This is a genomic window from Streptomyces viridochromogenes, assembly GCF_001270495.1.
GTDB classification, from domain to species: domain Bacteria; phylum Actinomycetota; class Actinomycetes; order Streptomycetales; family Streptomycetaceae; genus Streptomyces; species Streptomyces viridochromogenes_A.
On sequence record NZ_LGUR01000241.1, the window covers coordinates 113,119 to 220,483 of the forward strand.

At 70.8% G+C, this 107,365-nt stretch carries 92 protein-coding genes, 1 pseudogene and 2 riboswitches (1 of these 95 cut by a window edge); of the genes and pseudogenes, 32 read left to right on the forward strand and 61 right to left on the reverse strand.

Annotation, left to right across the window (positions count from 1 at the left end; all coding sequences use genetic code 11):
• The 9 genes from ADK36_RS38035 to ADK36_RS38075 form a co-directional block, all read left to right on the forward strand.
• Nucleotides 1–974, forward strand: the 3' end of a protein-coding gene (locus ADK36_RS38035) for a sensor histidine kinase (RefSeq protein WP_053200840.1). 2,749 nt of this gene lie to the left of the window's left edge; only the last 974 of its 3,723 coding nucleotides appear in the window; its start codon lies off the left edge, out of view; it ends in the stop codon at nt 972–974.
• A gap of 9 nt (nt 975–983) precedes the next feature.
• Nucleotides 984–1,397 carry a roadblock/LC7 domain-containing protein gene (locus ADK36_RS38040; protein WP_048580707.1) on the forward strand — a complete coding sequence of 138 codons (414 nt, stop codon included), beginning with the start codon at nt 984–986 and terminating at the stop codon, nt 1,395–1,397.
• A 114-nt stretch (nt 1,398–1,511) separates the two neighbouring features.
• Nucleotides 1,512–1,910 (forward strand): DUF742 domain-containing protein, encoded by a 399-nt coding sequence (locus ADK36_RS38045; protein WP_003997626.1) that lies wholly within the window; start codon nt 1,512–1,514, stop codon nt 1,908–1,910.
• The gene (locus ADK36_RS38050) at nt 1,891–2,466 is read left to right on the forward strand and encodes a GTP-binding protein (RefSeq protein ID WP_030051303.1); all 576 of its coding nucleotides are present in this window, start codon (nt 1,891–1,893) and stop codon (nt 2,464–2,466) included. The genes ADK36_RS38045 and ADK36_RS38050 overlap by 20 nt, the downstream gene beginning before the upstream one ends.
• Nucleotides 2,467–2,854: 388 nt before the next feature.
• Complete coding sequence (locus ADK36_RS38055) at nt 2,855–6,097, forward strand: sensor histidine kinase (RefSeq protein WP_048580615.1); 3,243 nt, start codon at nt 2,855–2,857, stop codon at nt 6,095–6,097.
• A gap of 10 nt (nt 6,098–6,107) precedes the next feature.
• A complete protein-coding gene (locus ADK36_RS38060; RefSeq protein WP_004983065.1) occupies nt 6,108–6,521 on the forward strand; it encodes a roadblock/LC7 domain-containing protein in 414 nt (137 codons plus the stop codon).
• Nucleotides 6,522–6,616: 95 nt separating this feature from the next.
• A complete protein-coding gene (locus ADK36_RS38065) occupies nt 6,617–7,195 on the forward strand; it encodes a DUF742 domain-containing protein (protein ID WP_048580614.1) in 579 nt (192 codons plus the stop codon).
• Nucleotides 7,176–7,757 (forward strand): GTP-binding protein, encoded by a 582-nt coding sequence (locus ADK36_RS38070; RefSeq protein WP_026248371.1) that lies wholly within the window; start codon nt 7,176–7,178, stop codon nt 7,755–7,757. The genes ADK36_RS38065 and ADK36_RS38070 overlap by 20 nt, the downstream gene beginning before the upstream one ends.
• A 90-nt stretch (nt 7,758–7,847) precedes the next feature.
• Nucleotides 7,848–10,868, forward strand: coding sequence for an NACHT domain-containing protein (locus tag ADK36_RS38075; protein WP_053200842.1), 3,021 nt, complete (start codon nt 7,848–7,850; stop codon nt 10,866–10,868).
• A gap of 60 nt (nt 10,869–10,928) precedes the next feature.
• On the opposite strand, the gene ADK36_RS38080 is transcribed toward ADK36_RS38075, so the two are convergent.
• The 3 genes from ADK36_RS38080 to ADK36_RS38090 all read right to left on the reverse strand — a co-directional run bounded on the left by ADK36_RS38080 (nt 10,929) and on the right by ADK36_RS38090 (nt 15,258).
• Nucleotides 10,929–11,123, reverse strand: a complete 195-nt coding sequence (locus tag ADK36_RS38080) for an acyl-CoA carboxylase subunit epsilon (RefSeq protein ID WP_030051307.1) — start codon at nt 11,121–11,123, stop codon at nt 10,929–10,931.
• 57 nt (nt 11,124–11,180) lie between these two features.
• Entirely contained in the window at nt 11,181–12,764 is a 1,584-nt protein-coding gene (locus ADK36_RS38085; protein ID WP_048580612.1) for an acyl-CoA carboxylase subunit beta, read from the reverse strand.
• A 154-nt stretch (nt 12,765–12,918) separates the two neighbouring features.
• The gene (locus tag ADK36_RS38090; protein ID WP_053200845.1) at nt 12,919–15,258 is read right to left on the reverse strand and encodes a polysaccharide lyase 8 family protein; all 2,340 of its coding nucleotides are present in this window, start codon (nt 15,256–15,258) and stop codon (nt 12,919–12,921) included.
• A gap of 142 nt (nt 15,259–15,400) precedes the next feature.
• Here ADK36_RS38090 and ADK36_RS38095 point away from each other — a divergent pair, with 142 nt between their 5' ends.
• Nucleotides 15,401–15,946 carry a YceI family protein gene (locus tag ADK36_RS38095; RefSeq protein WP_048580610.1) on the forward strand — a complete coding sequence of 182 codons (546 nt, stop codon included), beginning with the start codon at nt 15,401–15,403 and terminating at the stop codon, nt 15,944–15,946.
• Between the two features lie 32 nt (nt 15,947–15,978).
• Here the strand turns inward: ADK36_RS38095 and ADK36_RS38100 are convergent, their stop codons facing one another.
• Both ADK36_RS38100 and ADK36_RS38105 read right to left on the reverse strand, forming a co-directional pair.
• Nucleotides 15,979–16,548, reverse strand: coding sequence for a YdeI/OmpD-associated family protein (locus ADK36_RS38100; protein WP_048580609.1), 570 nt, complete (start codon nt 16,546–16,548; stop codon nt 15,979–15,981).
• A gap of 37 nt (nt 16,549–16,585) precedes the next feature.
• Entirely contained in the window at nt 16,586–17,233 is a 648-nt protein-coding gene (locus ADK36_RS38105; RefSeq protein WP_053200847.1) for a TetR/AcrR family transcriptional regulator, read from the reverse strand.
• Nucleotides 17,234–17,309: 76 nt separating this feature from the next.
• Between ADK36_RS38105 and ADK36_RS38110 the strand changes: the two genes are divergently transcribed.
• Nucleotides 17,310–18,335 carry a DMT family transporter gene (locus ADK36_RS38110; RefSeq protein WP_078916143.1) on the forward strand — a complete coding sequence of 342 codons (1,026 nt, stop codon included), beginning with the start codon at nt 17,310–17,312 and terminating at the stop codon, nt 18,333–18,335.
• A gap of 384 nt (nt 18,336–18,719) precedes the next feature.
• Nucleotides 18,720–19,502, forward strand: coding sequence for a S1 family peptidase (locus ADK36_RS38115; protein WP_048580607.1), 783 nt, complete (start codon nt 18,720–18,722; stop codon nt 19,500–19,502).
• A 118-nt stretch (nt 19,503–19,620) separates the two neighbouring features.
• Here the strand turns inward: ADK36_RS38115 and ADK36_RS38120 are convergent, their stop codons facing one another.
• On the reverse strand, nt 19,621–20,964 hold the full coding sequence (locus ADK36_RS38120; protein WP_053200888.1) for a hypothetical protein: 1,344 nt from the start codon (nt 20,962–20,964) through the stop codon (nt 19,621–19,623).
• 484 nt (nt 20,965–21,448) lie between these two features.
• Complete coding sequence (locus ADK36_RS38125; protein WP_048580606.1) at nt 21,449–24,694, reverse strand: metallophosphoesterase; 3,246 nt, start codon at nt 24,692–24,694, stop codon at nt 21,449–21,451.
• Between the two features lie 191 nt (nt 24,695–24,885).
• On the opposite strand from ADK36_RS38125, the gene ADK36_RS38130 reads away from it, so the two are divergent.
• Nucleotides 24,886–25,569, forward strand: a complete 684-nt coding sequence (locus ADK36_RS38130) for an SLATT domain-containing protein (RefSeq protein ID WP_048580605.1) — start codon at nt 24,886–24,888, stop codon at nt 25,567–25,569.
• A 54-nt stretch (nt 25,570–25,623) separates the two neighbouring features.
• Here ADK36_RS38130 and cimA read toward each other — a convergent pair whose 3' ends face one another.
• The 7 genes from cimA to ureA all read right to left on the reverse strand — a co-directional run bounded on the left by cimA (nt 25,624) and on the right by ureA (nt 33,490).
• Nucleotides 25,624–27,228, reverse strand: a complete 1,605-nt coding sequence (cimA, locus tag ADK36_RS38135; RefSeq protein ID WP_053200849.1) for a citramalate synthase — start codon at nt 27,226–27,228, stop codon at nt 25,624–25,626.
• Nucleotides 27,229–27,535: 307 nt separating this feature from the next.
• Entirely contained in the window at nt 27,536–28,801 is a 1,266-nt protein-coding gene (locus ADK36_RS38140; protein WP_053200852.1) for a TolB family protein, read from the reverse strand.
• A gap of 98 nt (nt 28,802–28,899) precedes the next feature.
• A complete protein-coding gene (locus tag ADK36_RS38145) occupies nt 28,900–29,511 on the reverse strand; it encodes a TetR/AcrR family transcriptional regulator (RefSeq protein WP_048580602.1) in 612 nt (203 codons plus the stop codon).
• Nucleotides 29,508–30,005: a hypothetical protein gene (locus ADK36_RS38150; RefSeq protein WP_048580601.1), complete on the reverse strand. Its 498-nt coding sequence runs from the start codon at nt 30,003–30,005 to the stop codon at nt 29,508–29,510. The genes ADK36_RS38145 and ADK36_RS38150 overlap by 4 nt, the downstream gene beginning before the upstream one ends.
• A gap of 9 nt (nt 30,006–30,014) precedes the next feature.
• Nucleotides 30,015–31,064, reverse strand: coding sequence for an agmatine deiminase family protein (locus ADK36_RS38155; RefSeq protein WP_053200854.1), 1,050 nt, complete (start codon nt 31,062–31,064; stop codon nt 30,015–30,017).
• A 9-nt stretch (nt 31,065–31,073) separates the two neighbouring features.
• The gene (locus ADK36_RS38160) at nt 31,074–32,783 is read right to left on the reverse strand and encodes an urease subunit alpha (protein ID WP_048580599.1); all 1,710 of its coding nucleotides are present in this window, start codon (nt 32,781–32,783) and stop codon (nt 31,074–31,076) included.
• Entirely contained in the window at nt 32,780–33,490 is a 711-nt protein-coding gene (ureA, locus tag ADK36_RS38165) for an urease subunit gamma (protein WP_048580598.1), read from the reverse strand. The genes ADK36_RS38160 and ureA overlap by 4 nt, the downstream gene beginning before the upstream one ends.
• A gap of 157 nt (nt 33,491–33,647) precedes the next feature.
• On the opposite strand from ureA, the gene ADK36_RS38170 reads away from it, so the two are divergent.
• Nucleotides 33,648–35,090: a cytosine permease gene (locus ADK36_RS38170; RefSeq protein ID WP_107083654.1), complete on the forward strand. Its 1,443-nt coding sequence runs from the start codon at nt 33,648–33,650 to the stop codon at nt 35,088–35,090.
• A gap of 71 nt (nt 35,091–35,161) precedes the next feature.
• Here ADK36_RS38170 and ADK36_RS38175 read toward each other — a convergent pair whose 3' ends face one another.
• A complete protein-coding gene (locus ADK36_RS38175) occupies nt 35,162–36,250 on the reverse strand; it encodes a branched-chain amino acid aminotransferase (protein ID WP_048580597.1) in 1,089 nt (362 codons plus the stop codon).
• 307 nt (nt 36,251–36,557) lie between these two features.
• Entirely contained in the window at nt 36,558–37,601 is a 1,044-nt protein-coding gene (locus ADK36_RS38180) for a 3-isopropylmalate dehydrogenase (protein ID WP_048580596.1), read from the reverse strand.
• A 165-nt stretch (nt 37,602–37,766) separates the two neighbouring features.
• Between ADK36_RS38180 and ADK36_RS38185 the strand changes: the two genes are divergently transcribed.
• Entirely contained in the window at nt 37,767–39,341 is a 1,575-nt protein-coding gene (locus ADK36_RS38185; RefSeq protein WP_048580595.1) for a purple acid phosphatase family protein, read from the forward strand.
• A 49-nt stretch (nt 39,342–39,390) separates the two neighbouring features.
• Here the strand turns inward: ADK36_RS38185 and ADK36_RS48425 are convergent, their stop codons facing one another.
• Both ADK36_RS48425 and ADK36_RS38190 read right to left on the reverse strand, forming a co-directional pair.
• Complete coding sequence (locus ADK36_RS48425) at nt 39,391–39,531, reverse strand: hypothetical protein (RefSeq protein WP_107083653.1); 141 nt, start codon at nt 39,529–39,531, stop codon at nt 39,391–39,393.
• Nucleotides 39,532–39,789: 258 nt separating this feature from the next.
• Complete coding sequence (locus tag ADK36_RS38190; protein ID WP_048580594.1) at nt 39,790–40,347, reverse strand: GNAT family N-acetyltransferase; 558 nt, start codon at nt 40,345–40,347, stop codon at nt 39,790–39,792.
• A 104-nt stretch (nt 40,348–40,451) separates the two neighbouring features.
• On the opposite strand from ADK36_RS38190, the gene ADK36_RS38195 reads away from it, so the two are divergent.
• Nucleotides 40,452–40,658 carry a DUF5988 family protein gene (locus tag ADK36_RS38195; RefSeq protein WP_030051194.1) on the forward strand — a complete coding sequence of 69 codons (207 nt, stop codon included), beginning with the start codon at nt 40,452–40,454 and terminating at the stop codon, nt 40,656–40,658.
• Between the two features lies 1 nt (nt 40,659).
• On the opposite strand, the gene ADK36_RS51090 is transcribed toward ADK36_RS38195, so the two are convergent.
• The 4 genes and pseudogenes from ADK36_RS51090 to ADK36_RS38210 form a co-directional block, all read right to left on the reverse strand.
• Entirely contained in the window at nt 40,660–40,782 is a 123-nt protein-coding gene (locus tag ADK36_RS51090; RefSeq protein WP_267887440.1) for an alpha/beta fold hydrolase, read from the reverse strand.
• 196 nt (nt 40,783–40,978) lie between these two features.
• Nucleotides 40,979–41,518, reverse strand: a pseudogene (locus ADK36_RS51335) (alpha/beta fold hydrolase); the annotation flags it as partial.
• 70 nt (nt 41,519–41,588) lie between these two features.
• Nucleotides 41,589–43,220, reverse strand: a complete 1,632-nt coding sequence (gene pruA, locus ADK36_RS38205) for an L-glutamate gamma-semialdehyde dehydrogenase (RefSeq protein WP_053200856.1) — start codon at nt 43,218–43,220, stop codon at nt 41,589–41,591.
• Between the two features lie 51 nt (nt 43,221–43,271).
• On the reverse strand, nt 43,272–44,198 hold the full coding sequence (locus ADK36_RS38210) for a proline dehydrogenase family protein (protein WP_048580591.1): 927 nt from the start codon (nt 44,196–44,198) through the stop codon (nt 43,272–43,274).
• A 128-nt stretch (nt 44,199–44,326) separates the two neighbouring features.
• Between ADK36_RS38210 and ADK36_RS38215 the strand changes: the two genes are divergently transcribed.
• The 5 genes from ADK36_RS38215 to ADK36_RS38235 all read left to right on the forward strand — a co-directional run bounded on the left by ADK36_RS38215 (nt 44,327) and on the right by ADK36_RS38235 (nt 50,592).
• Entirely contained in the window at nt 44,327–45,514 is a 1,188-nt protein-coding gene (locus ADK36_RS38215; protein WP_048580590.1) for a PucR family transcriptional regulator, read from the forward strand.
• A gap of 133 nt (nt 45,515–45,647) precedes the next feature.
• Nucleotides 45,648–47,144, forward strand: coding sequence for an ABC transporter substrate-binding protein (locus tag ADK36_RS38220; RefSeq protein WP_048580589.1), 1,497 nt, complete (start codon nt 45,648–45,650; stop codon nt 47,142–47,144).
• Between the two features lie 17 nt (nt 47,145–47,161).
• A complete protein-coding gene (locus tag ADK36_RS38225) occupies nt 47,162–48,958 on the forward strand; it encodes an ABC transporter permease subunit (RefSeq protein ID WP_048580588.1) in 1,797 nt (598 codons plus the stop codon).
• Entirely contained in the window at nt 48,948–49,919 is a 972-nt protein-coding gene (locus tag ADK36_RS38230) for an ABC transporter ATP-binding protein (protein WP_234330034.1), read from the forward strand. The genes ADK36_RS38225 and ADK36_RS38230 overlap by 11 nt, the downstream gene beginning before the upstream one ends.
• Nucleotides 49,912–50,592 (forward strand): ATP-binding cassette domain-containing protein, encoded by a 681-nt coding sequence (locus ADK36_RS38235; RefSeq protein ID WP_048580586.1) that lies wholly within the window; start codon nt 49,912–49,914, stop codon nt 50,590–50,592. Before ADK36_RS38230 ends, ADK36_RS38235 begins: the two co-directional genes overlap by 8 nt.
• Here ADK36_RS38235 and ADK36_RS38240 read toward each other — a convergent pair.
• Nucleotides 50,579–51,163 (reverse strand): TetR/AcrR family transcriptional regulator, encoded by a 585-nt coding sequence (locus ADK36_RS38240; protein WP_048580585.1) that lies wholly within the window; start codon nt 51,161–51,163, stop codon nt 50,579–50,581. The genes ADK36_RS38235 and ADK36_RS38240 overlap by 14 nt on opposite strands.
• Nucleotides 51,164–51,246: 83 nt before the next feature.
• On the opposite strand from ADK36_RS38240, the gene ADK36_RS38245 reads away from it, so the two are divergent.
• Complete coding sequence (locus ADK36_RS38245; RefSeq protein WP_048580584.1) at nt 51,247–52,806, forward strand: MFS transporter; 1,560 nt, start codon at nt 51,247–51,249, stop codon at nt 52,804–52,806.
• A 61-nt stretch (nt 52,807–52,867) separates the two neighbouring features.
• Here ADK36_RS38245 and serA read toward each other — a convergent pair whose 3' ends face one another.
• From serA to ADK36_RS38275, 6 genes are all read right to left on the reverse strand, one after another.
• Nucleotides 52,868–54,457 carry a phosphoglycerate dehydrogenase gene (gene serA / locus ADK36_RS38250; protein WP_048580583.1) on the reverse strand — a complete coding sequence of 530 codons (1,590 nt, stop codon included), beginning with the start codon at nt 54,455–54,457 and terminating at the stop codon, nt 52,868–52,870.
• A 264-nt stretch (nt 54,458–54,721) separates the two neighbouring features.
• Nucleotides 54,722–55,720, reverse strand: coding sequence for a ketol-acid reductoisomerase (gene ilvC / locus ADK36_RS38255; RefSeq protein WP_048580582.1), 999 nt, complete (start codon nt 55,718–55,720; stop codon nt 54,722–54,724).
• A 129-nt stretch (nt 55,721–55,849) separates the two neighbouring features.
• Entirely contained in the window at nt 55,850–56,374 is a 525-nt protein-coding gene (ilvN, locus tag ADK36_RS38260) for an acetolactate synthase small subunit (RefSeq protein WP_030051183.1), read from the reverse strand.
• A gap of 21 nt (nt 56,375–56,395) precedes the next feature.
• Nucleotides 56,396–58,252, reverse strand: coding sequence for an acetolactate synthase large subunit (locus ADK36_RS38265; protein ID WP_048580581.1), 1,857 nt, complete (start codon nt 58,250–58,252; stop codon nt 56,396–56,398).
• A gap of 344 nt (nt 58,253–58,596) precedes the next feature.
• The gene (locus tag ADK36_RS38270) at nt 58,597–61,626 is read right to left on the reverse strand and encodes a putative bifunctional diguanylate cyclase/phosphodiesterase (RefSeq protein WP_053200861.1); all 3,030 of its coding nucleotides are present in this window, start codon (nt 61,624–61,626) and stop codon (nt 58,597–58,599) included.
• Between the two features lie 443 nt (nt 61,627–62,069).
• Nucleotides 62,070–63,020 (reverse strand): 2-hydroxyacid dehydrogenase, encoded by a 951-nt coding sequence (locus ADK36_RS38275; protein ID WP_053200862.1) that lies wholly within the window; start codon nt 63,018–63,020, stop codon nt 62,070–62,072.
• A gap of 161 nt (nt 63,021–63,181) precedes the next feature.
• Here ADK36_RS38275 and ADK36_RS38280 point away from each other — a divergent pair, with 161 nt between their 5' ends.
• A complete protein-coding gene (locus ADK36_RS38280; protein ID WP_053200864.1) occupies nt 63,182–64,180 on the forward strand; it encodes an aldo/keto reductase in 999 nt (332 codons plus the stop codon).
• A gap of 231 nt (nt 64,181–64,411) precedes the next feature.
• Nucleotides 64,412–65,545 carry a PQQ-dependent sugar dehydrogenase gene (locus tag ADK36_RS38285; RefSeq protein ID WP_234330038.1) on the forward strand — a complete coding sequence of 378 codons (1,134 nt, stop codon included), beginning with the start codon at nt 64,412–64,414 and terminating at the stop codon, nt 65,543–65,545.
• Between the two features lie 46 nt (nt 65,546–65,591).
• On the opposite strand, the gene ADK36_RS38290 is transcribed toward ADK36_RS38285, so the two are convergent.
• From ADK36_RS38290 to ADK36_RS38320, 7 genes are all read right to left on the reverse strand, one after another.
• A complete protein-coding gene (locus ADK36_RS38290) occupies nt 65,592–65,816 on the reverse strand; it encodes a DUF6191 domain-containing protein (RefSeq protein ID WP_048580576.1) in 225 nt (74 codons plus the stop codon).
• 45 nt (nt 65,817–65,861) lie between these two features.
• Nucleotides 65,862–68,915, reverse strand: a complete 3,054-nt coding sequence (locus ADK36_RS38295; protein WP_053200867.1) for a helix-turn-helix transcriptional regulator — start codon at nt 68,913–68,915, stop codon at nt 65,862–65,864.
• A 182-nt stretch (nt 68,916–69,097) separates the two neighbouring features.
• Entirely contained in the window at nt 69,098–69,277 is a 180-nt protein-coding gene (locus tag ADK36_RS38300; protein WP_053200869.1) for a hypothetical protein, read from the reverse strand.
• A gap of 206 nt (nt 69,278–69,483) precedes the next feature.
• A complete protein-coding gene (locus tag ADK36_RS38305; RefSeq protein ID WP_048580573.1) occupies nt 69,484–70,062 on the reverse strand; it encodes a hypothetical protein in 579 nt (192 codons plus the stop codon).
• A 54-nt stretch (nt 70,063–70,116) separates the two neighbouring features.
• Nucleotides 70,117–70,692, reverse strand: coding sequence for a GNAT family N-acetyltransferase (locus tag ADK36_RS38310; RefSeq protein WP_048580572.1), 576 nt, complete (start codon nt 70,690–70,692; stop codon nt 70,117–70,119).
• Entirely contained in the window at nt 70,670–72,916 is a 2,247-nt protein-coding gene (locus ADK36_RS38315) for an MMPL family transporter (protein ID WP_053200870.1), read from the reverse strand. The genes ADK36_RS38310 and ADK36_RS38315 overlap by 23 nt, the downstream gene beginning before the upstream one ends.
• Before the next feature lie 239 nt (nt 72,917–73,155).
• Nucleotides 73,156–73,533 carry a hypothetical protein gene (locus tag ADK36_RS38320; RefSeq protein WP_199830342.1) on the reverse strand — a complete coding sequence of 126 codons (378 nt, stop codon included), beginning with the start codon at nt 73,531–73,533 and terminating at the stop codon, nt 73,156–73,158.
• A 188-nt stretch (nt 73,534–73,721) separates the two neighbouring features.
• Here ADK36_RS38320 and ADK36_RS38325 point away from each other — a divergent pair, with 188 nt between their 5' ends.
• Nucleotides 73,722–74,525: an SAM-dependent methyltransferase gene (locus ADK36_RS38325; protein WP_048580570.1), complete on the forward strand. Its 804-nt coding sequence runs from the start codon at nt 73,722–73,724 to the stop codon at nt 74,523–74,525.
• 63 nt (nt 74,526–74,588) lie between these two features.
• Here the strand turns inward: ADK36_RS38325 and gatB are convergent, their stop codons facing one another.
• From gatB to ADK36_RS38370, 9 genes are all read right to left on the reverse strand, one after another.
• On the reverse strand, nt 74,589–76,103 hold the full coding sequence (gene gatB / locus ADK36_RS38330) for an Asp-tRNA(Asn)/Glu-tRNA(Gln) amidotransferase subunit GatB (RefSeq protein WP_053200872.1): 1,515 nt from the start codon (nt 76,101–76,103) through the stop codon (nt 74,589–74,591).
• Nucleotides 76,104–76,118: 15 nt separating this feature from the next.
• Nucleotides 76,119–76,361: a hypothetical protein gene (locus ADK36_RS38335; protein ID WP_078916136.1), complete on the reverse strand. Its 243-nt coding sequence runs from the start codon at nt 76,359–76,361 to the stop codon at nt 76,119–76,121.
• Entirely contained in the window at nt 76,358–77,854 is a 1,497-nt protein-coding gene (gatA, locus tag ADK36_RS38340) for an Asp-tRNA(Asn)/Glu-tRNA(Gln) amidotransferase subunit GatA (RefSeq protein ID WP_048580567.1), read from the reverse strand. The genes ADK36_RS38335 and gatA overlap by 4 nt, the downstream gene beginning before the upstream one ends.
• A 5-nt stretch (nt 77,855–77,859) precedes the next feature.
• Nucleotides 77,860–78,156: an Asp-tRNA(Asn)/Glu-tRNA(Gln) amidotransferase subunit GatC gene (gene gatC / locus ADK36_RS38345; RefSeq protein WP_007384860.1), complete on the reverse strand. Its 297-nt coding sequence runs from the start codon at nt 78,154–78,156 to the stop codon at nt 77,860–77,862.
• 233 nt (nt 78,157–78,389) lie between these two features.
• Nucleotides 78,390–80,636, reverse strand: coding sequence for a putative bifunctional diguanylate cyclase/phosphodiesterase (locus ADK36_RS38350; RefSeq protein WP_048580566.1), 2,247 nt, complete (start codon nt 80,634–80,636; stop codon nt 78,390–78,392).
• Between the two features lie 271 nt (nt 80,637–80,907).
• Nucleotides 80,908–83,100, reverse strand: a complete 2,193-nt coding sequence (gene ligA, locus ADK36_RS38355) for an NAD-dependent DNA ligase LigA (protein WP_053200874.1) — start codon at nt 83,098–83,100, stop codon at nt 80,908–80,910.
• Between the two features lie 15 nt (nt 83,101–83,115).
• Nucleotides 83,116–84,117, reverse strand: a complete 1,002-nt coding sequence (locus ADK36_RS38360; protein WP_078916135.1) for a methionine synthase — start codon at nt 84,115–84,117, stop codon at nt 83,116–83,118.
• A gap of 228 nt (nt 84,118–84,345) precedes the next feature.
• Nucleotides 84,346–85,044: an SDR family oxidoreductase gene (locus ADK36_RS38365; protein ID WP_053200876.1), complete on the reverse strand. Its 699-nt coding sequence runs from the start codon at nt 85,042–85,044 to the stop codon at nt 84,346–84,348.
• 18 nt (nt 85,045–85,062) lie between these two features.
• Nucleotides 85,063–85,602, reverse strand: a complete 540-nt coding sequence (locus ADK36_RS38370) for a TIGR00730 family Rossman fold protein (protein ID WP_030051161.1) — start codon at nt 85,600–85,602, stop codon at nt 85,063–85,065.
• Between the two features lie 50 nt (nt 85,603–85,652).
• Here ADK36_RS38370 and ADK36_RS38375 point away from each other — a divergent pair, with 50 nt between their 5' ends.
• Nucleotides 85,653–85,976 carry a DUF427 domain-containing protein gene (locus ADK36_RS38375; protein ID WP_053200878.1) on the forward strand — a complete coding sequence of 108 codons (324 nt, stop codon included), beginning with the start codon at nt 85,653–85,655 and terminating at the stop codon, nt 85,974–85,976.
• A gap of 37 nt (nt 85,977–86,013) precedes the next feature.
• Complete coding sequence (locus ADK36_RS38380) at nt 86,014–86,796, forward strand: alpha/beta fold hydrolase (protein ID WP_048580562.1); 783 nt, start codon at nt 86,014–86,016, stop codon at nt 86,794–86,796.
• Nucleotides 86,797–86,815: 19 nt separating this feature from the next.
• On the opposite strand, the gene mnmA is transcribed toward ADK36_RS38380, so the two are convergent.
• Nucleotides 86,816–87,946, reverse strand: coding sequence for a tRNA 2-thiouridine(34) synthase MnmA (gene mnmA, locus ADK36_RS38385; protein WP_048580561.1), 1,131 nt, complete (start codon nt 87,944–87,946; stop codon nt 86,816–86,818).
• Between the two features lie 59 nt (nt 87,947–88,005).
• On the opposite strand from mnmA, the gene ADK36_RS38390 reads away from it, so the two are divergent.
• Nucleotides 88,006–88,671: an N-acetylmuramoyl-L-alanine amidase gene (locus ADK36_RS38390; RefSeq protein ID WP_048580560.1), complete on the forward strand. Its 666-nt coding sequence runs from the start codon at nt 88,006–88,008 to the stop codon at nt 88,669–88,671.
• 43 nt (nt 88,672–88,714) lie between these two features.
• On the opposite strand, the gene ADK36_RS38395 is transcribed toward ADK36_RS38390, so the two are convergent.
• The 3 genes from ADK36_RS38395 to ADK36_RS49735 all read right to left on the reverse strand — a co-directional run bounded on the left by ADK36_RS38395 (nt 88,715) and on the right by ADK36_RS49735 (nt 90,513).
• Entirely contained in the window at nt 88,715–89,890 is a 1,176-nt protein-coding gene (locus tag ADK36_RS38395) for a cysteine desulfurase family protein (RefSeq protein WP_048580559.1), read from the reverse strand.
• 148 nt (nt 89,891–90,038) lie between these two features.
• On the reverse strand, nt 90,039–90,317 hold the full coding sequence (locus tag ADK36_RS38400; RefSeq protein ID WP_048580558.1) for a hypothetical protein: 279 nt from the start codon (nt 90,315–90,317) through the stop codon (nt 90,039–90,041).
• A 43-nt stretch (nt 90,318–90,360) separates the two neighbouring features.
• Complete coding sequence (locus ADK36_RS49735; protein ID WP_048580557.1) at nt 90,361–90,513, reverse strand: hypothetical protein; 153 nt, start codon at nt 90,511–90,513, stop codon at nt 90,361–90,363.
• A gap of 145 nt (nt 90,514–90,658) precedes the next feature.
• On the opposite strand from ADK36_RS49735, the gene ADK36_RS38405 reads away from it, so the two are divergent.
• The gene (locus ADK36_RS38405) at nt 90,659–91,285 is read left to right on the forward strand and encodes a TetR family transcriptional regulator (RefSeq protein ID WP_053200880.1); all 627 of its coding nucleotides are present in this window, start codon (nt 90,659–90,661) and stop codon (nt 91,283–91,285) included.
• 98 nt (nt 91,286–91,383) lie between these two features.
• Here the strand turns inward: ADK36_RS38405 and ADK36_RS49245 are convergent, their stop codons facing one another.
• From ADK36_RS49245 to ADK36_RS38415, 3 genes are all read right to left on the reverse strand, one after another.
• Nucleotides 91,384–91,803 (reverse strand): hypothetical protein, encoded by a 420-nt coding sequence (locus tag ADK36_RS49245; RefSeq protein ID WP_078942776.1) that lies wholly within the window; start codon nt 91,801–91,803, stop codon nt 91,384–91,386.
• A 152-nt stretch (nt 91,804–91,955) separates the two neighbouring features.
• Nucleotides 91,956–92,954, reverse strand: a complete 999-nt coding sequence (locus tag ADK36_RS38410; protein ID WP_053200882.1) for a helix-turn-helix transcriptional regulator — start codon at nt 92,952–92,954, stop codon at nt 91,956–91,958.
• 52 nt (nt 92,955–93,006) lie between these two features.
• The gene (locus ADK36_RS38415; protein WP_048580554.1) at nt 93,007–93,873 is read right to left on the reverse strand and encodes a thioesterase family protein; all 867 of its coding nucleotides are present in this window, start codon (nt 93,871–93,873) and stop codon (nt 93,007–93,009) included.
• Between the two features lie 132 nt (nt 93,874–94,005).
• Here ADK36_RS38415 and ADK36_RS38420 point away from each other — a divergent pair, with 132 nt between their 5' ends.
• On the forward strand, nt 94,006–95,250 hold the full coding sequence (locus tag ADK36_RS38420; RefSeq protein WP_048580553.1) for an alpha/beta hydrolase: 1,245 nt from the start codon (nt 94,006–94,008) through the stop codon (nt 95,248–95,250).
• Here the strand turns inward: ADK36_RS38420 and ADK36_RS47215 are convergent.
• The 9 genes from ADK36_RS47215 to ADK36_RS38465 form a co-directional block, all read right to left on the reverse strand.
• Nucleotides 95,159–95,815, reverse strand: a complete 657-nt coding sequence (locus ADK36_RS47215; RefSeq protein ID WP_048580552.1) for a trimeric intracellular cation channel family protein — start codon at nt 95,813–95,815, stop codon at nt 95,159–95,161. The two genes, ADK36_RS38420 and ADK36_RS47215, sit on opposite strands and share 92 nt — an antisense overlap.
• A 64-nt stretch (nt 95,816–95,879) precedes the next feature.
• Nucleotides 95,880–97,124, reverse strand: coding sequence for an ABC transporter ATP-binding protein (locus ADK36_RS38430; protein ID WP_048580551.1), 1,245 nt, complete (start codon nt 97,122–97,124; stop codon nt 95,880–95,882).
• Nucleotides 97,121–98,215, reverse strand: coding sequence for an ABC transporter ATP-binding protein (locus ADK36_RS38435; RefSeq protein WP_048580550.1), 1,095 nt, complete (start codon nt 98,213–98,215; stop codon nt 97,121–97,123). Before ADK36_RS38435 ends, ADK36_RS38430 begins: the two co-directional genes overlap by 4 nt.
• Entirely contained in the window at nt 98,212–99,219 is a 1,008-nt protein-coding gene (locus ADK36_RS38440; RefSeq protein ID WP_048580549.1) for an ABC transporter permease, read from the reverse strand. The genes ADK36_RS38435 and ADK36_RS38440 overlap by 4 nt, the downstream gene beginning before the upstream one ends.
• A 69-nt stretch (nt 99,220–99,288) precedes the next feature.
• Complete coding sequence (locus ADK36_RS38445; RefSeq protein ID WP_048580548.1) at nt 99,289–101,025, reverse strand: ABC transporter substrate-binding protein; 1,737 nt, start codon at nt 101,023–101,025, stop codon at nt 99,289–99,291.
• Between the two features lie 91 nt (nt 101,026–101,116).
• Entirely contained in the window at nt 101,117–102,115 is a 999-nt protein-coding gene (locus tag ADK36_RS38450) for an ABC transporter permease (RefSeq protein WP_048580547.1), read from the reverse strand.
• 364 nt (nt 102,116–102,479) lie between these two features.
• Nucleotides 102,480–103,280 (reverse strand): enhanced serine sensitivity protein SseB C-terminal domain-containing protein, encoded by an 801-nt coding sequence (locus tag ADK36_RS38455; protein ID WP_048580546.1) that lies wholly within the window; start codon nt 103,278–103,280, stop codon nt 102,480–102,482.
• A gap of 183 nt (nt 103,281–103,463) precedes the next feature.
• Nucleotides 103,464–104,255 carry an enhanced serine sensitivity protein SseB gene (locus ADK36_RS38460; RefSeq protein ID WP_053200886.1) on the reverse strand — a complete coding sequence of 264 codons (792 nt, stop codon included), beginning with the start codon at nt 104,253–104,255 and terminating at the stop codon, nt 103,464–103,466.
• A gap of 153 nt (nt 104,256–104,408) precedes the next feature.
• Nucleotides 104,409–105,083, reverse strand: a complete 675-nt coding sequence (locus tag ADK36_RS38465; RefSeq protein WP_048580544.1) for an AAA family ATPase — start codon at nt 105,081–105,083, stop codon at nt 104,409–104,411.
• A gap of 169 nt (nt 105,084–105,252) precedes the next feature.
• A riboswitch (glycine riboswitch) is annotated at nt 105,253–105,351 on the forward strand.
• Nucleotides 105,352–105,479, forward strand: a riboswitch (glycine riboswitch). It abuts the riboswitch before it with no gap.
• A gap of 39 nt (nt 105,480–105,518) precedes the next feature.
• On the opposite strand from ADK36_RS38465, the gene gcvT reads away from it, so the two are divergent.
• Together gcvT and gcvH are read left to right on the forward strand one after the other, a co-directional pair.
• Nucleotides 105,519–106,655, forward strand: a complete 1,137-nt coding sequence (gcvT, locus tag ADK36_RS38470; RefSeq protein WP_048580543.1) for a glycine cleavage system aminomethyltransferase GcvT — start codon at nt 105,519–105,521, stop codon at nt 106,653–106,655.
• A gap of 178 nt (nt 106,656–106,833) precedes the next feature.
• Complete coding sequence (gene gcvH / locus ADK36_RS38475; protein ID WP_048580542.1) at nt 106,834–107,211, forward strand: glycine cleavage system protein GcvH; 378 nt, start codon at nt 106,834–106,836, stop codon at nt 107,209–107,211.
• Nucleotides 107,212–107,365 lie beyond the last annotated feature (154 nt).

The window sequence follows — 107,365 nt, forward strand, 5'->3', positions numbered from 1 at the left end:
CGCGTGCCTCGCTCGACACCCCGCGCGGGCACGACGAGGACCCCGCACAGCAGACCTCCCGGATGCCGCGGATCGACGACCGTCAGGGCCCCGGCTCGCCGGCTGCCACGTCGGAGTTCGCCCGCCCGGACTACGACGCCCAGGCCCCGGGTGCGTACAACCCGCAGAGCACGGGCCAGTTCCCCGACCCCGGCGCGAACGAACCGCAGGGCACGGGTCAGTTCGTCCGCTCGGACGTCTTCGGCGCCCCGAACGGGCAGAACACCCCGTCGCAGCCGGGCCGGCCGACCGCTCCGCCGGCGTACGACGGCGGCTCCACGGGCCAGCACGCCCTGCCCGGCCGCCAGAGCCCCGAATCCACCGGTCAGTTCGAGCGGCCCCAGGTCAACGGCACGTACGGCGGCGGTTCCGGCTACGGTGCCCCGCAGCCCCCGGTCCCGGCCCCGGCGCGTCCGCAGCAGCGGCCCGCCCGGCAGGAGCCCGAGGCCCTGCCGCCGGCGACGGGTCCCGGTGACGGGCGTACTCCGCTGTACGACACGCTGGAGACCAACTGGTTCCACGGCGGCCCGCAGGGACGCCAGCCCGGCGCCAACGGCTCGGCTCCGGCTTCCGCTCCGCAGGAGCCGCAGGCTCCGGCGGCTCCATCGCAGCCGTCCTCCGCTCCCCAGCGGACCTCATCGACCGCCTGGCGCAGCTCGCCGAACGACGACCTCGTCCGGCAGGCGGAACGCGTCCGGCAACCGGCCGCCGGCGGTGTCACCACCTCCGGTCTGCCGCGCCGGGTGCCCAGGGCGAACCTCGTCCCGGGTACGGCTCAGCAGCAACAGCACCAATCCGGTCCGGCTGTCTCGCGTGCGCCTGACGACGTACGCGGCCGGCTGACCAATCTCCGTCGGGGTATCGCGCAAGGTCGTCAGGTCGGTAACGGCCAGACCGGCAGCTTCCCGAACCCCACTCACCAGCAGGAGCGTTAGTTGAGCCAGATGAGCCAGGCGGCACAGAACCTCAACTGGTTGATCACCAACTTCGTGGACAACACCCCAGGGGTGTCCCACACCGTCGTCGTGTCCGCCGACGGCCTGCTGCTGGCGATGTCGGAGGGCTTCCCGCGCGACCGGGCCGACCAGCTGGCGGCCGTAGCGTCGGGCCTGACCTCCCTCACCGCGGGGGCCTCCCGCATCTTCGACGGCGGCAACGTGGCACAGACCGTCGTCGAGATGGAGCGGGGATTCCTCTTCCTCATGTCCGTCTCGGACGGCTCGTCGCTCGCCGTCCTGGCACACCCCGAATGCGACATCGGCCTTGTCGGCTACGAGATGGCGCTGCTGGTCGACCGGGCGGGTGCGGTGCTCACGCCGGACCTGCGCGCCGAGCTCCAAGGCAGTCTGCTGCACTGATCACCCTCGGATCCACCCGTCTCACCAAATCACCGTCCGGCGGCCACAATCCCCGCACTGGCCCTCACCCAGACGGCTTGACTGACCGACTTGCTGTCCCCGCCCGGAGGATTCATGACCCCGCCCACCGCCTCTCATGATCCGTACGCGGAGCCGTACGAGGATGAGGGCGACCAGCCGCTGGTACGTCCGTACGCGATGACCGGCGGCCGGACCCGGCCGCGCTACCAGCTCGCCATCGAGGCCCTGATCAGCACCACGGCCGACCCGGCAGCGCTCATGGGGCTCCTCCCGGAGCACCAGCGCATCTGCCACCTGTGCCGTGAGGTGAAGTCGGTCGCCGAGGTGTCGGCGCTGCTGTCCATGCCGCTGGGTGTGGCCAGGATCCTCGTCGCGGACCTCGCGGAGGCCGGCCTGGTCGCCATCCACCAGCCGGGCGGCGACGAGAACAACGGCGGCGCTCCGGACGTGACGCTGCTCGAAAGGGTGCTCAGTGGACTTCGCAAGCTCTGAACCAGGCCGGGCGACCACCTCCGCGAAGATCGTGGTGGCGGGTGGCTTCGGCGTGGGCAAGACCACGTTCGTCGGCGCGGTCTCGGAGATCAACCCGCTGCGCACCGAGGCCGTGATGACGTCCGCGAGCGCGGGTATCGACGACCTCACGCACACCGGGGACAAGACCACCACCACGGTGGCCATGGACTTCGGTCGTATCACCCTGGACCAGGACCTGATCCTGTACCTGTTCGGCACCCCCGGTCAGGACCGCTTCTGGTTCATGTGGGACGACCTCGTGCGCGGCGCCATCGGCGCCGTGGTCCTGGTGGACACCCGCCGTCTCGCCGACTGCTTCCCCGCGGTCGACTACTTCGAGAACAGCGGCCTGCCCTTCGTCATCGCCCTCAACGGCTTCGACGGACATCAGCCCTACACACCCGACGAGGTGCGCGAGGCGCTCCAGATCGGCCCGGACGCGCCGATCATCACCACCGACGCCCGCCACCGGGCCGATGCCAAGAGTGCGCTGATCACGCTGGTGGAGCACGCGCTCATGGCCCGGCTGCGGTAGATCAAGTCAGTAGCGTCATACGGCAGTTGTCGTAGATGCCCCGGAGCCGACTGTGGCCTTTGACACGGTCGGCTCCCTTGTTCATAACGTTTCGGCAGAGGAATCGGGTGGTACGGCCACTCGTCGCGGTCAAGCGGTGTCGCTGCGCGCACGAACGCCCCGTCTTTTGACGGGGCTCGCTCTTTATGACCGTTTTATCTAGGGCTTACATCACTCGGAATCCTCCCCTTCCACTGTTTGGAAGAGCGCAGGCCGACGTGCTGGAATGCGAGAACTGCCCAATAGTCAAAGACGTACTCAGCAGTACTGCGTACTCCATGGCGAACTGGGCTCTGAGACACAGCGGCACATACGTAGGTGCCGACCCCGCCGGAAGGTTGTTGGTCGAGTGAGGCGAAGCAAGAGCAGTCCCGAGCCGTCGGCCCGGGGCAACTTCACCCCGCCGCCGCGCGGAGCGGCGCCCGCCCCTGTGCCCGGATCGGAACCAACGGCGGCGCCCGCCCCGAGCGGCGGCCGTCTCTCGCCGCGCAACTGGCGCGTGCCGACCCGGCTGAACGCGATCCTGCTCATACCCGTGCTGGTCGGCCTTGTCATGGGCGGCTTCCAGGTGAAGAGCTCGATCGACACCTGGCAGGAGGCCGAGGACGCGGAGAACACCGCGCGCCTGGTCGCCGCCGCCCTGACCTACGGCGACGCCCTGCTGGAGGAGCGCGACTCGACCGCCGCTCCCCTGCTCCAGGGCAAGGGCGAGGACGACCCGACGGTCGTGGCCGCCCGCAAGAAGACCGACGAGGCCGCCGACGCCTTCGACGTGGCCGCCCAGAACATGCCGGACCGGCCCAACCTGGTGCGCCGTCTGGAGCGCTTCCGTGAGGTCGAGCCCGATCTGACGGACCTCCGCGCGGCCGCCTACACCAACAAGCTCGCGGGCGTGGAGACCGAGGAGGGCTACGTCGCGGTCGAGCACCGGCTGCTGGAGTTCTCCAACGAGCTGGGCCTGGGCACCGGCAACATCACCAGCTACGGCCGTACGGTCTACGCCATCTCGCTGACCAAGGGCGCGCTCTCCCTCCAGCGCTCCATCGGCATGCACATGCTGGTCAAGCCGGGCCCCAAGGCCTCGGACCTCGCCAAGCAGCGCGTGGCCCTCTCCTCGTACGCCTACCTGGAGGGCATCGCCATCCAGGAGTACCAGAGCGGTGGCACCGAGGCGGACATCCAGAAGCTCCAGGACGCCACGGCGCAGATCAAGGCCGACGGCGCCGCCATGGCCGCCGCGGCCAAGCAGAAGAACCCCGACTACGTGGCGCCGCCGGCCAACCCGACCACGACGGTCGGCCTGCTGGCCCAGCTCAGCTCCACGGACACCAGCGAGCGTGCGGCGCTCGCCCAGAAGGGCATCACCGCCGAGAACTGGTGGGCGGCCAACACCCTCAGGTACAACGCCTACCGCGACATCGAGAACGACCTCGCCGACACCGCGGTGAACGAGGCCTCCGTCATCTCCGACGACGCCAAGCGCGACGCCCTGATCACCGGTGCCGCCGTCGTGGTCGCGCTGCTCGCCGCGTTCATCCTGGCCGGCATGGTGGCCCGCCAGATGTCCCGCTCGATGCGCCAGCTGCGCAACGCCGCCTTCGGCATCGCCGAGCAGCGTCTGCCGATGCTGGTCGACCAGCTCTCGCGCACCGACCCGGGCCGCGTGGACACCCGCGTCCAGCCCATCCCGATCAACACCCGCGACGAGATCGGCGAGGTCGCCCGCGCCTTCGACCAGGTCCACCGCGAGGCCGTCCGGCTCGCCGCCGAGCAGGCCCTGCTGCGGGGCAACATCAACGCGATCTTCACCAACCTGTCGCGCCGCAACCAGTCGCTGATCGAGGGCCAGCTGACCCTGATCACCGACCTGGAGAACAACGAGGCCGACCCGGACCAGCTGGAGAACCTCTTCAAGCTGGACCACCTGGCGACCCGTATGCGCCGCAACGGCGAGAACCTCCTCGTCCTCGCCGGCGAGGAGCCCGGCCGCCGCTGGGACCAGCCGGTTCCGCTGGTCGACGTCCTGCGCGCCGCCTCCTCCGAGGTGGAGCAGTACGAGCGCATCGAGCTGTCGGGCGTCCCGGAGGCCGAGATCCACGGCCGCGCCGTGACCGACCTCGTGCACCTGCTCGCCGAGCTGCTGGAGAACGCGACGACGTTCTCCTCCCCGCAGACCAAGGTTCGTGTCACCGCCACCCGTCTCCCCGACGGTCGGGTCATGATCGAGATCCACGACAAGGGCATCGGCCTCACCGCCGAGGACTTCGCCGACATCAACCACAAGCTGGCCAACCCGCCGACCGTGGACGCCGCGATATCCCAGCGCATGGGCCTGTTCGTGGTCGGCCGGCTGTCCGACCGGCACGGCATCCGCGTCCAGCTGCGCCCCTCCGGCGAGCAGGCCGGCACCACCTCGCTGGTCATGCTGCCGGACGCGATCACGCACGGCGGTGGCGGCGAGCAGCAGCCGGCCCAGGACGAGTTCACCGTCTCGCAGATCATCCCGGAGCAGCACTTCCAGGGTGAGAACTTCAACCAGCCGCAGATGCGCACGGCCGCCGAGCTGGGCTTCGACGACAGCCGCTACGAGGTCCCGGACGACCTCCGCGACCTGGACCCCGTCGGCCGCTCCCTGATGCGCGAGGAGCGCCGGGCGGCCCTGGAGGCCCAGAACCACGGCCAGCCGCCCGCCCTGGAGAACCCCGAGACCCCGGCGTACGACGAGTTCACCGGTCAGCCGGCCTACGACGACCGGGGCGGATTCCCCGGGCAGACCGGCGGGTACGACCCGCAGCCGGCGCAGCCGACGTACGAGGAACAGCGGCAGACGCAGTACGAGGAGCAGCAGCGCCCGTCGTACGACGACAGCTACTACGCGCCGAACGGCGGCCTGCCGCAGAACGACACCTTCTCGTCCAACGGCGGCTACCCCGAGCCCTCGTATCCGGAGCCGGTCCGCGAGGAGCCCGCCGCCGCGAGCGCCTCCGCCCCGGAGACCTTCCCGGCCTTCGAGCAGCGGCGTCACCAGGACGACTGGCCGCAGCAGAACGGCTACCCGAACGGGTACCAGGACCAGTACTCTCCGGAAGCGGAATCTGCGCAGGCCGATGACGCGAACGAGCGGGACCGCGTAGGCTTCGACCGTCCGGGACCGGCCTCCGCCGCCGCCCACGCACTGACCGACGCCGGGCTCCCCCGCCGCGGATCCGGCGCGAGCGGCAGCAACGGCGGACGGTCCGTGCGGCAGGAGTCACCGGCCCCCACGCCGGAGAGCAACGGCGACAGCAGCTGGCGTTCGGCGAACGACGACCGCTGGCAGCAGGCCTCGCAGCTCCGGAAGCCCAAGGCGGGCGGGGTCACCTCCTCCGGCCTGCCGAGGCGGGTCCCCAAGGCCAACCTGGTCGAGGGAGCCGCCGAGACCACCCCCCAGGGAGGTCCACAGATCTCCCGCGCTCCCGAGGACGTCCGGGGCAGGCTGAGCAACCTGCGCCGCGGTGTCCAGCGGGGACGCAGCGCGGGAAGTGAAACGAACGGCCAGGCCACTAGGAATCAACACAGTGGTCCTGACAGCACCTACAACCAGGAGCGTTAGTGTGAGCCCGATGAGCCAGGCGGCACAGAACCTGAACTGGTTGATCACCAACTTCGTGGACAACACCCCCGGGGTGTCACACACGGTGGTGGTCTCCGCCGACGGACTCCTTCTGGCGATGTCCGAAGGGTTTCCGCGCGACCGCGCCGACCAGCTCGCGGCCGTCGCCTCCGGTCTGACCTCGCTGACCGCGGGAGCCTCGCGGATCTTCGAGGGCGGCAGCGTGAACCAGACGGTTGTGGAGATGGAGCGGGGATTCCTGTTCATCATGTCCATCTCCGACGGATCGTCACTCGCGGTTCTCGCCCACCCCGAGGCAGACATCGGCCTCATTGGGTACGAGATGGCGCTCCTGGTCGACCGTGCCGGTACGGTCCTGACTCCGGATCTGCGTGCGGAGCTCCAAGGCAGCCTGCTCAACTAACAGACAGTCGGTGCGTTTTGGCGTCCCGTAGCCGTAAGGTTTCGGGACGCGGCTCCACATGATGGGTGCCAGGCACAGTCGGAGGAGGAGAGAAAGTGGCAACACCCCCAGGCGGTTCATCGTCGGGTAATTGGTCGTACGGCCCCGGCCAGGGCCAGAACGACGGTTCCCAGAACCCGAACCGTTACAACTTCCCCTCCACGCCGAGCCAGCGGCAGCCGTACGCTCCCCAGGGTCCCGGACCCTCGCCGTACGACCAGCCGCCGGCGCCGCGCATCCAGCCGGTGCAGCCGCAGCGACGCGCCCCTGAGCCCGCGCCCGCCGGGTCGTCGAACAACCCCCTGGTGCGCCCGTACGCCATGACCGGCGGCCGGACGCGCCCGCGCTACCAGCTCGCCATCGAGGCGCTGGTGCACACCACCGCGCAGCCGCACCAGATGCAGGGCCAGTTGCCCGAGCATCAGCGGATCTGCAACCTCTGCCGTGAGATCAAGTCGGTCGCCGAGGTCTCGGCCCTGCTGACGATCCCTCTCGGCGTGGCCAGGATCCTCGTCGCCGACTTGGCGGAGGCGGGCCTGGTCGCCATCCATCAGCCGGGCGGCGACGAGAACGCCGGCGGCCAGCCAGACGTGACACTGCTCGAAAGGGTGCTCAGTGGACTTCGCAAGCTCTAGCGGCGGTCCTTCCCGCTCCACCACCTCGGCGAAGATCGTGGTGGCGGGTGGCTTCGGCGTGGGCAAGACCACGTTCGTCGGGGCCGTCTCGGAGATCAACCCGCTGCGTACCGAGGCCGTCATGACGTCAGCTTCGGCGGGCATCGACGACCTCACTCACACCGGAGACAAGACGACCACGACGGTCGCCATGGACTTCGGTCGTATCACCCTGGACCAGGACCTGATCCTGTACCTCTTCGGTACGCCCGGCCAGGACCGCTTCTGGTTCATGTGGGACGACCTCGTGCGTGGCGCCATCGGCGCGATCGTCCTGGTGGACACCCGCCGTCTCGCCGACTGCTTCCCCGCGGTCGACTACTTCGAGAACAGCGGCCTGCCCTTCGTCATCGCCCTGAACGGCTTCGACGGCAACCAGCCGTACAACCCGGACGAGGTCCGTGAGGCCCTCCAGATCGGTCCGGACACCCCGATCATCACGACGGACGCGCGGCATCGGGCTGACGCGAAGTCGGCGCTGATCACGCTGGTCGAGCACGCGTTGATGGCGCGGCTGCGGTAGTCCCGCGACTTCGGCACGTTTCGGTTGCGGCCCTCGTTCCTCCTGTGGGAGGGATGGGGGCCGTAAGTCGTTTCGGGAGGGGAGCCGAGGGTGATCGCGGAGACGGCCGCATTACGGCTGGGCACGACTGTGGCGAACACGGCGGCGCAGATCTGGCTCGGGGGCAAGCGGCGTGATCAGGAACGCCACCTGTCCCTTGAGGAGTTGGCCCGGGTGCGGGTGCCCGGCGTGAAGTTCTCACGGAGTGTGAAGCGGCAGTTCGAGCAGATCGCCGACGCGGTGTTCGACCGTCTGGAGCCGTTCCTGGAGCACGAGTTCAGGGGACTGGAGGAGTCCGGGCGGCAGGCCGTGATCGACGCCGTGTGCGACACGTTCGCGGCGGCGGACCTCTCCGACGAGGCGCTGCTCGCGGCGGACGCCCAGCCGGCCGAACTGATCCGGCGGATCACCCGGTCCGGGCGGGCCCCGGTGGGGCTGGGCGAGGCGGAAGGCCGCTTGTACGAGCGGCTGTTCACCGAGTGCGTGGAGTACTACGTCCGGATCGTGCGCGGGCTGCCGGTGTTCGAGGAGCGGGCGGCGGCGGAGCTGCTGGTGCGGACCTCCACCCTGGGCGGCGAGGTGGCCCGCGTCCTCGAACGGCTCCCGGACCGCTCCCTGTTCGCCCCGGACGGCACGGACCAGGACACCGCGTTCCGGCGCCGCTATCTGGAGCTGGTCAGCGAGAGCCTGGACGAGGTGGAGCTGTTCCGGCGCACCTCCGACCGCGCGGCCGCCCAGGTACGGCTGTCGGTGGCGTACGTCAGTCTGCGCGCCACCGGGGACGACGGCGCGTGGCGGCGTACGGCGCGCTCACTGCCCCGTCTGCGGGCCGACATGAGCGACTGGGAGACCGCGGACGTCGAGGGCTCCGGGATGCGCGTGGAGGCCGCCTTGCGTGGTTCCTCCCGGGTCCTGCTGCGCGGCGAGGCGGGCTCGGGCAAGACCACGTTGCTGCGCTGGCTGGCGGTCACGGCGGCACGGGGCGCCTTCACGGGCGAGCTGACGGACTGGAACGGCCTCACGCCGGTGTTCGTGAAGCTGCGCGAGTACAGCGGCCGTACGCTGCCCGCGCCGGAGGCCATGCTCGACGGTGTGGCCTCGCCGCTGACCGGGATCATGCCCAGGGGCTGGGTGGAACGCCGGCTCGACAGCGGCCGGGCGCTGCTGCTGATCGACGGCGTGGACGAACTGCTCGACCGGGAGCGGCGGGCGGTACGGGACTGGCTGCGCCGGCTGCTGTCGACGTACGGGGACGTGCGGGTGGTGGTGACCTCGCGTCCTGCGGCCGCGGGGGCGGACTGGCTGCGGCGGGAGGACTTCGCGGCGCTGCATCTGGACCGTATGACACCGCCGGACCTCGCGGCGTTCGTCCGGCAGTGGCATCAGGCGGTGCGGGAGCTGGGCGACGAGTTGCCGTGCACGGTGGACGAACTCCCGCAGTACGAGCAGTCGTTGCTGACGAGCCTGAAGGACCGGGCGCATCTTCAGTCGCTGGCGGGGACGCCGTTGCTGGCGGCGATGCTGTGCGCCATGCATCTGAACCGGGGGCGGCAACTGCCCCGGGACCGGATGGAGTTGTACCGCAGTGCGCTGCACACGCTGGTCCACGACCGGGACGCCCACCGCAATGTGCCGAGCGCGGTGGACAGCGCGTTGAGCCTGGGCGACAAGCTGATCCTGCTGCGGGACCTGGCGTGGCGGCTGTCGGACAACAACCGCAGCGAGATCTCGCTGGAGCAGGCCGCGGTTCATGTGGGCGCGCGACTCAGGGCGATGCGGCATCTGGAGCCGATGGACGGCGAGGCGGTACTGCGGCAGTTGCGGGACCGGTCGGGGCTGCTCCGCTCCCCCGCGCAGGAGCGGCTGGACTTCGTGCACCGGACCTTCCAGGAGTACCTCGCCGCGGAGGAGGCCGCCGAGGAGGACCGGATGGGGAATCTGGTCGGGCGGGCGCATCTGGACCTGTGGCGGGAGACCGTCATCATGGCGGCGGGGCACGCGAACGCCCGTCAGCGGGAGGAACTGATCGGCGGGATCCTGGACCGGGCGGAGGAGGAACCTCGGCACGCGCGGGCGTTGCGGTTGGTGGCGGCGTCCTGCCAGGAGACGTTGCCGTCGGTGTCGGAGGCGTTGGCGGAGCGGCTGGAGGACGCTCTCTCAGCGCTGCTTCCGCCCCGCAGGAAGACAGACCCGCCCTCGCTGGCAGCGGTGGGGCCGAGCCTGCTGCGGAACCTGCCGCGGGCCGGTGGGGAGCTGACCGAGCGGGCGGCGGCGCAGACCGTGCGCACGGCCGCGCTGATCGGCGGGGAGGAGGCGTTGGAGGTACTGGAGGGGTTCACGGGCGACGGCCGCCATGAGGTGATCCTTGAACTCATCGAGGCCTGGGCGTATTTCGAGGCGGACGCCTATGCGGACCGGATCCTTTCGCGGGTGCCGCTCGGCGGCCACCTCGTGAAACTCACGCACTCCGCCCAACGACGGGCCGCGTCCCGGTTGAGATCGCTCACCGACCTGTCCATCCGGTACCCCTTCACGGAGTTCGCGGCAGTGGGCGACCTGCCGCCCCTGACGGATCTCTCCGCGTTCCGGCTGCGCGGTGAGGTCGACCTCCGGGCGCTCCGGAACCACCCCGGCCTGAAGTACCTCGGCCTCAGAGGCGACAACATGTCGCTGAGGCACCTCGCCGTACTGGCGGAGCTGCCGAATCTGCTGTACCTGTTCCTGGACGTCAGCGACACCCCGGACCTGGACAGCCTACGGATGGGGCCGCGGCTCACCCACCTGTCGTTGTGGGACGTGAGCGCGGCCACCGACCTGACTCACTTCGGGGACTGCTCCGGTCCGTGGCGGCTCACGCTGACCACCAAGGAGGTATGTCTGCCCAAGGGCCTGCACGTGGTGGCCGCACTGCCCGAGTTGAGCCTGACCCTCCACACCATCGATGTCGACGCGTGGCTGAAGTCGCCCGGGTTCACCCCGCCCAAGGTGAAGCGACTCAGCCTCTACGACTGTGTCCTCCCCGCCGACCGCGACGCCCTGGACTTCCCCGGCGTCGACGTCAGCATCCACTGAACGCACACCACGGCCCCGCCCTCCCACCCGGGAGAACGGGGCCGTGGCCACACTCAGAACTCAGCGCCAGCTGTGCGGGGCCCGGAAGCCCGGCTCGCGCTCCAGGCGGCGCCAGCCCGCCTTCGCCCTGCCTCGGTGGGCCGGGGCGGGGTCGGACGGCTGGGCGGCGGCGCGGGCCAGGAGGATCGCCGTGATGGCGGCGACTTCCTCGGGCTCGGCGTGGCCCTTCTCGACGCGGATGTCAGGGGTGCTCATAGGTCACAGTCTCCGTGAGAGAGGTTTCCGCGGGGGTACCGCGAATGATCCGCTGGGTTACTGCGGGGGGTTGCCGTGCTTGCGGGACGGCAGGTCGGCGTGCTTGGTCTGGAGCATCGCCAGGGACCTGGCGAGCACCTCGCGGGTCTCCGCGGGGTCGATCACGTCGTCCACCAGGCCGCGCTCGGCCGCGTAGTACGGGTGCATGAGCTCGGACTTGTACTCCTTGACCATGCGGGCCCGCATGGCCTCGGGGTCCTCGGCCTCGGCGATCTGCCGGCGGAAGATGACGTTGGCCGCACCCTCCGCGCCCATCACGGCGATCTCGTTCGTCGGCCAGGCGTAGGTGAGGTCGGCGCCGATGGACTGGCTGTCCATGACGATGTAGGCACCTCCGTACGCCTTGCGCAGGATCAGCGAGATCCTCGGCACGGTCGCGTTGCAGTAGGCGTAGAGGAGCTTGGCACCGTGCCGGATGATTCCGCCGTGTTCCTGGTCGACGCCGGGGAGGAACCCGGGAACGTCCAGGAAAGTGACGATCGGGATGTTAAAAGCGTCACACATCTGGACAAAGCGCGCAGCTTTTTCCGATGCCTCGATGTCCAGGACACCGGCGAGGGACTGGGGCTGGTTGGCCACGATGCCCACCACCTGGCCGTCCACCCGGGCGAGCGCGCAGATGATGTTCCGCGCCCAGCGCTCGTGGACCTCCAGGTACTCGCCGTCGTCGACGATCTCCTCGATGACCTTGGCCATGTCGTACGGCCGGTTGCCGTCCGCCGGGACCAGGTCCAGCAGGACGTCCGAGCGGCGGTCTGCGGGGTCCGTGGCCTCCACGCGCGGCGGGTTCTCACGGTTGTTCTGGGGCAGCAGCGAGAGGAGGTAGCGGACCTCCGCGATGCACGTCTCCTCGTCGTCGTAGGCGAAGTGGCAGACGCCGCTCGTCTCGGCGTGCACGTCCGCGCCGCCGAGGCCGTTCTGGGTGATCTCCTCGCCCGTCACCGCCTTGACCACGTCCGGGCCGGTGATGAACATCTGGGAGGTCTCGCGGACCATGAAGACGAAGTCCGTCAGGGCGGGCGAGTAGGCCGCGCCACCCGCGCACGGGCCCAGCATCACCGAGATCTGCGGGATCACCCCGCTCGCCTTGGTGTTGCGCTGGAAGATGCCGCCGTAGCCGGCGAGCGCCGAGACGCCCTCCTGGATACGGGCGCCCGCGCCGTCGTTCAGGGAGACCAGCGGGGCACCGGCCGCGATGGCCATGTCCATGATCTTGTGGATCTTCGTGGCGTGGGCCTCGCCCAGCGCGCCGCCGAAGATGCGGAAGTCATGGGCGTAGACGAAGACCGTGCGGCCCTCCACCGTGCCCCAGCCGGTGATGACACCGTCGGTGTACGGCTTCTTGGTCTCCAGGCCGAAGCCCTGGGCCCGGTGTCGGCGCAGCTGCTCGACCTCCCGGAAGGAGCCCGGGTCCAGGAGCAGCTCGATCCGCTCCCGGGCGGTCAGCTTGCCCTTGGCGTGCTGCGCCGTGGTCGCCTTCTCGCTCGGGCCGGCCAGCGCCTGCGCACGGATCTCGTGCAGCTCGGCCGTCCGCCCGCGGGCGTCGATCGGCTCACCCGGTGCCTCATCCAAAACGGTCATGTAGCGACCTTACGAAGGACACCGAGGAAAGCGAGCCGTTGACTCCGTACAGTCCTCGGACCCATTTCCTGGTACCCCTGAACAGAACCATCACGGCGTGCAGCCATTCCGACTGCTCAGAGGGCATCCGCGTTGTGGGGGTCGCACAAAGCCGTCAGCCGAGAGCCACCTCACATCGGTGGGTGGCACATACCATCCCCGGAGTGACACGGAGGCGCAGTCGGCGTCCCGTCGAGAGGATCTCGACCGTGTCGTCCGCGTGCCGGACCCGGCGTACGGGGTGGTCCCAGGTGATCTCCAGCGGTTCACCCGTGCGCGGCGGCTCGCTCACGCAGAGCGTAGCGGTACGGCCCCGGCGGCGGAGCAGCACACTCGCGCCGGCCGAGACGGTGAGCGGCCCGACCGTGCCCGGCTGCCAGAAGTTGGCGGCCGTCAGGCCCAGGGAGGGGACGTGCACCGCCTGGCGCGCGCTGTCGTTGGCAAGGACCGACAGCCGGCGGCGGCCCTGTGCGGCCCGGACCGCGACCTCGCGCCGGCCCGCGCCGGGCATGAGCACGTACAGGTAGGTCGCGTCCGTCGGGTCCGTGCCGTGGTCCAGCCAGAGGGTCTGCCAGCGGCGGGTGCGGCGCTCCGTCGTACTGGTGGTGTTGATGTCGGCCCAGGCGCCGGTGCGGTCCTCGCGCAGGGTGCGCAGATCGCCGTACGGCACCACCCAGCCGCCGTGGCCCTCCAGGTGCGCCCAGCCCGGTCCGCGTACGAAGGCCGGGGTGCCGCCCTCCCCCAGGTTGCGGTTGTCGACGACGGTCTCGACGGGGACGCCGTCGGAGCAGCTGATCCCGGCCCCGAGGCAGATCACGGAGTCGTCGACGCAGAACCACGACTTGCGGGCTTCGAGCGTCGACCCCAGTCCCTTCAGGTGCTGCCCGATCGCCGCGTACTCGCCGTCGGTCGTGCCGCCGACCCAGCGCACGTCGGGCTTGGGCTCGCCCCATTCGCCGCCCGCCCGGTCCGGGAGGCGCTTCGTGGAGACGGTCGTGCCGGGGAGGCGGTACCAGTCGACGGTCGGCCAGTACCAGTCCGTGTACTGATCGGCCCGGCCGCCGAGGCCCTCCGCCCACCAGGAGAGCATCCCTGCACCGGTGTGCCAGCCGCGCGGGTTCTCGCCGTTGCCGCACTCGTAGTGGGCGATCCGGTCGCTGGCCATGGCGAGGTTCGCGACGAAGCCGGGGCGGCGGTGCACGGCCCGGTCCATGGCCGCGAAGAGGTGGTGGCCGGCCGGTTCGGGGGCGGCGGGGACCGGTGCCCCGGCGACGGTGTGCAGCCGGGCGAGGTCGGCGACGCCGAACTGACGGGACGTCAAGATCGGGGTGACCGTGTCCCGTTCGATCCACCCCTTGACGCGGCCGTACCAGCGCTCGCGTTCCGCCGCGCTCGCGCCGCCCGCGAGGAGGGCGATCGCGGCGATGATTCCCTGCCCGTGGTAGTGGTCGCTGCGCATCACCTGCCGGTCGTCGCTCTTGAGGTAACCCCGGCTGATGGCACGGCCGTTGACGCTGTCCATCACCAACCCGTCGTGGATGAGGGGCGCGTAGGCCCGCTCGACGCTGTCGAGGACGATCTGTTTGCGGGGGTCGGTGACCTCCCACTCGGATCCGGCGAGCAGGGCGAAGAGGCGGCCGAGGCCGTCGAGGAGGACCTGTCCGTAGGTGCCGGAGTAGGCGACCCAGGTGTGCTGCACGAACGAGCCGTCGGCGTAGAGGCCGTCGCCCTTCGTGACGTACGGGAAGACCGGGGAGAGGGCGTCACGGGCGAGCGCGATCTTCGCCGGGGTCCGGCCGAGGATGCCGCGCAGGGCGACGCTGCGGCAGAGGTCGACGCGGTTGGCGCCGGTGGAGGTGCCGGAGTAGTCCGTCAGCATCGCGTCCGGGATGAAGTGGTCGACGGCCGCGCAGGCGGCGGCGATCCGCGCCTCGGTGAGGTGGTCGTAGAGGGCGGCCGTGATGTCCGTCAGCAGGCGCGGGCTGCCGATCTGCCATTCCCACCAGTTGCCGTAGCGGGTGGTGGAGGGGTTGTAGACCGTGGCGGAGAGGTGGTCGAGGCCGCGCAGGACGTCGGCGAGGAGTGCCGGGTCGGCCGTGGAACCGGTGCCGGACTGGACGTAGGCCTGGGTCATCGTCCACAGGCGGCCGTAGCTCTGGGTGATGCCGGCGGGCGGGTCGTAGGGGTGGCCGGGCCAGAGGGAGGTGGGGGTGGGGGCCATGGTGGCCCGGAAACCGCGGGCGAGGGTGCCGGTCTCCGCGAGGCGGGAGGCGTACGGCTCCGCCGCCGGGTCGTAGCCGGTGCCGAGGGCGATGTCGAGCCAGCGCAGGCGGAGGGTGTCGTAGGCGTCGGCGGAGGCGGCGCGGGCGGCGGGAGCGGGCGCGGCCAGGAGCGCCGCCGCGAGCAGGACGGCTCGGCGGGTGGGTCTCGTGAGCCCTGTGCGCTGAGAGGTCATGTCCTGGGCATCTACCACCTCACCGTAATCACGCCAACACTTTACGGATGCCGTTGAATCCCGAACGGAATAGGTCTACGGTCGGTGGCGTTGATGTAGTTAAAGATTCAACATCACTCACATCGCTTCGAAGGAGCACGTCATGGCGAACCCCGAGCTCACCGGCGACTACACGATCGACGCGGCCCACTCCACGATCGGCTTCACCGTCCGCCACGCCATGGTCACCAACGTCAAGGGCAAGTTCCTCGACTTCAGCGGCTCGCTGCACCTGGACGGGGGGAACCCGTCCGCGTCCTCGGCGTCGATCGACGTCAAGATGGACAGCATCGACACCGGTTCCGCGGACCGTGACGCCCACCTGAAGAGCGCGGACTTCTTCAAGATCGACGAGTTCCCGACGATGACCTTCCGCTCGACCTCGGCGGAGGCCGTCGGCGGCGACGACTACCGCATCACCGGCGACCTGACGATCCTCGGCACCACCAAACCGCTCACCATCGACCTTGAGTTCAACGGCGCCGCGAAGGACCCCTTCGGCAACGAGCGCGTTGGGTTCGAGGGCAAGGCGACGCTCCTGCGCTCCGACTGGGGCCTGACCTGGAACGCGGCGCTGGAGACGGGCGGCGTGCTGGTCTCCGACAAGATCAAGCTGAACTTCGACATCTCGGCGATCAGGAACGCGTGACGCTTCCACTTGGGCGCCGGTGAGCCATGTGCTCACCGGCGCCTCGTCAGTTCCCGGAGGATCGCGGCGACCTGGGCCTCCCGGCCGCGTGGGGTCCGGGCGCGCAGGAGGCCCAGCATGACCTGGTAGCGGTCGGTCCTGCCCAGCTTCTCGAAGACCGCCCTGGCGCGCGGGTTCTCCTCCAGCGCGGCGGTCAGCTCGTCCGGGACCCGTGCGTTGCTCTGCGACTCGTACGCCGCCTCCCAGCGCCCGTCCGCCTTGGCGGCGTCCACTTCGGCGAGGCCGGAAGGGCGCATACGGCCCTCGGCGACCAGTTCCGCCACCCGCCGCACATTGACCATCGACCAGAGGCTCCCGGGCCGGCGCGGGGTGATCCGCTGCGTGTAGTACGACGCGTCGAGTCCCTTGCGCTGCCCCGTGATCCAGCCGTGGCACAGGGCCATGTCGTTGACCTCGGCGGCGCTGACGGAAGGGATGCCGGAGCCCTTCTTGGCGACCTTGACCCACAGGCCGGGGTGCGGGGCGGGGTGCTCGGCCAGCCAGGCGTCGAGGGCGGCGGCGGACTCGAAGGCGAGGGGCTGCGCGGCGTCGGGTGGGGTCATACGGGCACGCTAGGCGGGGAAGGGGTCAGATTCCGTCCTAATGGGCCGCCCTGTACGGCTCGTATGGCTCGTATGGCTCGAGGAGAGCTTCGGCCTGTTCGCGGGCGTGCGCGATGGGGTCCGGGAAGACGTTCAAGCCGTGGGCGACGAGGGCTCCCTCGTGCAGGAGCATGAGGGTGCGGCCCAAGCGGGCCGCGTCGAGCGCGCCGTCCGGCGCATTCGAGGCGATGTCCTCGGCGAGGCCCGTGAACAGGGCCAGCATCCACTCCTTCTGGCCCGTGATGACCGGGTGGGCGGGGTGGGAGGGGTCGCCGATCTCGGCGTGTGCGTTGACCATGCTGCATCCCTTGGACGCCTGCTCCGCCGACCATGCGCGGGAGGCGTCGAACACGGCCAGGACGCGTGCCCTCGCCGTCGCGTGCGCCGCGTCGAGATGGTCGTCGACGTACTGCGCGAGGAACGCCCGCCAGCGCTCGTCCCGGCCCGCCAGGTACTCCACGACGATCCGCTCCTTGGAGCCGAAGCGGTCGTAGAGCGTCTTCTTGGTCACCCCCGCCTCCGCGGCGATGAGATCCACCCCGACGGCGTGGATGCCGCGCTCGTAGAACAGCCGCTCGGCGGCTTCCAGGACGCGCCGCGCGGCTGGCGTCATCGTGATGCGCTGCGACTGCTCCGTGGTGGCCATACCCCGAGAATATACCGATCTGTATAGTGGAGGCCTGGAGCCAGGTATACCGATCTGTCTAGTGGGTGTGATCCCCGTGAACGCTCTGCTCTCGATCGCCTTCGTCCTCTGCTGGAGCTCCGGGTTCATCGGCGCCAAGCTCGGTGCGGGGAGCGCGGCCGCGGTCACGGTCCTGATGTGGCGGTTCCTGCCGCTCGCCGTGATCCTGGCCGTCGTCGCCGGCACGGTGGGGCGCGCGTCGTGGCGGGGCCTCACCGCGCGGGACGCCGCACGGCAGGCCGCGATCGGCGTGCTGTCGCAGAGCGGCTATCTGCTCACCGTCTACTACGCCATCCAGCTCGGGGTCTCCAGCGGCACCACGGCCCTGATCGACGGGGTTCAGCCGCTCGTCGCCGGAGCGCTGGCCGGGCCGCTGCTGCGGCAGTACGTCTCCCGTCGGCAGTGGCTCGGCCTGTGTCTGGGGGTGACCGGCGTCGCCGTCGTCACCGCGGCCGACGCCGCGGCCGCGACCGGGGTCGCCCCGTGGGCCTATCTCGTCCCGTTCCTCGGCATGCTCTCGCTGGTGGCGGCCACCTTCCTGGAGAGCCGCTCCCCCGCACCGGTCGCGCCCGGGGTGGCGATGACCATCCACTGCGCCACCAGTGCCGTGTTGTTCACCGTGTTCGCCGTGAGCACGGGAGCGGCCGAGCCGCCCGCCGAGTCCGGCTTCTGGGTCGCGATCGCCTGGCTCGTCGTCCTGTCCACCTTCGGCGGGTACGGGCTGTACTGGGTCATCCTGCGACGCTCCGGAGTCACCGAGGTCAACGCGTTGATGTTCCTCATGGCTCCGGTCACGGCGGTCTGGGGTGCGCTCATGTTCGGTGAGCCGTTCGGCGTGCAGACCGCCCTCGGCCTGACCGTCGGCCTCGTCGCCGTCGCCGTCGTACAGCGCGAGGGCGACACGCCTCGAACCCGTGCACGGAAACGGCGTGCCCCGGATTCGGAAACCGCGAAAACCGCTGGATCCTCTCACCGGGGCCCGCATGACCGGCCCCCGTGTCCAGCCTCTCCAGCCCCGAAGCCCTCAGACTCCGGCCACCGACTTTCGGGTGGGTGCTCGTGATGTCGGGCTGATCAGCGTCGGCCGGCGCTGCCGGGCCTGGATCACGCTCCAGGTCGAGGCCAGCGCCCTGTGGCGGCTCGGGCTGCATCCCGGTCGGGCGACGCTGTCGCCAACGGCCCCTCGCCGCCCGCCTGGTGGCATGCCGCCGGGGAGCGGAACACGCGGGGCGTTCGGCCGTGAGGCCCGTGTCCTGATTCGGGTGTGGCTGGAATCGGCCCCTTGCCGGTGCGCTCACAGGGTCCACATAATCCAGCAACAGAATTGACCGGCGCATGTCACGAGGGCGGAGGGCGTTCCCATCATCGCTCTCCCTCTGTTCGGCATGCCCTGACGTATCAGCGCTCTCTACGTTCGCATGTCCAACCCCCCACGGAAGGCATCACGTTGAAGAAGCTCCTCACCGCGCTCAAGAGATGCGCGGTCCTCGGCGCCGCCGCACTCGCGATCGTCAGCCTCCAGCCCGTCTCGGCCGCCAACGCGGCCGAGACGCGTGTCGTCGGCGGAACCCGTGCCACGCAGGGCGAGTTCCCGTTCATGGTCCGGCTCTCCATGGGCTGTGGCGGCGCGCTCTACACCCAGCAGATCGTGCTCACCGCCGCGCACTGCGTGAGCGGCTCCGGCAACAACACCAGCATCACGGCCACCGCCGGTGTCGTGGACCTGCAGTCCACCAGCGGTCGTGTCCAGGTCCGCTCCACCAAGGTGCTGCAGGCCCCCGGCTACAACGGCAACGGCAAGGACTGGGCGCTCATCAAGCTCGCCCAGCCCATCAACCTGCCGACGCTGAAGATCGCCACCACCACGCAGTACAACACCGGCACCTTCACCGTGGCCGGCTGGGGCGCGGCCACCGAGGGCGGCGGCCAGCAGCGCTACATGCTCAAGGCCAACGTGCCGTTCGTCAGCGACGCCCAGTGCCGTGCCTACAGCGGCTACAGCGGCCTCATCGCGAGCGAGGAGATCTGCGCCGGCCTTCCGTCCGGTGGCGTCGACACCTGCCAGGGCGACTCCGGCGGCCCGATGTTCCGCCGGGACGCGAGCAACGCCTGGATCCAGGTCGGCATCGTCAGCTGGGGCATAGGCTGCGCCCGGCCGAACGCGCCGGGTGTCTACACCGAGGTCTCGACGTTCGCCTCCGCGATCGCTTCGGCCGCGGCCTCTCTCTGACCTGACCTGCCTGCATCGGGCCTGCATCAGGCCCGCATCACGCCTGTAGCGCGGGCCCGGTGTCTTCGGACACCGGGCCCGTGCCGCTTTCCCGGCCTCGATTGCAGAAGCCTCGATTTCAGAAGCCTCCGCCGCCGTCGAAGCCTCCCCCGCCGAAGTCCCCGCCGCCGAACCCGCCGTCGAAGCCCCCGGCGTCGAAGTCCGCCCCGGACACGTCGCCGCCCTCGTAGCCGCCCTCGCCGTAGCCGTAGCCCGCGCCGTAGTCGGCCCCGTAGGCCGGGGCGGCCATCATGCTGCCCAGCATCGTGCCGATGAGGAGGCCGGGGAGAATGCCGCCGCCGAAGTAGCCGCCTGCCCAGGGTCCGTAGGCCGGGCCGGCGTCCCAGTACGGCCGGCGGCCGTACTCCGTGTCGACCTCGCGGATCGCGGGGTCGCGGCCTTCGGACAGCCGGGTACGGTCGGCCGCGCAGACCGGGACCTCACGGGCGCTCCCGCCGGACGGCGTCCAGGTCTCGTCGGCCACCGCAGTGCCGTGCCGCGGGTCGAAGAAGCACGGCGGGCGGCGCTCCGGAAGGGGGCGGCCCTCCCGGCGGGCGGCCAGCTGGGCGAGGGAGAAGCGACCGTCCGCCAGGGCCTGGGTGACTGCTTTGACCTCCTCCGGTCTGCGGGCGGAGTCCATGGACCGCTTCGCCTGCTCGTAGGCGTCCAGGGCGCTCTCGTAGTCCGCACGCATCGCGTCGTCGGCGCCGGGTTCCGCCGGGTGGAAGTCCAGACGGTCCAGCTCTTCGCCGAAGGCGGTGATGTCCTCGTCGACCACGACCCGCAGCTTCTCCAGCGCCGCCCGCCGCTCCGCCTCGTGGCGCCGCCGGGTGCGCCGGACCAGCGCGTACGCGCCCGCGCCGCCCGCCACCAGCACCGCGCCGACAGCGATCAGCCCGGAGGCGTCCACGCCCGCGCCGCTCCCGCCGTCGCTCCAGCTCGCGGGGGCCGTGCCGCCCACGTTGCGCAGGGCGGAGTCGACGAAGTCGTTCAGCTGGGCCTTGGGGTCGTCCGTACCCCGCACGGCCGCGACCAGGTTGTCCACCGCGTCTTCGGACAGCACCACGGGGTCGGCCGCCGCGCCGAACTCGGCGCCGCTGCGGATGGCGTACAGGCCGGTGATGCCGGTCTCGGTACGGAGGTTCCGGAAGACCTCGTCCGACTCTCCGGCCGGGAGGACTGCCACGAAGACAGGCTTGTCGGCGTCCTCGATCTTGTCGGCGAGCGCCTCGGCGTCCGCGGACGACAGCAGGTCCGAGGCGGCGGGGTCCACGTAGACGGGATCCTCGCGCAACGCCTCGGCGACCTTCGAGAGGTCGGTGGCCGCATGTGCGCCGGGCGCGCCAGCCGTGAGCACCGCGACCGTCGCGGCGACCGGCACGATCAGCAAGCGCATGAGGCCCCGGAAGAGCGGAGTCCTCATACCTTCGACGCTACCTGATGGGCGGGGAAAAGGGATCGGTCCCGGTGGCCGGAATCCCACCGGGGCCACGACCGGGGCCGAGGCCGGGACCGGGACCAGGGCCGACGCCGACGCCGGTGCCGAGGCCGGGGCCGTGGCCGGGGCCACGACCGGGGCCGAGGCCGGGGCCGAGGCCGGGGCCGGGGCCGGTGCCGGTGCCGAGGCCGGGGCCGGGGCCGGGGCCGGGGCCGGGGCCGGTGCCGGTGCCGGGGCCGGTGCCGAGGCCGGGGCCGGGGCCGGGGCCGAGGCCGGGGCCGGGGCCGGGGCCGGTGCCGGGGCCGGGGCCGGTGCCGGGGCCGGGGCCGGGGCCGAGGCCGGGGCCGAGGCCGGGGCCGAGGCCGGGGCCGGGGCCGGGACCACGACCGGGGCCGGCACCAGCCGCGCGATGCCCGCTCCGACGGCGCCGATCAAGAAGTTCGGCGTGCGTGGCCGGGCCGGGGACGGTTCAGGGCGCCTCGATCCGCTTGTCGTCGCTGTCCCCGCCGCGCTGGAGAAACTGCAGACGCCGGTTGCGCAGCCCGGTCACCAACTGATTGCGCCGGTAGTCACGAGCGGGCGACGGCCCCTCGGTCGGGAGCTCCTTGCGCTGGGCGGCGATGTCGACGAGGAGGGACTCGTACGCCGCCAGTTCCTCCCGGCCCAGATCCGTCCGGACATAGCTGGTCAGGACGAAGAGCCGCAGGATCTCACCGATCACGTCCCGCTCGCCGTGCCGTTTCACGACGGCCGCCGCATGGCGGACCCAGTCCCGGTCGCCCATGCGCCGCATGAGCAGCACGGCCATCAGCGCCTGCCCAGGCTGTTCGATGAAGTCCTCCTGGCCGAGGGCCTCGGCCGTCAGCCGGGAGAGCTTGCCGCTGACCAGGACCTGGGACAGCAACGCGTACGAGGCGAGGACGGGAGAGAGGAGTGCCAGCCGGCCCATCAGCTCGTCGAACTCACCGTCCGACACCTCCTGCCCGTCCACGAGGGCCTCTCGGATCTCCTGCCGCTCCAGGGCCTCCGAGAGTGCTTCCCGGATACCCCGCCCGGTGTCGAGCCTCGTCCACTCGTCGGCCATCAGGGCGGCCCGCACGCCGTAGCCGTTCAGGGTCAGCCGCAGCGCCTGACGTTTGAGGTCCAGGTCCCGGACGAGTTCGCTGCTGCGGAGCACGTCGGCGAGGAGGTCGAGCCACTCGACGAACACCTCGAAGTCGGAGCGGTTGGCCTCGCCGCCCGGGCGGTTGTCCTGGACCATGGTCCGAACGGCGTCGGCCTGGTCCTGCAACTCGTCCAGCACCAGGTTGAGTTCCCCCTGGACCTCGGGCGGTGGCGTGGTCGGCGTGTAGGCGAGGTCGGTGGGCCAGAACTCGTCCAGCAGTGACTCCGTGTCGTCCTGCGCCCGCCAGCCCTCCCTTGTCGCCAGCACCGAGAACGGGTCGTTGGCGCCGTCGCCGAGGCGTTCGCGCAGCTCCCGGAAACCGTCCATGACATTGCGCAGCAGCGAGGCGTCGTTGCGGCGCAGCGCGGCCGCGTGCCGGATCACCTGCGCGTAGTCCAGAGGGTTTTCCAGCACCAGCGTCCGGAGTTCCTGGGAGACCTCCATGCGATACGCCGCCAGCAGGGGACGGACCATGGGCTGGCAGAAGTAGATCAGGCCGTCGCGCTGACCGAGGATCCGCTTGGCGATGAGTGCGTCCAGGACGGCGGCCGAGGGCTCGAACCAGCCCAGCCCGTTGAAGTAGTCCAGCAGGAACCGTTCGGCCTCCATGCGGGGCAGGGCGTCCTTGCCCTCCAGGGTGAGTTTCTCGTTCAGGCAGGACAGGATGTCCTGGAGCTCCCGGAAGTCGAGTTCGAAACGGCGGTCGACGCTCGGGTCGTCACGGCCCAGCAGCAGCCCGAGGTACGACTCCAGGATGGCGGTGCTGTTGGCTCCGGCCGTCCAGTCGCCCTGTCCGGCGGTGGCGACCAGGGCGGCCAGCATGGCGGGCGTGCGGGGCAGCCTGCCGCGGCTGAGCAGGTCGAGCATCGCGGTCACGTCGGAGTCGCTCTCTTCCGGGCGCAGCAGACGCACCAGGGCCCGCAGCTCCCGGCGGCCGAAGGGGCCGATGTAGCGGACACGGCACGTCCAGCCCTCTCGGCTCATCTCCTCGCTGAGCCGCTGCCCGGCGGTGGTCCGGGAGCCGAGGATGTACATGTTCTCGGGGTGCTGCGCCATGAACTTGAGCAGGTTCCTCAGCCGCTTCTCGGCCAGCGGGGTGACGTTGTCCACGGCCAGCGCGAGGCGGGGCAGGACGTCCCGCTTCCCGGTGGGGATTCCGGCCCGGGCGAGCTGTGTGCGCACCTCCCGGTCGATGCCGTTCCCGCCGCTCTCCACCGCGGTGAAGTCGATGACCACGGGGGCGTACTGGGCGTCCAGGCGGTAGGCGGTGTACGTCAGCCACTGCAGCGTGCTGGTCAGGCCGCTGTACTCGTCGCCGACGATGACGAATTGGCGGTGCTCGGAGAGGCTGGCCACCAGGTCGTCGGGCGGGATCCTGCCCTCCTCCAGGTCCGTCAGCGCCAGGTACTGGTCGACCGGCAGATGCAGCATGACCGGTGCGACGAGCAGGCGGTCCAGGTCCAACTGCGACCGGTCCGGGGCCAGGATCAGGCTCCGCTCCCGTACGACGTCCAGGAGCCCCTCCGCGGCCAGGTCCGCGGCGGTGCGAGCGACGACCTCCTCCTCCGGCGGGGGAGCGCAGACGTGCCGGACGGGCTCGGCGAAGTCGATGACCTGCCTGCCGCCCCGCACCACGTTGAGGCCCTCGTCGAAGGCGTCCCTGCTGTCGAAGTAGCTGCGCACGTGCACGGTGAAGGCGTGCGGGGCGCGCACCCGGTCGACGTCGACGACGCTGTACGCGTTGAGGTAGTCGCGCGTCTGGTAGAGCGAACCGGCCATGCTGTGCATGAGGGTGCCCGTCTTGTCCACGAGGCCCCGGGGGTCGACGACATGGACGTGTCCGGTGCACAGCATGTCGAACCGGCCCAGTTCCCTGCCTACGTCGCCGCGGTCGAACTCCGCGAGCCAGTCCATCGGATGGTGCATGACGGCGATCTTCACGTCGGCGTCGCCCAGACTGTCCGCGGCCTGGGTCATCTGCCGGTCCCCCACGATGAGGTGCGCCCGGTCCGCGTCGTCCCCCGCCCCCGTCGCCCGCCAGGCCGACGTCAGGCACGCCACGGCGACCGCGCTCCCGCTCACGGTGAAGCGGTGCACGGTGACCAGCGGGGAGATCCGCTCGACGTTCGCACCCCTGTAGTAGTCGTCCACGAACTCCAGCCATGGGGCCATGCGGTCCAGGTAGGCCGTCAGGTTCTTGGCGTCGAGGAGTCGGTTGACCGCGTCCCGGCTGGTCAGGCCCGACAGGAGGCCGTCCTCCTGGAACTGGTCGATCCTGCTGATGTCCACGTCGTGGTTTCCGGGCGCCAGGAGCATGCGGTCGCGGTCCAGTCCCAGCAGCTCCTGGAGGGGATCGAGCAGGGCCTCACGGGCGAAGGCGAACTGTTCCGGCCGCGCGCTGAACGCCAGGTCCCCGCTGAAGATCACCGCATCGACCGGTGTCCGTTCGTGGAAGTCCCGCACGTCCTTCAGGAAGGCCCTGAGCAGCTTGCTCTGGTCGGCTTCCCAGCCCTCCCTGGCGTGCAAGTCACTGATGTGGACGATCCGCATGAAACACCCCCGCATCCCTGGCAACGCACCTCAACAGCTTACGCGCGGGCACCTGCGCGAAATATGGTCATCGGGCTCAACCACCCTGACCCGTGGGCCACTTGAGGGCGACACCCGGCCGGGCAGTGCATACGATGCCTTCCTGCCGCCGTGCGCCGCACGGCCGGCCGCAGGAGAGGCAGGGGGCGGGCATGCTCGGCAAGCGCAGAGCCGCGGACATGAAGGTGTCGGAACTGACCGAGCTGGACCGGTCGCGCGGCCGGGCCGATCTGTTGTGGGAGCTGTTCCGGCAGGCGGAGAGCGAGGTGACCGCGGCGATCGAGTGGTACCTCGCCCGGCGCCGGGGGCCGTCCCTGTGGTCACGCTCGCTGCGCGCCCTGGCGGCCCTCCTGGGCATCGTCGGCACCCTCACCCCGCTGGTGCACGCGGCGGACCCGGCCATCGTGCAGCCCGAGTGGGGTTTCGTCTTCCTGGCCGGTGGCGCGGGCTGTGTCCTGTTCGACCGGATCTTCGGCTTCTCGGCGTCCTGGACCCGGTACATCCGTACCGAGATGGCCTTGCAGCAGGTCCTGAAGAAGGCCCAGGCCGACTGGGCCCAGGCCTTCCTGAGGACGACGGACTCCCCCAGCGACAAGGAACAGGCCGCACTGCTCGCGGTGGTGGAGCGGCTGCGGACGGAGGCTCAGCGCATCATGGAGGACGAGAGCGCGGCCTGGATCGGCTATCTCGCGGACGGCGTCGAGGAACTGACCCGGTCCACATCGCACACCGCCGGTCAGCGGCCCGGGGCGGCGGGGCTGTTCCGCCTGGATCGGCAGGCCGTACGCGACCGGGGCGGCGAGGTCGCGCACCGGCCGCGCGACACGGCGATGTGACCCACCGCCCGCCGCCTACCGCCCGCCGAGCCGCCGCCCACCGAGCCGCCGGGCCTACTCGGCCGGCGTCACCCCGGCCCGCAACAGGCCGTACGTGTACGCGTCCTCCAGCGCCTGCCAGGACGCCGCGATGACGTTCTCGGCGACGCCGACCGTGGACCACTCCCCCGCCCCGTCGGACGTGGAGATCAGGACGCGGGTGGTGGACTGGGTGCCGTGGACGCCCTCCAGGATGCGGACCTTGTAGTCGACGAGGTCCAGCTTGGCGAGCTGGGGGTAGATCTTCTCCAGCGCCACGCGCAGCGCGCGGTCGAGGGCGTTGACCGGGCCGTTGCCCTCCGCGGTGGCGACGATGCGCTCGCCCTTGGCGAAGAGCTTGACCGTGGCCTCGTTGGCGTGGGTGCCGTCGGGGCGGTCCTCGACGATCGCGCGCCAGGACTCGACGTCGAAGTACTTCAGCGGCCTGCCCTCGACCTCGGCGCGCAGCAGGAGTTCGAAGCTCGCGTCCGCCGCCTCGTACGTGTAGCCCTTGAGCTCGCGCTCCTTGACCCGCTCGACCACCCGGCCGACCAGCTCGCGGTCGCCGCCCAGGTCGATGCCGAGTTCCTTGCCCTTGAGCTCGACGGAGGCACGGCCCGCCATGTCGGAGACCAGCATCCGCATGGTGTTGCCGACCAGCTCGGGGTCGATGTGCTGGTACAGGTCCGGGTCGACCTTGATCGCGGAGGCGTGCAGGCCGGCCTTGTGCGCGAAGGCGGAGACGCCGACGTACGGCTGGTGCGTGGACGGGGTGAGGTTGACGACCTCGGCGATGGCGTGCGAGATACGGGTCATCTCGCGCAGGTGGCCGTCGGGCAGGACCTTCTTGCCGTACTTCAGCTCCAGGGCCGCCACGACCGGGAAGAGGTTGGCGTTGCCGACCCGCTCGCCGTAGCCGTTGGCCGTGCACTGGACGTGGGTCGCGCCCGCGTCGACCGCGGCGAGGGTGTTGGCGACCGCGCAGCCGGTGTCGTCCTGGGCGTGGATGCCGAGCCGGGCGCCGGTGTCGGCGAGGACGGTGGAGACGACCGCCTGGACCTGGGCGGGGAGCATGCCGCCGTTGGTGTCGCAGAGGATGACGACGTCGGCGCCGGCCTCCGAGGCCGTACGGACGACGGATTTCGCGTACTCGGGGTTGGCGCGGTAGCCGTCGAAGAAGTGCTCGCAGTCGACGAAGACGCGGCGGCCCTGCCCGCTCAGGTAGGACACCGTGTCGCGGACCATCTCCAGGTTCTCGTCCAGCGTGGTGCGCAGGGCGAGTTCGACGTGCCGGTCGTGGGACTTCGCGACGAGGGTGATCACCGGGGCGCCGGAGTCCAGGAGGGCCTTGACCTGCGGGTCCTCGCTCGCCTTGCCGCCCGCGCGGCGGGTCGCGCCGAAGGCGACCAGCTGGGCGTGCTTGAAGTCGATCTCCTGCTGGGCGCGCGCGAAGAACTCGGTGTCCCGGGGGTTGGCACCGGGCCAGCCGCCCTCGATGAAGCCCACGCCGAAGTCGTCCAGGTGCCGTGCGATGGCCAGCTTGTCGGCGACGGTGAGGTTGATGCCCTCCCGCTGGGCGCCGTCGCGCAGGGTGGTGTCGAAGACGTGGAACGAGTCGTCGAGCTCGCTGGTTACCGTCATGGTCGTAAGGCTCCTGTGTTGGATCTCGGTCTACCGGAATGACCGGTTCCACCGCCCCCACCTATGGTCCCTCACGCTCTCCGCCCGGCTGCGGGTGGGCCGGGAAACAGAAAAACCTCTCGCGGGTGCGAGAGGTCTGCGCGCGGGTCGAGGACGACGGTGTCCACCCGTACCTGGTCGTACGTGGTGGTCACTGCGGACCGGCGCGCCTGCTGCCAATAATCATGGCGAACGAGAGCACGGGGGCAGTCTGGCACAGACCGTCCCCGGGCTCACCGTCCGTCTCAGGATGCGAGCACTGCGTTGATCACCGCAGGCGGCGCAGGAACCCGTCACTCACGCCGTTGGTGTCGCCGGTGACCAGCTGGGCGGAGCCGGAACCGAGGCCGAGGAGCTTGTCGTCGCCGCCGAACGAGGTGACGTAGACGTTGTCGTCGGTGGCGGGGCCGCCGGTGACCGTCTCGCTGGCGAGGCTTGACGTGCCGGTGCGCAGGTCCCGTACGTAGATGTTGTCCTGGCCCTCCGCGGCCCTGAATCCGTAAGCGACGTAACGGCCGTTGCCGCTGATCTCGGGGCCGGAGATGACCGCGGGGTCGCCCGTGCCGTCGTGGACGATGCCGCGGGTGGTGTCGGCCCGCAGGTCGCGCACATAGGTGCTGGTGTTGACCGCGGTGCCGGCCGGGACGAGGTCCTCGCCGCGGTACGTGAAGGCGACGTAGCGGCCGTCCGCCGAGATCGAGGGGTCCAGGCCGTAGCGCTGGGCGGGCGTGCCCTGCGGGGTGACGTCGACCTGTTCCTCGGTGCCGGTGCGGCGGTCGTGCACCATCATCGCGCCGCCCCCACCACGCGGTCCGAACCGGTCGTAGACCACGTACCGGCCGTCCGCGCTCATGTCCAGGTGGTAGGAGCCCCACTCCGGGTGGTCCCCGTTGGTGATCCGCTCGACGGTGCCGGAGCGGCGGTCGGTGAGGTACACGGCGGGGTAGATGACCGTCTGGCCGGACTCCATCCGGTTGGGCCGGGCGGTGAAAGCGACGTACCGGCCGTCGTCGGAGATCGCGGCGGCGCCGTGCGCGTAGGCCGAGCCGCCGTCGGGGGTCGTGCTGACCCGCTCGGTGCGGTGGGTGACCCGGTCGTGGACGTAGATGTCCTTGGCCCAGTACTCCTTCGGCTCCGGCCAGTCGGTGAGGTTGTCGGCGGTCGAGACGAGCACGACGTACCGGCCGTTGGCGCTGATGGCCGCGGGCGTGGTGCCGGCGTCGGCCTGGGTGCCGTCGGACGTGACGCTGATCCGCTCCAACCGGCCCGTGCGCAGATCGCGTACGAAGCTGTCCTCCACGCCGTTCGTGTCCCCGGGCACGAGGTTCGGCGCATGGGAGGAGAACGCGGCGTAGCGGCCGTTCGCGCTCAGCTGGGGCCCTCCTGCGTGGTCGGTGCCCTGTTCTCCCGTGCTGGACACGGTGATCCGCTCGGTGGACGGGTCTCTGGGCGCTGCGCTCACCGACGTCGCCGTGAGCGCCACCGTGGCGGTGACGAGGGCGGTGGCGAGCGCGGTGCGTGTGCTGGCGTACAAGATCTGTTCCCCCTGTTGTGGTGCCGGCTCCCTACGAGGCAAACGCACCGCGCACTACAGGGTCAATCCGCAAAATTGCGTACAACCAGGACGTGAGCTCAGGAGTCCGCGAGGAGACTTTCGTCGAGGAACTCCCGTACGTGGCTGAGAACTTGCGCCCGGTCCGTGCCCCGCAGCCCGATCGCCACATGGATGGAGAACCCGTCGAGCAGGGCCCGCAGCCGCGCCGCGAACCGGTCCGGGTCGATCCGCCGGAACTCGCCCCTGGACACCCCCTCCGCCAGCAGGGCCACCAGGTCGCGGTGCCAGGCGCCCTCGATCGCGGCCTGGCGGTCGCGGGCGTCGTCGTCGGCGTTCTGCGAGCGGTTCCAGACCTCCAGCCACAGCGTCCAGTGCGGGTCGCGGTGGCCCTCGGGGACGTACAGGTCGACATACGCCTCGATCCGTGCGCGGACCGAGGAGGCCCGCGTGAGCAACCGGCCGCGCTCGGCGCCGAGCCGGCCCTCGCTCCACTCCAGGGTGCGCAGCAGCAACTCGTCCTTGGAGTGGAAGTAGTAGAGGAGATGGCCGCTGCTCATGCCGACCTCACGCCCGAGCGCGGCCATGGTCAGCTTCTCCAGGCCGCGCTCGGCGATCATCTCCATGGCCGCGGCGAGGACGTCCGCACGGGGCGGGGCCGGGGTACGGCGACGGGCTCCCGGGGTGGTCATACGGGGGTCACCCGCACGGCGTCGGGCAGGAAGTGCGTCTCGAACGGCCCGGAGCAGTCGGCGAACAGCGTCGCCACCTCCGCCCCGCACCCCGGGCACACCCGGTTCGGTCCCTCCAGTCCGGGCGAGCCACAGCAGCCGATCTCCTCCACGGCGGGGTTGGACGCCAGGAATCCGACGGTGTCCTCGCGGTGGACCACCAGGGTGTCCCGGGGCCCGGCCGACATCAGGAACCCGTCGCCGTCGGGGTCCGACATGCTGACCCCCGGGACCGCCGCCCCCGCCCACTCCGGGTCCGGATGCGGCACGAAGGGTGCCCCGGACGGCTCGGGGTCCACCGCGTAGGTGCCGCGCGGCACGGTGGACGGGGCACGATGCGAGCCGTCGGAGTTCTTCCGCCCGTCGTACTCGGGGCGCGCGGGCAGCTCGGGCAGCAGGCGCAGCGGTTCGCTGAGAGGGCGGCCGCAGGCGGTGCAGAGCAGCAGTACGTTCACCCGTACGTTCTACCTGACGACCGTCCTCGGCTGCTGCTGGGTGATGCAGTGGATGCCGCCGCCGCCCGCGAAGATCGTCCGGGCGTCGACGAGTGTCACCGTCCGCTCCGGGAACAGCCGGCGGAAGATGCCGGCCGCGATCTCGTCGCGCGGGTCGTCGAAGCCGCACAGCACGACGCCGCCGTTGCAGAGGTAGTGGTTGATGTAGGAGTAGTCGGCCCAGTGGCCGTCCGCCTCCAGGACGGTCGGGGCGGGCACCTCGACGACCTCCAGGCGGCGGCCGCGCGCGTCGGTCTGCGCCTTCAGCAGGCCGACGACCTCCCGGGTCACCTCGTGGTCGGGGTGCGCCGGGTCCGGCTGCACATGGGCGACGACCACGCCGGGGCGGGCGAACGCGGCGACGATGTCGACGTGCCCGAGGGTGCCGAAGCCGTACGGCGGGTAGTCGCCGGTCAGGCCGCGCGGCAGCCAGATCGCCTTGCGGGTGCCGAGCATGGCGTGGATCTCGGCCTCCACCTCCGCCCGCGTCCACTGCGGATTGCGCTCCGGCCCGAGCTGGACGGTCTCGGTGAGCAGGACCGTCCCCTCGCCGTCGACATGGATCGCACCGCCCTCGTTCACCAGCTTCGAGGCGTACGTCCTCGTCGAGCCGGCCAGGTCGGAGACATGCGCGGCGATCTTCGCGTCGTGCTCCCAGCTCGCCCAGTCCTGCGCGCCCCAGCCGTTGAACGTCCAGTCGACGGCCGCGAGTTCACCGGCGCCGTTGGTCAGGAAGGTGGGGCCGATGTCCCGCATCCAGGCGTCGTCGAGGTCCCGCTCGACGGTCTCCACACCCGGCCCGAGCAGCGTCCGGGCCTCCTCGGACTGCCCCGGGCCGCACACCACCGTCACCGGTTCGAAGCGGCGCACGGCACGGGCGACCGACGCCCAGGCCAGACGGGCGGCCACGAGATCCCCGGGGTCCTCGAAGGTCACGTTCGGCCCCGGCCAGGCCATCCAGGTGCGCTCGTGCGGGGCCCACTCGGCGGGCATACGGAAGCCGTCGGAGGCAGCAGACATGGGGGGTCCTTAGAGGAAGTAGAGGCGGTTGAGGGAGACGGAGTCGGCCGGCTCGGAGCGCAGCGGATCGCCGTCGAGGGTGACCAGTCCGGTGCGCTGGTCAACGTCGACGGCTCCGGTACGGGAGTTGAGGCGCAGGTCGGCGGGCCCGATGCCACGGGTGCCCCGGACGGCGACCCTCCTTCTGCGGGTGGGCATCGAGTCGCCCCCCTGGTCGACGGCGGCCTGCGCGACGAAGGCGACCGAGATGTCGGCGGGCGTGGCCCCGTACGCCCCGAACTGCGGCCCCAGGACGAGCGGTTCGCAGGTGTCGGTCGCGGCGTTGGGGTCGCCCACCACGCCGTACGCCGGGAACCCGGACTTCAGCACCAGCTGCGGCTTGGCGCCGAAGTACTCCGGCCGCCACAGCACGATGTCGGCCAGCTTGCCGACCTCGATCGATCCGACCTCGTGGGCGAGGCCGTGGGCGATGGCCGGGTTGATGGTCAGCTTGGCCATGTAGCGCAGGACGCGCTCGTTGTCGTGCTCGTCGGGGGCGCCGAACTCGGCCTTCATCTTCCCGGCCATCGCGAACGTACGGCGGACCGTCTCGCCGGCCCGGCCCATGCCCTGGGCGTCCGACGAGGTGATGCCGATCGCGCCCAGGTCGTGCAGTACGTCCTCGGCGCCCATGGTCCCGGCGCGGATGCGGTCGCGGGCCATGGCGGCGTCGCCCGGCAGGTCGGTCTTCAGGTCGTGGACCGAGACGATCATGCCGTAGTGCTCGGCGACCGCGTCCCGGCCGAAGGGCAGGGTGGGGTTGGTGGAGGAGCCGATGACGTTCGGGACGCCCGCCATCTTCAGGACGTTCGGGACGTGTCCGCCGCCGCAGCCCTCGATGTGGAAGGCGTGGATCGTGCGGCCCTCCAGGACGCGCAGGGTGTCCTCGACCGACAGGCACTCGTTCAGCCCGTCGCTGTGCAGGGCCACTTGGACGTCGTGTTCCTCGGCGACGCGCAGGGCCGTGTCCAAGGCCCGGGTGTGGGCACCCATGTCCTCGTGCACCTTGAAGCCGGAGGCACCGCCCTCGGCGAGGGCCTCCACCAGGGGCGCGGAGGACGACGACGAACCGCGCCCCAGGAAGCCGATGTTGACCGGCCAGGCGTCGAAGGCGCCGAACGCGTGCCGCAGCGCCCACGGCGAGTTGACGCCGACGCCCCACACCGGCCCGAACTCCTGCCCGATGATCGTGGTCACGCCGGACGCGAGCGAGGCCTCCATGACACGCGGCGACAGCAGGTGCACATGCGTGTCGACGGCCCCGGCGGTGGCGATGAGCCCCTCGCCGGACACGATCGAGGTGCCCGTGCCGACCACGACGTCGACCCCGTCGAGGGTGTCGGGGTTGCCGGCCCGCCCGATCGAGCAGATCCGGCCCTCCCTGATCCCGATGGAGACCTTCCGGATCCCGAGCGCCGCGTCGATCACCACCACGTTGCTGATGACGACGTCACAGGTCTCCCGGACGGCGGCGGCCTTGAGGTGCAGTCCGTCCCGGGCGGTCTTGCCGAACCCGGCGAGGAACTCGTCGCCGTACCGCTGGGAGTCCGACTCGACGCGGATGGTCAGACCCGAGTCGCCGAGGCGGACGCGGTCGCCGGCGCGGGGGCCGTGGGTGGCGGCGTACTCGTACGGGGTGAGACGGCGGGCCTGTGCCGGGTGGCCTCCGGGGCGGCTCATCGCTCGACCTCCTGCTCCTGATCAGCTGTTTCCGTGACGCCGAGGTAGCCGCAGGCGGCGGCGCGGCGCAGTGCCTCCTCGCGGGCACCGGGCGCGTCCAGCGCCCCGTCGACGAGCCCCGCGAACCCGATCGCGATCCGGTCGCCCCCGATCGGCACAAGCCCGACCTCGACGCGCTCCCCCGGCCCGAAGCGCGTCGACGACCCCGCCGGCACGGCGAGCCGCATGCCGTAGGCGGCGCCCCGGTCGAAGTCGAGCCGCGGGTTGGCCTCGAAGAAGTGGAAGTGGGAGGTCACGGAGACGGGCACGGTGGCGGTGTTGGTGACCGTCAGCCGTACGACCGCCTCCGGCTCGGCGTGCTCGGGCCCCGGCAGCAGCGCGCCCGGGGCCTGCGGCCCCAGCCCGCCGCCGAGGGGGTCGGACACGACCGCGAGTCGCGAACCGTCGTCGAAGACGGCCTCGACATGCACCTCGGTGACGACGTCCGCGACGCCCGGCAGCACGTCGTCCGGGCCCAGCACGGAGCGGGCACGCTCGATGGCCTCGGCGAGCCGGACCCCGTCGCGGGCGGCCTCGCACACGGTGTCCGCGATCAGCGCGGTCGCCTCCGGGACGTTCAGCCGGAGCCCGCGGGCCCTGCGCGCCCGGGCCAGCTCGGCGGCTCCGAAGAGCAGCAGCCGGTCACGTTCGGTGGGGGTGAGTCTCATGACCCGGGCACCTCCTTGCCTCGCCCACTTTAGAGCATCACTCTAAACACGAGATTCCGTAGAAAGAAAGTGTTGACCGATGAGCCAGCATGGCTCAGATTGAACGTCGCTCTAACTCTGGGGACTGCCCCGGGCGGCCGATCAAAGGAGACCTGCCATGCCGATGGAACAGCGCGGAGTCGACACCATCCCCGACGAGGAACGCACCAGCGGGCCTCGGGACCTCGTCTCGATCCTGCTGGGCTCGAACCTCTGCCTCGGAGTGATCGTCTTCGGCTGGCTGCCGCCGTCGTTCGGCCTGGACTGGTGGGCGTCGGTGAGCTCGATCGTGGTCGGCACGGTGGCCGGCACGGCCCTGACCGCCCCGCTCGCCCTGATCTCCCTGCGCACGGCGACGAACCTGTCCACCTCCTCCGGCGCCCAGTTCGGCGTGCGCGGCAGACTGGTCGGCTCGGTGGTCGGCCTCCTGCTCGCCCTCGGCTACACGGCCCTGACCGTGTGGATCGGCGGCGATGTGATGGTGGGCGTGCTGGGCCGGCTGTTCGGGCTGCCGGCGAGCGGAGTGTCGTACGGCGTGGTCTACGGACTGCTCGCCGCGGCGACCGTCGCGGGCGCGGTGTACGGCTACCGGGTGCTGCTCGCCCTGTCCCGCGTCCTCGCGGTCGGCATGACGGCCCTGCTGGTCCTCGGCGTCGTCGCCTACGCCCCGCACTTCACGACCGCCGCGCTGCCGGAGGCGGGCGGCCATCTGCTGGGCGGCTTCTGGCCGACGTGGCTGCTGGCGACGGTGGCCGCGGGTCTGTCCGGCCCGATCGCCTTCATCACCCTGCTCGGCGACTACACCCGCTACATCTCCCCGGCCCGCCACACCTCACGCCGGGTGCTGCACGCGACCTGGCTCGGCCTGCTCCTGGGCCTGCTGATCCCCCAGCTGTTCGGCACCTTCACGGCGTACGCGGCCCGGGCGGCCCTCGACTACGCCGGACCGCTGGTCTCCGCCTCGCCCGCCTGGTACCTGGTCCCGCTCCTGCTGGCCGCGTCCGCGGGCTCGGTCGGCAACGCGGGCCTGATGCTCTACTCCATGGGCCTCGACCTGGACGCCATCCTCCCGCGCGCCTCCCGCGCCCGGGCCACCTACGCCGTCGCGGTCGTCGCGACCGCCTGCGTCTTCGTCGGCCACTACGCCTCCAGCGCCCAGGACGCGATGACGTCCTTCGTGCTGCTGCTGACGGCGATCGGCACCCCCTGGGCGGTCATCACCCTGATCGGCTTCGCCCGGTGCCGTGGCGTGTACGACGCGGAGGCCCTCCAGGTCTTCAACCGCCGGGCACGGGGCGGGATCTACTGGTACCGGGCCGGCTGGAACATCCCGGCGACCGCGTCCTGGGCGATGGGCGCGACGGTCGGCCTGCTGGCCGTCTCCCTCCCGTCGTACGAGGGGCCGCTGCTGGGGCTGACGGGCGGGGTGGACTGCAGTTTCCTGCTGTCGGGGGCGGTGGGGGGTGTGGCGTACCTGCTGCTGCAGCCCCGGGCTCGCTCTCAGCAGAGCCCGGGGGCGGCGTTCTCAGCCCGTCCGGCGTTTGAGGACGAGGCCGTTTAGGCCGAAGCGGGGGTCTGGGGGCGGCAGCCCTCGGCAGCCCCCAGACCCCCGGCCTCAACGCCGAGCACCAGTCAGCCCAGCTTGTGCATCCACCCGTGCTGGTCCACGGCAGTGCCCCGCTGGATGTCGAGGAGGGCCCGGCGGAGCTTCAGCGTGACCTCGCCGGGCTCGCCGTCGCCCTGCTGCCACTGCGCGCCCGTGCGCTTGACGGTGCCGACCGGGGTGATGACCGCCGCCGTACCGCAGGCGAAGACCTCGGTGAGGGTGCCGTTCTCCGAGTCGCGCTGCCACTGGTCGACGGAGATGCGGCCCTCCTCGGCCTCGTAGCCGAGGTCACGGGCGACGGACAGGAGGGAGTCACGGGTGACGCCCTCCAGGATGGAGCCGGTGAGGGACGGGGTGATGATCTTGTCTCCGTACACGAAGTACAGGTTCATGCCGCCGAGTTCCTCGACCCACTTGCGCTCCACCGCGTCGAGGTAGCAGACCTGGGCGCAGCCCTCGGCGGCGGCCTCGGCCTGGGCCAGCAGGGACGCGGCGTAGTTGCCGCCCGTCTTCGCGTCGCCCATGCCGCCCGGCACGGCGCGGACGTGATCCTCGGAGACCCAGATGGACACCGGCTTGACGCCGCCGGGGAAGTAGGCGCCGGCCGGGGAGGCGATGACCATGAACAGGTACTCGCTGGCGGGCTTCACGCCCAGGCCGACCTCCGTCGCGAACATGAACGGACGCAGGTAGAGGGACTCCTCGCCACCGTGCGCCGGGACCCATGCCTGGTCCTGGCTCACCAGCGCGTCGCACGCCTCGATGAACGTCTCGACCGGCAGCTCCGGCATGCCGAGCCGGCGGGCGGAGGACTGGAAGCGCTGGGCGTTCTTCTCCGGACGGAACGTGGCGACGGACCCGTCGGGCTGGCGGTACGCCTTGAGGCCCTCGAAGATCTCCTGCGCGTAGTGCAGGACCATCGTGGCCGGGTCGAGCGAGATCGGCGCGTACGGCACGAGCTGGCCGTCGTGCCAGCCGCGGCCCTCGGTCCACTTGATCGTCACCATGTGGTCGGTGAAGTGGCGGCCGAAGCCCGGGTTGGCCAGTATCGCCTCGCGGTCGGCGGTGGCGAGCGGGCTGGCGGACGGCTTGAGCTCGATCGTGGGCGTCGTCATGAGTAGATGTCCTTCACCGGTTTCGTTGTGGCGGGCCGCGATCACGCCAGTACTGCCTGTGGCCAGTGCTAGGACGTCCGAGCATTCCTTCGTACCGCGGCTCCGCGTTCGATTATCGCAAGCGGGTGCCGTGGAAGAAATCGGCCTGTTCGACGTGATCGGCGTTAAATCGCGATCCAGGGGTTGATGGTGTCACCCGGCGGCGGACATGGGGAAGCCGCCGGGTGCGGAGTGACCCGGCGGCTTCGATGGGGGTCCCCCTCTCGAGCGAATTCGAGAGGAGGGAAGTTCGAGTGCGCGACGGGCCTCAGCCGGCTACTCGTACGGCCAGCGCGTCGCCGATCTCCGACGTGCTGCGGGCGGGCTTGCCGGTGCGCTCGGCGAGGTCGGCGGAGACCGCCTCGTCGATGCGGGCGGCCTCGGCGTCGTAGCCGAGGTGGCGCAGGAGCAGGGCGACGGACAGCACCGTGGCGGTCGGGTCGGCCTTGCCCTGGCCGGCGATGTCGGGCGCGGAACCGTGGACCGGCTCGAACATCGAGGGGAACTCGCCGCTCGGGTTGATGTTCCCGCTCGCGGCGACGCCGATGCCGCCGGAGACGGCCGCGGCGAGGTCGGTGATGATGTCGCCGAAGAGGTTGTCGGTGACGATCACGTCGAACCGGCCCGGGTCGGTGACCAGGTAGATCGTCGCGGCGTCGACGTGGATGTAGTCGGTGGTGACCTCGGGGAACTCCTCGGCCACCTTGTTGAAGACGTTCGTCCACAGGTGACCCGCGAAGGCCAGCACGTTGTTCTTGTGGACCAGCGTGAGCTTCTTGCGCGGCCGGGCCTGGGCTCGGGCGAAGGCGTCACGGACGACGCGCTCGACACCGAAGGCCGTGTTGACGGAGACCTCGGTGGCGACCTCGTGCTCGGTGCCCTTGCGGATGGTGCCGCCGTTGCCGGTGTACGGGCCCTCGGTGCCCTCGCGGACGACGATGAAGTCGATCTCGGGCTGGCCGGCGAGCGGGGTGGCGACGCCCGGGAGGAGCTTCGACGGACGCAGGTTGACGTGGTGGTCGAAGAGGAAGCGGAGCTTCAGCAGGAAGCCGCGCTCCAGGACACCGGACGGGACCGACGGGTCACCGATCGCGCCGAGCAGGATGGCGTCGTGCTTCTTCAGGGCGGCGATGTCCGCGTCGGTGAGGGTCTCACCCGTGGCGTGGTAGCGCTTGGCGCCGAAGTCGAACTCCTTGGTCTCCAGCTTCACATCCTGCGGAAGGACGGCGGAGAGCACCTTCAGACCTTCGGCCACGACCTCCTGGCCGATGCCGTCACCGGGAATCACTGCGAGATTGAGGCTGCGAGACATGTCGGCACCCTACTCCTCGTCCCATGGGATGACACACGATGTCCGCCATACGGACATCGCGTCGGCGGTGCGGTGCGGGCACGGCGGGGGGTCTGCGCTTGCGCGTCGACCCGCGTTCACCCGTATGTAGGGCGGGTGTTGGCCTCCGCTGGGAACTTCCCTCCCATGGACCTTCCCGACTTCGGCATCCCCCCGCAGCTCGCCCGCCGTATGAGCATGGCGGAACAGCACGAGTACCTCCGTACAAAACTGTCCCGGCGCCGCACGCTGGTGACGGCGGGCGCGGTGGCGGGCGGTCTGCTGACCGGCTGCTCGGGGCCGGGATCGGGTGCGTCCGGTACGACGTCCTCCGCGTCGGCGCCCGCGTCCACCCTCACCAGGGTGCCGGGTTCCGCCGTCGCCCCCTTCGGCCGCCATCTCGCCTTCGGCGCCGACCCCAAAACCCAGATGCGGATCTCCTGGCAGGTGCCGGCCGCGGTGCGGGGGCCGTATATCCGGGTCGGTCTGCGCCCCGACGACCTGAGCCGCCGGATCGAGGCCGAGGTCCGCGATCTGCGCACACCGGAACTGCGGGGCATTCGCGCGGCGCTGGAGCAGTACTACCTCCACGCGGCGCTGGACGGCCTGCGCCCCGGCACGACGTACTACTACGGCGTGGGCCACGAAGGCTTCGACCCTGCCTCACCCCGGAACCGCTCGACGATCGCCGACTTCCGGACCGCCCCGGCGACCCCGGAGACCTTCACCTTCACGGCCTTCGGCGACCAGGGCGTCAGCGAGGCCGCGTCCGCCAACGACCACGTCCTGCTGCGCCGGAACCCTGCCTTCCATCTGCACGCGGGCGACATCTGCTATGCCAACGTCAAGGGCCTCGGCAAGGAGTCGGACGCCTACGACCCCGGCTTCTGGGACCTGTATCTGAAGCAGACCGAGTCGGTGTCCAAGTCGGTGCCGTGGATGGTGACGACCGGCAACCACGACATGGAGGCCTGGTACTCGCCGGACGGCTACGGCGGCCAGCTGGCCCGCTGGTCCCTGCCGGAGAGCGGCTTCGACCCCCGGGCGACCCCGGGCGCGTACTCCTTCACCTACGGCAACGTCGGCTTCGTGGCGCTGGACGCGAACGACGTGTCGTACGAGATCCCCGCCAACCGGGGGCACACGGACGGCCGCCAGACGAAGTGGCTGGACGAGCGGCTCGGTGAGCTGCGGGCGGCGAAGGACGTCGACTTCGTCGTCGTCTACTTCCACCACTGCGCGTACTCGACGTCCACGCACGCGTCCGACGGGGGTGTGCGGGCCGAGTGGGTCCCGCTGTTCGCCCGGCACCAGGTGGACCTGGTGATCAACGGGCACAACCACGTCTACGAGCGGACGGACGCCATCAAGAACGGCGAGGTCGGCAGGCAGGTGCCGATCGGCGCGTCCACGGACCCGACGCGGGACGGCATCGTCTACGTCACGGCCGGCGGGGGCGGCAAGGAACTGTACGGCTTCCCGGCGGGCGTCGAGGAGAGCTACGAGGGGCACGTGAGCGAGCGGGAGTCCGTCGCCACGTTCAAGTGGACCAGGTCACGCGACACCAAGGCGGAAAGCGTGGAGTGGTCACGGGTGCGGTACCGGGGCTTCTCCTTCCTCTCGGTGGAGGCGGAGAGCGGCGCGAAGCCCCGGCTGAAGGTGTCGGCGCTGGCACAGAGCGGGGAGCGCATCGACCACTTCGAGGTGCGTCGCGGCGGCTGAGTCCCCCAAAGGGGCGCTCAGCCGCACATCGACACTGCCGGCGGAGCGTTCACGCCGCCTGATGGCCGGTGGCGCCCCCGTTGTCCCTGCGGTCGAGGGCGCGCTGGAGAGCGGCGGCGGCGTTCTTTCGGTCGGACTCGCTCGTACGGGAGAGGTGACGGACTCGACGGCGGGCGGTCGTCTCGGCCATGGGAAATCGACTCCTTCGACAATCCGGGAGTGCGGAAAGGGGTTACGAGACGCCGGATGGGGCGGGGAGCGGTGCCGCAGGGGTTGCCTGCACGGGGCCCGGCTCACGACCGCCATTCGCTTGATCGAGCGAGACGTTCGGCTTCTACAAAGTTAAGGGAGGATGGCGCGTCTGTCTCCACAATTACTCGGACTTCCTACTATCTGAGACGGCGGAGTGGGTCACACGCCACTGACCTGGCCTTTTACCGTCTTCCCGTCAGAGCACGTCCCCGTCCCGCCAGTCGAAGACCAGCTCGAACGCCGGGTCGAGCGGGCCGGCGAGGGCGGGCCGCACGAACGTCGTGCCCTCCTCGTCCGGCAGATGCATGACGCCCTCGGTGCCCAGCGCGCAGACCCGCCCGCTCCACACCGTCCAGCCGCGGGCGGCGTACAGCGCGGCCCCCTCGTCGCTCGCGGACAGCATCCCCGCGTCGTACGCCCGGTCGATCACCCGCTCCAGCTCCGCCATCACCCGGCCGCCGAGCCCCGTCCGGCGCGCGTCGGGCCGTACGGCGACGGCCTCGACGTACCCGACCCGCAGCCACCGCTCCCGGTGCCGGACCCGCCGCATGACCACCGAACCGTGCGCGACGAGCCGGCCGGCGTCGTCGTGGACGAGGGCATGGACGCCGCCGAGCCCGTGGTCCCAGTCCTCGTCGGAGAAGTCCCCGTCGAAGGCGTCGTCCAACAGGGCGCGGACGGCCCGCAGTTCGTCGGAGGTGAGGTCGGCGGTGTGTGCGGTGCGCGGCGTGCGGGCGGGCGGGGTCGGTGTCATCCACCCAGTATCCGTACGGTGGCGGATCGCCCACTCGGCTGATCCTCCGCCGATCCTCCGCGCGGCACGGGACATACGGTGACCGCGAGGGGAACGGTGAGGTCATGAACGACACGGCGCAAGTGTTCCTTGAGGGCGGCCCGGACGACCTGCCCGACCGGATCGTCCCGACCCCGTTGCCCGGCCCGGACGTGAAGATCAAGCTCCGCGGTGGATACGAGCACTTCCGGCCGACGGCGCGGCAGGCGGACACGCCCGAGGGCAAGCTGCCCGTGTACGTGTGGTGGGAGCGGACGGAGATCGCCGAGTAGGTCAGCCCAGCGCGGCCGCCACTGCCGCCCGGAAGCCCTTCGGATCCTCCACCCACGGCAGGTGCCCGGCGCCGGGCAGGGTCACCCGGGTCACGTTCGGCAGCGCCCGCTCCAGTGAGTCCACGGCCCGGCGCGGCCGGATGTCCCGCTCCCCGTCGACGATGAGGACGGGCAGGTCCAGGGCCTGGCAGGCGGCGTGGAGCCCGGGCGTGCCCCAGGTCCGTTTCGTCTCGGCGTTCAGGGGCCCTGCCGCACTCGTGGTTGATCCCGAACCAGGGATCGGCCATCCGCTCGGCGTGCTGCAGCGCCCGCCCCCGGTCCTCGAACTCGACGGTCCAGTGCAGCACCGCCCGCTCACGGTCCCCGTCCGGCAACTCCCGCCAGCGGGCGAGCCGTTCGGGCACCTCGTCGAGCCTGGCGAGGAAGTTCTCCTCGAACGGGCCGCGCCAGGACGACACCGGGTCGATGCCCGTACCGCTCACGTACACGAGCGCGGCGACCCGCTCCGGGTGGGCCAGCGCGTAGCTCAGCGCCAGTTGCGCACCCCAGGAGTGGCCGAGCAGCACCATCCGGTCGAGCGCGTGGTGCCGTCGTACGGCGTCCAGATCGGCCACGAAGCGGTCGGTGGTCCACGGGCCCGCGCTCCGCTCCGACCGGCCGCATCCGCGCTGGTCCCAGCGGACGACCGTGGCCAGGTCGGCGAGCATCGCGGCCACGTCCTCGAACATGTCCCACAGACCCGGGCCGCCGTGGCAGAGGACCAAGGGCCGGCCCCGGCCCGTCCGCGAGGTCCAGAGCCTCGCCCCGTCGTCGGTGGTCACCGTCTCCGTCATGGTGGACAGTCTCCCCGGTCCCGACATGCGCGAGGGCCGGGCGAATCGCCCGGCCCTCAACGCTCATGCCCCAACCCTCAGGCACTCTGACTGGTCGTCAGCCCATGTGCGGGTAGCCGTAGTCGGTCGGCGCGACCAGCGTCTCCTTGATGGCGCGGGTCAGCGTCCAGCGCATCAGGTTCTGCGGGGCGCCGGCCTTGTCGTTGGTGCCGGAGGCCCGGCCGCCGCCGAAGGGCTGCTGGCCGACGACGGCTCCGGTCGACTTGTCGTTGATGTAGAAGTTGCCGGCCGCGTAGCGCAGCTTCTCCATCGTGTACGCCGCCGCGGCGCGGTCGCCGGAGATGACCGAGCCGGTCAGAGCGTACGCGGACACCGACTCCATCTGCTCCAGCATCTCGTCGTACCGGTCGTCCTCGTAGACGTACACGGCGAGGAACGGGCCGAAGTACTCGGTGGTGAAGACCTCGTTCTCCGGGTCGGTGCACTCGACGACGGTCGGGCGGACGAAGTAGCCGACCGAGTCGTCGTAGGAGCCGCCCGCGACGATCGTGCAGGTCGGGTCGGACTTGGCGCGGTCGATGGCGGCCTTGTTCTTGGCGAAGGCACGCTCGTCGATGACGGCGCCGATGAAGTTGGACAGGTCGGTGACGTCACCCATGGTGATGTAGTCGACCTCGGCCGCGAACTCTTCCTTGAAGCCGGAGTTCCAGATCGACGCCGGGATGTACGCCCGGGAGGTCGCCGAGCACTTCTGGCCCTGGTACTCGAAGGCACCGCGGGTCAGGGCCGTCTTCAGGACCGCCCTGTCGGCGCTCGGGTGCGCGACGACGAAGTCCTTGCCGCCGGTCTCACCGACGATGCGCGGGTAGGAGCGGTACTTCTCGATGTTGTTGCCGACCGTCTTCCACAGGTACTGGAAGGTCTTGGTCGAGCCGGTGAAGTGGATGCCGGCGAGGTCACGGTGTTCCAGAGCCACCTTGGAGACCTCGATGCCGTCACCGGTGACGAGGTTGATGACGCCCTTGGGCAGACCGGCCTCCTCCAGCAGCTGGAGCAGCAGCACGGCGGCGTGGGTCTGCGTCGGGGACGGCTTCCAGACCACGACGTTGCCCATCAGGGCGGGCGCGGTGGGCAGGTTGCCCGCGATGGCCGTGAAGTTGAACGGCGTGATCGCGTAGACGAAGCCCTCCAGCGGGCGGTGGTCGAGGCGGTTCCAGACGCCCGGGGAGTTGGCCGGGGGCTGCTCGGCGAGCAGGTCACGGGCGTACTTGACGTTGAAGCGCCAGAAGTCGATCAGCTCGCAGGGCGTGTCGATCTCGGCCTGCTGGGCGGTCTTGGACTGGCCGAGCATGGTGGAGGCGGCCAGCGTCTCGCGCCACGGGCCGGACAGCAGCTCGGCGGCGCGCAGGATGATCGCGGCACGGTCGTCGAAGGACATCGCGCGCCAGGCCGGCGCGGCGGCGAGGGCCGCGTCGATGGCGTCCTGGGCGTCCTGCTGGGTGGCGTTGCCGTAGGTGCCGAGGCGGGCCTTGTGGTTGTGCGGCTGTACGACGTCGAGGCGCTCGCCGCCGCCCATCCGCCGCTCGCCGCCGATCGTGCAGGGCAGGTCGATCGGGTTCTCGGCCAGCTCCTTGAGCTTGACCTCCAGCCGGGCGCGCTCGGGCGAGCCGGGGGCGTAGCCGTGCACCGGCTCGTTGACGGGGGTGGGGACCTGGGTCACAGCGTCCATGGGTTCCGTAACTCCTTACTGAGCGGTGTGTTTCGAGCCGTTGTGTGGGGCTCAGCCCTTGCTGACCATCGAGCGCAGGAAGAACCGCAGGTTGGCGGGCTTCTCCGCGAGCCTTCGCATGAAGTAGCCGTACCAGTCGGTGCCGTAGGCGGTGTAGACGCGCATCCGGTGGCCCTCGGCGGCCAGCCGCAGGTGCTCGTCGGTCCTGATCCCGTACAGCATCTGGAACTCGTACTCGTCGAGCTTTCGGCCGACGCGGTGGGCGAGCTCCTGGGCGATGGCGATCAGGCGCGGGTCGTGGGAGCCGATCATCGGGTACCCGGCGCCCTCCATCAGAATCCCGAGGACCCGGACGTACGCCTTGTCGATCTCGTGTTTCTGCTGGTAAGCGACCTCGGCGGGCTCCTTGTAGGCGCCCTTGACGAGCCGTACGCGGCTGCCGTTCTCCGCGAGGCGGCGGGCGTCGGCCTCGGTGCGGAAGAGGTAGGCCTGGATGACGCACCCGGTCTGCGGGAAGTCCTTCCGCAGCTCCTCGTGGATGGCGAACATCGAGTCGAGGGTGGTGTGGTCCTCCGCGTCGAGGGTGACCGTCGTACCGATGGCGGCGGCGGCCTCGACGACCGGGCGGACGTTGGCGAGGGCGAGCTCGTGGCCGCCGTCCAGCGCCTGCCCGAACATGGACAGCTTGACGGACATCTCGGCCCTGGTGCCCAGCTCCAGCTCCGTCAGCCGGTCGATGAGCGCCAGATAGGCGTCCCGGGCGGCCTCGGCCTGCTCGGGGGTGGTGATGTCCTCGCCGACGACGTCCATCGTCAGCTCCAGGCCCTGGGAGGTCAGGTCCCGGATGATCGGCACGATCTCGTCGACCGTCTCACCGGGGATGAACCGGTCGACGACCTGCTTGGTCCCCGGGGCCGCCGAGATCAGGCGTCGTATCCGGTCGCTGCGCGACGCGGCAAGAATCACGGGACCCAGCACGGGGCACCTCCACAAACCAGCAGATAGAACCACCGTGAAACCTAAGGATCCCTCCGATCGTCGGCCATCGACAGCTGTCACGCATCCGTGCCGCAGATCTCAGACAGATGTATGAAGGGCTTGCGGAAATGCGGGAGAATGCCCGGGTGACGTCCGAATACAAAGGTGACTTCCAGGAGCTGGTCGACGAGATCTCGGAGCTGCTGGGGGTGCCGGCGACGCTGGAGAACCGGGACTTCGAGCTGATCGCCTTCGGCGCGTACGACAGCGAGGGCGAACTCGACGCGTCGGCCCTGGACCCCGTCCGCACCCGCTCGATCCTCACGCGCCGCTCCACGGCGGCCGTGCGGACCTGGTTCGAGGGCTTCGGGATCACACGGGCGACCGGCCCGGTGCGGATCCCGCCGACCCCGGAGGCCGGGGTGTACCGGGGGCGCATCTGTCTGCCGGTACGCCATCGGGGGGTCGTGCTCGGTTACGTCTGGCTCCTGGACGACGATCCGGGCCCGACCGAGCAGCAGCTCGCGGCCGCGATGGAGGTGACCGCGCGGATCGGCGCGCTGCTCGCGGACGAGGCGCAGCACGGGGCGGATCTGAGCCGGGAACTGCGGGCCGTGCTGGTCGCGGAGCCGGGCTGGCAGGGGGACATGGCGGTGGCGGCGCTGCGCACTGCCCTCGGCGCCCGCGGCGACGGCCCGCACACCGTGGTGTGCGTCGCCCCCTGGCCGTCGGCCGACCCCGACGACGCCCCGTCCGTGCGTACGGTGCCGCACGCGACAGCACTGTGCACGGTGCCGTGGGGGACGAGCGGGCAGAGTCTCGCCGTACTGGTGCGGCTGCGCTCGGCGGAGGTGCGGACGCCGGCCCAGGCGGCGGCGTCGAGGCTGCTCAAGGACGAGGCGCTGCGTTCGGCGGCCGGTATCGGCGCTCCCCGCACGGGCCTCGGCGAACTGCCCGCCGCCTGGCAGGAGTCCTCGGCCGCGGCCCGCGCCGCCCTGGCCGAGCCCCGGCTGGGCCCGATCGCGGAGTGGGCGCACATCGGCCCGTACCGCCTGCTGACGTCCCTGCCCCCGGACGCGGCCCGGGACCCCGCGGTCGCCCAGCTCCTCTCCCCCACCCACCATGAACTCGCCCGCACCGCCGAGACCTACCTCGACTGCGCGGGCCAGGCCGGCCGCACCGCCGCCGCACTGGGCATCCACCGCCAGACCCTGTACTACCGCCTCTCCCGCGTCGAGCAGCTGACGGGGCTTGATCTGGACGACGGGGAGGATCGGCTGTTGCTGCACATGGCGTTGAAGGGGGCGCGGTTGTAGCCGCGCCGAGCCGCCGCCCGAACCGCCGCGTCGAGCCGCCCGACCAGCGGGACCCGTGTATTGGAAATGATTGTCATCATGCTACGGTTCGCAGCAACCGCTGTCTTGACTGCCCCTTTACCCGGAGGGCCCCGTGCGCCTGCCCGCTCGCCGTCTGCTTCCCGCCACCGCCCTCACCGCGGTCTCCGCACTGCTCACCGGCTGCTTCGCCGGGGCGGAGTCCGCCGGGGACGCGGGTGCGGACGGCAAGCGCGTCCGTATCGCGATGATGCTGCCCCCGCGCTCCGGGCTGTCGCCGCTGTCGGACGACGCGTTCAAGCTGTCGCGCTGGTCGACGGCCGAGACCCTGGTGAAGCTCGACGAGGACGGCGACGCCCGGCCCGCGCTGGCCACCAAGTGGCAGCAGTCCGGCCGTACTTGGACCTTCGAGATACGCGACGGCGTCACCTTCCACGACGGCACGAAGCTGGACGCCGAGGCGGTCGTACGCTCCCTCACGAAGGCGGCCGCCGCCTCCCCCAAGCCCCGCATCCTGGACGGCGTCGAACTGACCACGAAGGCCGAGGACGCCGACACGGTCACGGTCACCACCGGCACCGAGGACCCCCTGGTCCCGCAGCGCCTCAGCTCCCCGCAGCTGTCGATCCTGGCGGCCAAGGCGTACCGGGCGAAGGCGGTGAACCCCGTCGGCGCCGGCACCGGCCCCTTCGAGCTCACGAAGGTGAGCGGCACCGCCTCCGCCACGCTCGACCGCTACGACAAGTACTGGGGCGGCAAGGCCAAGGCCCCGGGAATCGACGTCACGTTCGTGCCGGACGGAACCGCCCGCGCCGCCGCCCTGCGTACCGGCGAGGCCGACATCGTCGAGGCGATTCCGGTCTCCCAGGCCGCCGTCCTCGACCAGGACCTGATCACCGAGGTCCCGATGCCGCGCACCAACACGCTCTACCTGAACACCGAGAACGGCGCCTTCAAGGACGCCTCACTGCGCGCCGCCGCCAGGGGGGCGATCGACGCCGAGTCGATCGTCGAGAGCGTGTACGAGGGGCGGGCGGATGTCGCCGAAGGGCTGCTCGGGCCCGCGCTGCCGTGGGCGGCCGACCTGCGCACGCCCGTCAAGCACACGAAGGCCGGCGAGCCGGACGGCACGACGATCACCATCGGCACCTTCACCGACCGGGCCGAACTGCCCGAGGTCGCCGCCACGCTGCAGCAGCAGCTGCAGAGGGCCGGGTTCAAGGTGAAGCTCGACGTCCGCGAGTACGCGAACATCGAATCGGACGCCCTCGCGGGCAAGTTCGACGCGTTCATCCTCTCCCGCGCCACCGTCCTCGACTCCGGCGACCCGGCCGCCTACCTGTACAGCGACTTCGGCTCCGACGGCTCCTTCAACATCTCCCAGCTCGCCGACAGCAAGGTCGACAAGGCGCTGCGGAAGGCCTCCGACACCAAGGCGGGCGACGCCCGCCGCAAGGCGGTCATCGAGGCCGAGGCCGCCGTACTCGCCCAGGACGCGGCCGTACCCATGCTCCACGAGCGGGTGATCCAGGGCGACGCGGCCGGTGTCGTCGGCGCGGCCCACGACCCGCGCGAGCGCGAGCTCGTCACGGCGGCCACCTACGTCAAGTGAAAGCCCACCCGCGTCACGTGAGCTTCAGAGCAGGGAAGTTGGTCGGCGCCGCCGGGCTGACCCGCCTCGTCTGTCTCGTCGCCGTCCTCGCCACCGTCGGCCTGCTGCCCTGGCTCTCGCAGCGGGACCCGGCCCTCACCGTGCTGCGCGCCCGGTCGGCCGAGCAGGAGCCGACCGAGGAGGCGCTGTCCGCGATCCGCGAGGACCTCGGGCTGGACGCCGGTCCCCTCTCCCTGCTGGGGAAGTGGGCCTCGGACCTGCTGCGCGGCGACTTCGGCACCTCCTGGGTGTCCGGGACCGACGTCCTGCCGTCCGTCGTCGCCGGCCTCCAGGTGTCGCTGGCGCTGATGGGCGCGGCGCTCGGGGTGGCGGTCGTACTGGCCGCCGTCCTGGTGGCGCCCGTGCTGGTGCGGGGGCGCGGCTCGGCCGGTGCCTTCGCCGCCATGCTCGCCGCGATCCCCGAGTTCCTGCTGGCCACCGTCGTGCTCCTGGTGTGCGGGGTGTGGCTGGGCTGGCTGCCGACGGCGGGCTGGGCGGGCCCCGAGTATCTGGTGCTGCCCGCGCTGGCGCTCGGCGTCCCGGCGGGCGGCCTGCTCGGCCGGCTGGTCGCGGACGCGCTGCCCGCCGTCCTCGACGAGCGGTGGGTGGAGCTGTGGCGGGGCGCTGGAGTGCGCCGTACGACGATCTCGGCGGCCGCCCTCAAGCGCGTACTGCCGCCGCTGGTACCGCAGTTCGGGATGGTCGCCGTCGGCCTGACCGGCGGCGCGGTCGCGGTGGAGATGGTGTTCGCGGTGCCCGGCATCGGCCGTACGGCACTCGGCGCGGCCAAGTCGCAGGACCTGCCGCTGCTCCAGGGGGCGGTGCTGGCCCTGCTGCTGCTCGGCCTGGTCGCGGGCGCGGCGGCGGCGTTCACCCGGCGACGGCTGCTGGGTCCCGCGCTGCGTGACGCCGGGCTGACACTGCCCCCGGCACGTCCGGTCCGTACCCACCCTGCGATCCCGTTGACTCTGCTCACGCTCCTCGCCGTGACCATCGGCTGGGGCCTGCTGCGCGACCCGTACACCCTGCACACCGGGGCCCGCCTCGCCGCCCCCACCTGGACCCACCCGCTCGGCACCGACGCCCTCGGCCGCGACGTGCTGGCCCGGCTCGGCCACGGCGCCGCCTCGACCGTCGGCACGGCCGCCGCCATCTGTGTGCTGAGCCTGCTGGTCGCGCTCGCCCTGGGCTTCCTGCCCGGCATCGCGGCCGGCGCGGCCGACATCGCCAACGCCCTGCCCCCGGTGATCGTCGGCATCCTGGTCGCCGCGGCGGCCGGTCCCGGCACCGGCGGCGCCGCCCTCGCGGTCGCCCTGATCTCCTGGCCGGCCCTGGCCGCACACGCGGCGGCGCTGGTGCAGGAGGTGCGGGCGTCTGCGTTCCTGACCGCCCAACGGGCCATGGGCGCGACCCCGTTCTGGATCCTCACCCGGCACGTCCTGCCGTCCGTCGCCGCCCCGGTGGCCCGCCACGCCCTGCTCCGCCTGCCCGGCATCGCCCTCGCCCTGGCCTCCCTCGGCTTCCTGGGCCTGGGCGCCCAGCCGCCCGCCCCCGAGTGGGGCCTGCTGCTCGACGAGTCCCGCGCCTACGTCGAACGCGCCCCCTGGGCGGCCCTCGCCCCGGCGATCGCGCTCGCCCTGCTGGCGGGGCTGGCGGTGTCGGGGGCGGCGGCCGTACAGGGCCGGAGGGTACGGCGAAGCGCGCCGGCAGCGAAGAAGCCGTCGGTCAAGAGGCCGTCGGCGAAGAAGAGGAAGGAGTCCTCCGTTGCCGTCTGACGTGCTCCCCTCGTCCGATGCGCTGCTCTCGGTGCGCGATCTGCGGATCGCCTTCGACGGCATCGAGGTCGTGCGCGGCCTGTCCTTCGACGTCCGCCCGCGCGAGGCCCTCGCGATCGTCGGCGAGTCGGGCGCGGGCAAGTCCCTCACCGCCCGGGCGCTGCTGGGCATGCTGCCGCGGGGCGCGACCACGAGCGGCGCGATCGAGCCGGACCTGTCCGCCCACCGCGGCCGCCGGATCTCCCTCGTCCCGCAGGACGCCCTGTCCGCCCTCTCCCCCGTGCACCCGGTGGGCGACCAACTCGCCGCCGCCGTACGGTCGGTGGCCCGCGTCTCCGGCAAGGAGGCCCGGGCCCGGGCGGTCGCCGCGCTCGACCGGGTCGGCATCCCGGACGCCGCCCGCAAGGCACGGGCGTATCCGCACGAGTACTCCGGCGGCATGCGGCAGCGCGCCGTCATCGCCATGGCGACGATCAACGAACCCGACATCGTCGTCGCCGACGAGCCCACCACCGCCCTGGACGAGGAGCGCCGCGACCAGGTGCTGCGGGTCCTCGCCGAGCAGCGGGAGTCCGTGGGCGCCGCACTCGTCCTCGTCACCCACGACATGGACGTCGTACGGGACCACGCGGACCGCGTACTGGTCATGTACGCCGGACGCCTCACCGAACTCGGCCGGGCGGACGAGGTGCTGGCCCGCCCCCGGGCCCCGTACACGGCGGGCCTGCTGGCGTCCCTCCCCCAGCACGCACCCCCGGGCCGCCGCCTCCCCGCCCTGCGCGGCACCCCACCTGCCCCGGGCGCCCTCCCGACGGGCTGCGCCTTCACCCCGCGCTGCCCCCTCGCGGCGGACGCCTGCCGTAAGGAGGAACCGGAGCCGCAGGAGGTGGCGGGCCGCCTGGTGGCCTGCCACAGCTGGTCCGAACTCCCGCAGACGGCAACGGAGTTGTTCTATGAGTGACGCCCTGCTCGACGTTCGCGACCTCGTCGTCCGCTACGGCGACGTCATGGCCGTCGACCGCGTCTCCTTCGCCCTGGCCCCCGGCGAGACGCTCGCCCTCAACGGCCCCTCCGGCTGCGGCAAGTCCTCCACCGCCCTGGCGGTCCTCCAGCTGCGCCGCCCGGACGCCGGTGAAGTCCTCTTCGAGGGACGGGAGTTGACGACCCTCAACGAACGCGAACTACGCCCGCTGCGCCCGCGCATGCAGCCCGTCTTCCAGGATCCGTACGGATCACTGAGCCCCCGCCACCGCATCCGCGACGCGGTGGCGGAACCGCTGAAGGTGCAGGGGCGCTGGACCGCCGCCGACGGTCCGGCCCGGGTCGCCGAGCTCCTCGACCGGGTGGGCCTCGACCCGTCGTACGGCGACCGCCTCCCGGGCGAACTCTCCGGCGGTCAGTGCCAACGCGCCGGAATCGCCCGCGCGCTGGCCTCGGAGCCACGCCTGCTGGTCCTGGACGAACCGGTCTCGTCCCTCGACCCGTCGGTGCGCGCCGGCGTGCTGAACCTGCTCGCCGACCTCCAGAACGATCTCGGCCTCGGCTACCTGTTCATCTGCCACGACCGGGCGGTCGTACGGCATTTCGCGGACCGGACGATCGAGCTGCGCGACGGCCGCGTCATTTCCGGGTAGCGGCCTCGATCACCTGACGGAGCCCTTCGGTGAGCTGCTCCGCGGAGGGCGCGGACTTGGGGTCGAAGGTCCACTGGGCGATGAGCCCGGTCATCAGGGTCACATAGAACATGCCCAGGGTGTCCGCGGTCTCGTCCAGGACGTCCTCCTCCCGCCCGCCCATCAGCAACGGAATCAGGCCCCTCCCGGCCTCCCGCTGCGCCACCGCCAAGTGCTCGCGCACCTCGGGCAGTTGGTCGCCCATGACCACGATCTCCATACTGAGGTGCCACAGCGAACCGGGCTCGCGCATGGTGCCGATGATGTTCGACCACACCTCCCGGAACCGCTCGACCGAGCCGGGCTCGGCGCCGGCCCCGGCGGTCCCGTCGCCCTCGAAGGCGTCGCCCATCGCCTCGACCAGCGACACGTACGCCTGCGCCAGCAGCGCGCCCTTCGAGCCGTAGTGGTAGCCGATCGAGGCCAGGTTGGTCCCCGACTCCTTGACGATGTCGCGCGCCGTGGTGCGCGCGAAGCCCTTGGCCAGCAGGCAGCGCTTGGCGCCTTCGAGCAGATCCTCACGGTGTCCCATGGCGCCACCCTACTCCGGATCCATACACCCGTCCTATACGTTCGTTCTAGACAAGCGTTTAAGACGTGCGTACATTCACCGCCATGACAACGAACCCGACGAGCACCGCACCCCCGCTCCCGCCCGCCCGCGCCGGCCGCCGCGAATGGAGCGCACTCGGCGTCCTGATGCTGCCGCTGCTGCTGGTCTCCATGGACGTCTCGGTCCTCTACTTCGCGATCCCGGCGATCAGCGCGGACCTGGCGCCGAGCGGCACCCAGCAGCTGTGGATCTTCGACATCTACGGCTTCGTCCTGGCCGGCCTGCTGATGACGATGGGCTCGCTCGGCGACCGCATCGGCCACCGCCGCCTCCTGCTGATCGGCGCCGCCGCCTTCGGCACCGCCTCGCTCATGGCGGCGTACGCGAACAGCGCCGAGATCCTGATCGCGGCCCGCGCGGTCCTCGGCATCGGCGGCGCGACCCTGATGCCGGCGACGATGGCCATCCTGCGCACGATGTTCACCGATCCGGCGCAGCGCGCGAAGGCGATCGGCATGTGGTCCGGCGTGATGACGGCCGGGGTCGCGCTCGGTTCGGTGATGAGCGGGGTGCTGGTCGAGCACTTCTGGTGGGGCTCGGTCTTCCTGGTGAACCTGCCCGCGATGGCCCTGCTGCTGGTCCTCGGCCCGGTACTGCTCCCCGAGTCGAAGAGCCCCGAGCCCGGCCGCTTCGACCGGCTGAGCGTTCCGCTCTCGATGGCCGCGGTGCTTCCCGTGGTCTACGGCCTGAAGGAGATCCCGTCCGAGGGCTGGAACGTCCTCTACGTCGTCTCGATCACCGTCGGCCTGCTGTTCGCGGCCCTCTTCGTCCACCGCCAGCGCACGGCCGAGGCGCCGATGATCTCCCCGGCCCTGTTCCGCGGACGGGGCTTCGCCCCCTCCGTCGCCCTCAACCTCGTCTGCATGTTCGGCGTGATGGGCTCGTCCTACTTCACCACGCAGTACCTGCAGTCGGTGCTCGGCATGGGCGCGCTGGAGGCGGCCCTGTGGGCGCTGCTGCCGTCGGTGCCGATCGGCGCGGCGGGACCGGTCGCGACCCAGCTGGTGCAGAGGGGCGTCAACCGTGCCTACGTCGTCACCGGCGGCTTCGCGACCTCCGCGGCCGGTTTCGCGCTGCTGTCCCTCGCCGGTACGGACTCGTTGTGGCTGGTACTGACGGCGTGCGCGGTCATCGCCGTCGGAGGCGTCACGGTGATGTCCCAGATCATGGACCTGGCGATGGGCGCCGCCCCGGTGGAGCGGGCGGGCTCCGCGTCCTCCCTGCTGGAGACCGGCGCCGAGTTCGGCGGCGCCCTCGGCATGGCCGTCCTCGGCTCGATCGGTACGGCGGTCTACCGCCACGAGATCCCGGCCTCGGCACCGGACGCGGCGCACGAGACGCTCGGCGGAGCACTGGCGGTCGCCGATCAGGTCCCGGGCCTGGCCACCGTCGCGCGGGAGGCGTTCACCAGCGGGATGCAGGGTGCGGCGATCGCGGGGGCGGTCCTGCTCGCGGGGGCCGCGGTGCTGGCGGCGGTCACGCTGCGGCGGGTCGAGGTACGGGAGCAGCGCGCATGCGAAACGCCGGACGAGCCGAGTCACCTCAGCCCGTCCGGCGTTTGAGGACGAGGCCCGTTCAGGGCCGATGCGGGGCCCGGGGGCTGCCGCCCCCAGCCACGGCAACCTAGGCCAGGTTCACCGCACGAGCCGACGTGGCCCCGATCTCCTCGGCAACCTCGGTCAGCACCCCGGCGGGCACCGTGTCGTCGACGGTCAGGACGGCCAGCGCCTCACCACCGGCGACGGCACGCGAGACCTGCATGCCCGCGATGTTGATGCCCGCCTCGCCGAAGACCCGGCCGACCGTGCCGACGACACCCGGACGGTCCTCGTACTTCAGGACGACCATGTGGTCGGCGAGCGCGAGGTCCACGTCGTAGTCACCGACCGCGACGATCTTCTGGAGGTGCTTGGGGCCGGCCAGCGTGCCGGAGACCGACACCTCCTCGCCGTTGCCGAGCGTGCCGCGCACGGTGACGACGTTGCGGTGGTCGGCCGACTCCGAGCTGGTCGTCAGCCGCACCTCGACGCCGCGCTCCTGCGCGAACAGCGGGGCGTTGACGTACGACACCGTCTCGTCGACGACGTCCTCGAAGACACCCTTGAGGGCGCTGAGCTCCAGCACCTTCACATCGTGCTGGGTGATCTCGCCGTACACCTCGACGTCGAGGCGGACCGCGACCTCACCGGCGAGCGCCGTGAAGATACGGCCGAGGCGCTCGGCGAGCGGCAGGCCCGGCTTGACGTCCTCGGCGATGACGCCGCCCTGGACGTTCACCGCGTCGGGCACGAGCTCACCGGCGAGGGCGAGGCGCACCGAGCGGGCGACGGCGATACCGGCCTTCTCCTGCGCCTCGTCGGTGGAGGCACCGAGGTGCGGGGTGGCGACGACCTGGTCGAACTCGAAGAGCGGGGAGTCCGTGCAGGGCTCCTTCGCGTAGACGTCGAGGCCGGCACCGGCGACCCGGCCCTCCTTGAGGGCGGAGTACAGCGCCTCCTCGTCGACGATCCCGCCGCGCGCGGCGTTGACGATGCGCACGCTCGGCTTGACCTTGCGCAGCGCCTCGTCGCCGATGAGGCCGACGGTCTCGGGGGTCTTGGGCAGGTGGACGGTGATGAAGTCGGAGACCTCGAGCAGCTCGTCCAGCGACAGCACCTTCACGCCCATCTGGGCGGCGCGGGCGGGCTGGATGTAGGGGTCGTAGGCCACGACCTTCATGCCGAAGCCGGACATCCGCTGGGCGACCAGCGCACCGATGCGGCCCAGACCCACGACACCGAGGGTCTTCTCGGCGAGCTCGACGCCCGTGTACTTGCTGCGCTTCCACTCGCCGTTCTTCAGCGCGGCGTTGGCCTGCGGAATGTGGCGGGCGGTGGCGACGAGGAGACCGCAGGCCAGCTCGGCGGCGGTCACGATGTTCGAGGTGGGGGCGTTGACGACCATCACGCCGGCCTTGGTGGCGGCGGAGACGTCGACGTTGTCCAGGCCGACGCCGGCTCGCGCGACGACCTTCAGCTTGTTCGCGGCTGCGATCGCCTCGGCGTCGACCTTGGTGGCGGATCGGATCAGGATCGCGTCCACTTCGGCGATGGCCGGGAGCAGTTCGGCTCGGTCTGCTCCGTTGCAGTGGCGGATCTCGAAGTCGGGGCCAAGCGCGTCGACGGTGGCGGGCGACAGCTCTTCAGCGATGAGTACGACGGGTTTCGAGCTCACGTGAGTCCTCACATGTCCATTGCGGACGGCCGTCCCGACGGCCGCATGCGGTGGAGGGGGCTTGCCGCGTGGAAGACGCACGACGCTGTGGGCCTGACGCGTATGTAGTACGGCAGTGTAGTGCCGTGGCGGAGGTCGTCTTGCGCCTCTGCGGAAGGATCACCCGGACGAGAAACGCCATTTTGTAGGGGGTCTCCGTGCGATGTCCGGGGCAAAGCCCCGTGGCGGTACCCCCAGCCGAGGGTACCGCCACGGAAGAGAGGATCACGCCTCTTCGTCGACCCAGCTCATCAGCTTGCGCAGCTGCTTGCCGGTGGTCTCCAGCAGGTGCTCGGAGTCCGCGGTCTTGTATTCGTTGTACTTCTTCAGACCGCCGTGGTACTCGGCCATCCACTCACGGGCGAAGGTGCCGTCCTGGATCTCGGCGAGGACCTTCTTCATCTCGGCCTTGGTGGCGTCCGTGATGATCCGCGGGCCGGTGACGTAGTCGCCCCACTCGGCGGTCTCGGAGATCGACCAGCGCATCTTCTCCAGGCCGCCCTCGTACATGAGGTCCACGATCAGCTTCAGCTCGTGCAGGCACTCGAAGTACGCGATCTCCGGCTGGTAGCCGGCCTCGGTCAGCGTCTCGAAACCGGCCTTGACCAGCGCGGCCGTACCACCGCAGAGGACGGCCTGCTCACCGAACAGGTCGGTCTCGGTCTCCTCGGTGAAGGTCGTCTTGATGACGCCCGCGCGGGTGCCACCGATGCCCTTGGCGTACGACAGCGCGAGCGCGAAGGCGTTGCCGCTCGCGTCCTGCTCGACGGCCGCGATACACGGAACGCCGCGGCCCTCCTCGTACTGACGACGGACGAGGTGGCCCGGGCCCTTGGGGGCGACCATGCAGACGTCGACGTTGGCCGGCGGCTTGATGAAGTCGAAGCGGATGTTCAGGCCGTGGCCGAAGAACAGCGCGTCGCCGTCCTTGAGGTTGTCCTTGATGGACTCCTCGTACACCTGGGCCTGGATCGGGTCCGGCACCAGGATCATGATGACGTCGGCCTCGGCGGCGGCCTCGGACGGCGTCACCACGCGCAGGCCCTGCTCCTCGGCCTTGGCCTTGGACTTGGAGCCCTCGTGCAGACCGACACGCACGTCGACACCCGAGTCACGGAGCGACAGCGCGTGGGCGTGGCCCTGGCTGCCGTAACCGATGACCGCGACCTTGCGGCCCTGGATGATGGACAGGTCGGCGTCGGCGTCGTAGAACAGCTCGGCCACTTTGGGTTCTCTCCTTGTGTGCAGGTGTTGCGTCCCACCGTATGACGGCGGGGGGAAGGGAAGTTTCGGGGTCTCGCCATACGGGCGGAATCCGGACGGCCGGTGTCACCCGACCGTCCGAACCCGTCGCTATGCGGACCGGTCGAGCGCGCGCAGCGAGCGGTCCGTGATCGAGCGCGCGCCGCGTCCGATCGCGATCGTGCCGGACTGGACGAGCTCCTTGATGCCGAACGGCTCCAGCATCTTCAGCATGGCCTCCAGCTTGTCGCTGGAGCCGGTGGCCTCGATGGTGACGGCCTCCGGGGAGACGTCGACGGTCTTGGCGCGGAACAGCTGGACGATCTCAATGATCTGGGAGCGGGTCTCGTTGTCGGCGCGGACCTTCACCAGAACGAGTTCGCGCTGAACGGCGGAACCCGGCTCCAGCTCGACGATCTTCAGCACGTTGACGAGCTTGTTGAGCTGCTTCGTCACCTGCTCCAGCGGGAGGTCGGCGACGCTCACCACGATGGTGATGCGGGAGATGTCGGGGTGCTCGGTGACACCGACCGCTAGCGAGTCGATGTTGAAGCCGCGGCGGGAGAACAGGGCGGCGATCCGGGCGAGGATGCCCGGCGTGTTCTCCACCAGGACGGAGAGCGTGTGCTTGGACATGATCTTTTACGTCTCTCTCGCTCAGTCGTCTTCGTTGTCGCCGAAGTCGGGGCGGACGTCCCGGGCGGCCATGATCTCGTCGTTGGAGGTGCCGGCGGCGACCATCGGCCACACCATGGCGTCCTCGTGGACGATGAAGTCGATGACGACGGGGCGGTCGTTGATGGAGTTCGCCTCTTCGATGACCTTGTCGAGGTCCTCCGGCCGCTCGCAGCGGATCGCGTAGCAGCCCATGGCCTCCGACAGCTTCACGAAGTCGGGGACGCGGGTGCCGGCGCTCGGCTGCTTGCCGTCCGCCTCCGGGCCGCTGTGCAGCACGGTGTTGGAGTAGCGCTGGTTGTAGAAGAGGGTCTGCCACTGACGGACCATCCCGAGGGCGCCGTTGTTGATGATGGCGACCTTGATCGGGATGTTGTTCAGGGCGCAGGTGGTGAGCTCCTGGTTGGTCATCTGGAAGCAGCCGTCGCCGTCGATCGCCCAGACGGCCTTGTCCGGGGCTCCGGCCTTGGCGCCCATCGCGGCCGGGACCGCGTAGCCCATGGTTCCGGCGCCGCCGGAGTTCAGCCAGGTGGCGGGCCTGTCGTACTGGATGAAGTGCGCGGCCCACATCTGGTGCTGGCCGACGCCCGCCGCGAAGACCGTGCCCTCCGGGGCGAGTTGGCCGATGCGCTCGATGACCTGCTGCGGGGACAGCGAGCCGTCCTCGGGCTGGTCGTAGCCGAGCGGGTAGGTCTCGCGCCAGCGGGAGAGGTCCTTCCACCAGGCGCTGTAGTCGCCCTGGTGGCCCTCGGCGTGCTCCTTCTGGACCGCCTGGACCAGGTCGGCGATGACTTCGCGGGCGTCCCCGACGATCGGCACGTCGGCGGCGCGGTTCTTGCCGATCTCGGCCGGGTCGATGTCGGCGTGGACGATCTTGGCGTAAGGGGCGAAGCTGTCCAGCTTGCCGGTGACGCGGTCGTCGAAGCGGGCTCCGAGGGCGACGATCAGGTCGGCCTTCTGCAGCGCGGTGACGGCGGTGACCGCACCGTGCATGCCCGGCATTCCCACGTGCAGCGGGTGGCCGTCGGGGAATGCGCCGAGCGCCATCAGGGTGGTGGTGACGGGCGCTCCGGTGAGTTCGGCGAGGACCTTCAGCTCGGCGGTGGCGCCGGCCTTGATGACACCTCCGCCGACGTAGAGGACGGGCCGCTTGGCGGCCGTGATCAGCTTGGCGGCCTCGCGGATCTGCTTGGCGTGCGGCTTGGTGACGGGCCGGTAGCCGGGCAGGTCCATGGTGGGCGGCCAGGAGAAGGTGGTCTGCGCCTGGAGGGCGTCCTTGGCGATGTCGACCAGGACCGGGCCGGGGCGGCCGGTGGAGGCGATGTGGAACGCCTGCGCGATGATCCGCGGGATGTCCTCGGCCTTGGTGACCAGGAAGTTGTGCTTGGTGATCGGCATCGTGATGCCGACGATGTCCGCCTCCTGGAAGGCGTCCGTACCGATCGCCTTGGAGGCCACCTGCCCGGTGATCGCCACGAGCGGCACCGAGTCCATGTGGGCGTCCGCGATCGGCGTCACCAGGTTGGTCGCACCCGGGCCGGAGGTCGCCATGCACACGCCGACCCTGCCGGTGGCCTGCGCGTAACCGGTGGCGGCGTGACCGGCGCCCTGCTCGTGGCGGACCAGGACGTGGCGCACCCTGGTGGAGTCCATCAGCGGGTCGTACGCCGGGAGGATCGCACCGCCGGGAATGCCGAATACCGTGTCGGCGCCGACCTCCTCGAGCGAACGGATGAGGGACTGCGCACCCGTGACGCGCTCGGGGGCGGACTGGTGTCCTCCGGATCGGGGCCGCGGCTGCGGGTGATGGGCCCCGGTGGCCTGCTCGGTCATCGGCATTCTCTTCTCGATGCTGAGGGTTTTTGCGAGGTTTGAGCGGAGTTGCGGTGCTGCACGACTAGCGCCGGTGCAACAAAAAACCCCTCGTGCCAAAAGGCAAGCGAGGGGAGCGCGCCGGGTGTGGTCGCTGGGAGTTCCGGGTCTGTCCGGACGCCACCAGCTTCAGCCGACGCGCTTTCCAAGTACGAGAATTCGGGTGCGCATGGCACTGACCCTCTCCCCAGCGCACACCCACTGTCAAGTAGGTGGGACGGGAGTCTCATTATGTGAACGCAGGGCACTTCCGCCTCCCAGAACGGCGGGCACACCACTGGTGTACACCCCTGCACCCCTCCATGGCTCGTTCACCTCCGGGGCGCCACAGTCGGTGTCGAGGCCACGACCGTGCTCAGCCCTTCGGGCCTCCGCGCGCTCGCTCCATCGACACCGACGCGCCCCTGCGGCTCTCTCGCGCCACCCGCGAACGCGGGCTCCACCGGCCCGTGCGGCACCGGATAGCGGCCGGCACCGATCGCCCGGCGCAGCCGGTACTCGTCCAGCGGCCCGGAGAACGCCATGCCCTGCCCGTGCGTGCACCCCATCGCACGCAGGGCGACCACCTGTTCCGGCAGGTCCACGCCGTCGGCCACGGACTGGAGCCCGAGGTCGCCGGCGATCCGCAGCAGGCCGCTGGTGATCTTGTGCAGCCGCGCGGACTCCACGACTCCCTCGACCAGACCGCGGTCGATTCTGAGGACGTCGACGGGGAGCCGGCGCAGGGCCGTGATCGCCGCGTAACCGCTGCCGAAACCGTCCAGGGCGATCCGGACGCCGAGTCTGCGCAGGCCGCTCAGCCGGCGCTCCAGTTCGTCCAGTGAGACGCGTGGGTCGAGATCGGACAGCTCGATGGTCAGCGACCCGGGCGGCAGCCCGTGCCGGGTCAGCAGCGCCTCGATCGAGCCGAGCGGCATCGACCGGTCCAGCAGGCGGCGCGCGCCCATCCGTACGGCGACGGGTACGGCGAGCCCGGTCGCGGTGCGCTCGGCGGCCTGCTCGACGGCCTCCTCCAGCATCCAGCGGCTCAGCTCGGCGGTCTTGTCGCTGTCCTCTGCCACCCGCAGGAACTCGGCGGGCGTGAACAGCACCCCTTGCGAGGACCGCCAGCGCGCCTGGGTGGCGACCGATGCGATCCGGCCGTTCTCCAGACACACCACCGGCTGGTGCAGCAGCGCGAACTCTCCGTCGTGCAGCGCGGCCCGCAGACGCGTGGCCAGCTCCGCCTTGCGTACGACGTCCTGCTGCATCTGCGGCTTGTAGAGCTCGACGCGGCCCTTGCCTCCCGCCTTGGCGCGGTACATGGCCAGGTCGGCGTTGCGCAGCAGCTCCCCCGCACCGAGGCCCGGTTCGGCGAAGGCGACGCCGATGGAGGCGTTGACACGGACATCGTTGCCGTCGATGAGGTACGGCTGCGACAGCGTCATCCTGAGGCGGTCGGCGAGCTCCAGGATGTGCCGTTCGCGTGCGGTGCGGTCCCGGGTGGTGTCCCCGGCGATCAGCGCCGCGAACTCGTCGCCGCCCAGCCGGGACGCGGTGTCCCCGCCCCGGACGGCGTCCTGGAGTCTGCGGGCGGCCTGGACGAGCAGTTCGTCCCCGGCCTGGTGCCCGATCGTGTCGTTGACGCCCTTGAAGCCGTCGAGGTCGATGAAGAGAACGGCCGTGTTGCGCAGGGCGGGGCCCCGGTCGGAGGCGCGGCGGCCGGACAGGGCCTGCTGGACCCGCTGGGTGAACAGCGCGCGGTTGGGCAGGTCGGTGAGCGGGTCGTGCTCGGCGTTGTGCTGGAGCTGCGCCTGCAGGCGCACTCTTTCGGTCACGTCCCGGCTGTTGAAGATGAGGCCGCCGTGGTGCCGGTTGACGGTCGATTCGACGTTGAGCCAGCCGTCGTCGCCGGACCGGAAGCGGCATTCGATGCGCGTAGTGGGTTCCTCAAGTGGGCTGGCGGCGAGGAAGCGGCGCACCTCGTGCACCACGCAGCCCAGATCCTCCGGGTGGATGAGATTGGCCAGTTCCGAACCCACCAGCTCCTCGGCGGAGCGGCCGTAGACCCCGGCGGCGGCCGGGGAGACGTACCGGAGGATGCCGTTGGGCGCGGCGATCATGATGACGTCGCTGGAGCCCTGCACCAGGGAGCGGAAGTGGTTCTCCTTCTGCGCCAGTTCCTGGGTGAGGGTGATGTTGTCGAGCAGCATGATGCCCTGGCGCATCACGAGGGCGAGCACGACCGTGCCCCCCGTGATCAGCACCACGCGGTCGACGCTGCGGCCGTTGAGGACGTTGTAGAGGATCCCCAGTGTGCAGACGGCGGCGGCGAGGTACGGCGTGAGCGCGGCCAGGGAGCCGGCGATCGGCCGGGTGACCGGATACCGGAAGTGATCACTTCCCTGAGCGGATGCCGTGTGGTGATGGCTGCCGCCGCGCTGCCCGGGCACGTGCTCGTGCACCACGCGCGTGTGCCCGGCTCCGTCGTGCCGCTCGCTGTCGCCGTTCCTCGGCGTGGCCCACGGGGCGTACGCCAGGAGCAGCGAGCCGGCGAACCAGCCCGCGTCGAGCAGCTGGCCGGAGCGGTAGCTGTTGTGCAGCAGCGGCGAGGTGAACAGGGCGTCGCACATCACGGTCAGGGCGAGTGCGCCGATCGCTGTGTTCACCGCGGTGCGGTTCGCCGACGAGCGGCGGAAGTGCAGCGCGAGCACCATGCTGACCAGGGCGATGTCGAGCAACGGGTAGGCGAGCGAGAGCGCGGTGTGCGCGACGCTCTCGCCGCCACCGGAGTCGATCTTGGCTGCCTGGGCGAGGGCGAGGCTCCACGCCAGCGTCAGCAGCGAACCGCCGATCAGCCAGGCGTCCAGTCCGAGGCAGACCCAGCCGGCCTTGGTCACCGGACGCTTGGCGAGCACCAGGAGTCCCACGATGGCGGGCGGCGCGAAGCACAGGAAGAACCCGTCGGCGTAGGAGGGGCTGGGCACGGGCCGCTGGAGGACGACCTCGTACCACCCCCAGACCAGGTTTCCGAGGGCGGCCATCGCGGAGGAGAGGGCGAACAGCAGCCAGGCGGGTCGAAAGCGGATACGTCGGCTACGGGCGTATCGGAAGCAGGACACGGCGGCGGCGCCGGCCGCGGCTGCCAGCCCGAAGTCGCCCATGATCAGCGCGACTTGGTTCGAACCCCAGCCGAGCGCGGAACCGACGGCGTATCCCGCGCACACCAGGGCCAGAACGAGTTGCGGGACCAGGCCCGTGCCGCCCCCGAAGGACGAGGGACGGGGCAGTGTCGCCGCCGATGAGGGCTGTGCCCGCAGCCCCGCGTCGAGCGTGCTCGTGGAGGGCGGAGGCGAGCTCACCGAGGCCTCCCGGTCCGCGCCGCTCGCGGGTCCCGGTGCGCCGAGTGCGCATGCCGCCTGCGGCTGCTGTGCCTGCGATGGCTGTGAGTGTGCCGGCAACCGAGGGTGCCGGGCCGACCGCGTCTGCGCGCGGCCGTTCGCCAGGGTCGCCGCCGACGGCCCCGCCGCGTCGGATCGCTCGTCCATAGGCCGTGCATCGCCCGTCGCCCCCCTCACAAATCTGAAATATCCATCCCAGGCGCCGAACAGTGCGCGGCGCAGCCCCTGTCGGGACGATACACCAGTCTCGTCACTCAGGGACATAGCACCTCTACGCTCCGTGACGACCAGCGCATATGCGAGTACAGACCGCTTCCGGAAGGTTGCGGACGGTACTCGAAGCGGATTTCGGGCCTGTTGCGCGCGGCGCGCGCGACACCCGCGCGCTGCTCACCTCATGAGCGTCACGCGTCTGTCGCGCCCGTCGTAAGGATCACGTTGCGCAGGGGCTCCCGGTTCACGAAACGAGTCAACTGGTCCACCAGGAGCCGTTTGGCGCGTGGCAGGAACGCGGAAGTCGGCCCACCCACGTGCGGGCTGATCAGCACGCCCGGCGCACGCCACAGGGGGTGTTCCCGGGGCAGTGGTTCGGGGTCGGTCACGTCCAGGGCCGCGGTGATGCGCCCGGTCTCCAGCTCGGCCAGCAGCGCCTTGGTGTCCACCACGGGGCCGCGGGCGACGTTGACCAGCAGCGCGCCGTCCTTCATCCGGGCGAGGAAGTCGGCGTCGACCAGGTGCCGGGTGGCATCCGTCAGGGGCGTGGAGAGGATGACGACATCCGCTTCCGGGAGCAGGGCGGACAGTTCGGTGAGCGGATGCACGGGTCCGCGCGCCGTGGTGCGCTCAGAGCGCGCGACGCGCGCCACCCGCGCGAGTTCAAAGGGTGCGAGCCGGTCCTCGATGGCGGCGCCGATCGAGCCGTATCCCACGATGAGGACGTTCCTGTCGGCGAGCGCGGGCCGGAATCCGCCCAGCCACTCCCCCCTGTCCTGGGCGCGCACGAAGTCGGGGATGCCTCGCAACGAGGCGAGGATCAGCGTGAGCGTGAGCTCACCGGTGCTCGCCTCGTGCACCCCGCGCGCGTTGCACAGCCGCACGCCCGGACGCAGGTGCTTGAGCCCCGGCTCCACGTGGTCGATGCCGGCGGAAAGCGTCTGCACGACCTGTACGGAACTCATCTCCGGCAACGGACGCTGCCCGAGCGCGGGCGCCTTCATGTACGGGACGACGTAGAAGGCGCACTCGGCCGGGTCGGCCGGAAACTCCTCGGCGCCGTTCCAGTAGCGGTAGTCGGGGCCCGCGGGAAGGCCCTCGATCTCGTCCGGCGGGATGGGGAGCCACACGTCAGCAGTCATGCACTGGAGGCTAGGGCCTTCCCGGCGGGTCAGGCCGGTCAGGGGCGCCCGGTCGCGCTGCCCGGCCGGAGAAGGACGTGATCCCCCGGAAACCCCTTGGTCGGGCGAACAGGTGTGCAGAGGTTAGGTTGGGGTGCCGGAAGAGGGAGGGTTACGGCCAGGTGGAGCGCAGGACGATCGGCGCGGCGGCACTCGCGGTGGGAGCCGTCGGGCTCGGGTGCATGCCGATGAGCTGGGCCTACAGCTCGTCGCGGCAGCGGGGCGAGGAGTCGGTCAGGGCGGTGCACCGGGCGCTCGATCTGGGCTCGACGCTGCTGGACACGGCCGACATGTACGGCCCGTTCACCAACGAGCTGCTGGTGGGGCGGGTGTTGAAGGAGCGCCGCCAGGACGCGTTCGTGTCGACGAAGGTCGGCCTGCTGGTCGGCGAACAGCACATCGTGGCCAACGGCCGACCCGGCTACGTGAAGCGGGCCTGCGACGCCTCTCTGCGCCGGCTACAGACGGACGTGATCGACCTCTACCAACTGCACCGCGCGGACCCCGAAGTCCCCGTCGAGGAGACCTGGGGCGCGATGGCGGAGCTCGTCCAGGCGGGAAAGGTACGGGCGTTGGGGCTGTGCGCGGTGGGCGCGCGGGGTGGCCGCCGCTCGGGAACCCGGCTGCACGACTCGACGATCCGTCAGCTGCTGCGGGTGCAGCAGGTCTTCCCGGTGAGCGCCGTGCAGGCGGAGCTGTCGGTGTGGTCGCCGGAGGCGCTGGAGACGCTGCTGCCGTGGTGCGCGGCGCGCGGCGTCGCCTTCCTGGCGGCGATGCCCCTGGGCAACGGCTTCCTGACCGGCACCCTGACTCCCGGTCAGGGCTTCGAACCGGACGACGTCCGCGCCCGGCACCCGCGCTTCACCGCGGAGATGATGGCGGCCAACCAGCCGATAGTGGCCGGCCTGCGCCGCATCGCGACCCGCCACGGCGACGGGGTCACGCCCGCGCAGGTCGCGCTGGCGTGGGTACTGGCCCAGGGACGGCACGTGGTCCCGGTCCCCGGGACCAAGCAGGAGCGCTGGGTGACCGAGAACACCCGGGCCGGGGACCTGCGGCTGACGACGGAGGATCTGGCGGAGGTGGCGGAGCTGCCGAGGGCGTTGGGGTCCTGGGACTGACATCGCGGGGACCCCTGACGACGGAGGACCCGGCACGGGGTGGCAACGTCCGTCCCGGGTGGCCGGATCCCGACCCGCCGCACCGCCCCCGGGATCAGTGACGCGCCACGGGACGATGGTGATTCAAGATTCATGGATCGGGAACCTGTGAGGCGCGAGCGGTGTAAGAAAAGTAGAACCCGCCGCGTCGAAGGGACCGTGATCGTGCAACGTCGAGTTGTGACGGCCGTAATGGCCGCGGCCGCACTTCTGCTGACGGCCGGATGTTCCTCCGACGACGGGGGATCACCGGGCGACGGCGGAGCAGCGGCACCGAGCAGTACCACGGGGTCGTCGCCCACCGGGCGGGCTGTCGAGGAGACCCCGCCGGCGCAGGGCACCGTCAAGGTGGTGCGCACGGTCGCCGAGGGCCTGAACACCCCCTGGGGCCTGGCCCCGCTCCCCGACGGCGATCTGCTCGTCTCCTCCCGCGACGACGGCACGATCACGCGGATCGACGGGGAGAGCGGCAAGAAGACCGAGGTGGGCGAGGTGCCCGGGGTGTCACCGGCGGGCGAGGGCGGCCTCATGGGCCTGGCACTGTCGCCGGACTACGCCTCGGACCACATGGTCTACGCATACTTCACCTCGGCCTCGGACAACCGCATCGTCCGCATGCTGTACGACGAGCAGCGGCCGTCCGGCGAGCAGTTGGGCGCGCCCGACACGATCTTCAAGGGCATCCCCAAGGGCTTCATCCACAACGGAGGCCGGATCGCCTTCGGCCCGGACAAGATGCTGTACGCGGGCACGGGCGAGAGCGGTGACACGGGCCTGTCCCAGGACAAGGAGTCCCTGGGCGGCAAGATCCTCCGCCTGACGCCGGAGGGTGAACCGGCTCCCGGCAACCCCTTCACCGACTCCCCGGTGTACACATACGGCCACCGCAACGTCCAGGGTCTGGCCTGGGACTCCAAACAGCGCCTGTTCGCGGCGGAGTTCGGCCAGGACACCTGGGACGAGCTGAACGCGATCAAGCCGGGCGACAACTACGGCTGGCCGGAGGCGGAGGGCAAGTCCGACGACGCCAAGTACCACAACCCGCTGGCGCAGTGGGGCACGGACGACGCCTCGCCCAGCGGCATCGCCTACGCCGAGGGCTCGGTCTGGATGGCGGGTCTGAAGGGCCAGCGTCTGTGGCGCGTCCCCCTCAACGGGACCGAGGCGTCGGCGGACCCTCAGGCCTTCCTGGAGGGCGAGTACGGCCGGTTGCGGACGGTCGTGCCGGCCGGCGGCGACAAGCTGTGGGTGACGACGAGCAACACCGACGGTCGGGGCAGCCCGAAGGACGGGGACGACCGGATTCTGGAGGTGCAGGTGAGCTGAGCCGGGCGGGGTTCTCGGGCTCCCGGGTCATCGGGCTCCCGGGCCCTCACTCCTTCCCGTCGGCGTCCCCTTCACCCTCATCGTCCTCATCGTCTGCCTCCCTGACCGACGGATCAGGCATCCGTACGACGACCTTCCCGGACGCGAGATCTATCGGCCCGCGTACGGGGTCGTTGTCCCCGACGTCCTCGCGGGTCAGTTCCAGACGGTTCTGTTCGTCGCGGGTGTGCTTACGGCCGGGCGCGAAGAGTTCCTCGAAAGCGTTGAACACGCAACCTCCTCCGGACCGACGTCCCTTACAGCGTAAACCTCGGGCTCACGCCCCCGACCTGAAAGTTTCGGCCGCGAACAACCTCATCCGATGCGCCACCGCCGCTGCCTCGCCCCGCCCTGAGACGCCGAGCTTCCCCAGGATGTTCGAGACATGGACGCTGGCCGTCTTCGGGGAGATGAAGAGCTCCTCGGCTATCTGGCGGTTGGTGCGGCCTGCCGAGACCAGGCGGAGGACGTCGCGCTCGCGGGTGGTGAGGCCGAGGGAGTCGGCCGGGTCGGTCGGAGGCAGGGGCGGGGCTGTCGTGAGGGTCAGACGGGCTCGCTGGGCCAGGCGGGTCGCGGCGTCGACGAGCGGGCGGGCGCCCAGGTGGGTGGCGGCGGCCCGGGACAGGCGGAGCAGTTCCGTGGCGCGGGCGCGCTCGTCGTCGCCGCCGATCGCAAGCAGCGCCTCGGCCAGGCGGTGGCGGACCTGAGCGAGGTCGTAGGGCCGCTCCAGGGCTTCGAAGGCGGTAACCACGTCCGACCAGGTGTCGGGCTGCAGGGCACGGTTCTCGGCCCGGTCGATTTCGGCTCGGGTCCACTTCTCGTACGCCAGCCACAGCGGCGCGCCGGTGGTGAGCTTCCGAACGGCGTCGAAGAGCCGTTCCAGGAAGGCGGCACGACCCTGCTGCGCTGCGGGCAGTGCGTGGGCGCGGGCGTCGGACTCGGCGACGGCGGCGGCCAGCAGCAGCGGCCACGCGTAGCGCTGGGTGCCGGGCGGGAAACCGACGCTCATGGCCCGGTCGGCCTCCGCGCGGGCGTCGAGGATGCGGCCCTCGGCGGCGGCTATGCCCAGGGCGAGGCGGGTCATCGGCAGGTTGTTCTGCGGCATGGGGTCGTGGGTGCCGTAGGCGGCGCGGGCGGTGGCCAGGTGGCGGGCGGCTTCGGTGATCTCTCCGCGGGCGAGCGCGAGCTGGGCGAGCTTGTTGGAGCCGCCGCCGCGCGGTTTCGCCGACTGTCCCATCCGCTGGGCGTGTGCCGCGGCCTCGGCGGCCTCGTCCCATCGGCCCAGGGAGAGCAGTGACTGGGCGAGGTTCGTCCAGACCCAGGCTTCGGAGTCGCACAGGCCCCATTCCTGGGTGAGCCGCAGGCCCTCGCGCAGGATGCCGACGGCGTCCTCGGAGCGGCCGACGCCTTCGAGGGCGCACGGCAGGTTCACATGGCTGCGGCCCACGACCGAGGTCAGGCCGCGGGCCACTACCTCGCTCCTGACCTCGTACATCTGGGCCAGCCCGGCCTCCATGTGCCCGGCTTCGACCATGAGGCCGCCGAGCGTGAGGCGCGCGTTCAGTTCGATGTCCTCGGCGCCCACCATGCGCGCGTACTCGACGGCCCGCTCGGCGGCCGACATGGCGTCGGGGCCGGGGTCGCGGAGCATCGACCAGTTGGCCGCGGTGGCCAGCACCTCGGCGTGCACCTCGGACGGCGGCAGTCCGCGGACCAGTTCCTGCGCGGTCTCCAACTCCTTCCAGCCGTCGCCGCGGGCCTGCGCCTGGACCAGCCGGGAGCGCTGGACCCAGAACCAGGCGGCGCGCTGAGGGTCGCCGTCCTCCTCCAGCAGGTGCAGGGCCCGCTTGGTGATCTTCAGGGCGCGTTCGCGCTCCCCGCACAGCCGTCCGGCGACGGCGGCCTCGGCCATCAGATCGAGGTAGCGCAGGGGTGTGGTGGCGGGGTCGCAGCCGCAGGGAGGATAGACCTCGGTGTAGTCGACGGGGCGCAGAGTGGCCCGTATGTCCTCGGGGGCGGCGTCCCACAACTCCATCGCGCGTTCCAGCAGCCGTAGTCGCTCCGTGTGGGCGTGCCGGCGGCGGGCGCTGACGGAGGCGTCCAGGACGGCGGGGAGGGCCTTGGCGGGGTCGTGGGCGTGGTACCAGTAGCTGGCCAGCCGCGTGACCCGTTCGCCGGCCGGGACGAGCGTCGGGTCGGCCTCCAGGGCTTCGGCGTAGCGGCGGTTGAGGCGGGAGCGCTCGCCGGGCAGCAGGTCGTCGCCGACGGCCTCGCGGACCAGGGAGTGGCGGAAACGGTAGCCGTCGCCGCCGGGCGCGGCGGTGAGGATGTTGGCGTTGACGGCGGCCCGCAGCGCCTCGATGAGGTCGTCCTCGGCGAGTTGGGCGACGGCCGCGAGCAGTCGGTACTCGACGGTGGAGCCGCCCTCGGCGACGATCCGGGCGACCCGCTGGGTGGCCTCGGGCAGCCCCTCCACCCGTACGAGGAGCAGGTCGCGCAGGGTGTCGGTGAGACCGGTGCGGCAGCCCTCGTGGGCGGCGACGGCGAGTTCCTCGACGAAGAAGGCGTTGCCGTCGGAGCGTTCGAAGATCTCGTCGACCTGGTCCGGGTCGGGTTCGGTGGCGAGGATGCCGGCGATCTGACGGCCGACCTCGGCGCGGTTGAAGCGGCCGAGTTCGATCCGGCGGACCGTGCGCAGCCGGTCGAGTTCGGCGAGGAGGGGGCGCAGGGGGTGGCGGCGGTGGATGTCGTCGGAGCGGTAGGTGGCCAGGACGACGAGGCGGCCGGTGCGCAGGGTGCGGAAGAGGTAGGCAAGGAGGTGACGGGTGGAGGCGTCGGCCCAGTGCAGGTCCTCCAGGGCGACGACGACCGTGCGGCCGGCGGCGACGCGCTCCAGGAGGCGGGCGGTGAGTTCGAAGAGGCGGGCCATGCCCTCCTCGTCGGAACGGTCCGCCCCGCGGGCCGGCGTCGTCTCGCCCAACTCGGGCAGCAGCCGGGCCAGTTCCTCCTCCTGGCCCGCTGCGGCGGCGGCCAGCTCTTCGGGCAGCTCGCGGCGCAGGGCGCGCAACGCGGTGGAGAACGGGGCGAACGGCAGCCCGTCGGCGCCGATCTCGACGCAGCCGCCGAGCACGACGACGGCGCCCTCACGGGCGGCGGCGGTGGCGAACTCCTCGACGAGGCGGGTCTTGCCGACGCCGGCCTCACCGCCGATCACCAACGCCTGCGGGTCGCCTGCGGCGGCTCGGGCGAAGGTGTCGTGCAGCGTCTCCAGCTCGGTTGCTCGACCGACGAACACGGGGCTTACGGACCTGCTCTCCACGGGGGCGAGCATCGCACGCGGCACCGACACTCCGGCACCGGTTTTCGCTGCCTGGCTCCGCTTCGGCGTTGCCGTCGGCCTGGGGCTGCCGCCCCCAGGCCCCCGCTTCGGCCCCGAAAGGGCCTCGTCCTCAAACGCCGGACGGGCTGGTTGCTGCCGACCGGCCTCAACCAGCGCCGCCGTGCCCCCCGCTTTCACGCGGCACGCGGATGCCGATGCCGGCGCAGCCAGGACGTATGCACCTCCTTCTCCGCCGCCCCCGCGGCGGAGCGTGCCGCGCGGCGGCCGCGGAGCACCTCGCGGGCCAGGCGCTCGTGTTCGGCCTGGCGGATCAGTTCGGCGGAGCGGATGTCGTGGAGTTCGTAGCCGTGCATGGCAGGACCCTCGTTTTCCCTGGTGAGAGGTTGGTTTCGGCGTCGTTCGACCGATGCCTCAAGCTTCGTCCGCCAGGGGGTCCGCCACATCGGGAGAGTTCCGCATCTTCGGCGGTGCGGGGGGCCTTAGACGCGCGTGAGGGGCCTCAGAGCGCCGTCCGGTGTTACTTACGGCGGCCCTGAGGCCCCTCAGGTCCTGCGGTGATTCAGCTCACTGACGGCAGGCCGACCAGTACGTCGGTGTACTTGAGAACGGCCAGGAGCAGGCCGATGACGCCCAGGGAGACGCCGCCCCAGGCGACCGACTTGATCCACGCGGCCTGCGGCCGGCCGGGCGCCCCGAAGGCGGGCCGGGCGAGCACGACGACGCCGACGATCAGCGCGGCGAGGGCGAAGGCGCCGGCCCACAGGGCGGTGGCGTTCCAGGCGTCCCCGTAGCCCTGCTCCAGCAGCTTGGAGACGTTCTGGGACGACGACGTCGAGGACTCCAGCTGGGCGACGAGGGACTGCCGCGCGGCGGCGACCGTACCGAGCCAGCCGCCGGACAGGGAGACGAGGCCGAGTGCCGCGGAGACGACCGCGCCCGCGCCCTGGCCGACGCCGGAGGGCGCCGCTTCCGTCGCCTCGGCGGCCACCTCCTCCTCGATCTCGTCGGTCTCCGTCGCCTCGTCGGCGTCGGTGGAGTCAATGGTGTCGGTCGCCTTGACGACGTCCACCTTCTCCTCGTCGGTCTTCGTCTCGGTGCCGGATCCGGCGCCGGTCTCGTCCACTGTCTTCGTTCCCATGCCTCGCACCGTACGGACGCTGTCTGAGAAGTCTCTTAATGATCGAGAGCTCTCTTAATGATCGTTGTGAGCGGCACGCGCGCGTGCCTCACGCCACTCGGGGGCCAGGATCGACCACACCTCGAGGTCGTGCCGCACCCCACGATAGGGGTAGCTCTCCCGCCGTACGCCCTCGCGGGTCATCCCCAGCCGTCGTGCCACGTTCAGGCTCGGCGTGTTCCCGGCGGAGGCGATCCACTCGACGCGGTGCATGCCGCGCTGCTCGATCGCGAAGTCGATGAGCACGCGCATCGCGCGCGTGACGAGCCCGCGCCCGGTGCCGGCGGGTTCCAGCCAGCAGCCGACCTCGCAGTTGGCGTTCTCGGCGTCGAAGTTCAGGAAGAGCACGCCGCCCACGAGTTTGCCGTCCAGCCAGATGCCGTGCAGGGCCCCGGTGTCGGCGGCGCGCATGTCGGCGTACCGCTGGAGCACCTCGCGCGCGGAGTCCCCGTCCGTGGCCTTGGAGCCGAAGGGGACGTACTGGTTGATGAAGTCCCGTCCCCGCTCCAGGTGGGCCAGGAACTCCTCGGCGTGCCAGGGCTCCAGGGGGCGCAGTTCGGCTCCGTCGTCACCCAGCGATATCGCGTACATCCCGCTGTCGCTCCTCCTCCGCCAGCACGTCCGCCACCTCGGCGTCCGTCGCGGCGGCCAGCCTCTCATGGGCGGCACGGGACTCGGGCGGCTCGATGCTGATGCGGGGCATGCGCTGGTCGAGCCAGCGGGGCAGCCACCAGTTGGCGCCGCCGAGCATGTGCATCAGGGCGGGGACGAGGAGGGTGCGGAGCACGAAGGCGTCCAGGGCGACGGCGGCGGCCAGCGCGATGCCGAACATGGCGATCACCCGGTCGCCGCTGAGGACGAAGGCGAGGAAGACCGAGATCATGATGACCGCGGCGGAGTTGATCACCCGGCCGGTCTCCGCGAGGCCGATCCGGACGGCCCGCCGGTTGTCGCCGGTCTCCAGCCACTCCTCGTACATCCGGCTGACCAGGAACACCTGGTAGTCCATGGAGAGGCCGAACAGCACCGAGACCATGATGACCGGGAGGAAGGGCTCGATCGGGCCCGCGCGGCCCAGCCCCAGCAGCTCGCTCCCCCAGCCCCACTGGAAGATCGCGACGACGACGCCGAAGGCGGCGGCGACGGCTGCCACGTTCATCGCGGCGGCCTTCAGGGGGATGCCGACGGACCGGAAGGCCAGCAGGAGCAGCAGACAGCCCAGGCCGATGACGACGCCGACGAACAGCGGCAGCTTGCCGACGATCACGTCGGCGAAGTCGTCGTATCCGGCTGTCATGCCGCCGACCCGCACATCGAGCGAGGTGCCGGTCTCGGCGCGCGGCAGGACCTCGGAACGCAGCCGGTCGACGAGGTCGCTGGTCTGCTGGGACTGCGGGGAGGACGCCGGTACGACGGTGAGATACGCGGTGTCGCCGCCGGCGTTGTACGTCACCGGCGTGACCGACGCGACGCCCTCGGTGGTGCGCAGGGTGGCGTCGAGGTTGTCGAGGGCGAGCTTGTCGTCGCCGCCGTCGACCTCGGTGACCAGGGTGAGGGGGCCGTTCACGCCGGGGCCGAAGCCGTCTGCGAGGAGGTCGTAGGCCTGGCGGGTGGTGGCGGACTCCGGGTTGTTGCCCTGGTCGGAGGTGCCCAGGCGCAGGCCGAGGGTGGGCAGGGCCAGGACGGTGATGACGGCCAGGGCGATCGCGCCGAGCGTCTTGGGGTGGCGCTCGACGAACGCCGACCAGCGGGCGGCGAACCCGGTCGGCAGCTCGGGCTCGGGGCCGTGCTCCATCAGCCGGCGCCGCTCGCGACGGCTCAGCGCGCGCATGCCGATGAAGGACAACAGGGCGGGCAGCAGGGTCACGGAGGCGGCAACCGTCAGGACCACGGTCAGGGACGCGGCTATCGCGACGCCGTTGAGGAAGCTCAGCCGGAGGATGAGCATCCCGAGCAGGGCGATGCACACGGTGGCACCCGCGAACACGACCGCGCGTCCGGTGGTCGCCACGGCGTTGGCGATCGACTCGTCGACGGTCAGCCCGCGTTTCAGCCCGCGCCGATGCCGGGTGACGATGAACAGCGCGTAGTCGATGCCGACGCCGAGCCCGACGAGCATGCCGAGCATGGGCGCGAAGTCGGCCACGGTCATGGCGTGCCCGAGCAGCGCGATCCCGGCGTACGCGGTGCCGACGCCGACCAGCGCGGTCGCGATCGGCAGCAGGGAGGCGGCGAGCGACCCGAAGGCGAGGAAGAGGACGACCGCCGCCACGGCCACGCCGACGACCTCGGCGATGTGCCCGCTCGGCGACTCGGTGAGCCCGACGGCGCTGCCGCCCAACTCCACCTGGAGCCCGTCGGTCTCGGCGCCCTTGGCCGCGCTCACGACGGCCTGCGCCTCACCCTGGTCGAGGCTCTCGGCGCCGGCGTCGAAGGTGACGGTGGCGTACGCCGTGTGCCCGTCCTCGCTGATCTGGGCTGCGCCCTGCTTGTCGTACGGGCTGCCCACGGCCGCGACGCCGGGCAGTTCCGCGATCTCGCCCAGGGTGCGCGTCATGGTCTGTTCGACGTCGGCGGCGCGGACGGTGCCGGAGGCGGTGTGCCAGACGACGGTGCCGCTGTCGCCGCCGAGCCCCGGGAAGCCGTCCTCCAACAGCTCGGTGGCGCGTCCCGATTCGGTGCCGGGCACCTGGTAGTCGTTCGAGTAGGCGGAGCCGGTCACGACGGCGGCCGCGGTCACCCCGCCGAAGGCAAGCAGCCAGAGCAGTACGGCGACGAGGCGGCGCTGGACACACCAGCGTGCAAGGGCTGCCACGAACGTGCTCCCAGGGGCAATTTATGGATCTTTGACCGGGAAACGTCCGTCCATGAAAGTGAACAGCCCGCAAAGAACGCATGAGCGATGTGAAGCAAACTCTCGCAGGCGGCGGTGATCGTTTGCCCCGTTCGTGGGTTTATTCACACGAGTGGGAGGCAGATCACAGGACAGTAACGGCCACTCTGTCGTCGCAGGTGGCGTCTGTCACACAGTGGCCCGCACGCACCGGGAACTTCTCAGTCGAACTGGTCCCCCAGTGCCATCACCATCACCCCGGTGACGAGCAGCCACAGCGCCCGCCGGGTGCGGCCGCGCGAGCCGAGGAACGCGGCGAACGCGCAGACGGCGGCGCCGAGGGCGTAGGCGGCCGGGACGAGGGCCGGAGCGGAGCCGGTGGTGCGGAGCATCGAGGCGGCCAGCCCGGCCAGGGCGAGGAGCGCCCCGGTCCCGGCCGCCGTCCAGCGGGCCCGCCGCGCCACCTGCGCCGGGTCGTCGAAGTCCTCGTCGTGCTCGTCGTCCTCGTCGGCCACCGGGTTCTCGGCGTGGTCGTCCTCAGGCGTCTCGGACTGCTCCTCCCGCGTCTCGGATATCTCGGAATCACCACGTCCACTCATGGCGGGCGAGCGTAGCGCGTCGCGCCGGGAAACCGGATGCCGGTCCGCAGGGCGGGCTGCTAGCTTCGGACGGTCCGCCGTAACCGCGGCACACCGCCGCCGACCTGGGCAGGTGCATTGTTTGAGCGTCCGGCCGAGCTCCTCCGTATCCCTCTCCGCCTTCCTGGACTCAAGGAGCCCGTTCACCGATGCCAGACATCACCCCGAGGACCTCGAGTGAGGACCTCACCAAGCGGCTGACGCACGCCCGCTACCCGCGCAGCAACAGCTACGACGTCCGCTGGGTCATCGAGAACCAGATGGGCCCGAACGCACTGTGGCTGCTGGAGTGGCTGGCCCCCGCCCTCGGCCTGGACGCCCTGCGCCCCTGCGCGCGCGTCCTCGACCTGGGCTGCGGCCGGGCGATGACCTCCGTCTTCCTGGCCAGGGAGTACCACGCCCAGGTCACCGCCGCCGACCTGTGGATCAAGCCCGACGAGAACGCCCAGCGCATCGCCGAGGCCGGTTTCGCCGACCGCGTGCTGCCCGTGCACGCCGAGGCGCACGACCTGCCCTTCGCCAAGGGCTGCTTCGACGCCATCGTGAGCATCGACGCGTACCAGTACTTCGGCACGAACGATCTCTATCTGCCCACGCTCACCCGCCTGTTGAGGCCGGGCGGGCGGATCGGCATCGTCGTACCGGCGCTGCGGGAGGAACCGGACGGCATCGAGCCGCCGGAGCATCTCAAGCCGTGGTGGGAGCCCGACTTCTGGTGCTTCCACACCGCCGACTGGTGGCGACGGCACTGGACACGCAGCGGCGCCGTCGAGGTCGAAGCGGCCGACTGGCTGGACGACGGCTGGCGGGACTGGCTGCTGTGGTGCGACGTGATCGCCGAGGAGAGCCCCGAGGAGTTCCATCGCACGATGGCCCGCCGGGTCGGCGAGATGGTGCGGCTGGACGAAGGCCGCGCGCTGGGCTTCGTACGGCTCGTAGGACGCCGTATCTGAGAACGCGCCGAGGGGGATGCGTCACTGTCGACGCATCCCCCTCGGGGTTCACCACGGCGGGTCTCAGCCCTCGCTGACGCCCAGCTTCTCCAGGATCAGCTCCTTGACGCGGGCCGCGTCGGCCTGACCGCGGGTCGCCTTCATGACCGCGCCGACCAGAGCGCCGGCCGCGGCCACCTTGCCGCCGCGGATCTTGTCGGCGATGCCCGGGTTGCCGGCGATGGCCTCCTCGACGGCGGTGGTGAGGGCGCCCTCGTCGGAGACGACCTTCAGACCGCGCTTGTCGACGACCTCGTCCGGGGTGCCTTCGCCCGCGAGGACGCCCTCGATGACCTGGCGCGCCAGCTTGTCGTTCAGGTCACCCTTCGAGACCAGCTCGGTGACCCGGGCGACCTGCGCCGGGGTGATGGCCAGCTCGTCCAGCGACTTGCCCGACTCGTTGGCGCTACGGGCGAGTTCACCCATCCACCACTTCCGGGCGGAGGCCGCGTCGGCACCGGCGTCGATCGTGGCGACGATCGTCTCCAGGGCGCCGGCGTTGAGGATCGCCTGCATGTCGGTGGCCGAGATGCCCCACTCCGCGAGGAGCCGGGTACGGCGGGCCAGCGGCAGCTCGGGGAGCGCCGCCCGGATCTCCTCGACCCACTCGCGCGAGGGGGCCACCGGCACCAGGTCCGGCTCGGGGAAGTACCGGTAGTCCTCGGCCTCTTCCTTCACGCGGCCCGAGGTCGTCGACCCGGTGTCCTCGTGGAAGTGACGCGTCTCCTGGATGATCGTCCCGCCGCTGCTCAGCACGGCCGCGTGCCGCTGGATCTCGTAGCGGGCCGCCCGCTCCACGGAACGCAGCGAGTTCACGTTCTTCGTCTCGGAACGGGTGCCGAACTTGTCGGTGCCGTTCGGGCGCAGCGACAGGTTCACGTCGCAGCGCATCTGCCCCATCTCCATGCGGGCTTCCGACACACCGAGCGCCTTGATGAGCTCGCGCAGCTCACGGACGTACGCCTTCGCCACCTCGGGGGCACGCTCGCCCGCGCCCTCGATCGGCTTGGTGACGATCTCGATGAGCGGGATGCCGGCGCGGTTGTAGTCCAGCAGCGAGTGCGAGGCTCCGTGGATACGGCCCGTCGCGCCGCCCACGTGGGTCGACTTGCCGGTGTCCTCCTCCATGTGGGCGCGCTCGATCTCCACGCGGAAGGTCTCGCCGTCCTCCAGCTGTACGTCGAGGTAGCCGTTGAAGGCGATCGGCTCGTCGTACTGGGAGGTCTGGAAGTTCTTCGGCATGTCCGGATAGAAGTAGTTCTTCCGGGCGAAGCGGCACCACTCGGCGATCTCGCAGTTCAGCGCGAGACCGATCTTGATCGCGGACTCGACGCCGGTCGCGTTGACGACCGGGAGCGCGCCGGGCAGGCCGAGGCAGACGGGGCAGGTCTGCGTGTTGGCGTCCTGACCGAGTTCGGTCGAACAACCGCAGAACATCTTGGTCTTGGTGCCGAGTTCGACATGGACCTCAAGGCCCATGACGGGGTCGTACGACGCCAGCGCGTCCTCGTACGACACCAGGTCGGTCGTGGTGGTCACGGTGAAACTTCCCTCTCAGCCCAGCAGGACGTCGTCGTCGCCCAGCCGCTTCAGCTCGCGGTAGAGGATGGCGAGGCCGGTGACGATCGCGGTGGCGGACACGGCGGCGTCGATCAGACGGAGCGTGTCGCTCTCCACGCGGGCCTTCTTGGCCTGCTTGACGACGTTGACCGCACCGAACGCGGTGGTGGCCATGGACAGGTACAGGCCGGACTTGGACTTCTTGAAGCCCTTGGCCTTGGACATTGCCTTACTCACAGCGACGGAGCCTCCTCGATCAGCGGGTGACCCCACTTTTCCACGAAGGCCGCCTCGACGGCCGCCCCGACCTTGTACAGCCGGTCGTCCTTCATCGCCGGGGCGATGATCTGGAGGCCGACCGGCAGGTTGTCCTCCGGGGCCAGACCGCACGGCAGGGACATCGCCGCGTTGCCCGCCAGGTTCGTCGGGATGGTGCACAGGTCGGCGAGGTACATCGCCATCGGGTCGTCGGCACGCTCGCCGATCGGGAAGGCGGTGGTCGGCGTCGTCGGCGAGACGATGACGTCCACCTGCTCGAAAGCCTTCTCGAAGTCGCGGGTGATGAGCGTACGGACCTTCTGCGCGGAGCCGTAGTACGCGTCGTAGTAACCGCTCGACAGGGCGTACGTGCCGAGCATGATGCGGCGCTTGACCTCGGGGCCGAAGCCGGCCTCACGGGTGATCGACGTGACCGCCTCGGCGGAGTTCGTGCCGTCGTCGCCGGTCCGCAGGCCGTAGCGCAGGCCGTCGAAGCGGGCGAGGTTGGAGGAGCACTCGGAGGGCGCGATCAGGTAGTACGCCGACAGCGCCAGGTCGAAGGACGGGCAGTCCAGCTCGACGATCTGCGCGCCCAGCTCCTTCAGCAGCTCGACGGACTCGTCGAAGCGCTGGATGACACCGGCCTGGTAGCCCTCGCCGCGGAACTGCTTGACGACGCCGACGCGCATGCCCTGGACGCTGCCGTTGCGGGCGGCCTCGACGACCGGCGGGACCGGGGCGTCGATGGACGTGGAGTCGAGCGGGTCGTGCCCGGCGATGACCTCGTGGAGCAGGGCCGCGTCCAGGACCGTACGGGCGCAGGGGCCGCCCTGGTCGAGGGACGAGGAGAAGGCGACCATGCCGTAGCGGGACACGGCGCCGTACGTCGGCTTGACGCCCACCGTGCCGGTGACGGCGGCCGGCTGGCGGATGGAACCGCCGGTGTCGGTGCCGATGGCGAGGGGCGCCTGGAAGGAGGCGAGCGCGGCGGACGAGCCGCCGCCGGAGCCGCCGGGGATCTTGGTGAGGTCCCAGGGGTTGCCGGTCGGCCCGTAGGCGCTGTTCTCCGTCGACGACCCCATGGCGAACTCGTCCATGTTGGTCTTGCCGAGGATGACGACGTCAGCGGCCTTGAGGCGCTTGGTAAGGGTGGCGTCGTACGGCGGAATCCACCCTTCCAGGATCTTCGAACCGACCGTCGTCGGAATGCCCTCGGTGGTGAAGATGTCCTTGAGCGCGAGGGGGACGCCGGCGAGGGGGCCGAGCTTCTCGCCCCTCTCCCGCTTCTCGTCGACGGCACGCGCCTGGGCGAGGGCGCCCTCGCGGTCCACGTGCAGGAAGGCGTGCACCTTCTCGTCGACGGCCTCGATACGGGCCAGGTGGGCCTCGGCGACCTGAACCGCGGTGAGCTCGCCGGAGGCGATCTTCGCGGCGGTCTCGGCGGCCGTGAGCTTGATGATGTTGTCCGTCATTGCGGTTAGTCCTCCCCCAGGATCTGCGGCACCTTGAAACGCTGCTGCTCCTGGGCCGGGGCGCCGGAGAGCGCCTGCTCGGGGGTGAGCGACGGACGGACCTCGTCCGCGCGCATGACGTTCGTCAGCGGGAGCGGGTGCGAGGTCGGCGGTACGTCTTGGTCGGCGACCTCACTGACGCGTGCGACCGCGCCGATGATGTCGTCCAGCTGTCCCGCGAAGTGCTCGAGCTCTTCGGGCTTCAGCTCCAGACGCGCCAGCCGGGCGAGGTGGGCGACCTCCTCGCGCGTGATGCCAGGCATGCAGCGATCCTCTGGGGTGAGTGTGTGTGGTTTGGGGCCAATCCTATGGGGCCGCGGCGGGTGACCGTTACGCGGTTTCCTCGCCCCCGCCGCCCCTACCCGTCCCATCACTGGGGGCTGCGCCCCCAGACCCCCGCCATCGGCCCTTCGGGCCTCGTCCTCAAAACGCCGGACAGGCTGAAAGAAGCGGACCGGCGTCAGAAAATCCCGGCCCCTCCCCTGTTCGAAACGAGCTACTCGTCGGCCGCGGCCGCCGGCAGGGCCGCCCGCGGGCGCTGCCACCCACGCGACCCTCGCGCCCGCAGCCACGCCGTGGTCTCCTCCGGCGGCATCGCCGCAGCGACGAGCCAGCCCTGTACGGCGTCACAGCCCAGGTCCCGCAGGCGTTCCCAGGTCTCGTCGTCCTCGACGCCCTCGGCGACCACGAGCAGGCCCAGGGAGTGCGCCAGGTCGACCGTGCAGCGCACGATCTCCGCGTCCTCGTTGTCGACCGCGAGCCGGGCCACGAACGAACGGTCGATCTTCAGCTCGCTCACGGGCAGCCGTCTGAGGTGCACCAGGGACGAGTACCCGGTGCCGAAGTCGTCCAGGGACATCTTCACGCCGTGCCCGGTCAGCCCGGCGAGCGTGTCCGCGGCCCGCTGCGGGTCCTCCAGGAGGACGTGTTCCGTTATCTCCAGCTGGAGCGCTCCCGCCGGGACACCGTGCCGGGCGAGCCGGGCGGCCACCGAGCCCGCGAATCCGGGGGTGTGGACATCGCGCGGCGAGACGTTGACCGCGACGGGCACGTACAGGCCCTGCGCACGCCACCGCGCCACCTGCCCGAGCGCCGTCTCCAGCACGTACTCGGTCAGATGCGGCATCAGCCCCGACGACTCGGCGATCGCTATGAACTCGTCCGGCGGCACCTTCCCGCGCTCGGGATGCACCCAGCGGACCAGCGCCTCCAGGCCGGCGACCTGTCCGTCGAAGCGGACCTTCGGCTGGTAGTGCAGCTCGACCTCCTGCGCGTCGAGCGCTCGGCGCAGATCGCCCAGCAGGCCCAGCCGGTCCGGGGTGTTGGAGTCCCGCTTCGACTCGTAGACCTCCACGCCCGTGCGGTCCCGCTTCGCCTGGTACATCGCGACGTCCGCGCGCCGCAGCAATCCCTCGGCGTCGAGGGCGTGGTCGGGGAAGACGGCGACGCCCGCACTGGCCTCCAGGACCAGGGTGAGGCCGTCGAGGTCGAGCGGGGAGCTGAGGGCGGCGACCAGGCTGCGGGCCACCCGGGTCGCGGACGTCGTGGAGTCGGCGACCGGCAGTAAGACGGCGAACTCGTCGCCGCCGAGCCGCGCGGCCTCCGCTCCGCGGGGCAGGGCGAGGCGCAGCCGGTCAGCTATCTGCAACAGCAACCGGTCACCGGCGAGATGACCGAGCGTGTCATTGACCGATCGGAAACGGTCGAGGTCGATCAGCATGAGGGCGGAGCGGGCGCCGATGCGCTCGGCGTCGTCGAGCGCTGTCCAGATCCGTTCCAGCAGCCACTGCCGGTTGGGCAGTCCCGTCAGCGGATCGCGCAACTGCTCCTCGGCCCGGGCCCGAGCTATCCACAGAGTGGAGTCGAGGGCGATGAGAGGGATGGCGAACAGCGGCAGCAGGAGGGGCTTGGCGATGGCGACCACGCACACCAGCGGCGCGATGCCGAGCAGCGCGACGGCGACCAGGCCCTGTCGGACCAGGGCGGTGCGGGCGACGGTGGGCAGACCGCCGCGCGGGGCGTTCAGGTACCAGAGCAGGACCCGGGTGACCGCGAGATAGGCGGCGGCGACGAGTACCACGCCCGGGGCGGTGTAGAGCGTCCAGGTGTCGGGGTTCCACGGGTTCTCGACGGTCGGCACGCGGCCGAAGGCGGCCAGCACCAGGGCCCCGGCGGCGATGCCGAGGATGTCCACCGCGCCGTGCAGCACGCCCTGCCGCCATCGGCCCCGGCGGGCGACGCCGACCAGGACGACGACGGTGAGGCTGACCATGCCGGCAGGGACCCAGCCGTACAGCAGCAGAACAGCGAGGGTGAGGGCGGCGCCGGAGCCGGTGCCGCCCCACCAGCGGGCGCGGCCGAGCGCGACCAGGTGACCGACGATGATGCCGGTCAGCACGGCGAGGGACCAGCCGACGGTGCCGGCCGGGAAGAGGGCGTGGTCGCCGGAGAAGGCCCGGTAGAAGCCGGCGCCGAGGACGAACCCGGCCGCCGCTACCACCGCCGCGGGCAGCGCGGGCCAGGACAGGTGCCGTTCGTGGTCGGAGTCGGGCAGCCCGGCGGTGTGCTCGGAGTCGAGCCGCACCCCGGCGCGGCCGTCCGCCACGGTGTGCTGCCCGGCGCCGCCGCCCCCTACGCCTCTTTCCATCCGCGAACGCTCCGCGGTGCGCGCCGCCCACCCCCGCCACACGCCGGCCATGCGGCGCAGCCGTGAGTCAGGGGCGGCGCTCTCGGTCGGTTCCATTCCCGTCCCTCTCACAGCCGGCGGTGCCCACGCCACGCGGCCCGATGCCCGACGACAACCTTCAACGGCACCGCGTTGGAAAACCCTTCCCCCGCCCTTCAAGGCTCTTCGAGAGCAAGGGGATGCCCCGACCGCAGCTGGGCACGGCAGGCGCACACCTCAACAGTAGGCCGCAGAAGGCTTCCACGGGCAGCGGTCGTCGACGGTTGCCCGAATGCGCCCCAGCCACCCGTATGCATCTGGTATGCGCCGATCCGGTGGCCTTCAACCGCTAACCCTCGATGGGGAGGGCAACTTCGGCCGCCGCGTCGGGCCCCTGTTCCAGGAGCACGGTGAAGCCGTCCTCGTTCAGAACAGGCACTTTGAGCTGCATGGCCTTGTCGTACTTGGACCCAGGGCTGTCGCCCACCACGACGAAGGATGTCTTCTTCGAAACGGAACCGGTCACCTTCGCTCCGCGACTTTGCAGGGCCTCCTTGGCGCCGTCGCGGGTGAAACGCTCCAGCGTGCCGGTGACAACGACGGTAAGCCCTTCCAGGGGGCGGGGGCCTTCGTCCTCGCCGGAGCCCTCCTCCTCCATGCGGACACCGGCCGCCTTCCACTTGCGGAGGATCTCCTGGTGCCACTCCTCGGCGAACCACTCCTTGAGCGAGGCGGCGATGATCGGGCCGACGCCGTCGGTGTTCGCCAACTCCTCCTCACTGGCCTGTTCGATGCGGTCGATGGAGCGGAACTCGCGGGCCAGCGCCTCGGCGGCGACCGGTCCGACGTGACGGATCGACAGGCCGGTGATGATCCGGGCGAGCGGGCGCTCCTTGGCCGCGGCGATGTTGTCCAGCATCGCGACCGCGTTCTTCCTGGGTTCGCCCTGCTGGTTGGCGAAGACCGTGGCGATCTTCTCCTCGCCGGTCTTCGGGTCGCGCTTGGGCAGACCGCTGTCCTGGTCGAGGACGTACGCCTTGATGGGCAGCAGTTGCTCGACGGTCAGGTCGAAGAGGTCGCCCTCGTCGACGAGCGGCGGCTCGGACGGCTCCAGCGGCTTGGTGAGCGCGGCGGCGGCGACGTAGCCGAAGTGCTCGATGTCGAGTGCCTTGCGGCCCGCGAGGTAGAACAGGCGCTCACGCAACTGGGCCGGGCAGGTACGGGCGTTCGGGCAGCGCAGGTCGACGTCGCCCTCCTTCATGGGCCTGAGCGCCGTACCGCACTCCGGGCACTCGGAGGGCATCACGAACTCGCGCTCGCTGCCGTCGCGCAGGTCGACGACGGGTCCGAGGATCTCCGGGATGACGTCACCGGCCTTGCGCAGCACGACGGTGTCGCCGATGAGGACGCCCTTCAGCTTCACGACGTCCTGGTTGTGCAGGGTGGCGAACTCGACCTCCGAGCCCGCGACCGTGACCGGTTCGACCTGGGCGTACGGCGTGACCCGGCCCGTACGGCCCACGCCCACGCGGATGTTGATGAGCTTGGTGTTGACCTCTTCCGGCGCGTACTTGTACGCGATCGCCCAGCGCGGTGCGCGCGAGGTGGAGCCCAGCCGTCCCTGGAGGGGGATCTCGTCGAGCTTGACGACGACACCGTCGATCTCGTGCTCCACGGAGTGCCGGTTCTCGCCGAAGTAGGAGATGAACGACCGGACGCCGTCGAGGTCGTCGACCACCTTGTTGTGCCGGGCGGTGGGCAGGCCCCAGGTCTTGAGCAGGTCGTACGCCTCGGAGAGACGGGTCATGCCGTCGAAGCCGGCCAGCGCGCCGATGCCGTGGACGACCATGTGCAGGGGGCGGGTGGCGGTGACGCGCGGGTCCTTCTGGCGCAGGGAACCGGCGGCCGCGTTGCGCGGGTTGGCGAAGGGCTTGTCGCCGGCCTCGACCAGGCGGGCGTTGAGCTCCTCGAACTTCTCCATCGGGAAGTAGACCTCGCCCCGGATCTCCACGAGGTCCGGGATGCGGTCACCCTTGAGGCGGTCCGGAATGTCCGCGATCGTACGGACATTGGGGGTGATGTCCTCGCCGGTGCGGCCGTCGCCCCGGGTCGCCGCGCGGGTGAGGCGGCCGTGCTCGTAAGTGAGGTTGACGGCGAGGCCGTCGACCTTGAGTTCGCACAGGAAGTGATAGCCCGGGTTGCCGACGTCCCTGTGGACGCGCTCGGCCCAGGCCGCGAGTTCCAGGTCGTCGAAGGCGTTGTCGAGCGAGAGCATGCGCTCGCGGTGCTGGACGGCCGTGAACTCCGTCTCGTACGCGCCCGCGACCTTCTGGGTCGGCGAGTCCGGCGTGCGCAGCTCCGGGTGCTCCTCCTCCAGCGCCTCCAGCGAGCGCAGCAACTTGTCGAACTCCGCGTCGCTGATGACCGGAGCGTCGTTCACGTAGTACCGGAAGCGGTGCTCCTCGATCTGCTCAGCGAGCTTCGCGTGCTTCTCCCGTGCCTCGGCGGGCACCGTCGTCTCCGCTTGCTTGTCGCCGGCCACCGTATGGTCCTCCCGTTACTCTGGGTTGTCCGCGAGGGATCTCGCCGCCTGGACGCAGTGGGCGAGTGCCTTGCGCGCGTACTCCGGGGAGGCCCCCGCGAGTCCGCACGACGGCGTGACCGTGACTGCCTTCGCGAGAAGCCCCGGTGACAGCCCCAGCCTGCGCCACAGCGTCCTGACACCCATGACGCTACCGGCAGGGTCTGACAATCGGCCGTCCGTGCCCGGGATGACACCTGCGAAGAGCCGGGTCCCCGCTTCCACCACCTCGCCGATCGTGTCGTCGTCACGCTCGGTGAGGAGGGAGAAGTCGAAGGAGATCGCCGTCGCGCCCGCCCGACGCAGGAGGGCGAACGGGACGTCCGGTGCGCACGAGTGGACCACGACGGGGCCGTCGCCGTGAACCCCGACGACGTCTCGCAGGCCCGCCTCGACGATCTGGCGGTCGACGGCGCGATGGGTGCGGTAGCCGCTGGCGGACTTGACCTGTCCGCGGAGTACGGCGGTGAGGGAGGGCTCGTCGAGTTGGAGGACGAGCTGGGCGCCGGGGATGCGGCGGTGGACCTCCTCCAGGTGCAGGCGCAGGCCCTCGGCGAGCGAGGCGGTGAGGTCGCGGCAGGCGCCGGCGTCGGAGAGGGCTGCCTCGCCGTTCCTCAACTCCAGTGCCGCTGCCAGGGTCCAGGGGCCCACGGCCTGGATCTTCAACTGCCCGTCGTACCCCTGAGTGAACTCCTCCAGCGCGTCGAGGTCCTCGCCCAGCCAGGAGCGGGCACGACGGGTGTCGCGGCCCGGGCGGTCGCCGATGCGCCAACCGCTGGGCTCCACGCGTGCGTACAGCTCGACGAGCATTCCGGCGGTGCGGCCGATCATGTCCGCGCCGGGGCCGCGGGCGGGGAGCTCGGCGAGGTACGGGAAGTCCTCGAAGGAGCCGGTGACGGTTCTGGCGGCCTCGCGGGCGTCGCCGCCGGGCATGGAGCCGATGGCGGTGGCTGCGCCGAAGCGAATGTCTGCGTTCACATGTGCAGCCTATGTTTTCGCCCCCGCCGCCCCTACCCGTCCCATCCTCCTGGGGCTCCTCCGCGCCAGCCCCCGCTCCTCAAACGCCGGAGGGGCTGAGTCTTTCAGCCCGTCCGGCGTTTGAGGACGAGGCCCGCAGGGCCGATGGCGGGGGTCTGGGGACGCAGCGCTCAGGGATGGGACGGGTAGGGGCGGCGGGGGCGGAGAAAGGCGGTGGGCGTCGCGTGGTCAGCGGCCCGGGCGTACCGTCAGGTCGTTGATCTCCGCGTCTCTCGGGAGGTCCAGGGCCAGCAGGATCGTCGTCGCCACCGACTCGGGGTCGATCCACTTCGACGCGTCGTACTCCTTGCCCTCCTGCTGGTGGACCTTGGCCTGCATGGGGCTTGCCGTGCGGCCGGGGTAGACGGTGGTGACGCGGACACCGTTGGGGTGCTCCTCGTGGCGGAGGGAGTCCGCGAGGGCCTTCAGACCGTGCTTCGACGCGGCGTAGGCGGACCAGTCGGCGTGGGCGTTGAGTCCGGCACCCGAGTTGACGAAGAGCACGTGGCCGCGGGTGGCCCGGAGCTGGGGGAGGAAGTGGCGGGTCAGTTCGGCCGGGGAGATCAGGTTGACGTTGAGCTGGTGGCGCCAGGACTTCGGGGTCAGGTCGCCCACCGGGCCGAGGTCCACGACTCCCGCGATGTGCAGCAGGGAGTCAACGCGGTCGGGGAGCGACTGGTGGGAGAAGGCCCAGGACAGCTTGTCCGGGTCCGCCAGGTCGCCGACCAGCGTCTTCGCGCCGGGGAACTCCGCCGCCAGCTCCTTCGCTCGGGCCGCGTCGCGCGCGTGGAGGACGAGTTCGTCCCCGCGCGCGTGCAGGCGGCGGGCGACGGCCGCGCCGATGCCGGAGCCCGCTCCGGTGATCACATGTGTAGCCATGCCCGCCATGCTCGCATCAGTCGCGGTTCACTCCACTCCCTGGCTCTCCTCCAGGTACGCCAGCGCCCCCACCGGCTCCTCCGCGAAGAACACCAGGTCGGTCAGCGGCCGGGGCAGGAAGCCCTCGTCCTCCATGCGGCGGAACTGCTCCTTGAGGCCGTCGTAGAAGCCCGCGGTGTTGAGCAGGACCACGGGCTTGTCCGTGTGGCCGTGCTTCTTCAGCTCAAGGATCTCCGTCGCCTCGTCCAAGGTCCCCGTACCACCGACCATGATCACTACCGCGTCGGCCTTCTCCAGCAGCAGCCTCTTGCGCTCGGCCAGGTCCTTCGCGATCACCATCTCGTCCACGCCGGGGCGCGCCTTGGCGGCCAGGAACTGCACGGAGACCCCGACCAGCCGGCCGCCCGCCTCCTGCACGCCGTCGGCCACCACCTTCATCAGCCCCACGTCGGACCCGCCCCACACGAGCGTGTGCCCGCCCTTGCCCAGCAGTTTCGCGAACTCGCGCGCGGGGCGCGTGTAACGGTCGTCGAGGTCGGCGGCGGAGAGGAAGACGCAGATTCGCATGCAGCCACCGTACGCGGGAAGAACCCGGCGCCCGCGAGCGCTTTTCGGATATGGCTGACGGACACACGATCACGATCGAGCAGGGCACGCGGCGCGTGCGGGTGGTTCACGGCGACCAGGTCCTCGCGGAGAGCGACCGGCCGCTCGTCCTGCGCGAGACGGGCTGTCCCCCGCGGTACTACGTCCCCGCCGAGGACGTACGCCTGGACCTGCTGACGCCTTCCGACACCCACACCTACTGCCCCTTCAAGGGAACGGCCTCCTACTGGTCGCTGCCGGACGCGGCGGACCTCGTCTGGGCGTACCCGGACCCGAAGCCGGACGTGGCGGAGATCAAGGATCACCTCTGCTTCTACGAAGTCGAAGTGTCGTGATCGATTAGTCGCGTGCCGTACGGCAGTCTCCACACCCATGGACAAGAAGACCATTTCGCGCGACGGCACCTCCCTCGCGTACGAGAGCACCGGACAGGGTCCGACGGTGATCCTCGTCAGCGGCGCGATGTCCACGGGGGGCACCGTGGCGCCGCTGGCCGTGCCTCTGGCGGACCGCTTCAGGGTCGTCCCGTACGACCGCCGAGGGCGGGGTGAGAGCGGCGACACGCAGCCGTACGCGGTGGAGCGCGAGGTCGAGGACCTCGCCGCGCTGATCGAGGCGGTGGGCGGCGAGGCGGCGCTGTGCGGCATCTCGTCGGGCGGCGCGCTCGCCCTTGAGGCGGCGGCGAGCGGTCTGCCGGTGCGTCAGGTCGCGGTGTACGAGGTGCCGTTCGCCGACTTCCTGGAAGACGGCGCGACGCGGTACGCCGAGTACACCGCGCACCTGAGCGAGGCGCTCACGCACGGGCGCCGCGGGGACGCGGTCGAGCTGTTCCTACGACTCACCGGGATGGCCGAGCAGATGATCCAGGGCGCCCGCCAGTCCCCCATGTGGCGCGGCATGGAGACGATCGCGCCGAGCCTGGCCTACGACGACGCCGTGATGGGCGACGGTCTGGTACCCCGGGACCGGCTGGCGTCGATCACGGTCCCGGTGCTGTCGGTCGCGGGCGGCGCGAGCCCGGCATGGATGCGTGCGGCCGCGCGGGCGGTCGCGGAGGCCGTGCCCGAGGGGGTGTACCGGAGCCTTGAGGGTCAGACCCACATGGTGGAGCCGGAGGTGCTCGGGCCGGTGCTGGCGGAGTTCTTCAGGGGGTGAGCGGGATGACCGAGCCGACTCAGACGGCCGTAGCGGTCGCCCGCACCGTAGAGGCGATCGTCGCCGACCCCACCACGCGCGTGCCGTCGTACAGCACGATCGCCTGGCCCGGCGCCACGCCCCGGACCGGCTCGGTGAAGGTGACCTCCAGGGAGCCGTCGATCAGCTCGGCGGTCACCTCGGTCTCGCCGCCGTGGGCGCGGAGCTGGGCGGTGTAGGTGCCGGGCCCGGTCGGGGCGGCGCCGCACCAGCGGGGCTTGACGGCGGTGAGGGCGCCGACGTCCAGGGAGGCCGCCGGGCCGACCGTCACCGTGTTGTTCACCGGCGAGATGTCGAGGACGTAGCGCGGCTTGCCGTCGGGGGCCGGGGTGCCGATGCGCAGGCCCTTGCGCTGGCCGATGGTGAAGCCGTAGGCACCCTCGTGCGTGCCGAGCTTGGCGCCGGACTCGTCGACGATGTCGCCCTCCGCCTTGCCGAGGCGGTTCGCGAGGAAGCCCTGGGTGTCGCCGTCGGCGATGAAGCAGATGTCGTGCGAGTCGGGCTTCTTCGCGACCGCGAGACCCCTGCGCTCGGCCTCCGCTCGGATCTCGTCCTTCGTCGTCACCGTGTCGCCGAGCGGGAACATCGCGTGCGCCAGCTGCTTGCCGTCCAGGACGCCGAGGACGTACGACTGGTCCTTGGCCATGTCGGAGGCGCGGTGCAGCTCGCGTGTGCCGTCCTCACGCAGGACGACCTGGGCGTAGTGGCCGGTGCAGACGGCGTCGAAGCCGAGGGCCAGCGCCTTGTCCAGCAGGGCCGCGAACTTGATCTTCTCGTTGCAGCGCAGGCACGGGTTCGGGGTACGGCCGGCCTCGTACTCGGCGATGAAGTCGTCCACCACGTCCTCGCGGAAGCGGTCGGCGAGGTCCCACACGTAGAACGGGATGCCGATCACGTCCGCGGCGCGGCGGGCGTCGCGGGAGTCCTCGATGGTGCAGCAGCCCCGCGCGCCCGTGCGGAAGGATTGAGGGTTCGCGGAGAGCGCGAGGTGGACGCCGGTCACGTCGTGGCCCGCTTCGGCCGCGCGGGCGGCGGCGACGGCGGAATCGACCCCGCCGGACATGGCGGCGAGGACGCGGAGGGGGCGGGAGGGCTGCGCGGTGTCAGTCATAACCCTTCCAGGGTACGGGGCGCGGGAACCAGGGCCCGCGGGTATCCGTTGACGATCACATGGGACAGCGGAAGGCTCCGAAGGACGGCGACCGGAAGGTCGGGCGTCGCGCGTTGCTGATCGGTGGGACGGTGGCCGCGGCGGGATCGGCCGTGCTGGCCCGCGACGAACTCGCGCGCCTGTGGTGGCGGGTTCCCGGCGTGGAGAAGCCGCGCAAGGAGGGCGAGGTCGACTACGCCGGGGCGCGGTGGGTGGCGGCGTCGGACGAGAACTGGCGACGGGCGGACCGTCCCGACGACTACGGCGTGGACATGGTGATCATCCATGTCACCCAGGGCAGCTTCGACAGCGCGGTGAAGGTGTTCCAGGACCCGGAGCACGGCGCGGCCGCGCACTACATCGTCCGCAAGGACGGCCACGTCACACAGATGATCCGCGAGCTGGACGTGGCGTACCACGCGGGCAACCGCGACTACAACGAACGCAGCATCGGCATCGAGCACGAGGGCTTCGTGGACCGGCCGCAGGACCTCACGGACGAGATGTACGAGGCCTCGGCGCGGCTCACGGCCCGAATATGCGCGCGCTACGACATTCCCGTCGACCGCGAGCACATCATCGGGCACGTGGAGGTGCCGGGGACCGATCACACGGATCCCGGGGAGCACTGGGACTGGGACCGGTACATGAAGCTCGTGCGGGCGGCGCGTACGGCGCCCGCTTAGCGGCCCGGCCCCGGGGGCGAGCCCGGCGGCCCCGTACAGCCGCCTACGTGAGCCCGGCCGCCCGGGCCCTTTCCACCGCCGACCCGATCGCCTTGGCGACCGCCTCGACGTCGGCCTCCGTGGAGGTGTGGCCGAGGGAGAAGCGGAGGGTGCCGCGGGCCAGTTCCGGGTCGGTGCCGGTGGCCAGGAGGACGTGGCTGGGCTGGGCGACGCCCGCCGTGCAGGCGGAGCCGGTGGAGCACTCGATGCCCTGGGCGTCGAGGAGCAGCAGCAGGGAATCGCCCTCGCAGCCCGGGAAGGTGAAGTGCGCGTTGGCCGGGAGGCGGCCGCCGGGTGCCGGGTCGCCGCCGAGGATCGCGTCCGGAACCGCCGTACGGACCGCCTCGACCAGGGCGTCCCGCAGGGCGCCGATCTCCCGGTCGAACCACTCGCGCTGCTCGGCGGCGAGACGGCCGGCGACCGCGAAGGAGGCTACGGCGGGGACGTCGAGGGTGCCGGAGCGGACGTGGCGCTCCTGGCCGCCGCCGTGCAGGACGGGGACGGGGGCGTACTCACGGCCGAGAAGCAGGGCTCCGATGCCGTACGGACCGCCGATCTTGTGACCGGAGACCGTCATCGCGGCGAGCCCGGAGGCGGCGAAGTCGACCGGTACCTGACCGAATGCCTGGACCGCGTCGGCGTGCAGGGGGACGTCGAACTCCCTTGCCACGTCGGCCAGTTCACGGATCGGCATGACGGTGCCGATCTCGTTGTTGGCCCACATCACGGTGGCGAGGGCGACATCCTGGGGGTTGCGGGCGATGGCTTCACGCAGAGCGTCCGGGTGGACCCGCCCGTGCGCGTCGACCGGGAGGTACTCGACGGTGGCGCCCTCGTGCTCGCCGAGCCAGTGGACGGCGTCGAGGACGGCGTGATGCTCGACGGGGCTGGCCAGGACGCGAGTGCGGGTGCCTGCGGGGTCGGCGTCGCGGCGGGACCAGTACAGGCCCTTGACCGCGAGGTTGTCGGCCTCGGTGCCGCCGGAGGTGAAGACGACCTCGCTGGGGCGGGCGCCGAGCGCTTCCGCGAGGGTCTCGCGGGCCTCCTCGACGGTGCGCCTGGCGCGGCGGCCGGACGCGTGGAGGGAGGAAGCGTTGCCGGTGACGCTCAGCTGGGCGGTCAGCGCCTCTGCCGCCTCCGGGAGCATGGGGGTCGTCGCGGCGTGGTCGAGGTAAGCCATGGTGGCGACGATTCTACGTGGCCGCCGCGCTGGGCTTGGGGGGACGGTAGTGCCCCGCCTGCGTTGCCCTTGGCGTCGATCGCGTGACACCCGGCGCCGCGGGCCGTGCCCAGCCTCATCGCCCCCGCGGAACGTCTGCCCGCAGTGGTCAGAAGCTCCAGGACAGCGTGTTGTCCATCTGCACGAACGCCAGCAGAACCAGCAGGTCGGCGACGCCCAGGCCCATACCCAGGTACGCCCGGCCCCGGCGCTCGGTGCCGCGCCACAGGGACGCCGCGGCCAGGACGATGGCGGTCGGACCGAGGAAGAGGTTGAAGACCAGGAGGCCGAGGAGGCCGAGGATGAAGGACGCCACGGCCATCCCGTCGGCGTCGCGGGTACGAGTGCGGGTGCCGGGGCGGCCGGTGGCCGGGGCGGTGAGTTGCATGGGTGTCAGCTCCCGAGAAGTCGGTTCGGTGCGGTGGACGGAGTCAGTGGCGGCGGGCGCGGCGCTCGCGGGCGGCGAAGATGCCCAGCCAGGCGGCGATCACGGCGGCGGCGGCGACGGTGAAGGCGAGTGGTGCGTGGGCCACGGTGCCCAGCAGCACGCCCAGCAGCAGGAGCGCTGCGACGAGGAACAACATGGGATCGAATCCCCCTTCGAGATCTCTCGTTGATCTCACTCGTTACGTTTCGGTGAACAGTTGTAGTAACAGTTGTTCACTGACTCCCAAGTCTAGCGCGCCCCACGGCTTTTCAATTCCGGAGAACAGTTGTTAACTGCATGGTATGAGTCACACCCTCGGTATCCGGCAGGCGCAGAAGCAGAAGACCCGACAGGCGCTCCTGGACGCGGCGTTGGGTCTGCTGGAGGAGCAGAGCCTGAGCAGCCTGGGCCTGCGCGAGGTCACCCGCGCCGTCGGCGTCGCGCCGACCGCCTTCTACCGGCACTTCCGCTCCACCGCCGACCTCGGCGTCGCCCTCGTCGAGGAGGCGCTGGGCAGCCTGCATCCCATGATCCGGACGACCGTCTCCTCGGCCGGGGACAGCGACCAACGCATAGAGCGGGCCGTCGAGTTGATCGCCCACCACGTCGAGACACAGCCGGCCCACGTCCGCTTCATCGCCCGTGAGCGGCACGGCGGGGTGCAGTCGGTGCGGGAGGCCATCCAGGACCAGCTCGCCCGTTTCGCCGAGGAGGTCAAGGTCGCGCTCGCCGAGGACCCGGTCTCCGAGGGCTGGAGCGATGACGACCTGCTCATGCTCGCCAACCTCTACGTCGACCAGATGCTGATGACGGCTTCGCTGTTCCTGGACGTCCTGGAGGCGCCGGAGGAGGAGCGGCGGCGCGTCGCCCAGGTCGCGACCCGCCAGATGCGGTTGATCAGCATCGGCCGGGAACATTGGCTGGATTGAGCGCCGGCAACGCGAAGGGGCGGCACCCCCGTTCACCGGGGGTGCCGCCCCTGCCGTGAGGCGTCGTGCGCCTGTCGTACGGCGTTCCGCGTTCTACGTCAGTTCTTGGTCGCCGTCGCCGTCGCCGCGCCGCTCGGCGCACCGCTCGGGGCACCGCTGGGAGCCGCCCCGCCGCCCTGGCCACCGCCCGGACCGCCGCAGCCGCCACCGGGGCCGCCCTGGCCTCCCTCGCCGCCCGCAGCGCCCGGACCGCCACCACCCGGGACACCGGACGGCGCACCACTGGGCGCACCCGACGCACCCGCCGACGGCGCGCCGGAGGGCGCCCCGCTCGGCGCCCCGCTGGGAGCACCACTGGGAGCACCACTGGGAGCACCGGACGGCTGCTGGCACGACGACTGCTGACCGGAGTTGCCGCTGTTCGAGGTCGACGACGAGTCGCCGGACCCGCAGGCCGCCAGGGCCAGGGGCGAGAGCGCCAGCAGAGCCACGGCGGGGAGGAGACGCGCACGCTTCATGAGAAACAGCTCCATGGAAGATGAGGAAGTCCTGGGGCCGGAACTCAACCAACGCCGCTTTAGGCTTCCTTGAGGCTCTGCTGTCGACGGCCTGTGCGCCGGGCAAAGCGCATCTCAAGAAACCTCACTGACCTGCCGTTTTCCTGGGAGCCTCACCCTACTCGCTGGTACAAGGCCGTGACAGAGAGGGCCGCTCGCGCCAGTTCGTCCCGCACCTCGGGCGGGGAGACGACCACCACCCGGTCCGAGAACTGCAGGAGTTGACGGGCCTCGCCGACAACTCCCAGCGAGAGACGGACGGTGGCCCAGCTGTCCGCGGCCTCACGCCCCTCATCCTCGCCCTCGCCCGCGTCCCCCTCCCCCGGAAGCGAGACCAGCGAGGACGCCATGAGCCGCAGGAACAGGTCGAGCCGGTCCCGTCGCACCCGAACGGTCACGTCGATCCCGCCCGGCCGCTGCTCCACCTCGCGGCGCAACACCTCCCACGCGTCGGCGAGTTCGACACCCGGCCGACGCCGCACCGCGTCGTCCAGCACGGTCGCCGACCGCACCCGGTCGGCGCGGAACAGCTGCGGTCTCCCCCGCCGGTCGGCGACCAGGTACCAGACGCCGGCCTTCGAGACCAGGCCGTAGGGGTCGACGGTGTAGGTCCGCGCCTCCCGGTAGCCGCTGTGCCGGTAGCGCAGCCTGAGGCGGCGGTCGGCGAAGACCGCGTCCTGCAACACGTCCAGGTCCACGGCGGGTTGGGGCCCGCCCTTCCAGCGCGTGGCGTCGACGAGGACGCGGCGGGAGGTCATCTCGGCGGCCGGGCGGTGCGGCGCCGGCAGGGCCGCCATCACCTTGCGCAGCGCCGAGCCGAGGGCCGCGTCCAGCCCGAGCGCGGCGTGCGCGCCCTGTGCGGCCAGGATGAACAGCGCACGGGACTCGTCCGCGGTCAGGCCGGTGACGTCCGTACGGAATCCTGCGAGGAGTTCGATGCCGCCGTGTCGCCCGCGCTCGGCGTAGACCGGGACGCCTGTGGCGGACAGGGCTTCCACGTCCCGGTAGATGGTGCGGACCGACACCTCCAGGCGCTCGGCGAGTTCCCTCGCCGGGACCCGGCCCCGGGTTTGGAGGAGCAGCAGGATCGAGAGGAGGCGGTCGGACTTCACCCCACCACGATGTCAGCCCACCACGACGTCAGCCCACGACGACGTCAGCCCGTCACGAGCTCAACCGCACCCGCGCCAGCTGCCTCGACTGCGCCACCAAGCGGTCCGCACTGTCCCAGACCTCCGCGTCCTCCTCCAGGAAGCCCCCGGCCAGGTTGCGCGTCGTGATCGACACCCGCAGCGGGCCCGGTGCCGGGCGGCACCGTATGTGGACGGTCAGTTCGACCGTCGGGACCCAGCCGGAGATGCCGATCTCGAAGGCGGTCGGGGGCAGGGCGTCGACCGCCAGCAGCAGCGACAGCGGGTCCGCGTCACGGCCGTCAGCCAGGCCGAACCAGGCGCGCATCTCACCCTTGCCCGAGGGCTGCCCGAGCGCCCAGCCCAGGGTGGCCGGGTCGAGCTTGAGCATCAGGCGGTCGGTGATGGCCGAGCTGCCGTCGACGGGGGCGGGGCCGTCCTCGGTGCCGAAGCAGTGCTCCATGGGCGGGAACGCCGGCGGCTTGGCCGTCGTACGGACGTCGTCCGGGAGGGAGTCGAGGTCGCCGTACGAGGCGAGGACGCGGATCCGCTCGACCTCGCGGCCCTGCTCGTCGTACTGGAAGAGCGAGGCCTGGCCGGTCGACAGGGTCCGCCCGGTGCGCACCACGTCCGTGCGGACCACCGCGGGGCCCGGCTGGGACGCCGTCAGGTAGTGCGCGGAGATCGTGAACGGGTCGGCGTGCGGCAGGGCGTCCGCGAGGGCGCGGCCCAGCACGGCCAGCAGATAGCCGCCGTTGACGGCGCTGATGATGGTCCAGCCGGCGGACAGGTCGATGTCGTAGACGCCGGGTTCGCGTCGGCTGAGCGCGGTGTCGCGGTCGAACTCGCTGTCGCCGATCGTGGCCTGCGTGGCCGTCGGGGCGGAGGCTGCTTCTGGCATGGATGAACGGTACAACAGCAAACTACTAAGCGGTAGCTTTCTCAGTCGACCCTCGGCGAGATGTGAGCAACTTTTCGGTAAGTGTCCCCGCTCGTCCGAAACCCGGAGCCCGCTCTCCCCCTCTATGAGGACATGAGTCTCACCGGGGCCCCGTTCCTCTACACACTGATCGCGCTGTGCGTCGTCGCCGTCGCCCTGCCGCTGGTCCTCTGGTCGCGGGTGCACGGACCCAAGGTCGTGCGGGCCGCCGCCCGGGTGCTGATGCTGCTGTTCGCCCAGGGCACGGCGGTGGCCCTGGTCTTCACCATGGTCAACAACTCCAACCAGCTGTACGACAACTGGGGTGACCTGCTCGGCACCAGCGACCATGTCGACCAGGCCGCCGACCTCGGGGCGAACGGCACCGGCGGGATCGCCCTGGAGAAGCTGCCCAAGGTCCGGCAGACCTTCACGCCGGGCAAGGGGCCCGGTATGGGCGCGGCGGGCGGTGTGCTCGTCACGCAGCTCAAGGGCCGGGTGTCCGGCGTGCGCGCCGAGGTCAACGTCTGGCTGCCGCCGCAGTACCACGAGCCCGCCTACCGCGATCACAAGTTCCCGGTCGTCGAGGTGCTGCCGGGCTATCCGGGCTCGTCGAAGGCGTGGTACGGCTCGTTGGACGCACCCGAGCAGTTGGCGCCGCTGATGCGCAGCGGGCAGATCGAGCCGTTCATCATCGTCTCCCCGCGCACCTCGCTGCTGCCCGGTGTGGACACCGGCTGCGCGAACATCCCGGGCAGGGTGAACGCCGACAGCTGGCTCAGCGTCGACGTGCCGAGGATGGTCATGGACAACTTCCGGGCCCAGGCGGCGCCGGACGGCTGGGCGGTGGCCGGGTACTCGGCGGGCGCGCACTGCGCGGCCAAGCTGGCCGTCGCCCACCCCGACCGCTACCGGGCCGCGGTCAGCCTGTCCGGCTACAACGACCCGAGCGCCGAATCCAAGTCGCTGGCCGGCAGGTCACCGGTCCTGCGGGCCGCGAACAACCCGTATGTGCTCCTCAAGGAGTCCCGCGTCCCGCCGCGCGTGGCGCTCTATCTGTCCGGTCAGCCCAACGACGGGTACGAGGCGGCCATGGCCGTCCAGCGGGCCGCGAAGGCCCCCACGACCGTGAACGTGGTGTTCATCCCGAGCAGCGCGGGCGGTCACACCATGGCGCTGTGGAAGCCGCAGGTGGTCCCGGCGTTCCGCTGGCTGACCGAGGTGATGGGGGCGCACCAGGTCCGTACGGCGCCGGGCTCCGGCGGCACTACTCCTCTCGCACCGTCGACCGCCGGTTCCAGGCCCGCGGAGCTCGCCAGTGGTAGCGCATCGCGAGCAGCCGCAGCACGAAGGCCGTGACGGCGGCGAGCGCGCTGGTGAACGAGTTCAGGGCGCCGTAGTGGAGGCACAGGACGACCATCGTGGCGCCCACGATCGCCGGGACCGCGTACAGGTCGCGGTCCCAGCGCAGCAGTGACGGCACCTCGTTGGCGAGGACGTCCCGCAGCACACCGCCGCCCACGGCGGTCGCCATGCCCAGACAGGCTGACGCGGTGAGGCCCAGGCCGTAGTCGTACGCCTTCGTCGTCCCGGCGACGCAGAACAGGCCGAGGCCCGCGGCGTCGAAGACGTTCACGCCGGTCTGGATGCGCTCCACGTGCGGGTGGAGGAAGATCACCAGGAGCGCGGCGAGCAGCGGGGTGAGGAAGTACCCCAGATCCGTGAAGGCGGCCGGGGGTACGGCACCGATGATCACGTCCCGGAACAGCCCGCCGCCCAGGGCGGTGACCTCGGCGAGGACGGCGATGCCGAAGACGTCGAAGTTCTTGCGGACCGCCAGCAGGGCGCCGGAGATGGCGAAGACGAAGATGCCGATCAGGTCGAGCGTGTGCTGGACGGACGGGCTGAACAATTGCTGGAGCACCCGTACATTCTTACGCAGCAAAAGGCCCCCACCTTGCAAAGGAAGGCGGGGGCCTGAGCGCGGTTTACTTGCTTTCGTCCGTGGACGACTCTTCGGAAGGTTCCGTGGACGACTTCACGGCCGCCTCCTCGGGCGCCTCCGCGGTCTCCTCGGTGGTCTCCTCCGCGGTCTCTTCAGCGGCGGCCGGCTCCCGGGACACCTCGTCCGGCACCAGCTCCGCGGCCTCCTTGGCCACGGACAGCAGCACCGTGTCCTGCGGCTGCTGGTCCTCGAAGTCCTCCGGGTGGTGGCAGGCCACCCGCTGCCCCGGACGCAGCTCCGCAAGCGGTGGCTCCGTGGTCCGGCAGACCTCCGTCGCCTTCCAGCACCGCGTGTGGAAGCGGCAGCCGCTCGGCGGGGCGATCGGCGAGGGCACGTCACCGCGCAGCAGGATGCGCTCGCTCTTGGCCGTGCGCCGCTTCGGGTCCGGGATCGGCACCGCCGACAGCAGGGCCTTGGTGTACGGGTGCATCGGCGACGCGTACAGCGCGTCCCGTTCGGCCAGCTCCACGATCTTGCCGAGGTACATCACCGCGATGCGGTCCGAGACATGGCGTACGACGGACAGGTCGTGCGCGATGATCACGTACGTCAGCCCGAGCTCGTCCTGGAGGTCGTCCATCAGGTTCACGACCTGCGCCTGGATCGACACGTCGAGCGCGGAGACCGGCTCGTCGGCCACGACCATCCGGGGCTTCAGGGCCAGCGCACGGGCGATGCCGATGCGCTGGCGCTGGCCGCCGGAGAACTCGTGCGGGTAGCGGTTGAAGTGCTCGGGGCTCAGGCCCACCAGCTCAAGGAGGCGCTGGACCTCCTTCTTGACGCCGCCCTCGGGTTCGACGCCCTGCAGCCGGAACGGCGCCGAGACGATGCTGCCGATGGTGTGCCGGGGGTTCAGCGAGCCGTACGGGTCCTGGAAGATCATCTGCACGTCGCGACGGAGCGGGCGCATGCCGCTCGTGTTCAGGTGCGTGATGTCCGTGCCGTCGAACTCGATCCTGCCGCCGGACGGCTCCAGCAGCCGGGTGATGAGCCGGCCCATGGTCGACTTGCCGCAGCCGGACTCGCCCACGACGCCGAGGGTCTCCCCGCGGCGCACCTCGAAGTCGATGCCGTCCACGGCCTTGACCGCGCCGACCTGCCGCTGCAGCAGGCCCTTCTTGATGGGGAAGTGCTTGACCAGGCCCTCGACCTTGAGCAGCGGTTTCTCGTCGCCGGCCGACCCGGCTTTCACGGCCGCCGTCCCGGCCCCGGTCTCAGTCTCGCTCACAGCTTCGGCGCAATCTCTTCGGTCCAGATCCGGGTGCGGTCCTCCTGCGACAGGTGGCAGGCGGTGAAGTGCCTGCTGCCGACCTCGCGCAGCTCGGGGCGTTCGGTGCGGGTGACCCCGCCCTTGGGGACGTCCGCGTAGGGGCAGCGCGGGTTGAACGCACAGCCCGAGGGGACGTTGATGAGGCTCGGCGGCTGTCCCTTGACCGGGATGAGCCGGTCGGTCTGCTCGCGGTCGATGCGCGGCATCGAGCCGAGCAGGCCCCAGGTGTAGGGGTGCGCCGGCTCGTAGAAGATCTTGTCGACGGGTCCGCGCTCCACGCAGCGTCCGCCGTACATCACAAGGATGTCGTCGGCGATCTCGGCGACCACGCCGAGGTCGTGCGTGATGATGATGACCGCGGAGCCGAACTCCTTCTGGAGGTCCCGGACGAGGTCGAGGATCTGCGCCTGCACGGTCACGTCGAGCGCGGTGGTCGGCTCGTCCGCGATCAGCAGCTCGGGGTTGTTCACCAGGGCCATGGCGATCATGGCGCGCTGCCGCATACCGCCGGAGAACTCGTGCGGGTACATGTCCACGCGCTTGTCCGGCTCCGGGATGCCGACGCGGTCGAGGAGTTCGACGGCCCGGCGGCGGGCGGTCTTCTTGTCGACCTTGTTGTGGACCCGGTACGCCTCCACGATCTGGTTGCCGACCGTGTAGTACGGGTGCATGGCGGACAGCGGGTCCTGGAAGATCATCGCCATCTCGCGGCCGCGCAACCGGCGCACCTCGTCGGGGCTGGCCGAGACGAGTTCCTTGCCGTCGAGCCAGATCTCGCCGGACATCTGCACGTTCTTGCCGCGGTTGCCCAGGCGGTGCAGGCCCATGACGGCCAGTGAGGTCACGGACTTGCCGGAGCCGGACTCGCCCACGATACCGAGGGTGCTGCCCTTCTCCAGCTGGAAGGAGAGACCGTCCACGGACTTGACCAGGCCGTCGTCGGTCGGGAAGTGCACCTTGAGGTCGCGCACTTCGAGGAACGCCCGGGGCGGCTCGCCGGCGCGTACGGGCTCGCCCACAGCGGCCCCGGTCTTGGTCAGGTCGGTCACGACAGCCTCACCCGCGGGTCGATCGTGGCGTACAGCAGGTCCACCACAAGGTTCATGAAGACGACGAAGAACGCCGCGAGCAGGGTCACCCCGAGGATCGGGGGCAGGTCGTTGGCGGTGATCGCCTGTACCGCGTACTCACCGATGCCGTGCAGGGAGAACACCGTCTCGGTGATGACGGCACCGCCGAGCAGCAGGCCGATGTCCATGCCGAAGACCGTCACCAGCGGGGTCAGCGCGGCCCGCAGACCGTGCCGGACGACGACCTTTCGCTCGCGCAGGCCCTTGGCCCGAGCGGTTCGGATGAAGTCCTCGTTCATTGTCTCCAGCATGCCCGAGCGGGTCAGCCGGGCGTAGATGGCCGAGTAGAGCAGAGCCAGCGAACACCATGGCAGGAACAGGGTGTTGGCCCACTGAGAGGGGTTCTCGGTGAAGGGGACGTAGGTTCTGCCGAAGATCTCCAGCTTGTAGCTGAACAACAGCAGGGCCAACTGCCCGGTGAAGAACATGGGCAGGGAGACGCCGGCCAGGGCCACGCCCATGGCGGACCGGTCGAAGAACGAGCCCGGCCTGAGCGCCGAGATGACACCGGCCGCGATACCGCCGACCAGCCACATCACGGCGGCGCCGAGAGCCAGCGAGAGGGTGACCGGCAGCCGTTCGGTCAGCTGGGGCCAGACCTCGATGTGGTCCTTGAAGGAGTAGCCGAAGCAGGGGGCGTCACAGCGGACCGTGGTGGGGCCGAGGTCGTATGTGGCGCCGGAGACGATCCCCTTGATGAACTCCCAGTACTGGACGTAGATCGGCTGGTCGAGTCCGAGGTTCGCCTTGACCGCGGCGATGTCCTCGGGGGTGGGGTTCTTGCCGATGTACTGCTGTGCCAGCTGGTCGGCGGTCTGCCCTGCGAGTTTCGGCAGGATGAAGAAGATGCCGAAGGTGACCGCGGTGACGACGAGCAGCAGGACCAGTGCCGCGATCGTCCGGCGGATGATGTACGAGATCACGAGGACCGGCGCCGGCGCCCGCGGATGACGAAGTCCGCGGGCGCCAATGCCTTCACCTGCCTTCCGGGGCTACTTCTCGGCGGTACCGACGTTGAGGTAGTCGTACTGACCGCTCCAGGCGGACGACGACACCAGGTTGGTGGCGTGCGGCGTGCGGTACAGCAGGACCTTGAAGTAGGTCAGCGGCACGATGGCGGCCTGCTCCATCATCTTCTGGTCGACCTCGGTGTACGCCTTGGTACGGGCGGCCTCGTCGGTGTTGCCGATCGCGTCGTCCAGCAGCTTGTTGATCGCGGGGTCGTCCAGCTGGGACAGGTTGGTGTTACCGGACTGGCTGATGGCCTTGCCGTGCGCGATCTGCTGCAGGAAGCCGTAGCCGGTGGGCCAGTCGGCGCCCCACTGCATCATCATCAGGCCGATGTTGTTCTTCTCGTCGAACTTGGGCACGCCCGCGTAGTCGGAGAAGTACTTGCCGGACGGGTACTGCTTGATGTCCGCGTCGATGCCGACCTTCTTCAGCGCGCCGACGATCGCGGTGGCCGCGTCGACCTCGCCCTGCCGGTCGGTGCGGGCCGAGATGGAGGTCTTGAAGCCGCCCTCCTTGCCGCAGGCCTTCAGGTGCTCCTTGGCCTTGGCCACGTCGCCCTTGCTGCCCTTGGTGGCGTAGATGTCGGCCTTCTCGTAGCCCGAGACGTCGGTGGGCAGGGCCGTGGTGGCGATGTCACCGCGGATCGGTCCGCCCATCGCGGTCTGCACGGCGGTCTTGTCGATCGCGTACTCGACGGCCTTGCGGCACTCGACGTTGTTGAACGGCGCCAGCTTGGTGTTGATCGCCGCGTAGATGAGACGACCGCCCGGCGCGTTGTCCGTGTTGGCCATCTGGTCCTTCTTGCCCAGGATCTGCGCCTGGGTCTGCGCGTCGACACCGGTGCCCTGGATGTCGATCATGGTGGCCCCGGACATCACGTCCTTGTCGATCGTGGCCTTGTTGACCTTGAGGTTCACCACGATCTTGTCCGGGTACTGCTTGCGCAGCGGGTCCGTCTTGGCGTCCCACTCGGGGTTGCGGACCAGGACGATCTGCTTGCCCTCCTCGTACTTCTCGAACTTGTACGAGCCGGAGGAGACGACCTTCTTGGTGTAGTCCACACCCGTGTCCTTGGCCCGCGGCACGGGGGCCGTCTGCGGGGCACTGACGAGGTAGTCGAACTCGGCGAACGCCTTGTTCAGGTGGAAGACGATCGTGTGGTCGTCCGGGGTCTCGATGGACGAGATGCCCTTTTCGCTCTTGTCCTTGTAGGGGCCCTTGTACTTGTCCGGGTCGTCCAGCAGGTTCTGGAAGTAGTTGGGGCCGAGGGAGAGCACGTCACGCGCGAAGTTCGAACGCTCCACCGCGTACTTGACGTCCTTCGAGGTGACCGCGGTGCCGTCCTCGAACTTGACGCCCTGGCGGATCTTGTACGTCCAGGTCTTGCCGCCGTCGCTGGGCGTGCCCGCGCCCTCCGCGAGGTCCGGGACGAGCTCGTTGCCCGCCTCACCGGGGGCGGGCTTGAAGGTCATCAGGGGACGCGCGTAGAGGCGGCTGAAGTTGTAGCCGTAGGCGTAGTACATGTTGCCCGGGTCCAGGGACTCGGGAGCGTCGGCGCTCGCGTAGGTGACCGTGCCGCCCTTGTGGGTGGAGGCGTTCACCACTCCCTTGGTCGCGGCGTTCGCGCCGGCGCCCTTGGGCGTGTCGCTGCCTTCGTCGGCCTTGCTGCAGCCCGCGAGAAGCAGGCCGGCGCTACTGGCGACCGCAACTGCGGCCATTGCTGACCTTCGCATGATGGTCGGATTCCCCTTCGTAGTTGGACACTTGGGTGGGACGTCGGGTCGCAGCCGGGTGTCGCGACCGCGTACGTCAGCGGCTGCGGGGGTCGAGTGCGTCCCGGAGGCCGTCACCGAGGAGGTTGAAGGCCAGCACCGTGATGAAGATCGCCAGGCCGGGAACGATCATGTACTGCGGGTCGACCTCGAAGAAGTCGACGGCCTGGTTGAGCATCCCGCCCCAGGACGCCTGGGGCGGCTGGATACCCACACCGAGGAAACTCAGCGAGGCTTCGAAGAGGATGTTCGTCGGGATGAGCAGCGTCGAGTAGACGATGATCGGCGCGACGAGGTTGGGCAGCAGTTCCTTGAAGAGGATGTACGGCCCGCCGGCCCCCATCCCCCGGGAGGCGTCGACGAACTCCCGCTCGCGCAGGGCCAGGGTCTGACCGCGCACGATGCGTCCCATGTACGGCCAGTTGAAGAAGCCGATGACGAAGATCAGGACGGAGATGTGAAGGGGCAGTCCTTCGAGGCCGAAGGCACCGCCCTGGAGCGTCGCGGAGATGGCGATGGCGAACAGCAGGAGCGGGAACGCGAGGAAGGTGTCCATGAGCCGGCTGACGATGGTGTCGACCCGTCCGCCGTAGTAGCCGGCGACGAGGCCGAGGACCGTCCCGATCACGTTGGACAGGATCGTCGCACCGAAGGCCACGACCAGGGAGACCCAGGAGCCCTCCAGGATGCGCGCGAGGATGTCCCGGCCGAACTTCGGCTCGACACCCAGCGGATGGTCCCAGCTCATGCCGCCGAAGTCGCCCTTGGGCAGCGAGGTGTTGGGGTCGATCAGGTCCTGGTGGAAGGCGTTGGGGTCGAGCCCCAGCAGCGCCTGGAGGGGGCGGGACAGGGCCGCCACGAGGATGAGCAGCACGACAACGATGCCGCCCGCCACCGCGATCTTGTCGCGCTTGAAACGGGTCCAGGCGATCTGCCCGAGTGACCGGCCCTCGATCTTCTGGGCGTCGACCCCCTTCAGCACGGCCTCAGGCTGGGCGTCGGCCTGCGATCCGGTGGTCTCGATCGGTGCCGTCACGGTACGTCTGACCCCTCTCGGCCGACGGTTGCCGGCCCCCCTGGCTGCCGCTGTAGCGGTTGCTCCAACTCGCACACAGGACCCATCGGTCCGTGTCTTGTGCGGGGAGTCTTCAACGCTTTGGCGATCTGTTGCCAGAGTTGGCAAGGAAAGTATGCGCAACCGTGATGCTGTCTGCGGGGTTCCGTTATCCGGACAGTGGGTAACGGCGGCCGGACGCGTGCCAGTTGGGGCGTATGAGGGCGGACCGGGACCTTCCGATCACATCTACGCGCGGAGATTCACCTGGGAAACCGAAGTCGGCGGCCCTTTGTGCCTACGACAGCCGGGTCACCGACCGCTCGGTAGGCTAGCCCATGGATGATCAGTAACGGCCCTGTGGCGGTGGGTAGCCGTAGCCGGCCGCCGGCGCCTGCGCGGGGGCGGGGGCGTGCGCCTCGCGGTCGTAGAACGGGCGGGCGGTCGCCCGCATCCACATGGCGACCGGGTCGTCCTCGTCGGACATCGCCACGGTCGAGACCGGAAGCCCGTCCGGGACGGCGCCGATCGACTGGAGCATCATCGAGCGCACGGAGTCGACGGCGGGCGGGCTGGTGTCGTACACGTCGAGCCCGATCGCGAGATACGGCGCGCCGAGCGCCGGCTGCACCCAGGCACGGCGCAGGGAGCGGACGGCCGGGGTGCGGTGGGCGTTCTGCGCGAGCAGGGCGTAGAACTGCGGGATCTCGATGCCGGGTTCCGTCAGGCGGAGCGGGCCGGCGGGCTGGCGGTCCAGGCCGGTGGCGATGCGGCGCAGGTCGAGCCACGGGATGCCGACGCCGCCGCCCGGGGCGTGCGGGTTCAGCCAGAGGCCGAAGTGGTCCGGGTAGAGGGTGCGGGCGACGTCGATGCCGTCGACCACCTCGTACGAGCGGTTCCAGCCGCTGGCCGACAGTTCCTGGGCGGAGGTGACGCACGGGGCGTAGCCGTAGCCCTCGACCTCCATGTTTCCGTACTGGGCGTCCGGGGAGCCGGCCTGGCCGTGCCAGAGCAGCATCCAGACCTGGCCGGAGGACGGGGTCGCGAGGGCGCGCAGGAGGGCCTCGTAGGCGTCGTAGCGCCCGGGCGTCACCTGGCGCAGCATGTGCTCGACCTGTCCGGTCGAGGTGGTGCCGCTCGCGCTCACCTTTTACCGCCCCTTCGGGAAATTTGGCTTTGAGCCCAGCTTAGGCGCTCCGCTGGGAGAGCCGTTGAGACCTCGGGACTTGACGTCGTGTGCGGGAGCGGGTGATTCGTGGTTGACCGCGCCCCGCGGCGGAGCCGCATATGTCACAGCCCCACGCCCTGCCGGCGTCGCCCGCACCGGCGCCTAGAAGTCCCGCTGGTAAAACGGGCGGACCTTCGTGCGCATCCAGTCGATCACCGGGTCCTGGGCCACGTCGAGGAGGACCAGGTTGACCGGCCAGGGGACCGGGGCGCGGCCCAGGGCTCGGGACAGGGCGTCCATGGGGGCCGCGCGCAAGTCGCCCTCCCAGTGGGAGAGTTCCACGCCGATGAACATCACCGGGGCGGCCGTCTCGATCTCCGCCAGGCAGCGGCGGGCCGTCGTGACCACGCCGGTCGAGGCGAACTCGGCCGACGCCGCGGCGAGGAAGTCGACCGGCTCGTCCTGCCAGTCGGGCTCGTGGAGCTTGACCCGCCCCCCGGAGGTGAGGCCGTCCAGCGGCGTCCGGCCCACGCGGCAGAGCTCGGCCACCACGGCGGGCGGCAGGGGCACGCCGACCATGCCGTCGGGGTTCACGGCGATGCCCACGTACGGGGGCAGGCCGCGGGCGAACTCCACGGCGGGGGCGATGGTGTACGACAGGTGGGCGCCCACGACCTGGCGGAACTGCTCCTCGGAGCTGAAGACCGGGACGTACGCCTGGCCCTCGATCTCCACCGTCGGCAGGTCCAGCGGGCCGCTGTCCGGGCCGCCTCCGTTGGGCAGGGGCACCCAGACGAAGCTGCGGCCCAGCACCTCGATGATCCGGCCACCGGCCGAGGGCAGCCCGAGGGACGCCGAGAGCACCTCCTCCAGCTCGTTGCCGGGCCAGCCGCCGTGCGGATGGAGGTGTGTCTGTGCCGGGAAGTCCGCGGGAAGTTCCGCTGGGAAGTCCATCTGCTGTCAACCGCCTGCTGAGAACCGCTGCTGTGGCTCAAAAGGCTAGCGGGTGGCCACCCCGTGCGGGCCTACGGCGGCCCAGGTCCTGTCCGCCGGGAACTTTGCGGACCCGGCCCGGCCCGCGCGCCGCGGTGATCCAGACGACAGGGCCTAGCCCGCGAAACCGATTCGGCGCAGGGTGTCCGCCGCCTCCCGGTCGATCAGTACCGCCGAGCCGCAGCCATGGGGCAGGTTGCCCTTCTCCGCCGAGGTCAGCAGGTGGGCGGCTGCTCTGCGGTGGCGCAGGAAGGCGTACCGCGAGACGCCTCGGCCGCGTTCGCGCTGGCCTTCCAGGGCCGTGTCCGGGGGGACGTCGAGCAGCAGCAGATGCAGGCTGCCGCCGCGGCGGCGGGCCTCGCGGGCCAGCCAGCCGCGCACCCATGCCTGGGTGCCGCAGTCGTGCACGACGAGGCCCTCGCCGGAGCGCACCGCGCGGCGCAGTCCCGCGTAGTGCGCGAGGCGGACCAGGGGGCGGTAGACGGCGTAGGGGAGGAAGCGGGGCATGCGGGCGTCCCAGCGGTCCCGGGTGTCCTGGGAGTCGATGCGGGTGCCCTTCACCGTCCGCTTCATCAGCGTGGACTTGCCGCTGCCGGGCAGGCCGGTGATCACGACGAGGTCCTGAGGGCCGAAGAGCAGCGCGTGCGGACTGCGGCCGGAGCGCTCGCGCAGGTCACGGACCACGGGTGCAAGGCACGTGCCGCGGGCTTCGGCCGCCGGGGCCGCGGGCTGCTTGGGCAGCGCCATGCCCGAGGTCGTGGCGTACGCCGTAGTGCGGTTCACCGTCATCGTCCTCCTCCGGGGTCAGGATTCCCCATCCCCACTGAGCGTAAAGAGAAGGTAATGGATGATCTCTCGCATTTTCGTTCACCTCCTGCCACAAGCCGGTTACAGACGCGGCCTGCCGTTGACGAGCGTGGCATGCAATGATGTGCGCGCCAACTGCATATCGGCCGTTTGAATCCGCGCGGGAGAGTCCCCAGCAGTCCATCGCCGGGGCGCCGAAGGAGCAAGTCCCTCCCTTGAATCTCTCAGGCCCCGTTACCGCGCGGGCGAGGCACATCTGAAAAGCGGGCCGCTCCGTCTCTCTGCGAGATGCCGTGGCCCCACCCAAGGTGCAAGCCGTGACCTGGTCTTTCGCGGGTCATGGCGAACCTCTCAGGTTCCGATGACAGATGGGGAGGAACGACCTCGCCCGTGTCATGCCTTGGGAGACATCCGCCGATGAGCAGTACAGAAGAACTCCGTCACACCGCGCTCGATGCCACGCATCGCTCGCTCGGCGCGACGATGACCGACTTCGCCGGCTGGGACATGCCCCTCCGGTACGGCTCCGAGCGCGACGAGCACAACGCCGTGCGGACGAGGGCCGGGCTCTTCGACCTCTCCCACATGGGCGAGATCACCGTCACCGGTCCGCAGGCCGCCGCCTTCCTGAACCACGCCCTGGTCGGCAACATCGCCTCCGTCGGCGTCGGCCGCGCCCGCTACACCATGATCTGCCAGGCCGACGGCGGCATCCTCGACGACCTGATCGTCTACCGGCTCGCCGACACCGAGGCCGGGTCTTCTCACTACATGGTCGTCGCCAACGCCTCCAACGCCCAGGTCGTGCTGGACGCGCTGACCGAGCGGGTGGCCGGCTTCGACGCCGAGGTCCGCGACGACCGGGACGCGTACGCGCTGATCGCCGTCCAGGGCCCCGAGTCCCCGGGCATCCTGAAGTCGCTGACCGACGCCGACCTCGACGGGCTGAAGTACTACGCCGGTCTGCCCGGCACCGTCGCCGGCGTCCCCGCCCTCATCGCGCGCACCGGCTACACCGGCGAGGACGGCTTCGAGCTGTTCGTGAAGCCGGAGCACGCCGTCGAGCTGTGGCAGGCGCTGACCAAGGCCGGCGAGGGCGTCGGCCTGGTCCCCTGCGGGCTGTCCTGCCGGGACACGCTGCGGCTGGAAGCGGGCATGCCGCTGTACGGCAACGAGCTGTCGACCTCCCTCACCCCCTTCGACGCCGGGCTCGGCCGGGTGGTGAAGTTCGACAAGGAGGGCGACTTCGTCGGGCGCGAGGCGCTCGCCGCGGCAGCCGCCCGCGCCTCGGAGAACCCGCCGCGCGTCCTCGTCGGCCTGGTCGCCGAGGGCCGTCGCGTCCCGCGCGCCGGTTACCCGGTCGTCGCCGGTGGCGAGGTCATCGGCGAGGTCACCTCCGGCGCGCCCTCCCCCACGCTGGGCAAGCCGATCGCCATGGCGTACGTCGACGCGGCGCACTCGGCGCCGGGCACGGCCGGGGTCGGTGTGGACATCCGCGGCAGCCACGAGCCGTACGAGGTCGTGGCGCTGCCCTTCTACAAGCGGCAGAAGTAACGCCGTACGGAGAGACTGGCCCAGAAGTACGGCCCAGAAGTCCAACCCACACGTCCAGCCCACAAGCAGCGACTGGCAGCGGCCCGTGCGTGACCCTGCGCACATTTGCGCTGCTCACACACGTTCCCAGCAGTCCCCCATTCATCACCACTCCCGCGCGTACAGGAGAATTCACGACATGAGCAACCCCCAGCAGCTGCGCTACAGCAAGGAGCACGAGTGGCTGTCGACCGCCGAGGACGGCGTCTCGACGGTCGGCATCACCGAGTTCGCGGCCAACGCGCTCGGCGATGTCGTCTACGCCCAGCTCCCCGAGGTCGGCTCGACCGTGACCGCGGGTGACACCTGCGGTGAGCTGGAGTCGACCAAGTCGGTGTCCGACCTGTACTCCCCGGTCACCGGCGAGATCACCGAGATCAACGAGGACGTGGTGAACGACCCGGCGCTGGTGAACTCCGCCCCCTTCGAGGGCGGCTGGCTGTTCAAGGTACGCGTCACGGAGGAGCCGGCCGACCTGCTCTCCGCCGACGAGTACGCCGCCCACACCGCCGGCTGAGGAGTCGTAGCCCCCATGTCTGCCCCCATGTATGACAAGTCGCTTCTGAACACCCCCCTGCACGAGCTGGACCCGGCGATCGCCGCCGCGCTCGACGCCGAGCTGGAGCGCCAGCAGTCCACCCTGGAGATGATCGCCTCCGAGAACTTCGCGC

Bases quoted from the DNA above. Each gene is read 5' to 3' on its own strand.
- ADK36_RS38040 (WP_048580707.1), top strand. From the start codon at position 984: ATGAGCCAGGCGGCACAGAACCTCAACTGGTTGATCACCAACTTCGTG.
- ADK36_RS38045 (WP_003997626.1), top strand. From the start codon at position 1,512: ATGACCCCGCCCACCGCCTCTCATGATCCGTACGCGGAGCCGTACGAG.
- ADK36_RS38060 (WP_004983065.1), top strand. From the start codon at position 6,108: ATGAGCCAGGCGGCACAGAACCTGAACTGGTTGATCACCAACTTCGTG.
- ADK36_RS38080 (WP_030051307.1), bottom strand. From the start codon at position 11,123: ATGAGCACCCCTGACATCCGCGTCGAGAAGGGCCACGCCGAGCCCGAG.
- ADK36_RS38085 (WP_048580612.1), bottom strand. From the start codon at position 12,764: ATGACCGTTTTGGATGAGGCACCGGGTGAGCCGATCGACGCCCGCGGG.
- ADK36_RS38090 (WP_053200845.1), bottom strand. From the start codon at position 15,258: ATGACCTCTCAGCGCACAGGGCTCACGAGACCCACCCGCCGAGCCGTC.
- ADK36_RS38095 (WP_048580610.1), top strand. From the start codon at position 15,401: ATGGCGAACCCCGAGCTCACCGGCGACTACACGATCGACGCGGCCCAC.
- ADK36_RS38100 (WP_048580609.1), bottom strand. From the start codon at position 16,548: ATGACCCCACCCGACGCCGCGCAGCCCCTCGCCTTCGAGTCCGCCGCC.
- ADK36_RS38105 (WP_053200847.1), bottom strand. From the start codon at position 17,233: ATGGCCACCACGGAGCAGTCGCAGCGCATCACGATGACGCCAGCCGCG.
- ADK36_RS38120 (WP_053200888.1), bottom strand. From the start codon at position 20,964: ATGAGGACTCCGCTCTTCCGGGGCCTCATGCGCTTGCTGATCGTGCCG.
- ADK36_RS38125 (WP_048580606.1), bottom strand. From the start codon at position 24,694: ATGCGGATCGTCCACATCAGTGACTTGCACGCCAGGGAGGGCTGGGAA.
- ADK36_RS38130 (WP_048580605.1), top strand. From the start codon at position 24,886: ATGCTCGGCAAGCGCAGAGCCGCGGACATGAAGGTGTCGGAACTGACC.
- cimA (WP_053200849.1), bottom strand. From the start codon at position 27,228: ATGACGGTAACCAGCGAGCTCGACGACTCGTTCCACGTCTTCGACACC.
- ADK36_RS38145 (WP_048580602.1), bottom strand. From the start codon at position 29,511: ATGACCACCCCGGGAGCCCGTCGCCGTACCCCGGCCCCGCCCCGTGCG.
- ADK36_RS38155 (WP_053200854.1), bottom strand. From the start codon at position 31,064: ATGTCTGCTGCCTCCGACGGCTTCCGTATGCCCGCCGAGTGGGCCCCG.
- ADK36_RS38160 (WP_048580599.1), bottom strand. From the start codon at position 32,783: ATGAGCCGCCCCGGAGGCCACCCGGCACAGGCCCGCCGTCTCACCCCG.
- ureA (WP_048580598.1), bottom strand. From the start codon at position 33,490: ATGAGACTCACCCCCACCGAACGTGACCGGCTGCTGCTCTTCGGAGCC.
- ADK36_RS38170 (WP_107083654.1), top strand. From the start codon at position 33,648: ATGCCGATGGAACAGCGCGGAGTCGACACCATCCCCGACGAGGAACGC.
- ADK36_RS38175 (WP_048580597.1), bottom strand. From the start codon at position 36,250: ATGACGACGCCCACGATCGAGCTCAAGCCGTCCGCCAGCCCGCTCGCC.
- ADK36_RS38180 (WP_048580596.1), bottom strand. From the start codon at position 37,601: ATGTCTCGCAGCCTCAATCTCGCAGTGATTCCCGGTGACGGCATCGGC.
- ADK36_RS38185 (WP_048580595.1), top strand. From the start codon at position 37,767: ATGGACCTTCCCGACTTCGGCATCCCCCCGCAGCTCGCCCGCCGTATG.
- ADK36_RS48425 (WP_107083653.1), bottom strand. From the start codon at position 39,531: ATGGCCGAGACGACCGCCCGCCGTCGAGTCCGTCACCTCTCCCGTACG.
- ADK36_RS38190 (WP_048580594.1), bottom strand. From the start codon at position 40,347: ATGACACCGACCCCGCCCGCCCGCACGCCGCGCACCGCACACACCGCC.
- ADK36_RS38195 (WP_030051194.1), top strand. From the start codon at position 40,452: ATGAACGACACGGCGCAAGTGTTCCTTGAGGGCGGCCCGGACGACCTG.
- pruA (WP_053200856.1), bottom strand. From the start codon at position 43,220: ATGGACGCTGTGACCCAGGTCCCCACCCCCGTCAACGAGCCGGTGCAC.
- ADK36_RS38215 (WP_048580590.1), top strand. From the start codon at position 44,327: ATGCGGGAGAATGCCCGGGTGACGTCCGAATACAAAGGTGACTTCCAG.
- ADK36_RS38235 (WP_048580586.1), top strand. From the start codon at position 49,912: ATGAGTGACGCCCTGCTCGACGTTCGCGACCTCGTCGTCCGCTACGGC.
- ADK36_RS38240 (WP_048580585.1), bottom strand. From the start codon at position 51,163: ATGGGACACCGTGAGGATCTGCTCGAAGGCGCCAAGCGCTGCCTGCTG.
- ADK36_RS38245 (WP_048580584.1), top strand. From the start codon at position 51,247: ATGACAACGAACCCGACGAGCACCGCACCCCCGCTCCCGCCCGCCCGC.
- ilvN (WP_030051183.1), bottom strand. From the start codon at position 56,374: ATGTCCAAGCACACGCTCTCCGTCCTGGTGGAGAACACGCCGGGCATC.
- ADK36_RS38265 (WP_048580581.1), bottom strand. From the start codon at position 58,252: ATGCCGATGACCGAGCAGGCCACCGGGGCCCATCACCCGCAGCCGCGG.
- ADK36_RS38275 (WP_053200862.1), bottom strand. From the start codon at position 63,020: ATGACTGCTGACGTGTGGCTCCCCATCCCGCCGGACGAGATCGAGGGC.
- ADK36_RS38285 (WP_234330038.1), top strand. From the start codon at position 64,412: ATGGCCGCGGCCGCACTTCTGCTGACGGCCGGATGTTCCTCCGACGAC.
- ADK36_RS38295 (WP_053200867.1), bottom strand. From the start codon at position 68,915: ATGCTCGCCCCCGTGGAGAGCAGGTCCGTAAGCCCCGTGTTCGTCGGT.
- ADK36_RS38300 (WP_053200869.1), bottom strand. From the start codon at position 69,277: ATGCACGGCTACGAACTCCACGACATCCGCTCCGCCGAACTGATCCGC.
- ADK36_RS38305 (WP_048580573.1), bottom strand. From the start codon at position 70,062: ATGGGAACGAAGACAGTGGACGAGACCGGCGCCGGATCCGGCACCGAG.
- ADK36_RS38310 (WP_048580572.1), bottom strand. From the start codon at position 70,692: ATGTACGCGATATCGCTGGGTGACGACGGAGCCGAACTGCGCCCCCTG.
- ADK36_RS38320 (WP_199830342.1), bottom strand. From the start codon at position 73,533: ATGAGTGGACGTGGTGATTCCGAGATATCCGAGACGCGGGAGGAGCAG.
- ADK36_RS38325 (WP_048580570.1), top strand. From the start codon at position 73,722: ATGCCAGACATCACCCCGAGGACCTCGAGTGAGGACCTCACCAAGCGG.
- gatA (WP_048580567.1), bottom strand. From the start codon at position 77,854: ATGACGGACAACATCATCAAGCTCACGGCCGCCGAGACCGCCGCGAAG.
- gatC (WP_007384860.1), bottom strand. From the start codon at position 78,156: ATGCCTGGCATCACGCGCGAGGAGGTCGCCCACCTCGCCCGGCTGGCG.
- ADK36_RS38350 (WP_048580566.1), bottom strand. From the start codon at position 80,636: ATGGAACCGACCGAGAGCGCCGCCCCTGACTCACGGCTGCGCCGCATG.
- ADK36_RS38365 (WP_053200876.1), bottom strand. From the start codon at position 85,044: ATGGCGGGCATGGCTACACATGTGATCACCGGAGCGGGCTCCGGCATC.
- ADK36_RS38370 (WP_030051161.1), bottom strand. From the start codon at position 85,602: ATGCGAATCTGCGTCTTCCTCTCCGCCGCCGACCTCGACGACCGTTAC.
- ADK36_RS38375 (WP_053200878.1), top strand. From the start codon at position 85,653: ATGGCTGACGGACACACGATCACGATCGAGCAGGGCACGCGGCGCGTG.
- ADK36_RS38380 (WP_048580562.1), top strand. From the start codon at position 86,014: ATGGACAAGAAGACCATTTCGCGCGACGGCACCTCCCTCGCGTACGAG.
- mnmA (WP_048580561.1), bottom strand. From the start codon at position 87,946: ATGACTGACACCGCGCAGCCCTCCCGCCCCCTCCGCGTCCTCGCCGCC.
- ADK36_RS38390 (WP_048580560.1), top strand. From the start codon at position 88,006: ATGGGACAGCGGAAGGCTCCGAAGGACGGCGACCGGAAGGTCGGGCGT.
- ADK36_RS38395 (WP_048580559.1), bottom strand. From the start codon at position 89,890: ATGGCTTACCTCGACCACGCCGCGACGACCCCCATGCTCCCGGAGGCG.
- ADK36_RS38400 (WP_048580558.1), bottom strand. From the start codon at position 90,317: ATGCAACTCACCGCCCCGGCCACCGGCCGCCCCGGCACCCGCACTCGT.
- ADK36_RS49735 (WP_048580557.1), bottom strand. From the start codon at position 90,513: ATGTTGTTCCTCGTCGCAGCGCTCCTGCTGCTGGGCGTGCTGCTGGGC.
- ADK36_RS38405 (WP_053200880.1), top strand. From the start codon at position 90,659: ATGAGTCACACCCTCGGTATCCGGCAGGCGCAGAAGCAGAAGACCCGA.
- ADK36_RS49245 (WP_078942776.1), bottom strand. From the start codon at position 91,803: ATGAAGCGTGCGCGTCTCCTCCCCGCCGTGGCTCTGCTGGCGCTCTCG.
- ADK36_RS38415 (WP_048580554.1), bottom strand. From the start codon at position 93,873: ATGCCAGAAGCAGCCTCCGCCCCGACGGCCACGCAGGCCACGATCGGC.
- ADK36_RS38420 (WP_048580553.1), top strand. From the start codon at position 94,006: ATGAGTCTCACCGGGGCCCCGTTCCTCTACACACTGATCGCGCTGTGC.
- ADK36_RS38445 (WP_048580548.1), bottom strand. From the start codon at position 101,025: ATGGCCGCAGTTGCGGTCGCCAGTAGCGCCGGCCTGCTTCTCGCGGGC.
- ADK36_RS38460 (WP_053200886.1), bottom strand. From the start codon at position 104,255: ATGGACTTCCCAGCGGAACTTCCCGCGGACTTCCCGGCACAGACACAC.
- ADK36_RS38465 (WP_048580544.1), bottom strand. From the start codon at position 105,083: ATGACGGTGAACCGCACTACGGCGTACGCCACGACCTCGGGCATGGCG.
- gcvT (WP_048580543.1), top strand. From the start codon at position 105,519: ATGAGCAGTACAGAAGAACTCCGTCACACCGCGCTCGATGCCACGCAT.
- gcvH (WP_048580542.1), top strand. From the start codon at position 106,834: ATGAGCAACCCCCAGCAGCTGCGCTACAGCAAGGAGCACGAGTGGCTG.